Source organism: Candidatus Thorarchaeota archaeon, from assembly GCA_013388835.1.
GTDB lineage: Archaea > Asgardarchaeota > Thorarchaeia > Thorarchaeales > Thorarchaeaceae > JACAEL01.
In genome coordinates, this window is the sequence record JACAEL010000014.1 from 1 (window position 1) to 115343 (window position 115343).

Annotated in this window: 113 protein-coding genes and 2 tRNA genes (1 of these 115 running past the window's edge); 56 read left to right on the forward strand and 59 right to left on the reverse strand. The window is 53.2% G+C overall.

Going from position 1 to position 115343, the window contains the following annotated elements:
• A partial coding sequence (locus tag HXY34_02165) for a hypothetical protein (GenBank protein ID NWF94923.1) occupies nucleotides 1-149 on the reverse strand: 149 nt, incomplete at its 3' end.
• Nucleotides 150-262: 113 nt separating this feature from the next.
• On the opposite strand from HXY34_02165, the gene HXY34_02170 reads away from it, so the two are divergent.
• Nucleotides 263-817: a hypothetical protein gene (locus HXY34_02170; protein ID NWF94924.1), complete on the forward strand. Its 555-nt coding sequence runs from the start codon at nucleotides 263-265 to the stop codon at nucleotides 815-817.
• Nucleotides 818-880: 63 nt separating this feature from the next.
• Here HXY34_02170 and HXY34_02175 read toward each other — a convergent pair whose 3' ends face one another.
• Together HXY34_02175 and HXY34_02180 are read right to left on the reverse strand one after the other, a co-directional pair.
• A complete protein-coding gene (locus tag HXY34_02175; GenBank protein NWF94925.1) occupies nucleotides 881-1399 on the reverse strand; it encodes a hypothetical protein in 519 nt (172 codons plus the stop codon).
• Between the two features lie 31 nt (nucleotides 1400-1430).
• The gene (locus HXY34_02180) at nucleotides 1431-2039 is read right to left on the reverse strand and encodes a methyltransferase domain-containing protein (GenBank protein NWF94926.1); all 609 of its coding nucleotides are present in this window, start codon (nucleotides 2037-2039) and stop codon (nucleotides 1431-1433) included.
• Between the two features lie 125 nt (nucleotides 2040-2164).
• Here HXY34_02180 and HXY34_02185 point away from each other — a divergent pair.
• Nucleotides 2165-2300, forward strand: a tRNA-Ala gene (locus HXY34_02185).
• Between the two features lie 168 nt (nucleotides 2301-2468).
• On the opposite strand, the gene HXY34_02190 is transcribed toward HXY34_02185, so the two are convergent.
• The gene (locus HXY34_02190) at nucleotides 2469-2657 is read right to left on the reverse strand and encodes a 50S ribosomal protein L37e (GenBank protein ID NWF94927.1); all 189 of its coding nucleotides are present in this window, start codon (nucleotides 2655-2657) and stop codon (nucleotides 2469-2471) included.
• A 7-nt stretch (nucleotides 2658-2664) separates the two neighbouring features.
• On the reverse strand, nucleotides 2665-2901 hold the full coding sequence (locus HXY34_02195) for an RNA-binding protein (GenBank protein ID NWF94928.1): 237 nt from the start codon (nucleotides 2899-2901) through the stop codon (nucleotides 2665-2667).
• Between the two features lie 173 nt (nucleotides 2902-3074).
• Between HXY34_02195 and HXY34_02200 the strand changes: the two genes are divergently transcribed.
• Nucleotides 3075-3578 carry a DUF1947 domain-containing protein gene (locus HXY34_02200; GenBank protein NWF94929.1) on the forward strand — a complete coding sequence of 168 codons (504 nt, stop codon included), beginning with the start codon at nucleotides 3075-3077 and terminating at the stop codon, nucleotides 3576-3578.
• A 44-nt stretch (nucleotides 3579-3622) separates the two neighbouring features.
• Here HXY34_02200 and HXY34_02205 read toward each other — a convergent pair whose 3' ends face one another.
• Nucleotides 3623-6304 (reverse strand): DEAD/DEAH box helicase, encoded by a 2682-nt coding sequence (locus HXY34_02205; GenBank protein NWF94930.1) that lies wholly within the window; start codon nucleotides 6302-6304, stop codon nucleotides 3623-3625.
• Nucleotides 6305-6416: 112 nt separating this feature from the next.
• Between HXY34_02205 and HXY34_02210 the strand changes: the two genes are divergently transcribed.
• Complete coding sequence (locus HXY34_02210; GenBank protein ID NWF94931.1) at nucleotides 6417-6812, forward strand: cell division protein SepF; 396 nt, start codon at nucleotides 6417-6419, stop codon at nucleotides 6810-6812.
• Nucleotides 6813-6839: 27 nt separating this feature from the next.
• Here the strand turns inward: HXY34_02210 and HXY34_02215 are convergent, their stop codons facing one another.
• The 10 genes from HXY34_02215 to HXY34_02260 form a co-directional block, all read right to left on the reverse strand.
• A complete protein-coding gene (locus HXY34_02215; GenBank protein NWF94932.1) occupies nucleotides 6840-8756 on the reverse strand; it encodes a beta-CASP ribonuclease aCPSF1 in 1917 nt (638 codons plus the stop codon).
• 120 nt (nucleotides 8757-8876) lie between these two features.
• The gene (gene psmB, locus HXY34_02220; protein NWF94933.1) at nucleotides 8877-9695 is read right to left on the reverse strand and encodes an archaeal proteasome endopeptidase complex subunit beta; all 819 of its coding nucleotides are present in this window, start codon (nucleotides 9693-9695) and stop codon (nucleotides 8877-8879) included.
• Nucleotides 9696-9737: 42 nt separating this feature from the next.
• Nucleotides 9738-10571: an FKBP-type peptidyl-prolyl cis-trans isomerase gene (locus tag HXY34_02225; GenBank protein NWF94934.1), complete on the reverse strand. Its 834-nt coding sequence runs from the start codon at nucleotides 10569-10571 to the stop codon at nucleotides 9738-9740.
• A 143-nt stretch (nucleotides 10572-10714) separates the two neighbouring features.
• A complete protein-coding gene (locus HXY34_02230) occupies nucleotides 10715-11347 on the reverse strand; it encodes a methyltransferase (protein NWF94935.1) in 633 nt (210 codons plus the stop codon).
• A gap of 3 nt (nucleotides 11348-11350) precedes the next feature.
• Complete coding sequence (gene rsmA, locus HXY34_02235; GenBank protein NWF94936.1) at nucleotides 11351-12217, reverse strand: ribosomal RNA small subunit methyltransferase A; 867 nt, start codon at nucleotides 12215-12217, stop codon at nucleotides 11351-11353.
• Nucleotides 12214-12849, reverse strand: coding sequence for a DUF655 domain-containing protein (locus HXY34_02240; protein NWF94937.1), 636 nt, complete (start codon nucleotides 12847-12849; stop codon nucleotides 12214-12216). Before HXY34_02240 ends, rsmA begins: the two co-directional genes overlap by 4 nt.
• A gap of 58 nt (nucleotides 12850-12907) precedes the next feature.
• Entirely contained in the window at nucleotides 12908-13243 is a 336-nt protein-coding gene (locus HXY34_02245; GenBank protein NWF94938.1) for a hypothetical protein, read from the reverse strand.
• Nucleotides 13244-13249: 6 nt separating this feature from the next.
• Nucleotides 13250-13546 (reverse strand): 50S ribosomal protein L21e, encoded by a 297-nt coding sequence (locus HXY34_02250; GenBank protein ID NWF94939.1) that lies wholly within the window; start codon nucleotides 13544-13546, stop codon nucleotides 13250-13252.
• Nucleotides 13547-13774: 228 nt separating this feature from the next.
• Complete coding sequence (locus HXY34_02255; protein NWF94940.1) at nucleotides 13775-15163, reverse strand: tRNA pseudouridine(54/55) synthase Pus10; 1389 nt, start codon at nucleotides 15161-15163, stop codon at nucleotides 13775-13777.
• Between the two features lie 59 nt (nucleotides 15164-15222).
• Nucleotides 15223-16422: an NAD(P)/FAD-dependent oxidoreductase gene (locus HXY34_02260; GenBank protein NWF94941.1), complete on the reverse strand. Its 1200-nt coding sequence runs from the start codon at nucleotides 16420-16422 to the stop codon at nucleotides 15223-15225.
• 86 nt (nucleotides 16423-16508) lie between these two features.
• Here HXY34_02260 and HXY34_02265 point away from each other — a divergent pair, with 86 nt between their 5' ends.
• Both HXY34_02265 and truD read left to right on the forward strand, forming a co-directional pair.
• Nucleotides 16509-16874: a peptidyl-tRNA hydrolase gene (locus HXY34_02265; GenBank protein ID NWF94942.1), complete on the forward strand. Its 366-nt coding sequence runs from the start codon at nucleotides 16509-16511 to the stop codon at nucleotides 16872-16874.
• Nucleotides 16875-16885: 11 nt separating this feature from the next.
• Nucleotides 16886-18238, forward strand: a complete 1353-nt coding sequence (gene truD / locus HXY34_02270) for a tRNA pseudouridine(13) synthase TruD (GenBank protein NWF94943.1) — start codon at nucleotides 16886-16888, stop codon at nucleotides 18236-18238.
• Between the two features lie 2 nt (nucleotides 18239-18240).
• Here the strand turns inward: truD and HXY34_02275 are convergent, their stop codons facing one another.
• Both HXY34_02275 and albA read right to left on the reverse strand, forming a co-directional pair.
• Nucleotides 18241-18825, reverse strand: a complete 585-nt coding sequence (locus HXY34_02275; protein ID NWF94944.1) for a hypothetical protein — start codon at nucleotides 18823-18825, stop codon at nucleotides 18241-18243.
• A gap of 74 nt (nucleotides 18826-18899) precedes the next feature.
• On the reverse strand, nucleotides 18900-19169 hold the full coding sequence (gene albA, locus HXY34_02280) for a DNA-binding protein Alba (GenBank protein NWF94945.1): 270 nt from the start codon (nucleotides 19167-19169) through the stop codon (nucleotides 18900-18902).
• A gap of 192 nt (nucleotides 19170-19361) precedes the next feature.
• On the opposite strand from albA, the gene HXY34_02285 reads away from it, so the two are divergent.
• Nucleotides 19362-20627, forward strand: a complete 1266-nt coding sequence (locus HXY34_02285) for an MBL fold metallo-hydrolase (protein ID NWF94946.1) — start codon at nucleotides 19362-19364, stop codon at nucleotides 20625-20627.
• On the opposite strand, the gene HXY34_02290 is transcribed toward HXY34_02285, so the two are convergent.
• Nucleotides 20624-20842: a 50S ribosomal protein L38e gene (locus HXY34_02290; GenBank protein NWF94947.1), complete on the reverse strand. Its 219-nt coding sequence runs from the start codon at nucleotides 20840-20842 to the stop codon at nucleotides 20624-20626. The genes HXY34_02285 and HXY34_02290 overlap by 4 nt on opposite strands.
• A gap of 844 nt (nucleotides 20843-21686) precedes the next feature.
• Here HXY34_02290 and HXY34_02295 point away from each other — a divergent pair.
• A tRNA-Val gene (locus HXY34_02295) sits at nucleotides 21687-21764 on the forward strand.
• A 203-nt stretch (nucleotides 21765-21967) separates the two neighbouring features.
• Here the strand turns inward: HXY34_02295 and HXY34_02300 are convergent.
• From HXY34_02300 to HXY34_02315, 4 genes are all read right to left on the reverse strand, one after another.
• A complete protein-coding gene (locus tag HXY34_02300; GenBank protein ID NWF94948.1) occupies nucleotides 21968-22126 on the reverse strand; it encodes a 50S ribosomal protein L40e in 159 nt (52 codons plus the stop codon).
• Nucleotides 22127-22266: 140 nt separating this feature from the next.
• Nucleotides 22267-23136 (reverse strand): succinate--CoA ligase subunit alpha, encoded by an 870-nt coding sequence (gene sucD, locus HXY34_02305; protein NWF94949.1) that lies wholly within the window; start codon nucleotides 23134-23136, stop codon nucleotides 22267-22269.
• A complete protein-coding gene (gene sucC / locus HXY34_02310) occupies nucleotides 23136-24281 on the reverse strand; it encodes an ADP-forming succinate--CoA ligase subunit beta (protein NWF94950.1) in 1146 nt (381 codons plus the stop codon). Before sucC ends, sucD begins: the two co-directional genes overlap by 1 nt.
• A gap of 78 nt (nucleotides 24282-24359) precedes the next feature.
• Nucleotides 24360-26564 carry a hypothetical protein gene (locus tag HXY34_02315; GenBank protein NWF94951.1) on the reverse strand — a complete coding sequence of 735 codons (2205 nt, stop codon included), beginning with the start codon at nucleotides 26562-26564 and terminating at the stop codon, nucleotides 24360-24362.
• A gap of 162 nt (nucleotides 26565-26726) precedes the next feature.
• On the opposite strand from HXY34_02315, the gene HXY34_02320 reads away from it, so the two are divergent.
• Nucleotides 26727-27395, forward strand: a complete 669-nt coding sequence (locus HXY34_02320; GenBank protein NWF94952.1) for a hypothetical protein — start codon at nucleotides 26727-26729, stop codon at nucleotides 27393-27395.
• A gap of 149 nt (nucleotides 27396-27544) precedes the next feature.
• Nucleotides 27545-28279, forward strand: coding sequence for a proteasome assembly chaperone family protein (locus HXY34_02325; protein NWF94953.1), 735 nt, complete (start codon nucleotides 27545-27547; stop codon nucleotides 28277-28279).
• Here the strand turns inward: HXY34_02325 and HXY34_02330 are convergent.
• Genes HXY34_02330 through HXY34_02340 form a run of 3 tightly spaced genes read right to left on the reverse strand, consistent with a single transcriptional unit; the run spans nucleotide 28276 to nucleotide 31143 of the window.
• A complete protein-coding gene (locus tag HXY34_02330; GenBank protein ID NWF94954.1) occupies nucleotides 28276-28812 on the reverse strand; it encodes a hypothetical protein in 537 nt (178 codons plus the stop codon). The genes HXY34_02325 and HXY34_02330 overlap by 4 nt on opposite strands.
• Nucleotides 28813-28849: 37 nt before the next feature.
• On the reverse strand, nucleotides 28850-29821 hold the full coding sequence (locus HXY34_02335) for an RsmB/NOP family class I SAM-dependent RNA methyltransferase (GenBank protein NWF94955.1): 972 nt from the start codon (nucleotides 29819-29821) through the stop codon (nucleotides 28850-28852).
• A gap of 56 nt (nucleotides 29822-29877) precedes the next feature.
• Entirely contained in the window at nucleotides 29878-31143 is a 1266-nt protein-coding gene (locus HXY34_02340) for a pyridoxal-phosphate dependent enzyme (GenBank protein ID NWF94956.1), read from the reverse strand.
• An 84-nt stretch (nucleotides 31144-31227) separates the two neighbouring features.
• On the opposite strand from HXY34_02340, the gene cyaB reads away from it, so the two are divergent.
• Entirely contained in the window at nucleotides 31228-31812 is a 585-nt protein-coding gene (gene cyaB, locus HXY34_02345; GenBank protein ID NWF94957.1) for a class IV adenylate cyclase, read from the forward strand.
• Here cyaB and HXY34_02350 read toward each other — a convergent pair.
• Nucleotides 31742-32398 carry an HD domain-containing protein gene (locus HXY34_02350; protein NWF94958.1) on the reverse strand — a complete coding sequence of 219 codons (657 nt, stop codon included), beginning with the start codon at nucleotides 32396-32398 and terminating at the stop codon, nucleotides 31742-31744. The two genes, cyaB and HXY34_02350, sit on opposite strands and share 71 nt — an antisense overlap.
• Nucleotides 32399-32590: 192 nt before the next feature.
• Between HXY34_02350 and HXY34_02355 the strand changes: the two genes are divergently transcribed.
• From HXY34_02355 to HXY34_02380, 6 genes are all read left to right on the forward strand, one after another.
• Nucleotides 32591-38734, forward strand: a complete 6144-nt coding sequence (locus HXY34_02355; GenBank protein ID NWF94959.1) for a DUF4129 domain-containing protein — start codon at nucleotides 32591-32593, stop codon at nucleotides 38732-38734.
• A 55-nt stretch (nucleotides 38735-38789) separates the two neighbouring features.
• Nucleotides 38790-40148 carry a hypothetical protein gene (locus HXY34_02360; GenBank protein ID NWF94960.1) on the forward strand — a complete coding sequence of 453 codons (1359 nt, stop codon included), beginning with the start codon at nucleotides 38790-38792 and terminating at the stop codon, nucleotides 40146-40148.
• Nucleotides 40149-40211: 63 nt separating this feature from the next.
• Nucleotides 40212-41150 carry a MoxR family ATPase gene (locus HXY34_02365; GenBank protein NWF94961.1) on the forward strand — a complete coding sequence of 313 codons (939 nt, stop codon included), beginning with the start codon at nucleotides 40212-40214 and terminating at the stop codon, nucleotides 41148-41150.
• Between the two features lie 30 nt (nucleotides 41151-41180).
• Entirely contained in the window at nucleotides 41181-42503 is a 1323-nt protein-coding gene (locus tag HXY34_02370) for a DUF58 domain-containing protein (GenBank protein NWF94962.1), read from the forward strand.
• Entirely contained in the window at nucleotides 42500-43882 is a 1383-nt protein-coding gene (locus tag HXY34_02375) for a hypothetical protein (GenBank protein NWF94963.1), read from the forward strand. The genes HXY34_02370 and HXY34_02375 overlap by 4 nt, the downstream gene beginning before the upstream one ends.
• 13 nt (nucleotides 43883-43895) lie before the next feature.
• Nucleotides 43896-44882: a hypothetical protein gene (locus HXY34_02380; GenBank protein NWF94964.1), complete on the forward strand. Its 987-nt coding sequence runs from the start codon at nucleotides 43896-43898 to the stop codon at nucleotides 44880-44882.
• Here HXY34_02380 and HXY34_02385 read toward each other — a convergent pair.
• Together HXY34_02385 and HXY34_02390 are read right to left on the reverse strand one after the other, a co-directional pair.
• Nucleotides 44879-47056, reverse strand: coding sequence for an OPT/YSL family transporter (locus tag HXY34_02385; GenBank protein NWF94965.1), 2178 nt, complete (start codon nucleotides 47054-47056; stop codon nucleotides 44879-44881). The genes HXY34_02380 and HXY34_02385 overlap by 4 nt on opposite strands.
• Nucleotides 47057-47138: 82 nt before the next feature.
• The gene (locus HXY34_02390) at nucleotides 47139-47447 is read right to left on the reverse strand and encodes a DUF167 domain-containing protein (GenBank protein ID NWF94966.1); all 309 of its coding nucleotides are present in this window, start codon (nucleotides 47445-47447) and stop codon (nucleotides 47139-47141) included.
• A gap of 120 nt (nucleotides 47448-47567) precedes the next feature.
• On the opposite strand from HXY34_02390, the gene HXY34_02395 reads away from it, so the two are divergent.
• Nucleotides 47568-47948 (forward strand): hypothetical protein, encoded by a 381-nt coding sequence (locus HXY34_02395; protein ID NWF94967.1) that lies wholly within the window; start codon nucleotides 47568-47570, stop codon nucleotides 47946-47948.
• A 79-nt stretch (nucleotides 47949-48027) separates the two neighbouring features.
• On the forward strand, nucleotides 48028-48402 hold the full coding sequence (locus HXY34_02400; GenBank protein NWF94968.1) for a hypothetical protein: 375 nt from the start codon (nucleotides 48028-48030) through the stop codon (nucleotides 48400-48402).
• 181 nt (nucleotides 48403-48583) lie between these two features.
• Here the strand turns inward: HXY34_02400 and HXY34_02405 are convergent, their stop codons facing one another.
• Nucleotides 48584-49309 (reverse strand): hypothetical protein, encoded by a 726-nt coding sequence (locus HXY34_02405; protein NWF94969.1) that lies wholly within the window; start codon nucleotides 49307-49309, stop codon nucleotides 48584-48586.
• Between the two features lie 420 nt (nucleotides 49310-49729).
• On the reverse strand, nucleotides 49730-50539 hold the full coding sequence (locus tag HXY34_02410) for a methyltransferase domain-containing protein (GenBank protein ID NWF94970.1): 810 nt from the start codon (nucleotides 50537-50539) through the stop codon (nucleotides 49730-49732).
• 283 nt (nucleotides 50540-50822) lie between these two features.
• On the opposite strand from HXY34_02410, the gene HXY34_02415 reads away from it, so the two are divergent.
• Nucleotides 50823-52172 (forward strand): MFS transporter, encoded by a 1350-nt coding sequence (locus HXY34_02415; GenBank protein ID NWF94971.1) that lies wholly within the window; start codon nucleotides 50823-50825, stop codon nucleotides 52170-52172.
• Between the two features lie 124 nt (nucleotides 52173-52296).
• A complete protein-coding gene (locus HXY34_02420; GenBank protein NWF94972.1) occupies nucleotides 52297-54105 on the forward strand; it encodes a chloride channel protein in 1809 nt (602 codons plus the stop codon).
• Here HXY34_02420 and HXY34_02425 read toward each other — a convergent pair.
• Nucleotides 54102-55307 (reverse strand): MFS transporter, encoded by a 1206-nt coding sequence (locus HXY34_02425; protein NWF94973.1) that lies wholly within the window; start codon nucleotides 55305-55307, stop codon nucleotides 54102-54104. The genes HXY34_02420 and HXY34_02425 overlap by 4 nt on opposite strands.
• Nucleotides 55308-55377: 70 nt before the next feature.
• Between HXY34_02425 and HXY34_02430 the strand changes: the two genes are divergently transcribed.
• Nucleotides 55378-55764, forward strand: coding sequence for an NfeD family protein (locus HXY34_02430; GenBank protein ID NWF94974.1), 387 nt, complete (start codon nucleotides 55378-55380; stop codon nucleotides 55762-55764).
• Nucleotides 55765-55932: 168 nt separating this feature from the next.
• Entirely contained in the window at nucleotides 55933-56388 is a 456-nt protein-coding gene (locus HXY34_02435; GenBank protein ID NWF94975.1) for an endonuclease, read from the forward strand.
• Nucleotides 56389-56400: 12 nt separating this feature from the next.
• On the opposite strand, the gene HXY34_02440 is transcribed toward HXY34_02435, so the two are convergent.
• Complete coding sequence (locus HXY34_02440) at nucleotides 56401-56742, reverse strand: hypothetical protein (GenBank protein ID NWF94976.1); 342 nt, start codon at nucleotides 56740-56742, stop codon at nucleotides 56401-56403.
• 377 nt (nucleotides 56743-57119) lie between these two features.
• The gene (locus HXY34_02445; protein ID NWF94977.1) at nucleotides 57120-57596 is read right to left on the reverse strand and encodes a flavodoxin-like domain-containing protein; all 477 of its coding nucleotides are present in this window, start codon (nucleotides 57594-57596) and stop codon (nucleotides 57120-57122) included.
• Nucleotides 57597-57752: 156 nt separating this feature from the next.
• Between HXY34_02445 and HXY34_02450 the strand changes: the two genes are divergently transcribed.
• From HXY34_02450 to HXY34_02490, 9 genes are all read left to right on the forward strand, one after another.
• On the forward strand, nucleotides 57753-58646 hold the full coding sequence (locus tag HXY34_02450) for a tetratricopeptide repeat protein (GenBank protein NWF94978.1): 894 nt from the start codon (nucleotides 57753-57755) through the stop codon (nucleotides 58644-58646).
• A 243-nt stretch (nucleotides 58647-58889) separates the two neighbouring features.
• Nucleotides 58890-59174, forward strand: a complete 285-nt coding sequence (locus HXY34_02455; GenBank protein ID NWF94979.1) for a hypothetical protein — start codon at nucleotides 58890-58892, stop codon at nucleotides 59172-59174.
• Between the two features lie 285 nt (nucleotides 59175-59459).
• Nucleotides 59460-59903, forward strand: a complete 444-nt coding sequence (locus tag HXY34_02460; protein NWF94980.1) for a hypothetical protein — start codon at nucleotides 59460-59462, stop codon at nucleotides 59901-59903.
• Between the two features lie 170 nt (nucleotides 59904-60073).
• Nucleotides 60074-61042, forward strand: a complete 969-nt coding sequence (locus HXY34_02465; GenBank protein ID NWF94981.1) for a hypothetical protein — start codon at nucleotides 60074-60076, stop codon at nucleotides 61040-61042.
• Between the two features lies 1 nt (nucleotide 61043).
• Entirely contained in the window at nucleotides 61044-61961 is a 918-nt protein-coding gene (locus HXY34_02470; protein NWF94982.1) for an ABC transporter ATP-binding protein, read from the forward strand.
• The gene (locus HXY34_02475) at nucleotides 61954-62766 is read left to right on the forward strand and encodes an ABC transporter permease subunit (GenBank protein ID NWF94983.1); all 813 of its coding nucleotides are present in this window, start codon (nucleotides 61954-61956) and stop codon (nucleotides 62764-62766) included. Before HXY34_02470 ends, HXY34_02475 begins: the two co-directional genes overlap by 8 nt.
• Nucleotides 62767-62770: 4 nt before the next feature.
• Nucleotides 62771-63301 (forward strand): hypothetical protein, encoded by a 531-nt coding sequence (locus HXY34_02480; protein NWF94984.1) that lies wholly within the window; start codon nucleotides 62771-62773, stop codon nucleotides 63299-63301.
• Between the two features lie 335 nt (nucleotides 63302-63636).
• Entirely contained in the window at nucleotides 63637-64170 is a 534-nt protein-coding gene (locus HXY34_02485; protein ID NWF94985.1) for a hypothetical protein, read from the forward strand.
• A 122-nt stretch (nucleotides 64171-64292) separates the two neighbouring features.
• Complete coding sequence (locus HXY34_02490) at nucleotides 64293-64487, forward strand: hypothetical protein (GenBank protein ID NWF94986.1); 195 nt, start codon at nucleotides 64293-64295, stop codon at nucleotides 64485-64487.
• 60 nt (nucleotides 64488-64547) lie between these two features.
• Here HXY34_02490 and HXY34_02495 read toward each other — a convergent pair whose 3' ends face one another.
• The 5 genes from HXY34_02495 to HXY34_02515 form a co-directional block, all read right to left on the reverse strand.
• Entirely contained in the window at nucleotides 64548-65399 is an 852-nt protein-coding gene (locus HXY34_02495) for a methyltransferase domain-containing protein (protein NWF94987.1), read from the reverse strand.
• A 36-nt stretch (nucleotides 65400-65435) separates the two neighbouring features.
• A complete protein-coding gene (gene msrA, locus HXY34_02500) occupies nucleotides 65436-65966 on the reverse strand; it encodes a peptide-methionine (S)-S-oxide reductase MsrA (protein NWF94988.1) in 531 nt (176 codons plus the stop codon).
• 22 nt (nucleotides 65967-65988) lie between these two features.
• On the reverse strand, nucleotides 65989-66141 hold the full coding sequence (locus HXY34_02505; protein ID NWF94989.1) for a hypothetical protein: 153 nt from the start codon (nucleotides 66139-66141) through the stop codon (nucleotides 65989-65991).
• 157 nt (nucleotides 66142-66298) lie between these two features.
• Nucleotides 66299-66709 carry a 30S ribosomal protein S19 gene (locus tag HXY34_02510; protein NWF94990.1) on the reverse strand — a complete coding sequence of 137 codons (411 nt, stop codon included), beginning with the start codon at nucleotides 66707-66709 and terminating at the stop codon, nucleotides 66299-66301.
• A gap of 156 nt (nucleotides 66710-66865) precedes the next feature.
• Nucleotides 66866-67429 carry a tetratricopeptide repeat protein gene (locus HXY34_02515; protein NWF94991.1) on the reverse strand — a complete coding sequence of 188 codons (564 nt, stop codon included), beginning with the start codon at nucleotides 67427-67429 and terminating at the stop codon, nucleotides 66866-66868.
• 71 nt (nucleotides 67430-67500) lie between these two features.
• Between HXY34_02515 and glmM the strand changes: the two genes are divergently transcribed.
• Nucleotides 67501-68856 (forward strand): phosphoglucosamine mutase, encoded by a 1356-nt coding sequence (gene glmM / locus HXY34_02520; GenBank protein ID NWF94992.1) that lies wholly within the window; start codon nucleotides 67501-67503, stop codon nucleotides 68854-68856.
• 90 nt (nucleotides 68857-68946) lie between these two features.
• Here glmM and HXY34_02525 read toward each other — a convergent pair whose 3' ends face one another.
• Nucleotides 68947-69297, reverse strand: coding sequence for a hypothetical protein (locus HXY34_02525; protein NWF94993.1), 351 nt, complete (start codon nucleotides 69295-69297; stop codon nucleotides 68947-68949).
• Nucleotides 69298-69568: 271 nt separating this feature from the next.
• Here HXY34_02525 and HXY34_02530 point away from each other — a divergent pair, with 271 nt between their 5' ends.
• The 7 genes from HXY34_02530 to HXY34_02560 all read left to right on the forward strand — a co-directional run bounded on the left by HXY34_02530 (nucleotide 69569) and on the right by HXY34_02560 (nucleotide 76400).
• On the forward strand, nucleotides 69569-70363 hold the full coding sequence (locus tag HXY34_02530) for an electron transfer flavoprotein subunit beta/FixA family protein (GenBank protein ID NWF94994.1): 795 nt from the start codon (nucleotides 69569-69571) through the stop codon (nucleotides 70361-70363).
• A gap of 3 nt (nucleotides 70364-70366) precedes the next feature.
• Nucleotides 70367-71566, forward strand: coding sequence for an electron transfer flavoprotein subunit alpha (locus HXY34_02535; protein NWF94995.1), 1200 nt, complete (start codon nucleotides 70367-70369; stop codon nucleotides 71564-71566).
• 370 nt (nucleotides 71567-71936) lie between these two features.
• Nucleotides 71937-72734 carry a hypothetical protein gene (locus tag HXY34_02540; GenBank protein NWF94996.1) on the forward strand — a complete coding sequence of 266 codons (798 nt, stop codon included), beginning with the start codon at nucleotides 71937-71939 and terminating at the stop codon, nucleotides 72732-72734.
• A gap of 15 nt (nucleotides 72735-72749) precedes the next feature.
• Complete coding sequence (locus HXY34_02545; protein ID NWF94997.1) at nucleotides 72750-73559, forward strand: isopentenyl phosphate kinase family protein; 810 nt, start codon at nucleotides 72750-72752, stop codon at nucleotides 73557-73559.
• Between the two features lie 140 nt (nucleotides 73560-73699).
• Nucleotides 73700-74617 carry a DUF1028 domain-containing protein gene (locus HXY34_02550; protein NWF94998.1) on the forward strand — a complete coding sequence of 306 codons (918 nt, stop codon included), beginning with the start codon at nucleotides 73700-73702 and terminating at the stop codon, nucleotides 74615-74617.
• A 263-nt stretch (nucleotides 74618-74880) separates the two neighbouring features.
• The gene (locus tag HXY34_02555) at nucleotides 74881-75645 is read left to right on the forward strand and encodes a winged helix-turn-helix transcriptional regulator (GenBank protein ID NWF94999.1); all 765 of its coding nucleotides are present in this window, start codon (nucleotides 74881-74883) and stop codon (nucleotides 75643-75645) included.
• On the forward strand, nucleotides 75645-76400 hold the full coding sequence (locus HXY34_02560; GenBank protein ID NWF95000.1) for a hypothetical protein: 756 nt from the start codon (nucleotides 75645-75647) through the stop codon (nucleotides 76398-76400). Before HXY34_02555 ends, HXY34_02560 begins: the two co-directional genes overlap by 1 nt.
• A 13-nt stretch (nucleotides 76401-76413) precedes the next feature.
• On the opposite strand, the gene HXY34_02565 is transcribed toward HXY34_02560, so the two are convergent.
• The 3 genes from HXY34_02565 to HXY34_02575 form a co-directional block, all read right to left on the reverse strand.
• Nucleotides 76414-78264 carry an ABC transporter ATP-binding protein gene (locus HXY34_02565; protein ID NWF95001.1) on the reverse strand — a complete coding sequence of 617 codons (1851 nt, stop codon included), beginning with the start codon at nucleotides 78262-78264 and terminating at the stop codon, nucleotides 76414-76416.
• A complete protein-coding gene (locus HXY34_02570) occupies nucleotides 78257-80179 on the reverse strand; it encodes an ATP-binding cassette domain-containing protein (protein ID NWF95002.1) in 1923 nt (640 codons plus the stop codon). The genes HXY34_02565 and HXY34_02570 overlap by 8 nt, the downstream gene beginning before the upstream one ends.
• Before the next feature lie 66 nt (nucleotides 80180-80245).
• On the reverse strand, nucleotides 80246-80662 hold the full coding sequence (locus HXY34_02575; protein ID NWF95003.1) for an FprA family A-type flavoprotein: 417 nt from the start codon (nucleotides 80660-80662) through the stop codon (nucleotides 80246-80248).
• Nucleotides 80663-80773: 111 nt separating this feature from the next.
• Here HXY34_02575 and HXY34_02580 point away from each other — a divergent pair, with 111 nt between their 5' ends.
• Nucleotides 80774-81457 carry an endonuclease III gene (locus tag HXY34_02580; protein ID NWF95004.1) on the forward strand — a complete coding sequence of 228 codons (684 nt, stop codon included), beginning with the start codon at nucleotides 80774-80776 and terminating at the stop codon, nucleotides 81455-81457.
• 121 nt (nucleotides 81458-81578) lie between these two features.
• On the opposite strand, the gene HXY34_02585 is transcribed toward HXY34_02580, so the two are convergent.
• From HXY34_02585 to HXY34_02595, 3 genes are read right to left on the reverse strand one after another with little or no spacing between them, the layout of a single operon-like run.
• The gene (locus HXY34_02585; protein ID NWF95005.1) at nucleotides 81579-82025 is read right to left on the reverse strand and encodes a hypothetical protein; all 447 of its coding nucleotides are present in this window, start codon (nucleotides 82023-82025) and stop codon (nucleotides 81579-81581) included.
• A gap of 13 nt (nucleotides 82026-82038) precedes the next feature.
• Nucleotides 82039-82773 (reverse strand): hypothetical protein, encoded by a 735-nt coding sequence (locus HXY34_02590; protein NWF95006.1) that lies wholly within the window; start codon nucleotides 82771-82773, stop codon nucleotides 82039-82041.
• Between the two features lie 35 nt (nucleotides 82774-82808).
• The gene (locus tag HXY34_02595) at nucleotides 82809-83852 is read right to left on the reverse strand and encodes a hypothetical protein (protein NWF95007.1); all 1044 of its coding nucleotides are present in this window, start codon (nucleotides 83850-83852) and stop codon (nucleotides 82809-82811) included.
• Nucleotides 83853-84201: 349 nt separating this feature from the next.
• Between HXY34_02595 and HXY34_02600 the strand changes: the two genes are divergently transcribed.
• Together HXY34_02600 and HXY34_02605 are read left to right on the forward strand one after the other, a co-directional pair.
• Nucleotides 84202-84699, forward strand: a complete 498-nt coding sequence (locus tag HXY34_02600) for a MarR family transcriptional regulator (protein ID NWF95008.1) — start codon at nucleotides 84202-84204, stop codon at nucleotides 84697-84699.
• Between the two features lie 171 nt (nucleotides 84700-84870).
• Complete coding sequence (locus HXY34_02605; GenBank protein ID NWF95009.1) at nucleotides 84871-86658, forward strand: hypothetical protein; 1788 nt, start codon at nucleotides 84871-84873, stop codon at nucleotides 86656-86658.
• On the opposite strand, the gene HXY34_02610 is transcribed toward HXY34_02605, so the two are convergent.
• Entirely contained in the window at nucleotides 86655-87476 is an 822-nt protein-coding gene (locus HXY34_02610; GenBank protein NWF95010.1) for a sugar phosphate isomerase/epimerase, read from the reverse strand. The genes HXY34_02605 and HXY34_02610 overlap by 4 nt on opposite strands.
• A 160-nt stretch (nucleotides 87477-87636) precedes the next feature.
• Here HXY34_02610 and HXY34_02615 point away from each other — a divergent pair, with 160 nt between their 5' ends.
• The 3 genes from HXY34_02615 to HXY34_02625 all read left to right on the forward strand — a co-directional run bounded on the left by HXY34_02615 (nucleotide 87637) and on the right by HXY34_02625 (nucleotide 90390).
• Entirely contained in the window at nucleotides 87637-88590 is a 954-nt protein-coding gene (locus HXY34_02615) for a hypothetical protein (GenBank protein ID NWF95011.1), read from the forward strand.
• Nucleotides 88591-88775: 185 nt separating this feature from the next.
• The gene (locus HXY34_02620) at nucleotides 88776-89522 is read left to right on the forward strand and encodes a zinc ribbon domain-containing protein (protein ID NWF95012.1); all 747 of its coding nucleotides are present in this window, start codon (nucleotides 88776-88778) and stop codon (nucleotides 89520-89522) included.
• A gap of 70 nt (nucleotides 89523-89592) precedes the next feature.
• Nucleotides 89593-90390, forward strand: coding sequence for a tryptophan-rich sensory protein (locus tag HXY34_02625; GenBank protein ID NWF95013.1), 798 nt, complete (start codon nucleotides 89593-89595; stop codon nucleotides 90388-90390).
• A 125-nt stretch (nucleotides 90391-90515) separates the two neighbouring features.
• Here the strand turns inward: HXY34_02625 and HXY34_02630 are convergent, their stop codons facing one another.
• The 4 genes from HXY34_02630 to HXY34_02645 all read right to left on the reverse strand — a co-directional run bounded on the left by HXY34_02630 (nucleotide 90516) and on the right by HXY34_02645 (nucleotide 95246).
• Complete coding sequence (locus HXY34_02630; protein ID NWF95014.1) at nucleotides 90516-90986, reverse strand: hypothetical protein; 471 nt, start codon at nucleotides 90984-90986, stop codon at nucleotides 90516-90518.
• Nucleotides 90987-91104: 118 nt separating this feature from the next.
• Nucleotides 91105-93273 carry a hypothetical protein gene (locus HXY34_02635; protein ID NWF95015.1) on the reverse strand — a complete coding sequence of 723 codons (2169 nt, stop codon included), beginning with the start codon at nucleotides 93271-93273 and terminating at the stop codon, nucleotides 91105-91107.
• 5 nt (nucleotides 93274-93278) lie between these two features.
• On the reverse strand, nucleotides 93279-94154 hold the full coding sequence (locus tag HXY34_02640; protein NWF95016.1) for a GNAT family N-acetyltransferase: 876 nt from the start codon (nucleotides 94152-94154) through the stop codon (nucleotides 93279-93281).
• Nucleotides 94155-94244: 90 nt separating this feature from the next.
• Complete coding sequence (locus HXY34_02645) at nucleotides 94245-95246, reverse strand: aldo/keto reductase family protein (GenBank protein ID NWF95017.1); 1002 nt, start codon at nucleotides 95244-95246, stop codon at nucleotides 94245-94247.
• A 553-nt stretch (nucleotides 95247-95799) separates the two neighbouring features.
• On the opposite strand from HXY34_02645, the gene HXY34_02650 reads away from it, so the two are divergent.
• Nucleotides 95800-96015: a hypothetical protein gene (locus HXY34_02650; GenBank protein NWF95018.1), complete on the forward strand. Its 216-nt coding sequence runs from the start codon at nucleotides 95800-95802 to the stop codon at nucleotides 96013-96015.
• 47 nt (nucleotides 96016-96062) lie between these two features.
• On the opposite strand, the gene HXY34_02655 is transcribed toward HXY34_02650, so the two are convergent.
• From HXY34_02655 to msrB, 3 genes are all read right to left on the reverse strand, one after another.
• On the reverse strand, nucleotides 96063-98360 hold the full coding sequence (locus HXY34_02655) for a hypothetical protein (protein ID NWF95019.1): 2298 nt from the start codon (nucleotides 98358-98360) through the stop codon (nucleotides 96063-96065).
• A gap of 332 nt (nucleotides 98361-98692) precedes the next feature.
• Nucleotides 98693-99535, reverse strand: coding sequence for a hypothetical protein (locus HXY34_02660; GenBank protein ID NWF95020.1), 843 nt, complete (start codon nucleotides 99533-99535; stop codon nucleotides 98693-98695).
• 316 nt (nucleotides 99536-99851) lie between these two features.
• Nucleotides 99852-100280 (reverse strand): peptide-methionine (R)-S-oxide reductase MsrB, encoded by a 429-nt coding sequence (gene msrB, locus HXY34_02665; GenBank protein NWF95021.1) that lies wholly within the window; start codon nucleotides 100278-100280, stop codon nucleotides 99852-99854.
• Nucleotides 100281-100610: 330 nt separating this feature from the next.
• Here msrB and HXY34_02670 point away from each other — a divergent pair, with 330 nt between their 5' ends.
• Nucleotides 100611-101075 (forward strand): PaaI family thioesterase, encoded by a 465-nt coding sequence (locus HXY34_02670; GenBank protein ID NWF95022.1) that lies wholly within the window; start codon nucleotides 100611-100613, stop codon nucleotides 101073-101075.
• Nucleotides 101076-101263: 188 nt separating this feature from the next.
• On the opposite strand, the gene HXY34_02675 is transcribed toward HXY34_02670, so the two are convergent.
• The gene (locus HXY34_02675) at nucleotides 101264-104164 is read right to left on the reverse strand and encodes a cation-translocating P-type ATPase (protein NWF95023.1); all 2901 of its coding nucleotides are present in this window, start codon (nucleotides 104162-104164) and stop codon (nucleotides 101264-101266) included.
• Between the two features lie 307 nt (nucleotides 104165-104471).
• Here HXY34_02675 and HXY34_02680 point away from each other — a divergent pair, with 307 nt between their 5' ends.
• Both HXY34_02680 and HXY34_02685 read left to right on the forward strand, forming a co-directional pair.
• Nucleotides 104472-105440: a hypothetical protein gene (locus HXY34_02680; protein ID NWF95024.1), complete on the forward strand. Its 969-nt coding sequence runs from the start codon at nucleotides 104472-104474 to the stop codon at nucleotides 105438-105440.
• A 298-nt stretch (nucleotides 105441-105738) separates the two neighbouring features.
• On the forward strand, nucleotides 105739-106635 hold the full coding sequence (locus tag HXY34_02685; GenBank protein ID NWF95025.1) for an MBL fold metallo-hydrolase: 897 nt from the start codon (nucleotides 105739-105741) through the stop codon (nucleotides 106633-106635).
• A gap of 105 nt (nucleotides 106636-106740) precedes the next feature.
• On the opposite strand, the gene HXY34_02690 is transcribed toward HXY34_02685, so the two are convergent.
• The gene (locus tag HXY34_02690; GenBank protein ID NWF95026.1) at nucleotides 106741-106962 is read right to left on the reverse strand and encodes a hypothetical protein; all 222 of its coding nucleotides are present in this window, start codon (nucleotides 106960-106962) and stop codon (nucleotides 106741-106743) included.
• A 241-nt stretch (nucleotides 106963-107203) separates the two neighbouring features.
• Between HXY34_02690 and HXY34_02695 the strand changes: the two genes are divergently transcribed.
• Nucleotides 107204-108418, forward strand: coding sequence for an NAD(P)/FAD-dependent oxidoreductase (locus HXY34_02695; protein NWF95027.1), 1215 nt, complete (start codon nucleotides 107204-107206; stop codon nucleotides 108416-108418).
• 183 nt (nucleotides 108419-108601) lie between these two features.
• Here the strand turns inward: HXY34_02695 and HXY34_02700 are convergent, their stop codons facing one another.
• Nucleotides 108602-109786: a GTP-binding protein gene (locus HXY34_02700; GenBank protein NWF95028.1), complete on the reverse strand. Its 1185-nt coding sequence runs from the start codon at nucleotides 109784-109786 to the stop codon at nucleotides 108602-108604.
• Between the two features lie 147 nt (nucleotides 109787-109933).
• On the opposite strand from HXY34_02700, the gene HXY34_02705 reads away from it, so the two are divergent.
• Nucleotides 109934-110182, forward strand: a complete 249-nt coding sequence (locus HXY34_02705) for a YwbE family protein (protein ID NWF95029.1) — start codon at nucleotides 109934-109936, stop codon at nucleotides 110180-110182.
• 25 nt (nucleotides 110183-110207) lie between these two features.
• The gene (locus tag HXY34_02710) at nucleotides 110208-110963 is read left to right on the forward strand and encodes a hypothetical protein (protein NWF95030.1); all 756 of its coding nucleotides are present in this window, start codon (nucleotides 110208-110210) and stop codon (nucleotides 110961-110963) included.
• 85 nt (nucleotides 110964-111048) lie between these two features.
• Here the strand turns inward: HXY34_02710 and HXY34_02715 are convergent, their stop codons facing one another.
• Nucleotides 111049-111876, reverse strand: a complete 828-nt coding sequence (locus tag HXY34_02715) for a hypothetical protein (protein NWF95031.1) — start codon at nucleotides 111874-111876, stop codon at nucleotides 111049-111051.
• A 51-nt stretch (nucleotides 111877-111927) separates the two neighbouring features.
• Here HXY34_02715 and HXY34_02720 point away from each other — a divergent pair, with 51 nt between their 5' ends.
• The gene (locus tag HXY34_02720) at nucleotides 111928-112734 is read left to right on the forward strand and encodes a phosphatase PAP2 family protein (GenBank protein NWF95032.1); all 807 of its coding nucleotides are present in this window, start codon (nucleotides 111928-111930) and stop codon (nucleotides 112732-112734) included.
• A gap of 587 nt (nucleotides 112735-113321) precedes the next feature.
• On the opposite strand, the gene gdhA is transcribed toward HXY34_02720, so the two are convergent.
• Entirely contained in the window at nucleotides 113322-114671 is a 1350-nt protein-coding gene (gene gdhA / locus HXY34_02725; GenBank protein ID NWF95033.1) for an NADP-specific glutamate dehydrogenase, read from the reverse strand.
• A gap of 117 nt (nucleotides 114672-114788) precedes the next feature.
• Between gdhA and HXY34_02730 the strand changes: the two genes are divergently transcribed.
• Together HXY34_02730 and HXY34_02735 are read left to right on the forward strand one after the other, a co-directional pair.
• The gene (locus HXY34_02730) at nucleotides 114789-114968 is read left to right on the forward strand and encodes a hypothetical protein (protein NWF95034.1); all 180 of its coding nucleotides are present in this window, start codon (nucleotides 114789-114791) and stop codon (nucleotides 114966-114968) included.
• 216 nt (nucleotides 114969-115184) lie between these two features.
• On the forward strand, nucleotides 115185-115343 hold the 5' portion of the coding sequence (locus HXY34_02735; protein ID NWF95035.1) for a hypothetical protein. It continues 138 nt past the right edge of the window; 159 of the gene's 297 nt are visible here — the first part of the coding sequence; it begins with the start codon at nucleotides 115185-115187; its stop codon lies beyond the right edge, outside the window.

The window sequence follows — 115343 nt, forward strand, 5'->3', positions numbered from 1 at the left end:
AGCATCTGGGCATCTCCCGAGTACACGGTGCCATCGTTGGCTTGGACTCCAGTTGGCTCATGGACTGCAGCAGCAGGCCTGAGAAGGCTCAGTGCTACAGCCACAACTAGCACTACTAGTACCAGTCTCTCTCGATTCAATCTATCCATCCTCCGCCCACTTGCTGGGCCCCTATCTCATCGGGCACCAATCTTATATTTTTTTTTGGTTATTTGACCGTAAGGGTAATATGCCGCTGCAAGATGATTAGTCGGGACATCCTATGGGCGAGAAGAAAGACGAGCCTCGGGGACTGAGGCCATCTGTGGCCGGAGCAGTAATGCTGATTGTAGTCTATCTGGCTCCTTGGTGGTTTGTGGCTGATAGATTCACCATAACAATCGGGGCCGTTGGATGGGCGTTGATAAGCAGCTCGGCCGGGTCATCGCTCACGATACCGACCATACTTGAGCTGATTCCCACCCTCCCTGTCCAGGGCTTATACCTGCTGATTCCAATAATGGCAATGCGCTACTACGAAGGCAAGACCACACTAAAGAAGGCGCTACTTGTCGGAGCCCTTGCCTATGCACCGATTCTCTTCATAATACTGATGACCTTCCTGCCCTCCCTCTGGGATCCATACTGGCCCTACAGACAGCTCATAGGTGTCCCTGTGCCCCTGTCCCTGCTTGCGCTCTATCTACTGGCGAGGTTGAAACCATCGCCTGTTGACTCGTCCGGTGACTGGCTACAATCGAGATCAGTCGCCAACACGGAAGCAGAGTCCGGAATACTTGGTGAATCCGCCGTTGCGGCAAGTGATGAATCCAGCTGAGCAACGGGGAACTCTCTACGATTCACCGCCAATCTCGCGGAACGCTACAAGCAAGGTGTCTGCCTACCGGATCTTGTGGTTCATGTAGCTTGCAACCAGCGCGGTGAGTACTGCCGCGATGTTGACAGCCAGAGGATAGATGAACAGGGAGTCCAAGAAGGAGAGCGTCGCGAGCCAAGAGGGTTCATTCGACACTGCAGCAATCCCGAACGGCACGAAGTAGAACATGAGGAAGAGACAGGAAAGGAGTGCAACTCCTACGAAGACGGGCATATCCTCAGTTGACCTTGCGAATGTGGAGAGCCTTGACATGAAGTCAGTGCGGTCCTGCTGCCTTCTTCGGACCTTACGCTTTGATATGATGTTAGCCCAGCGGTACATTGCCTCAGCCATGAGGACATAGGCGCCTCCAAGAACTGCCATGGCACCAAGCGCAACGATAAGCTGGAGCTCTGCACTCAGGACTCTCACGTACGTCTGAGCGTGCCACAGTACGGGAACCTGGACGAAACCAGCTATGCCCAAGAGCATAATCACAAGCCCGGGCTTACTGCCACGTCTCCACCAAACTACTAGGCTCATCTTGTTCTACCTGGTTGCGTAGTGTGGTCGCTCAGGCATTCCGTGTCTTCTTTAAGGTTTTGGGAGCGCCGAGTTTGACTACCTCCAACCTGAACCAGTGTTCATGTTCCTCGCTTAGTACGACTGTAAAGCCAGACCTACTCATCATGTCAGTCACAGTAGTGGGATTCTGGTCCTGGTTTCCGTGCACCCCATAGCCGACCTGTGAGACCGTGCCATCAGGGAGCGTATAGTGTATGTTGATGACAAAGACATCCTCCGTGCAGTCAATCTTGGATGCAAGTACTGAGACTGTCGCGCCCTCCTGCAGCACTCTCCACACCTCCTTCAACACTGCGTGTTTCTTGTACCATGAGCGCATATAGCACAGAGAGAACCAGAGTGTCGATATGGCAAAGGACTCGTCTTTGAATGGCAGATACTCCGCGTCTGCCACTATCCACTGTGGCTCGGAGCCATGTATTCGTGCTTCGAGTATCTCATCCAGACGTATGTCTACTGCACAGACTCTCGTGCCCTCGACCCTTGACACGATGCCTTCCCCGCCACCCCCAATGTCTATGATTAGGCCCTGTTTCGAGACTCTCTCCACGGTGACCTCTTGTAGTGGTGTTTCAAATCTCGACCTCGCTTCGGGCATGTTATAGTCTCAATCTGTGATTGGCACACCGGCTTTAAACGCAATGAGAAGCGCGAGTCATATGACAATAGAGCGTGTGTTTCCACAATTCTTTTAACCAGTCAGTAAGAGAACGGATTTCGAATGTGCCGGTAGATTAGCCCGGCCATGGCCTCAGCAATGAGGCTGTGGGGAAATAGATCGCCTCCTTGGCAACAGCAGAACTAGGTCTGTTAACCAAAGTGGAGGAGGTCCCGTGTTCAAATCACGGCCGGTCCACCATCTCCTCATTCTCGGGCGAGGATCAGTGACTTCATGATGCCACTTGAGCAGTAGTCCTGAGCTCGATTCTGTTACCGAATAAGAGTCCTGAAGATGAGAGTACTTCTAGGCGAGACTCAAACAATCTGGTTTCGTACGTCGCCCACGGTGACTGAAGAGTTACCGGTCCTAGCCTCGAACGCGTGCGCCCCAGACCTTCTTGTGGGCCCAGTTGTAGCTCCGCAGTCTGCTTGACACACCGTAGCCGCACGCAGCGCACCTCTTGTGCCTGACATGATAGGACCTTCTGCCGCAGCGTCGGCATCTGATGTGGTGCGGATTGTTCTTCTTACCCTTTGACGGTGTTCCCTTACCCATTTGTGCACTACTCCTTTGTGGGTTCTTTGGGTGGCGGTGACACGAGAATCACGTTGTCACCACGCACAATCACAGTATTGATCGGCTCAGCCTTCTCAGAGGTCTCATCGACTGAGATCTCCTCAGCTGTTTCCAGTATTAGATTCAGATGCTGATCGTATCCGCGCAGGCGTCCTTTGAGCTTCTTTCTTCCCTTCAGTTCCACAAGTATCTGAGCACCAATGGACTTCTGGAGGAGCTCCATGGGTCTACTTGAGTTCACTGAAACCACCAACAAAGAACACTCACCATGACACCTGAGTTCATGATTCTCGGGCTCAGGCCAGGGGACTACTTAAAAAGATGACGATGAAACGGAGTCTTCAAGCCACATCCAAAAGAGCGGCGGGACACTACTCAATATGGGAGCGTTCCAGTATGCCCAAGATTGAACGCATCAAGAAGCGCCACCTGATGAAGATCAAGGAACAGAAGGACCTTCTGGACCAACTGAGCCGAGACCTAGACACCCCCATAACCGCCTCAAAAGAGTGGCGGATTGAAGAAGGTGAGCTTGAAGACGGTTCGAGAGTGTTTCTGTCAGACGGTGTAATCCTGTTCTTTGAGTCCTCGGGACGAATGCTGCCCACACTGAGGGTTCTGCTTGATGGCGCAGTGCGAATCCCTGAGGTCGCAGTTGACATGGGTGCTGTGCGTTTTGTCACTAACGGTGCAGATGTCATGCGTCCGGGCGTTACCAGAATAAGCGATGGTATTGCCCGAGACTCTGCAGTGGCTATTGTCGATGAAAGGCACGGCAAACCGTTGGCAGTCGGTATCTCAATCATGAGTAGCGAAGAGATGCGCGCGGCCACATCAGGAAAGGTGGTCATCAACAGACACTACGTGGGGGACCCGTATTGGGAATTTGGCAAGGCGTAGTAGCTATCAGAACGCCTTGAGCACTGTTGCACTATTCTTGTTCATCATCGCCTCTTCCCGGCTCTCGTCCTGACCACGTCCAGAGCTGCTCTATACACTGTCTTTGCCATGACGGAGTCGAGTCCACAATTACGTGCGAACCTGTCCCGTGCAAGGTCTGATCTTGAGGGGTCTATGTCTCTGTGTACAATCTCGTCAATGGTCTTGTAACCATGTTCGAATAGCGTCCTCGCCTCGCTTCTCAACAGTCCCCTTGTTATGCCTCGCTCATCTGATATCCTGAGTTCAAAGAGGTCCGACTCACCCATGTCCTCCTTGCATCCATACCTGAGTTGTCTGGATAGCGTCTTGAATCTCCGCGCCAGCCGCTCCCTTCTCGTCCTATCAAGAAACTGGGAGATACTAGTGGCCGTATCACTTGCTAGCTGTACAAGTGTAGAAAGGTCTCCCTCATCTATGTCGCCGATTGTGAGCTTGTCCTCTGCAGAGTCTGCCTTCTGGGTCACTGCTGATGTAATCACTTCAGCGACTCCCTTCTCCGAAACCCATCCGTGTAGCACCAACTCCTTAAGGGCTGTTCGCTTCTCCACACTGTCCATGTACCACTTCTCAATCTCCTCCAATCCCGCCATGTCCATCTCTATCTGAGATGGAATGACGGTTCTGGGTCTTGCAGACTGCACGAGTCGTGTTGCAAGGACCACTTCTAGCATGACCTTTGTGTCTGGGTTCTCGCCAAGAACCTTAAGCCTGTCCCTTATTCCTATCAGGTCGAACAGACCCAGCCCGGAGTCTATTGCTACACGTTCTTCCTCTGCTAACTGGTACTCCGTCTGATCGAGGACTATGTGTCCCTGTTGCTCCAACCACCTGAAGAGCTTGTTGAACTGCTCCCTTGTGCGCTGTGCATGGTCATCAATCACAGCAGCAGCGAGAGTGCCAGCCACAATGGTCAGTACCGATTCCTCGAGGCCATCTCGTGTGAACCTCTGCTGTCTTGCGGCCTCCCTCACAACGACACTGGTAAAGAGTGACGGGTCCATCATCTCCGGTACAATCGGCTCGATAGGCCCGTGCAGGAGCACACTCTGCAGCTTCTCGATGCTGTCAAACTGCCTGATTGGAGGATGGTAGACGACATATACTGTTCCACCATGCTCGCTCAGATGATACTCGCCTATCCTCCCTGCGATCTGAAGATACCTTGACCTTGTGAGGTTGAAGCCCACTCCCGACCATGGCGTCAGCATGAGTATCACCGAATCGAATGGGAAACTAGTGCCTGATGTGATTCCAGTTGTTGATGCGACGGTCTTCACAGCCCCCATTCTGATTGCAGTTTCGAGGCGTCCTCGCAAGTCCGCGTCAAGTCCTGCATGATGGAATGCTACACCTTTCTCAAGCAAGTCCTTCAGACGGCTTGCAGCAGGTAAGAGGTCACCCTTGCCCATAATCATCTCAATGACCTCTGGTGCAATCTTCAGAGGTCGTCTCTTGGCAAGACTCGCCGCGAGCATCTCTGCGCCAGCTCTTGACCCTGCGACAAACAGAAGCGACTTCTCGTCATCAGGTCGAATGTGCTCAAGCACTGCATCGGTCAGATTTGTGAACTTGCTCCTGTATCTCTGAGTCCCATCACTGCTGAGGATTTCTGTGCCATTCTCGACCACCCTGACTGTAAACTCGTCTGGAGTCAATCGCACACTTGGCCTGAATATACTCGCATTCAGCCACTCTGCAACCCTCTCTGTCTCTCCGAATCTGGATGACAATGCTATGAGCTGAGCTCTCTGTTTCAGAAACGAGATGACATAGTCGATCTTAGCACTTCTGTCCGTACCGAGGTTGTAGGCATGGACCTCCTCTGTCTGAGAAGAGAGCTCTGGCAGTTCGTCGATGACCACAAGAGAGAGTCCCTCTGTCCATCTCTGTCCCTCCAGAATTGAGTTCAGCACAGACTCGTATATTCCAACAACAAGATGCGCGTGCTCCAAGTCCTCCTGAGCCACTTCTGATTGGCCGTCATATCTGATGTATGTGTAGCCTATCTTGTTCAGTAACTCGCCATACTCATCAATTATCTGTCTGGTCAGGGACAGGTAGGGGCTTACGTAGAGGCAGCGAAACCCCTTCTCAAGTCGGTTCAGGACGACCATCATCGCTAGAAAGGTCTTTCCTGAGCCGGGCGGCATCTGTATGAGAAGGTTGCCTCTCACCTCCCCCACCTCTTCGAGGAACCTCTCCTGTGCAGGCAGCAGTCTGATGAAGTTCTTATGTTTCAGAAGCAGGGTTGCAGCCGACCGCATTTCTGTGTCAGTTCTCACTTCGCCCTGGAGAGTGCTTATTGCGGCCAGAGCAAGTCGTCCCTCGTAGGTTATTCTGAACCGCCGATTCTTCTTCCCACTCTCTCCAGTCGCTTGTATGTAGCCTGCGGCTACCAGCTTCTTCATGCTGTCGTAGAGTGTACCACCGGAAGTTATCCTCTGCTTTGCCTCCTCGAAGTCCGCCTGCTCTCGTGTCTTGCCGGCAGTCCTTTTCTTTGTCAGTCCCGAGTACCCTGAAAGCCTGAGAACGCCGATGACAACATCTTCCCAGCTCAACTCAGGTATTATGCCACCGGGGCTCGGACTAAGAGTCCGCAGGATTTCGACAGCATATCTGTTTGCGAGGGCCTTGATGTTCTCACGGAGTCTTGTTGGTCCATCGCAAGCCTTCTTCTCTGACATCTCAATACTCGGATGTGGCGAGCTTCACTATATGTCCTTTTTCAGAGTACGATAATACTCGCACTTTTCTTCATCCATGTGACTGGCCAGCTCATCCACAGGTGAGCCTAGAATGAGGTATGTCTTCAGACGTAGCAAGGATGCAGCCCGTACAGAAGAGTCCCCAACAGTCCGTTCGACCAGCATGGGACTGTTCGCCCCTTCGGTGGAGGCCGCCAGGGCAGACCCTATGCGGGAGCAGAAACGGCTGTCCGAACTGGATGCGATATTCATCCGGTCCAAGCGTCTTGAGTCACTGGATGATGTTCCATTCGTGGTCAACGAGGTACGTGATGGGAATATCGTTCTGCTTGACATAACTCGCCTGAACAAGGGCGATGCTCAGAGCCATCTTGAGCTGAAGCGGATAATCGAAAGGATTCGCGGAGCAACACGCGCTTTCAGTGCGGACATTGCATTGGTGAATGACGGCTGTGTGATTGTCACCCCGTCATTTGTGAAGATGTAGTTCCTGAAGGCGAGTCCTGTTTCTGTTCTACCGCAGCTTGATGCTCTCTGTCACCATCAGTGACCTTGTGTCTATGTTGAGTGACTTATGGATGGCAGATGCCAGGTTCAGGCACTTGGAGGCCTCCCCATGGCAGGTGAGTATCTTCTCCGGCTGCGGGGTAATCCTCTTTATGAAGTTCAGAATCTGCTTCCTGTCAGAGTGTCCTGAGAACCCCTCGACGGTCTCCACGGTCATGTTCACAGGAACAACCAAGACCTGGCCGTCGCGAGTACGCATCTGGGCCTCCTTCCAGCCCTTCTGAATCCTTCGACCAAGCGTGGACTCTCCCTGATATGACACGAAGATTATCGCATTCTTCTCGTCTGGTGCGAGCAGTCTGAAGTACTCGACACTTGGTCCTCCCGCAAGCATACCGGATGTCGCCATGATTATGCATGGTTCACCATTCGCTATCGACTCTCTCTGTTCTGCGCTGTCGACTTGAACGAATATCTCATTCAGGAAGGGATTCACACCCTGGTGGAATATCATCTCCCGAATTTTCTTGCTGAGCGCCTCCGGGTGAGTGGTGTGAATTGCTGTAGCATCAGCTATCATCCCCTCTATGTACACGGGTACCTTCGGTATTCGTTTCTTTGACACCAAGTCCTCAATCACGAGCATGATCTCCTGTGCGCGTCCCACAGCAAGAACCGGTATCAGTACCTTCCCTCCGCGCTCAATGACTTTCTTGATTATCATCGCGAACTTACGTTCTACTTCCTGCCTTGGCGGCATCTTATCGGTTGGATGACCATAAGTGCTCTCGACTATGAGTGCTTCGAGTCTTGGAAATGTGAACGTGGCAGGTTCGAGAAGCCGAGTCCGGCCAAACTTGAAGTCGCCCGTGTAGGCCAAGTTGTACTGCCCGTCGCCGACATGCAGGTGAACGATTGACGAGCCAAGTATGTGGCCAGCATTATGGAGTGTGAGTCGGACATCTGGTGCTATGTCCGTGACCTCTCCGTAGGACAGAGGCACCGTGTGGATGACCGCCTGCCTGACGTCCCTGTCGCGATAGGGTCTCAGCTTGCCTTCTCTCTCTGCCACGTCAAGGTAGTCCAGTTGCAGCAACGTGGCCAGATTGAGAGTGGGTGCAGTCATGTAGACAGGTCCTCTGTATCCGTACTTGAATAGGAACGGCACCATCCCACAGTGGTCGAGATGTGCGTGGCTGATGATGACTGCGTCAATCTCCTCGAAACTGATCTCTGGCATGTCAAGACGTGGAAATGCTCTTGCTGGTGCTCCCACGTTGACGCCCATGTCAATTATCACATTGCTCTCAGAGGTCTGAAGCAGCATACACTGGCGACCAACCTCGCGGAAGCCTCCGAGTGCAGTGAGTCGAATCCAGCCGTTATCTATCAGAGTAGCCCTGTGAATCCTGCGGCCGATATCGCGCATTGCCTTGTTTCTTGCTGCGGCCTCTGCCTGCATGATGAGCCTGATCTGCTTTATGAGCTTGCTCTCGATTGGCGGTGTCCTCTGCACAGTCGGACGCCAGAATGTCTGACGTGTTATCTCACGGAGCGTGATACCGCTACGACCAATCACCAGCCCTGGTTTCTGGGCCTCGATTATCACCTCGCCCCTTGAGTCATCAAAGTCAATTGCAGTTATCTCTGCCTCCGCAGGGACCAGTTCCCTGACGTTCTTCTCTGCTTCCTCGTGAGGCAGTCTGACTTCTGGTGCAGACCTGACTACAATCCGTTTCCGCATCTTTCGTGCCAGAGCCTTGATTGCATCTCCGTCGTCAAGTAGTATCTTCGGTGCCTTGGAGTAGATTGCTATCTCTGGTCCTTCGTACTCCACCGAACTGATTGCTGCCGAACGGGGCAGTGCTTTCATCAGCGCATCGCGCACATCTGTGTAGACGCTCTCACTCTCTTCAGAACCCATCTAGAATCACATCTCAGCTCTAGGCTTGTTGTCTGCGCCGTTGTTGTTGTCCTCGTGTCCACGTCTCTGGGACTGGACATTGACCGCAGTCTGAACTGCGGACTGACACGAAGGCTGTTGCTATTCGCCTTTCCAGATCTTGAGGATAGTGTCCCTGTCGACTTCCTGGTACCCTTCCTTGTCAATCACGCTCACCAAGATTGAGTTGCCCGAAGCCGCGTCTCTCTCGATTGCCGCAGCGACCGCTCTTACGGCCAGCTCGATGGCCTTCTTCTTTGGAAGGTCATCCTTGTAACCGGACTCGAGTACGCCGAGTGCATATGGCGACCCAGATCCAGTGGCGGTGAACTTGTCAGGAAGGACAGATCCGATGAAGTCCGTATAGAAGACCTGCGGACCCTCCTCATCAAAGCCTCCTACAAGACACTGCAGCAGGTACATCCCTCTGCCTTGGAAGAGGATGTTGCTCAGAAGCTTCGTCAGAGCCTTGACCCTGATTGGCTTTCCGCGTTCTATCTCGAACAGCTTGGCCTCGGCCTTGAGCAGGTCCATCATGGCCTGTGCATCCGCTACAGAACCTGCGATTGTGGCGCCGATTCTGTCAGTGATCTTGTAGATCTTCTTGGCGGTCTTGTTTGCAATCAGGTATCCCATTGTGGCCCGTTGGTCACTGGCCAACACAACACAGTCCTTTGCAACTAAGCCCACCGTTGTAGTTCCGGTCTTCAACTCTGTTGCCGGTTGTGTTTGCTGCTCCAATTTGACTGACTTCCTGCTGATTAGTCGGTGTGTAGGAGAACTAGTGATATGAAACCGCTCTGCAGAGTCGTAATAAAGGTTTCTCAGTGGACGACAATGCGGGACTCGTGCACAGAACGCACAGAGGGCTACCACTTGAACTGCGCGAGTGTCGACTGGGGCAAGTCCGTGTGTCGGCATCAGTGCTGCCATGAGAGGTCATAGCAACCTCTGCACAGCATCTCAGGAGGTCTCTTCAGTCGGATGTGATGTCTTGTTCTCCTCAGGTCTGTCAAATGTGACTACGACCTTCACCTGCTTGGCCTTCTCGTGGACTTGAAGGCAGTCCTTTGCAATGCCAATCTCAGCATACTGGACACCATCGATGTAGCGACTCTCCTTCGGTAGCTCCACAGTGATTGTGTCCCCGTCAAGCGTGACTGAATACTTGTCGTCTGGCAGTATTGGGATGCGCCTCTTGACAATGGCCTTGAGTTTCTCCTGTACGTCGCTGACTATCCCTCGCACAGTCACATCAAACACGAGTGTCTGACCGGCAAGAGGACTGTTGAAGTCTACCCGACAAGTCCTGCCCACTGACAGAGTGATCACTCCCTCTTCTTGACCAAACTTCACTTTCTCTCCGACGTACCCCTTGACGCCGTGCTTGGCGAGTTTCATCTTGGGTATCATCTTGACCTTCTTCGGGTCCTTGGGTCCAGCTCCTTTCTCTGGAGGAACCTCAATTCTCTTACTCTCGCCAACCTTCATTCCAACAAGCTCATCCTCAATGGCTCCAAGCAGCCAATTCCAGCCCACCGCTACGAGGATGGGTTCGTACCTGCTGTCCTCCTTGTAGATACCCTCCGCCTTGGCTACATCCTCCAGTGTCAGGTCGAATACCTGACCGTCCTCCTTTGTCCTGCCAACATAATCGAGGTAGATTAGACTGCCCTTGGACACGGTGCCCTCGGTCTCTGCCCTTTCCACTGCGCCTTGCGTCTCCTCCTTTCGAGTTGGCTTCTTGGTCGCAGATTTCTTGGCCTTGGTTTCCTTAGGGGTTTCCTGCTCGGTCATCTTGCACTTCTCCAGATGTGCCCTTTTCAGCCGCCCTCATTACGAGCCTCTTAAAACGATTTGCTTGAGTATGTCCTCGGCGTGGTATGTGACATGCTAGGAGTGGCTCGTGGTCGGCGAGATCATGTTGCTTCAACACCACTCTACGCGTTGACAAGACCTCTCTCCGCACCGAGGGCGGCCTGTGAGAGTCTTCGTCCTCTCAGTACCTGAAGATGCTCGAAGAAGAGATTGGCCTCTGCCACGACTTCTGGAGCCAGCGACTGCTTTCTCATGTAGTCCATGATGGCGTCAGGACGAGCAAGTGAAGACACCACCACATAGAGGCATCCACCATCCGTAAGATGTCCGACCGCCTGATTGATGAGCCGAATCGTTACTTCTGTGCCAGTCTCTCCACCTATCAGGGCACAGTCAAGGGATGATGTCAGTCCGTCTGCAGGCAGATATGGTGGATTGAAGGCGATTATGGAAAAACGCTGGCTGGACCGGAGTGCCCCGAGTAGGTCCGACTGAACAACCCCGAAACAACTGTCAATCCTGTTTGCCCGTGCATTCGAGGAGGTGTTGCGCACGGCTTCAAGGGATATGTCCAGAGCAAGAACGTACCTTGCCACCTTGGTCGCGGAGAGAGCTATGAGACCGGTCCCACATCCCACGTCGAGTAACGTGTCGCCGGGGGTTGCTTCAATCGAGTCGCACAGGAGATACGAGTCCTCGGAAGGAGGATACACATTGGGAAAGGTCACAATCTCGAGGTCATCCGATCTCAACATGTCTCACTCCAGTTGAGGCAGCAGTCCCTCGTCAATCATTTGGCTGACCTCATCTGCAAGAGTCACAAGGTCTTCTAGGGTCAACGTTCTGATTCGTTCCTCCCCATGGAAGCGCTTCTTGCACCTGCTGATTACTGTGTCGGCCAGCTCTCGGTCTAGTCCCAAGTTGGTGAACCAGATGCCAAGTGACTTTCTGAGCTGCTTGTTGGGATAGGAGTAGATGGCATGCACAAGCTGATAGAATGTTGCCCGGTTTCGGGCAAGTGGGCCATCCCTCCTCTTGGTCAGTTTCAGCACAGTTGAGTCCACCGCCGGCTTGGGATAGAACTTAGTGGCAGGCACACTCGTGACCGACTCTGCCACCGCCAGATACTGCACATCAATCGATAGACGCGAGTACTCCCGGGAACCGGGCTTGGCCAGTATTCTGTCTGCGAACTCACGTTGATACATCAGTATTGCCAGTTCAAAGTCAATCTCATTCAGTATTCTGAAGGTGACCTCGGATGATATGCTATATGGGAGGTTGGAGATCACCTTATTGACTTGGGGCAAATCGACTCTGAGGGCATCTCCAAGTATGATCTCCACTGAGGGTGTGTTTCGAAACCTGTCCTTCAGAGCTCTCACCAGTCCTTCGTCTATCTCCACAACATAGAGATGTTCCACTGCAGGTGCAATCTGCTGGGTGAGCATCCCCAGCCCGCCGCCAATCTCAAGCACTCTGTCCTTAGCCGCCAGTGCTGCAGCATCGACCATCCTCTGTGCCACGGTCACATCGGTCAAGAAACTCTGACCATACTTCTTCCTTGGTGTGACCCCATACTTGCGTAGTGTAGAGGCAATGCTTGCGCTGTGCAGAAAGCTCACCTAGACCTTTCTCTATCGTCGTCCTGCGGCGGGGGCCTCACGAATAACCAACGCTTCACATCTTCCTGCAGTTCTTGGATTATCCGTGCAGTCACCACCTTCTTGGGGTTTGAAAGCTTGGTTCGCTGAGCGATATCGTCGAAGTTCTTGAAGGGCTCCTTCTTTCTCTCCTCCAATATGGCCCACATGAGTGTCTGCCCAATTCCCGGTAGCAGCTGGAGCGAGTGCATACGGGTTGTGATTGGTTGAGCCTCATTGAAGAACTGGACGTATTTCATCTCATGTTTGGTGACTAACATCTCCACGACGAGAGGTAGTTCTGCCGCAGCCTCAGGTGCCAGATCCTCGTAGCTTATTCTGCGGAGGAATCGTTCAATCTTGTCCATCGATGCCCTGTCTATGCCAACTCGCTCTTGGGCGTGTATTCGCACACCTCTTTTGGGTAACAGCTCCAGCAAGGTGAGATGTGTTTCGCCAATCGCTTGAACTACCGTCATACCTCTGGATCGGGAGTCTCTAAGGTATGATTTCGGAGGTACCACTGCCAGGACATATGCGTGTGACTCGTACCGCCTATTCTGAGCACCTTCCATGGTTCCACGCTCCTGACAATCGGTCCGTCCGTTGTGCATGGACTCTCATGAAGAGATATAAATGAGTCGTCCAGCACGAAATGCCTTCCCAAGTATCCTAAGACCTGCTCTTAGTGACCAAATCCACAATCTCCGACATCTGTTCGTCCGTGAGATTTGCAGAACGGGCATCTATCAGAGTGCGCAGCTCTTCGATTGTTGTCGGTGAGATATTGACAATCTGGACGGCTTGCCCCCGTGTGAGGTTATATGACTTCATCAGCTTCTCTATCACCTTGGTAGCTACAGCTGGTGTCATCTTGGAGAATGCTGAAGCGTGGTCCAGTGTAATCGTCTGCTGGAAGGACACCTCACCCTCCTTGCTTCTCTTGGCGAGGAGCTTCTTGACGATTGGAAGTGGAATCTCCTCCTCTCCGAGTGTCTCCTTGGGCATCTGGTCTCAGCCTCTGCTGGGGCGAAGGTGTTCAGGGCGAATGATCAAGGTCTTCATGGTCTTCCCCACCGCAACGTCAACAAGAACTGCTCGTCCTCTGGTGCCAGTGACCACGCCTGTCCGTCCGTGAAATCTCTTATGGGGCATCCCCTTGTGGAATCCGGGGTCTATCACGATGTCTACGCGTTGACCTGACTGATAGTCCCGTAGAAGTGAACTGAGGGGGCTCAGTCCCTTCCTCCTAATGTTCTTAGACATCAGGCCTCGCGTGCGACAGCGGAATCCGTGGCTGTTCTTGACCATGAGCTTTCCATCCCCTTTGGCAGTAGGGTCTTCCTGACGGCCTCTATGACTCGGCAGTCGGATTTCCAGCATGACCAAGTCGGTTGTCACTTAAGCATTATGGTCGGTTTCAGGTAGCGCAGACTGCTCTGGGAGAGGACAGATTTGCTCAGTATGTCCTCTGACAGACTGTTGTGAGGTGCTGACACTGTCGGTGGTGAGGTGATCTATCGCCTGTCACCGCCCTCACTATGGAATGGCACCCATGCTGGTGTTGCTGGTTTCAGTGTGCACTGCCACAACATTCAATTCCACGCACTCTGCCACTGCCCCCAGCAGGCCTGCAATCGATGGCTGTGTTCTCTGTTCATCGCCAGAGATTAGCTCCTTCACGTAGGTGCCGCCCTGTACTCTGAGACGCACTTCGATTAGGCCATCGGTTCGAGGTTTCAGTGATATGTCATGAACACGCTTCCTCCTCACCAAGTCACTTCGACGATGGGCAACCCTTGTCGGAGTTCTCTGGTCGATGTCCACACCCTGTAATGCCTTCTCGACTGCCCTGAGTTCCTCTTCTGTCACAGCCCTATCTACGCGCATCAAGGCGAAGTACTCCTTGACAGTCACTGATGCATCTCTCTTCAGAGCCTGCCCCATTTCTCGGCGCGTGACTGAGAGTCCGCTCACTTCAATCCTTCCCTCTGACCTTGACACAATCTCTCTCGCGAGGGATTCCAAGTCAATGTTCCGTATCCTAGGACGTTTGAGTTCAAGGACAAATGGTCGTCCGGAGCCCAGCATTAGAACGTCTATGTCCTCCCGTCCTGCCGCATGGAACTTGAAATCCACGGCTCTTGCAGCCTCTCTTGCGGGTATTCCAATGTACTCTGATATCGAGTCCGGATACCTCCGGCCCGTACCTTTGCACTCGTCGCAGCCCGCCCCACCACATACGGTACAGTCCCATCTGGACTGGGGGATGCCTCTGACTAGTTTTCGGTATCTGCCGTAGATGAATAGGGGCTTCACCTGAAAGCGGACCAGATTCTGTGTCATGTCGAACACGACAACGATGTCGGGACTCTCAAACTCAACTGGTTTCCTCAGGGCTTCCTGCAGGTGTTTTCCCAGTTCACGATTGAAGTGTGATTTGAGGTTCTCACCGTGAAGAAGTCCGTGCACCGACCTGAGTTCGTCTTCTCTTTCTGATAGAACCGGTGCTGGAATGCTCCCGACCAGGAAGCTGTCGTATTCAATCCTTGCGAGTCTCTCGACACAGTACTGGACAATCTCCGGGATTCGCTTGAATACGCTCTGACCATCTAGCGTACAGAGGTGACAGTATGCTGACTCCTTGTAGTCCACACCGTTCTTCGCCGCCAGCTTCTTGGCAGACTCGAACATTCCATTCCCGGCCAGGATAGAGATGATGTTCTTCCCCTTCTCCTTCAAGTCCGTCCGAATCAGCCTATCTGCTGTCATCGTCAGGACAAGCTTGAGCGACCTTCCTCGCTCCTCATTAGATGTACCTGTACCAAGCCAAGCGAATTGCCTACCCATGCAGCCGTCACAGAGTGGATGTCCCTCAAGGAGCCTGAGCGATGCGGTCAGCATGGTTTCGATTGGAATGTCTTCCATACATCAGAGGCTCCAGATGCTCACTGAAGTGAGAGGTTGATAAAGCTGTTCAAGCAGGCTCAGCCCAGCGGCAACAGATACCTGGTTACCGAGACCCCCGTCAGAAGCATCTTGGGTTTCTTCATCAGACCCACTATTACTCTTCGTTGCCGGTCCATGTCCCCCTCCCTCTTCACAATCTCCATCAGACCGTGTTCGCTTATGCCTGATACCAAGGCGTCCAGACCCTTATCCGATAGTGAGGAAAGCAGTTTCTGAGCGACGTACATACTTCGAAGGTCGCTCATGATGGCTCCTCTCCAGCGGTCCTCGTATCGCACGAGGTCTCTCGACGAGACGCAGTCCGCAGACATGGCTTCAGATGCGGTTCGACCTGCGAGAAGTGCCGCCGTACCTCCCATCACTATACCGCCGCCGGTGGTTGCCTTGACCATCCCTGCGGCATCACCAACGACTAGAAGTCCGTCCATGTGTGTGCGTTTCACTGGCATTCCAGAGATGACAACGCCACCCAGCCCTCGCTCTATTGTCATTCCCTTCAGTCTCTCTCTCATTACCGGATGGTGTCTAATGGCAGCATCGAGCCTAGCCCTTGTCATGTTTCGTGCTGCGAGCCCAACTCTCGCGCGGCCGTCGCCACGTGGGATTATCCATGCGAAAAAGCCAGGGGCAATTCTGCGCCCGTAGAACAGCTCTACGATGTTCTCCTCAATGTCAACACTCCTGACCTCGTACTGATATGCGGGCAGCTTCGCCTGGTTCTTCACGGTGGGCATTCCTACATCGTGGATTAGTCGCCCTCTGAATCCCTCTGCGTCGATTACCAATCCTGCCTCTCTCTCCAGTCTATCCTTGCCCACGTAGACTCCAGACACCGCCCCCCTCTTCACTATCAGTCCTCTTATGGGACTGGAGACCTCTACCCCTGCTCCAGCCGTAATAGCTCTTGTTGCAAGCCAGCAGTCGAACGCCTGCCGGCAGAGGACCACCGCTTCATTTCGTCCTCTTTCTATCATGAACGAGCTGCCAGAGGGCGAGTGAATTCTGGCTCCGACTATCTTGTTATCTATGACCTCACTCGGCGGTCTGAGGCCCAGCGAAGCCAACCCTGTAAGGCTCACCAGACCCGCACAGTGATCTGGCTTACCGACTACACCATGCTCTTCGAAGACGGTGACATCATGACCACCTCTGGCAGCTGCGTGGGCTGCAATCAACCCTGTTGGTCCTGCTCCAATCACAACGATGCGTCCGTTCAACTCTGCAGCCTCACAGTACAGGTCCCGAACTACAGGCTTTTTATCTCTCCGTGCTGTTCAGGCTTTCGACTCTCGGTGGCACACCTATGACTGAACGGTTCAAGTACAAGCAGGTAATTGCCGTCCGCACGGATCTAGACATGAGCAAGGGCAAGATTGCTGTTCAAGTCGCCCACGGAGCGGTCAGCGCAGCAGAACGTGCCAGGATTACACATCAGGATGTATGGAAGGCTTGGCTCCATGAGGGTCAGAAGAAGGTGGCAGTGAAAGTACACTCTGCAGATGAACTGCTGGAGATTCAGCGTCTGGCGGTCGTCCATCGCCTCCCCAGCGCGCTGATACAAGATGCAGGGATGACCGAGCTCGAGCCGGGAACCATGACTGTCGTGGCTGTTGGCCCGGGCACATCTGAGATCGTAGACAAGGTCACTGGAGACCTCAAGCTTCTCTAAGAGGGAATACCTTGCGACCGGCTCATCCTCTTGAGCAACAGATAGGGATGGAGTTCTATTCCACTGACTTTGAAGGCATTGGCGGCAGGGTCAAGGCGCGGTATGAGGACTTCCTAGTAGAGGAGATAACACCCGACGGGAACATCCTCTCGTTACAGCCTTGGCCGAATGAGTCTCTGAGGGACCTGCCTGTCCCCTCAGAGGTCCACGGCATCAAGTCAAGATACGTCACCCTCGCAGTGCAGAAGATGGGTCTAAGTACAATCGATGTGGCGAGTATTCTTGCGGCTGAGTTGAGACTGCCATCGAACTCAGTGACCTATGCTGGACTGAAAGACAGACGCGCAATAACCGTTCAGGCCATGTCTATCCCTGCAAACGCGACTGAACGGCTTGCATCGGCGAAGCTGAGTCGGATCCTCGTCTATGATGCAGCCTACACACGCAAGCCGGTTCAGGTTGGTGACCTGTGGGGCAATCGATTCACCATTGCCCTGCGCGATGTTGAGGTGCCGCTAGACACTGCTCTCGACTGTGCTCAGTCACTGCTACAGCATCAACTGCTCAACTACTTTGATGTTCAGCGATTCGGTGTTTCGAGACCATATACTCACGTTGTAGGCCGTTTTCTTGTGAGAGGGGACTTTGAGAGTGCTGTACGGCAGATGCTGGTCACTCAGGACGAGCACGGGTCCACAGCTCTTGCGGAAGCCAGACAGCGTCAGTCTGAGGAGCTCGCACCCGACAAGGCACTCTTGGATGAGCTGCCTGAGGAACTCAGGTATGAGCGAGCAGTTGTTCAACATCTGATCAAACGACCCGGTGACTACGCTGGTGCAATTCGTAGGATTCCTCCTCGTGTACTGACGATATTCGTTCACGCATACCAGTCTTTCCTCTTCAACAGACTGATTAGCGGGCGTATGCGCAGAGGGATGTCCATCGAGCAGCCCGAGGCTGGTGACTTCATCATACAGCGCAGCAGCTCACACTCTGGCCGCGACTCTTGGATCTTCGTCAGTGAACGGCGTATCGATGAGTGTCAGGAGCTTGTGAAGAAGGGGGACTATGTCTTGGCATCTCCCGTCCCCGGTTACTCAACGAAGATGCCTCCCAGCCCGCAGACAGACCTACTGCGCGAGCTTCTAGCTCAGGAGGGGACAGATCTGCTTGACTTCAGGAATCCCGAAATGCGCCCCCTCGACTCCCCAGGAGGACTGCATCCAGTCTCATTACGGGCAGTCAACGCGTCTGCAGTCATCAATGGCTCCAACATCACACTGAGTTTCAGTCTTCAGAAGGGTTCGTATGCAACTGTGGTCTTGCGAGAACTCATGAAGAACCATCCTCTGAACAGAGTGTGATTCTACTGAGCACGTTTCTGGCTGAACTCCTTCATCTTTTCGCCGAAGGCATCTATCTCTGTGTCAGTGCCATGTGTCTTTCTCTCTTCTTGGAACTCAAAGAGGACCTGCTCTCCGACAACTGCTGAGACTATCGTCCTCAGTTCACTCTTTGTGAAGGGGATTCTCGGTTCATCTTCGGCCTTGAGCATGACGATACTCTCGCGGTGACCATCTGGAAGGTACAGGCTATTGACACCCACCTCTACTGCGGGGTAGATCATTGTTCTTACTGCAGTCCTGAGCTTCATCGGCCCCTCAAGAATCAGTGGCTCACCGTAGGTGTCTCTGATTTCTGTCAGGAGTTCCTTAGCAGACTCCATTAACTCCTTATTCTTCTTCTTGACCAGTAGAACGATTCGTCGTCCCGCCTTCACTGCCCGTAGAAGTGTGACATCATCCAGCTCAGGGTATCCTTTCATGCGTTCTAGCATCCATCTGCTGAACTCAACGTCGAACTCGGAAATCTCTCCGGAGTCCAGCTTGCTCTGGCAGCTGGGACACAGCATGTCCGATTCGAGGTCAAAGACACACACAGGCAGTTTCATTGTAAGTCCTCGCGTTCCGTGAGACCCGTACCTTCAGGGCTCCGGGCGACGAACATATCAAATTTGTGTTGCATCTATATAGCAAGCACAATATCAATCGTAGACACATTCAGGTCGCTGCCTTTCTCGGTCTGTACGGTCGTTGTGTCTATGATGATTGACTTGACTTTGGCGCTAGTTATGAATCTGTGACGCACTATCTCCGCAACGTCTACCGCTCGACTGATCAGTCGACCTCGGGCCTTTATGACGACTTCTTTCGCACCTTTGTCGAAAAGAGTCTTGCATGCAAGCACATAAGACATGACGTTCTTGGAGCCTACTAGGACTGTGGATCCCTCCACGTTCTTCTCTCTTGACTCTCTCCCGGTGTTCTCCACCGTCACCCGAAGTCTCTCCGGTACGATTCCTCTTGCAATAGATGCTGTGTCATTGCGTGTCTAATATTGCTTTCGATTACCTTTGTTTTCACAGGTCCCGCCATCGAGTAAAGCTTTTCTTGACAATGAATGCCGTGGCTTTGGATGTTTCACTAGATGACACAGTTGACCTTTCTGGGATCCTGCAGGGAGATTGGCCGTTCGGGTTTTCTTGTTGAACAGGGAAATGAAAGCCTTCTCGTTGACTACGGTGTGAAGCTCCTAGACCCCCCCGTGTTTCCTCAGCTGGTCCCTACTGATACGCTTCAGGGAGTGATTGTCACACACGCGCATCTTGATCATTCTGGGGCTGTTCCCCGTCTGTTGTCGGATGAAGAACTCTTCATGTACTGCACTCCTGCGACGAGGGACCTGACTCAGCTACTGGTGCGCGATATGGACAAGCTGGCAAGAGGTCGCCTTCCGTTCACGACTAGGGACATTGCACGTCTGCGGAGTCAGTGTCAACCAGTCAGGTACGAAGAAACCCTCCCACTGGGCCATGAGTTTGAGTTCACTCTTTTCAATGCTGGTCATATACCGGGCAGTTCCATGGTCTCACTCCGAGTCAATGACAAGCGCGTGCTCTTCACTGGGGACTTCAATGCCATAGCGTCACAATTGAACCATGGTGCTCGGAAGAACTTGCCCAGACACGACATCGTGGTCACTGAGAGTACCTATGCTAAGCGCATCAATCCCAACAGGGAGGAGATTGAAGAGGCTCTTGTTCAGACAGTGATGGAGACTCTTGAACGCGGAGGCAGTGCCCTCATCCCCGCCTTTGCCGTGGGCAGAAGCCAAGAGATAATGTGCATTCTGGCAAAGCACAACCTCCCTGCAAAGTATCCCATCTACGTCGATGGTCTGGCACGGAGCGTAAACGAGATTGTTGCCAAACACCCAGAATACATCGCCTCTCCCAAGGCATTTGAGATGGCTGTGAGTCACACACGTGTCATTGAGGACAACCGTGACCGAATTCAGGCAGCTAACGAGGGCAGCGTAATCATCACACCCGCTGGGATGCTCAAGGGTGGAGCATCGCAGCTATACCTTAAGATGCTGCATGATAACCCACGACACAGTCTGATTCTCGTCAGTTTTCAGATTCCCGGCACTCCTGGCGCAGAACTCCTCGCCAAGAAGAAGGTCACAATAGGTGGCAAGGTGTTTGAAGTCGCCGCGGATGTCAGATACCATCATCTGAGCAGTCACTCAGACTCTCGTGGTCTCATGGACGTTCTGATGAACATTCCCGGAGACCCCGTGTTCTATGTTGTCCATGGGGAATCAGACTCTTGTGATGCGCTTGCCGAGAAGCTTGAAAAGAAGGGGCGAAAGGCCATCGTGCCCTCTGTCAACGACAGAGTGGAGTTCTAGACCTGCTCCTCTTTCTCGGGCCTCGCCTCAACGATCTGACACTTCACCTGTTGAATGACCGACTCGGCTTTCTGGGGCTCCAAGACTAGTGTGTAGAGGTACTTGCCAGTCCGGAGCTTCAGTTTCACGCTGTCACGACCTCTCTTCACACGACACTCGGCTGCGTCCTCGGTCATCTTGAGGAACTTTTCCACATCATCAATCTGCTTTGGCATTTGTGAGCCCCTTTCCATACTGTGGTTTTCGCTTGTGGACCATTCATGCGGCTAACTTCAGCATAGCATTGTCTTCTACCGACTTCCAGACCGCGGTAGGAGAAATGACTCTGATGGTCCCGTCGGCTGATTCGTCCTGCCCCACGGCCTTTACGTTATAAGAATGTCGGAGTGTTGACAACTGTCACAAGTCGAATTTCCCTGTCCACCAGACGCCTGACTGCTACTCCGTTGCAGAAGTCACGTCCGAAGCTACAAGGGGGTCGTCGCGCCGCCTGATTTGTACGAGCATGGCACACAGAGTCTCCCATGTGCCATTCTCAGCCGTGAGGCACTAGGTCGAAGCCACTTGTGCAACAGAGTTGCATCTCGTCTATTGCGTTCGCAGGTCTGTACTGACGAAATGGATCAGAGCTACCAGAAGAAGAGCCGATGGAGCTGCAAGCATCCAGATTAGGGCGTTGAAAGCATCCAGATTAGGGCGGCCGCCATGGTGTTCGGCGTGTCCCGCTCCACGGTCTACAGTGTGGTGTTACAGTGTCCTACATCTCCTGTGATTTCACAACAGGGCCCCTGACTGCACAACGTTTTTAATCGCTACCACGCAGTTTCAATCAGACAGAGTTTGACACGATAGTCCTGTCCGCCCACATGCAGTACCGGGATGACTTCCCGTGGCCGCAAGGGTGTCAGACCACCGTAGTCTGTGTGTCTACAACAGGGGACAGAGCCTACCATCTTACAGGTTGTTGCTGGATGATTGCCGTGTTCCGGCAATCCTCTGTGCGACGTGTCCAACTCTGAGGCTGCTCTTGCGTGCCCATCAAGGGCAATCGCTTGACTTGGGTCGGTAGTTTAGCTCGGTTATGACACCGCATTCACACTGCGGAAGTCGGGAGTTCGAGTCTCCCCCGACCCACCATCTTGCTCCTTGATTCCTTCTGTTCATGAGTGACCAGTGTCCTGCCTGTCATGATAGTCAAAGTGTATCGCAAGGCTTCAGTACCTGCCTGACTTGCACCAGACACCAGACTTGCAATGACCATGAGCCACTCTACTCACCTCTGTCTGATAGTGATTGGTGGTTCTCGGTCTGCAAGACCGACTGCAAAAGACTGAGAACGACTACTTCTTGCCCCGTTTCTTGGGTCTTAGGTCGCTTCTCTTGCACTTTCTACACTTCTTCGCGCCTAGTGGATTGGTCGCTCCGCAGTCGCGGCAAACTGACTTGTATAGTAAGTAGTGCTGTGCAAGCTTGCGTTTCTCGATGTCAGCGACTGGCATTCTGATGACCTCAATCCTGTGGAACGGACATCCTACGGAACGAGCCCGCTCAGGGTCCTCATTGGTGTCGTATTAAAAGGCTATCGCTCTAGCTTCGAAGGACTCCTAGGCGAGAGAGACCCTGCAGCCTCTCTACACTCCTAGAGCACTTCTTTGAGAATCCTTGCAACATCACTTGGCCGCTCTGCGACCCTGACTCCGGCCGCAGTCAGTGCCTTGATCTTTGCCTCAGCTGTCCCGCTGCTCCCGCTGATTATTGCTCCTGCATGTCCCATCTTCTTTCCTGGTGGGGCAGTCCTACCAGCGATGAAGCCGACGACAGGAATGTCCAGATGTTCCTTGACATAAGCAGCTGCACGCTCTTCAGCGTCGCCACCTATCTCTCCTACGATGACTATGGCCTTGGTCCTCTTGTCCTTCTGGAAGAGCTGCACACCCTCGACCGTTGTGAGACCCACACACGGGTCGCCGCCCATGCCTATAGCAGTGGTGGTCCCAATCTTGGCGCTGGTCATGCCTGCTGCTATCTCGTATGTGAGGGTCCCACTTCTCGACATGAGTCCCACGGGGCCATCCATGAAGACATGTCCGGGCATTATCCCCAGTTTCTGTTTGGCCCCCGGTGTGATTATTCCCGGTGTATTGGGACCTATGACTGTTATGCCCTTCATTCTCGCAGCATGAATCATCCTGATCTCGTCTCTCACGGGGACATGTTCTGTAATGACCACAACAGGATTCAGATCAAGTGATATGGCCTCCAGAGCAGCATCAGCTGCAAAGGGCGCAGGCACGAAGATTACAGATGCTGTAGCGTCGTGTGCGGCCTTGGCCTCCTTCACACTGTCGTAGACTGGCACACCACTGACATCCGTACCACCTTTGCCGGGTGTCACTCCTGCTACGACTTTTGTCCCATACTTCAGCATAGCACTAGTATGGAATGTCCCCTGTGCTCCTGTTATTCCTTGAACTACTACACGAGTCTTACTGTCGACAAGTACCGCCATTAGGACACCTCCCTGACTATCTCTACAACCTTCGCGGCTGCCTCTTCCATCGTGTTGAGAAACGGTATACCCGCATCACGGAGTATTCTCTGACCCTCTGCCTCATTCGTACCGACCATCCTTATGACCATCGGTACCCTGATTCCCTTTCTCTCCCGTGCAGCAACGATGCCCCTTGCAACATCATCACATCTAGTGATGCCCCCCATGATGTTGACAAGTATTGCTTTCACCTTGGGATACATCAGAGCAATGTCTATGCCCTTTTCTACCCGCTCCGCGTCAGAACCGCCGCCCAAGTCTAGGAACGTTGACGCTCTGCCTCCTTGAAGGGCAACTGCGTCAAGGGTGGCCATCGTAAGACCTGCACCATTGCAGATGCAGGCCACATCGCCATCCAGCTCGACATATGCCATCCCGTGTTCCGATGCGGCTCTCTCACGCTCGTTCTGTTCGACTGGTTGCCGGTTGAGTTCTTCAACAGTCTTCTTGTGTCGGTAGAGCGCGCTGTCATCTATGTTTAGTCTTGCATCTGCAGCAAGTAGCCTGCCGTCTTTGGTGAGTATGAGTGGGTTGATCTCCGTCAACTCTACGTCATAGGCCTCTACAACACTCCACAGTCTGAGAAACATGTCTGCGACCTGGTTGATCAGCTTCCCCCTGAAGCCCATAGCGATAGCCATGTTCCGGGCCTCATAGCCTCCAAACCCAAGAAACGGGTCCACATGTGCCTTGATGATTTTCTCTGGGCTCTCGACTGCAAGCTCCTCTATTGACATCCCGCCAGCGGCGCTTCCAATGACGACGTACTTGCGTTCGTTTCTATCAATAGTGATGCCTGCATAGATCTCTTGGGCAATGTCCAGCTTCTCCTCGACGAGGACGGATTCGACTGGAAGGTCACTGATTCTCATTGCAAGAATCTCCTTAGCTACGCTTCCAGCCTCTTCGGGAGTATTGGCGAACTTCACTCCTCCCGCCTTGCCCCTCTTGCCCGCAAGAACTTGGGCCTTGACGACTACAGGCTTTCCCACTCTCTTGGCCACTTCACTTGCCTCTGCGGGAGTCCTAGCTAAGCCGCCAGGAGGCATTGGTATGTTGAAGGTCCGGAAGACATCCTTGGCCTCATGCTCGAACAGCTTCATAATTGATCACCAAAGCAAGGGTCTCTTGTCACTCGCCCTAGGCTCATCCGGGTCCCGTTCTGTTCACCTAAATAAGCTTCACTCCGGCTCTTCGATGAGTGAAACAAGTGTCTTCTGGAGTTCAAAGCTCTCCCTGTTGAGCCCTAATCTGTCGTCGCCCGTCATCAGTTTCAGGAGGATTGCGTTCGTGTAGTGAAGCTCCTCGATGATGTTCTCCAGAACTCCTGCCATGTCCTCCTCGCAGGCCAGTTTCTGTATGTTTCCCAGCTGTACGCCATCAAGGACGCGTCTTACCAGTGCCTTTGAGTGCCCAGTCCTTGTCGCAACGACTCCTGTGAGGATGTCCTTGAGGTCACCGGAACCTGCCTTCGTGGCTCGCATGACCTTCTGGGCGTCCTTCACAGGTACACCGAGAACCGTGACGTTCGCGCCAAGAGTCGTGCATTTGACACTCTTCCCGCTTCTTGTCACGAGTCCGTCCTGCTCAAGTTCACTTAGCACACTCATGCCTCGCAGCGACTGAAGCACGACAGAGGTAGCGTATGGCTTGGTCTCAGGGTTGCGCATCGCAAAGCCAGCGAATTTGACTATGTGTTTGCATAGCCTGTGTCGGCTTGCTCCTTGGTACTTCCATGACTCACAGGAACAGGACACGCCCTCAGCAGCCTTCAATGCTACGTAGTGCCAGATCTCTCTTGTGCCACTGTGGATCAGTCCCTCTATCTTGACTGGTGTGACCGAGACCAGCTTCACGCTGGAGTCGGGAATCTCCTCGGCCCTCCTTGTGATTGACGCAGTGGCCCTGAGAGCAAGAAGAGACTGTGCGTCCCCCTCTCCGTCCAACAACAGCCCCGCCTGTGTCATCCCCAAGAAACGGTTCTTTGCGGCCCAGTAGGTCCTGCTCAGGACTACGAATGGGTTCTCGTTCTCAACACCAGTCCTGCAGACCTCACTGAGCACAAGGTCCTCTAGGTTCTCCGGTTGGTCCATAGTGCTGTCCACTTCTCCAACCCTTGGGACTATGGTCCCATCCTCCTCGGTGACAAAGTACTTGTCTACAACTCTCCGTTTCTCTGCGTCGCTGTCAACAATGACCATCCCGAATGCCTCGTTGTCCTTTCCTGTTCTGCCAGCCGAATAGAGAAGGTCCGTCACCTCCCACTCGGGCAGCATCATGGGTTCACGTTGGTCTGACGACGTTTCTGTGTCATGCCCAGCATAGACCCCTAGGAGAAAGACGACAGTCGCCTGCAGGCCGCTCGCAATTGCAAAGCCTGCTGGCATCATGATGACTGGTATCTTTCCTGCCTCCCATGCCTCTGAAACAACCCTCCTCTGCGATCTGGGTAGGCCTTCATGAAGTATGGCAACACCCTTTCTCAGTACCCCAACTAGGTCCCTCGTCTGTCTACATTCAGGAAAGAAGCGTCCTATGCTCCTAGCGAGGTCCAGTAGCACATCCTTGGTCTCTGGACGCATTCTCAGGTCTAACCGGTCAGAGTCCGACATATCCTCGCCAGTCACCAGCTGCTTTGCCAAGTTCTCAGCAGCATGAACTCCCGATGTCAGAATCATGACCTGACCGTTCCTGTGGTAGACGAACTCGATGAGGCTGACAAGTGACCTGTGCAGACTTTCAAAGACCTTTACGCTGAAAATCCTCTTCACTTCGGGTCTGGGGTCCTTCACAACCTCTGCAGACAGCCACTGGCGCACGGTCTCAATGTCGGCTATCGGCCTGGTGACTGCAACAATCTGTGGTTGTGTCGCGACTCCCTTCAGCGCCACCAGTATCGACTCGAGAGGTGCACCTGCGGTCTCATGCCCAATGAGGTCCACACGCTCTACGAGGACTATCGCTACTCCCTCTAGTAGCTCAGGGTGTGCTCTGAGAGCAATACTGAATGACTGATATGTACCAACTGTGATTCTCCCATGCCTAATCTCCAGTCCAGTCGCACTCTTCCTCCGGATGATTGACTTGACCTCTATACCCAGTCGTCCACATCTAGCTCCGATGGACCTCAGGCGCTTCTCTGCCTGATGTGGGTTTGGACAGAGGACAACTGCTCTGGCTCTGAAGTCCGATGCCACACGATTGATCACTGCTATCTCAGCAACGTCGTAGGCCTCATCGAAGTCATGTGTGACCAGTATCTGGTTCTCTCCCCTCATGAGTCCCGCATGCAAGGCGCTCTGTTGGAATTCGGTCAGTCTGACAAGTCCTTGACGCCTCAGTATCTCCAACAGACCGGGGTTTATACGCTCGAGCTCGAGTTCCATCAAAGTGCTCGTTGTTCTATCACCCCTGTGGTATTGCTTCTGAGGATTGGTTCATTGTTGTCTTCATCAACTATTATATCTTCTCAGGCTCTAATCATTAGGCTGCAGGACTGTGGAGAAAGGTTTATTCCTCGCCCCTCGGTCATCTCTGCAGGTTTTCATATGGAGATTGCGTCTGCGATTAAGACCTGTGAGATAACGAAGGCGGCGGTTGTTGACACATCTGGACGGAAGATTGGACACATCTCAGACCTCACATTCAAGTTCGACGGCCGGTTGAAGCTCTCTCAGTTCATACTAGCTGGTTCACGTATAGAGGAGTTCCTAGAGAGAGCGCGACTGCGGCCCGACAGAGACCCCGTGTTCGATGCATCGTTCATCAAGCGCATTGACTCAAAGAAGGTGTACCTAGGGACCAGCGTGGACGAGATGAAGACCACCCTTGACTCGGATGCGATCCCTCAAGGTGAGATACGCTTCTCTCGCTTTGAGAAGCTGGATGTCGTGGACAAGGCCGGAGTCAAGGTTGGTAGACCAATTGATGTTCACTTCGATACAGATGGCACCACATCCATAATTGTCGGTGGTCCCTTCCTGGAAGAGAAGCTTGAAGCCATTGGCATCAAGAAGGACATTGACATCATTGTGCCCGACGTTGTGATTCAGTCAGTCTCAGATTGCATTAAGCTGTCAGTTTCGAAAGAGGAGCTGGCAACAACAATGGAGTCTGCTCTGAAGGATTTGGTGTCAGAGGTCAGACGCGCGCGTGATTCAAAGGCCACACAGAGGTCCATTGCGAAGGTGCATCTCTTCACTCAGAGGCCACTCTAGACTCAATCGGAGAGATTCAACTCTGTATAGACTGAGAACTGTCGCAGCTGAGCTGAATACAAGAGTACAAAAGGCAGTTCTCGGGTGTCGCTAGAAACCAGTTATGGCCGAGGGTTGTATCGGTCACTGTGCCCTGAGGACTGAAGAAAATGGCCTTTGTAGCTACGAGAGACTCGAGCTTCCGAATACTACTGAAAGATGGTTTCAAGGTCCGACCTGGATCTGCCTTCTTCTGTGGCTTCCACGGACTCGGCGAAGTGGGCTTCCTAAGTACTGCACATCTGACTCGTGCACTGAATGCTGAGAGGGTGGGTTTCATCAAGAGCGATATGCTCCCGTTGTTTGTTTCGATGGAGAATGGGCGTCTGGCTCTCCCATTTGAGATATACTCACACGAGAAGATGGTCTTTCTCGTTCCGAGATTTCAGCCCCACCAGTCTGAACAGTGGCAGTTCATAGACCAGCTGGCAAAATGGATTGTCGAGCAGGATTTCTCGGAGGTGGTACTCCTTGGAGGACTCGACGCAAGCTTCAAGGAAGACGAGGAGGATATGCGATGCGTGCCGACGACTGCCTATCTCCCCCTTATGCAGAAATGGTCCATTCCACTGCTCGAAGAAGGCCTCTTCGTTGCAGGTCCACTGGCTCTCCTACTTGCCGAGCTCGAGATGCGTGACTATCCTGCGATAGGTCTGCTCACGTATGCTACAAGAGGTCGTCCTGACCCGGGCTCAGCAGCGAAGATGCTGGAGAAGATAAACGAGATCTATGACATCAATGCCAATGTTGACCAGCTTCTAGAGGAAAGCAAAGAGATTGAACGACTCGAGAAGATGAGGAAGTCCATCGAGTCTGACGATAGAACGACTGACATGTTCGTCTAGGCTCTGACGTACCATCCAATGTCGATGAGATTCCTTGCGACCAAGTCCTCTCTGGAGAGTCTGTCCAGTCTTGCGATGTCAACGGAGAGGGCTGCGACTCCAAGGCAGACGCCGTCCTCGTCCTCGACAATCACCCTCTGGTCCCTCACTAGACCCGGTGCCGCTCTCACGACTGATTCTCGCAGAATGCCTCTGCCGTAAGTGAATGCCTCCGCGCCCCTCTTGGAAACCACTATCTTACTCTTGGTGGACGTGGCAATCCGTTCAGCAGCACAAATGCTGAGTTTCAATTGACCGTCAGCGAGGTCTCCCAACCAGACCCCCATTGAGTTGATTGTGAACGCGTTCCCGTCAATTGAAAAGTACCTCTCCCAGTCTGGTGGGATTGCGAATATGGAGTCCTTCCTCTCACTTGACACGACAACTATCATCAGACCTGCACACAGATGTGCCGCGGACCCCCTTCCGAAGTCCCTGTCAATCTGTTCTTCAACTACACTCCAGAGTTCAGGGTCGATTGGTTTTACTGTCATGCTTCATGCATTACCTCTGTGGTCTCACTCTTTCTTCTCAACCATCCTTGGTCAGTTTGCAGATGAAGAAGCCCTCAGTTCCGTGTCTGTGCGGGAGAAACCTGCGGGCCTGAACAAGGCGCCCATCCAATTCCACTCCGTAGGGTGAAGAGTATCCCGGGTCACCAAACTCCATAGTGATGGGTGCGACAGACAAGTCGGAGTGGCGCCTGAGGACTCCATCGACCACATACTCTCCCTCCTCGGGTGCAATGGAGCATGTGGAATACACCAATACGCCGCCGGGTGCTAGAGCAGCGACTGCCAAGTCCAGCATCTCTTCCTCCCGAGTTGCGCAATACCTCAGATCCGCCATTGTCTTACTAGTCTTCCTCGTAGGATCAATTGGTATCAACCCCTCTCCTGAACAGGGCGCATCGAGGAGTATGCGGTCCGGGTCTAGTCCAAGAGCAAGCACCTTCTTCGCATCCCCTCTCAGTACTATCGCATTGGTCACGCCACAGCGTTGCAGGTTCATCTCGAGTGCTCTTATTCGCAGCCTGTCTTGCTCCACAGTGAAGATTGTGCCGGTGTTGTCCATCAACTGAGCCAGATGAGTTGTCTTTCCACCTGGTGCTGAGGCAAGGTCAACCACCACCTCTCCCGCCTGAGGTTCCAGTACTCTTGCCACAGTCATCGAGGGCACTCCCTGCACATAGTAGAACCCGCGCATGTGCTCAAGAAGCGACCCGGGTGAAGTCCCATCGAAATCAGCCCAAAGCCCTTCTGGCAGCCAGTTGACGGGCTCTGTAATCACATCCTTTGTTCGCAGTATCTCCCGGAGAGTGGCCGCATCCGTCTTGAGTGTGTTGACTCTGATGGAACTCCTGACTGGTCGCTCACATGCCTCTATGAACTGGAGGGTTTCGTCCTCTCCCCAGAGCGCAAGATACCGTTCAATCATGTATTCAAGATACCCATGCTTGATGGCGAGTTCTCTTGCCTTCTCTCTGTTTGGCCTCCTAGACATCTGTTGCTCCACTCCATGGCATTTCGGCCTTGTGTGTCATGCTCTGTTCACTCATACTATGGTCTACTGTTGAGCTGCGCGGCAAGCTGATTCACATCTGGCGGAATCACCGGCACCTCTCCAGCTAGTCTTGCGGCCGTTTCCAAGTCCTTGAAGCCAGAACCCGTTATTGGGACCAGAACCGTATCGGTCGCATCAATCACACCGTCTCCCAAGAGCATCTCCAACCCCGGAAGGGCGGCCACCCCGCTGGGTTCTGCAAAGATTCCTTCAGTCTTTGCAAGACGCGTGACGTATTGCTCAATCATCTCATCCTTTACTGCGACTGCAGTCCCCCCTGTGGCTTTCAAGTACTTTATTGCTGCGTCCCAGTCCCAGGGATATGGGTCTGCCAGTCCTCCTGCAACTGTCATCGGTTCACCCCACCGTTCTATGGTTTCAGAGTGTCCTTCTCTTCTTGCCGCCCGGACGATTGGTGCACACCCTTCTGGTTGAACCACCACCGGTCTGGGCACATCATCAATGAGCCCCATGTCTCTGAACTCCAACAGCCCCTTCATTGTGCCAGCCATCAGACCCCCGCTGCCAGTCGGAAAGAGTATCCAGTCCGGCGGGTCCAGTCGCATTTCGCAGGCCACCTCATACCCCAGCGTCTTCGTGCCCTCGAACTGAAAGCAGTTGAACGGCCCGAACGACGGGACAGGTGTCCATCCGAATCTGTTGCAGGCCTGTTCTAGCAGGTCTGTTGTCGGGTCAACACCCTCTCCAGATGAGCGGACTCTAAAGACATCCGCGCCTAGTGTCTTGAGGTGGACCAGCTTGGCCCTTGGGGCAGCTTCGGGCACTAGTACGACCGCCTTGAGTCCTGCGCTGGCCGCATAGGCTGACATTGCAGCAGCCGCATTCCCTGAGGATGCGGCCACGACGCACCTCGCGCCGTCCTCGACCGCCCTACTCACACCCACAGATACAGGCCTGTCCTTGAATGAGCCCGTCGGGTTCAGAGTCTCATTCTTCAGGAAGAGTCTATTCAGACTCATCAACTCGGCGAGTCTCCTGCTCTTTATGAGGGGCGTGTCGCCTTCTCCCAAGTATACATGACTCTTCGCACTCCTCAACGGCATCAAGTCGATGAATCGTCGTACCCCTCCAGACCTCTTCTCAATCACCTTCCACGAGATGACCTCCTTGAGTCCCTCGATATCCAATGTGATGTCTATACGTCCTCCGCACCCATCATTACATGGTACGGTGTCCAAGTCATAGGTCTTCCCGCACTTTGCACACTTAAAGTCCCTGAACCGGGAAATGCGAGAGCTCATGTGATGGTCAGTCTGAATCACACGTTATCTTAGTTGTGTTTCACCAGCAGACCTATCAGTCTGTACTCATGACTCGTGAGGAGTATGGTTTCAACCAGACCCATCGAGGTCGAGGTCAAGCTTCCAGTCCAGGCTGACAGGGTTGCTGGACTGTGTGCAAGACTTGAGGCTCTCGCCGCGCGCCGGCTCAACGAAGAGGATCACGAGGACATCTACTTCGCACACCCTACAAGGTCATTTGCACAGACAGATGAAGCTCTGCGGTTGCGGAAGCGAATCCCAGTTGATGCAACAGTCCCTGTACCCCTCCCACAACTGACATACAAGGGACCCAAGCTAGACAAGACGACGAAGACCCGGCAGGAGTCCACAGTTGAGGTCAGCAACTCTGAGTCGCTCCTCGAGATTCTTGAGAGCTTGGGCTTTAGGAGGATGGGAACTGTACGGAAACATCGGGTGTTCTATGATTTGGATGGGACCGTGGTCAGTCTGGACCGAGTGGACCAGGTCGGTACATTTGTGGAGGTTGAGATGATTGCCCGTGATGAGTCCGAAGTCCCCAGAGCGAGGGAGCGCGTGTTCACTGTCATCAAGAGTCTCAACCTGAATCCCGCAGACTCCGTGAGAGAGTCGTACCTTGAGCTGCTGTTGGCCCGTATGGGCGAGTAGACTGGTCATATTCGGCTTTCAGCTGGTTGACAAAGGATACAAGTAGCCCATGGCGTTCCGCTGCCATCCTCTTCCCTGTGTCGGTGTACATATGCTCCTGAAGCCTGAGCAGTTTCTCCTCTGCATGCGCCAGAAATCCTTCAATGCCTCTTCCTGAAGCCACCGCTTCTGCAATTGCTCTGTAGATGCCAATAGCCCCCATCGCATCTAGTCTGTCCGCATCGCTGAGAATCTCCCCCTCACGCGTGACTGGTCTAAGTCCTTCGCTGAACCGATGGGTCCTAATTGCATCCACGACCTGCTCGACTTCTGTGTCCGAGTATCCTATTCGCGACAATATCCCCCTGCTCATCTCTCCGGAGACTATCGAGTGGGAAACTCCGGTGGTCTTCTCCTGCGGCCTGCCGATGTCATGAAGCAGAGCAGCGGCAGCAAGTACCCGAGAGTTCACGGCCATCTCTTTGCCTATGGTCATGGCGATTGAATACACACGGTGTACGTGATCGATGGTATGTGCGCCATGCTCTGAGTCACAGAGTACACGCTCGACAATGGAACTGAGTTCCTCAAGTTGCAATCTATCCATCTTCGATTCTCCATTCAATCCAGCAATGCGCTCTTGTGTTCTATTGCAGGGACAGAACGAGCAGCGGTCTAGGAGTATGCCTCACAAGAAAGCCTTTAATGGTTCAGGTCGGAATAGCTAGAGGTAGTGTGCCTCTGCCCACCTTTGAGGCCGCAAGAGCCGCTGCTCACGCCCAAACGAGAGTGATACCCGTTGATTTCAACTGTTACCGCAGACAGAAGAAAGGCTGGCATCACAACAGTAATCAGCTCCCTTATCCTTCTCATGACAGTGGTATGGGCCACGACTTCGTTTGTGCTAGTGCAGTTCACTCAGCCGCGCACTGAGACGCCCCACGAACCTCTCTCGGATATGATGCCATGGCCATATGACATACCTTGGGCCGGTGGGCGCTCAAACTGGTTTGAGAATGTGAACTACACAGACCTTCCCTTGGATCAGCAACTGCCTGAGGACCTCCTTCAACAGCTTGAGAACATAGTCTTCTATGTTGCGCCTCAGGACCCTCCCCAACTGTGGCGTACTGGTGCATACGACGCATATGATGGGTCACGATGGACCAAGACCTTGGAGAGCAGAAGAGACCTGAACTCTGCCGAGCTCGTGTCTAGATCCTACGCGGAGTCTCTCGGCAACCAGATTTACACTGTCATAGTCAATGTGACAGCGGGCCCAGTAGTGGGCGACATCGAGCTACCTGTTCTCTTTCCACAGACCCTGATTGTTGAGGACTCTTTCCGTACAGGCTCCATAGTCGGTGGTTCGTTCCAATATGACAGCGAGAGTCGACTGATCAACTATGGTCTGAAATCAGACGAGTATGGAACGGTCCTATTCAGCCCACTTCTACAGGCTCCAACGGGCTCGAGTGTCTTGGTCAGCTATGAGGTCACGTATGTCAACCAGGACCTCTCTAGTGTGGCTGCCTCTGCTCTGCCAGGTTCTAATGCACCATCCGAGATTCGTGACATGTATGGTCTTCCTGCTCTGAGTGGGGTCTCACTCACCCCTGCGGTGATTGGTAACATAACTCAGTTCCAAGGCAGCGGAAGCAATGCTTATGAAACCGCGATGATTGTGAGTAACCATTTCCAGACTGCTTATGATCTCATTCTCAGTGATCCGGAAGTCTTCGAGCGTCCTTCTAGTGGCCAAGAGGTGACAGACTGGTTCCTTGCACGGAATGGTGGGTTACCAATGGACTTTGCCACGGCCTATTGCGTCTTCATGAGGTACTTGGGCATACCTGCGCGACTGGCTATGGGATATGCCATTGGAGACCCTGAGGGAGAGTACAGGACCGTCCGAGTCAGACACATGATGTTTTGGGCGGAGGTCTACATTCCAATGAGTGGATCCGAGGCAGGCACATGGATACAAGTCCTGCCAATGGCTCTTCCCGATGACATGGGCGGATCTGAGATTCCTGAGAACACTGACCCCGGAAGCGTGCAGCTATGGGTCTGGCATAGCGAGGTAGGTACAGGATGGATCCGAGTAGGGGATCAGTTCGAGGTGTACGCATCCATCATCTTCAATGGTATGCCTGTGGCGACGGGCGACACACTCATCTTCCGAGACGTGACCGACAACCGATTGATGGGGTCTGCAGAAATCAACCCGACGACACGTGTTGCAACGCTGTACTACTCCTTCCCCTCCAGTGCCAGTGCTGGGTTGCATAACCTTAGTTGTGTCTACCATGCAGCCAGCTTCGATGTGTACAACTTCACCCTGATTTATGCGGTTGCAAGCCCCGACCCACTTGCTATGCCAGCAGAGACTATCAGCTTTGCACCAAGTGAAGTCGTCGACATGAACCTCAAGCTCGGTTTGGACGACTACATCGCATATTGGGATGACATAATCCACGTTCATGGGCTGATGACTGTCGGTGGCAACCCAGTTGACGGTTCAACCCTCGTCAACAATCAGATGCAGATAATGTGGGACGAGAGCTGGATTGGCAATGCCACGATTCTTAGCGACGGGACCTATGAGTTTGATATCTCTGTCAACCCCGTTAGCTCCAGAATGACACTGGGATACCACTTGGTATGGTCCAGTTATGCTGGGGAGTACCAAGGTTCTATCCCTGTGCTGCTACCTGCCCGGTCCGCAGACAACTCAACGGTCGAGGTCTGGGGCAAGGCTCGGGTCCAGCTGTGGGTCGCCCCCACAGAGGCCTCCCGCGGCTCCACCCTTCACTATCAGGGGCGTTTGCGTCTGCTCAACGGAACCTATCTGGCCTCGCAGCCGATTGGGCTGTTCTTCGATGAGACCAAGTTTGATACCGTGCTGACCAACTCAACAGGCGGCTTTGTAACTGACTATGTTGTACCCACCTCAACGACAATTGGTTTCCATACTGCAATCGCCAATTGGACTCCTTTTTTCATTCAGCGAGTAATAGGTAACTGGAGCAACTCCGTCGATGTAGAGATTGTGATGCAGTCCGCTCAGCTCTCAATCAACTCCACGCCCTCCAGTCCTGAGGTTGTTCACTTCCTGGAGGACATCGTGATTGAAGGTCGGCTCACAGACGAGCTCAACGGGTCTGGAATAAGTGCGAAGACGGTCCACATATGGTGGAATGAGGGCGGCAACTTGACATACCTCGGGAACACTACGACGAATGCATATGGCGACTACCAGTTTGTATACACTGTTCCCATTGGGTACATCGGTTCAGTTTCCTATTGGTCTGAGTGGATCTCTGATGTGCCTAATTATGATGGCGCAACATCACCGGTCCTGTCCATCTTTGTGACAAACTACATGACCAACCTGACCATCTTCTCCGACTCCTCCTACTATCATCTAAACGAGACCGCCCATATCTGGGGCTTCTTGACCTTCGAGAATGGGACACCGATTTCAAGCCGGAATGTCTCCGTCTACTGGCTCAACTCGACCACTCTGCTCTCCTTCAATACAACGACCAATGGCCTTGGCCGGTACGACTTGTTCTATCCACTGTCTCTGAGTGATGGTCCTGACACCGTCCAGGTCGCTGCCCATTTTGTGTCATGGACCCCGCTGTACAACGACTCCAGTGCATTGCTTGCTCCCCCTCTCACACTCCAGTTGTACCAGATGGACCTCACAGCTTCACTGGACAACACTCTCTATCATCTTGACGAGGTCATCCATGTCTCAGGAACACTGTCCTTTGTTCAGAACGGGGCACCGATTGCAGGGGCGACAGTGTGGGTTCATTATCAAGACAGTGCGCTGAATCTTCAGGTGTTTCAGAGGACTACAAACGGACTGGGTCAGTACTCTCTCTACTACAACTGCACGACTGCTGACCCCCTTGGAACGGTCCGCATCTGGGTCACATACTCTGCTACGAACCCGCTCTGGGACAATGGTCAATCTGACAATCAGACTGCCACCCTGATACTGTACGCTCTGACGCTCACGACGTCAACGAACTCGACTTCCTACCATCTTAATGAGACCGTATTGGTCTACGGAGTACTGACATTCACACACAACAGCACACCCATTCAAGGAGCAGTCGTCACGGTCTATTGGAGATGGGACAACGGGACTGTGCACAGCTATCTTACAAACCCGACCAATGCCACCGGACACTTCACATTCTACTACAACCTGTCCGTGTCCAGCGACCGAGCAGGCACTGTCACAATATGGGCAGCATACAACTCCACAGCCCCTCTCTGGGCAGACGCGGACTCCTATCCGGGGGTCACAGTGAGCCTCGTTCTCTATGCGGTCGAGCTGAGTGTTGTGTCACCCGGGTCTGTCTACTTGGACGAGAGCCTAGTGATTGAGGGCACCCTGACGTATCAGGGTGGTCAACCTCCCATCGTGGCTGAGCTTGTCAGGCTGTTCTTGCTTGAAGGTCCTGACTGGGTATTGATTCACCAGATGCCGACAAATGCCACAGGGGGATTCAGGTATGTATACACTTTCACGCCAACTACACAAGGACCGGGCATGTACCAGTTCAAGTGGAACTACTCATCTAGCGATCCCCTGAGAAGCAGTGCAGAGACTCCCTTTTCGGTCAATGCCCTCAGACATGATGTGAACATGGAGTTCTCGGTATATCCTCTTACCACATACCTGAACCAGTCACTCCTACTCTATGTCCGCCTGTACTTTGACAACGGCTCTGCGTTGAGTGATGCCAACTTCTCTGTATTCTGGAGCAATCATACTCATGACTTGGTCATTCTGGTCGGGACTACGAACTCGACTGGTGAGTGGGAGTATCTGTACACGGGGTTCCGGCTCCACACTGACCTATCGCCGAGTCTGTATGTGGAGTTCGATGGCTCCCCAATCCTTGAGAACAACCGGTCAGACGACATTGGAGTGAGCTTGGAGCGTTGGCAGACGCTGATAACAGGACTTGATACAGGTGGCGTCACCAGCATCTATGTCACCCAGACACTATACATCAGCGGTGTTCTGTGGTATGACCTGCCTATCACGGATATCCCCTACGGAGATGCACAGGTGGTCATACTACTTGATGGGTCTCCTATTGGCATCACATCCTCTCTAGGTGACGGTTCATTCGAGTACGCTTGGCTTGTGCCACAGAACCTCTCCACCCTAGGAGTTCACCAGATCTCGGCAGCCTATGTTTCATCATTCAACTGGATTGCCAGTTACACAAGCAGTTCAATCGGCGTGAACATCACGGCATACGTGCTGACCTGGGTTGTCAACAGTCCTTCAATTGTCTATCGTGGCGAAGACTTGGTTGTGACGGGCACATTATCTCTTGACAATGGGACCTCTCTAGTCGGCTATACCGTCTGGCTTGTTCTCGCTGGAGAATACGTGACGGGCAATGTGACTGGCGGCGGAGGCGCATTCTTGCTCTCATACATTGTGCCTTGGAATCGGGTTGTCGGCCCTGCCTCACTCTTTGTCGAGTTCGATGACCCGGGTGGTGTTCCATTCTGGAACATGGCATCTGACGAGCAGTCCGTGACCTTGAGAGACCTGATCAATATCGACTTGGACCCTCAGAGCGTATATGTCGTCAACCATGGCAGCTCCCTGACTGTCAGCGGCCGGGTCACGAATGGAGGCGGCAATGTCGCCGGAGTACCTCTGGTGGTCTTTGTCGATGTTGCCCCCGGCAGTACGACATTCTACAGTCAATCGGATGGCACCTTCTCTATTGACCTCTACGTCGAGTACGGTTTGCCAGTCGGTACATACACATTGAGCGTCACCGTGGACAGTCCCTATTACGATATCCTAGGAGAGAACGAGACATGGTCTGTCCGTCTTCATCTGACCACGGTGATTACGATCTCTATTACTATCCCTCAAGACGTCATGCCCGGTGAGGAGATAGTAGTCCTTGTGAGTCTTGTTGATGAGTATGGCGCTCCTGTCAATGGAGCGGTCGAATTCTCAGTCGGCAGTGTCGTGATTAACACTTCCAGCATCTTTGCGGCAGTACCTACTGCCGTGAGACTGACCATTCCCGTGTCATGGTCTGGGGGTAGCGGCCACTTTGCAGTGGCTGTGACATACAATGGCAGTGACTACATTGATGGAGACAGCGCTCAGACTGTATCGACCTTTCACATATTTGCGGATGCGGTCTTCACGGTGACCAGCCCAGCAGCAGTTCAACTCACAACACAACCTCTGGTCGTCAACGGCATCCTGAAGGATGATCTTGGCAATCCGATAGTTGGTCGTCGCGTATACGTCCGTGTGGGTGAAACGGATGTGTACAGTGCCCTGACGGACCTGTCTGGTCGCTTCTCATGTGTCATCGATGCGAGCCCGGCAGCAGGTACGTACACTTATACGCTCTCGATTGCTGGAGCGAACGAGCATCAAGCTGGCCCGTTCACAGTCATGATTCAGACAAACACAGGTGGTAACATGCAACTCCAAGAACTTCTCATACCGCTGATAGCAGTGGCTGCTGCTGCGGTATCTGTACTTCTTTACTTGTACTATGTCCGTGGTCTGGGCAGAAGAGCCACTCGGACCACAGGTGTTGACATCAGGGACAAGCTCAGAAACATCAGAAAACTCGCAGACTCCGGAAAATACTCTGCAGCAATCACTCTTGCCTACCGGACCTTCGAACAGATGTGCGGGATGAAGATGGGGTCCGAACGCCTCAGTTCTGAGACATCGCGCGAGTATGTCGAGCGCGTCCTCAAAGCCATCCCACTCGACGGGGCTGCTGTGGAGGAGTTCATGCAGAGCTATGAGGAAGCACGCTTCTCACGCCACGAGATACCGCGAGAGCAGTGTGAGCGGGCCATCAAGACCTTCACAGACCTGTACCCTCGCGTCGATACTGGTGTGATGACCAAGTAGTGAGTGGTGGTTCGAGACGGCGGCCAAACAAGCGATGTGGATTATACTGTTTGTCTTGACATGGCTACCAGTTGGTATCCTAGTCCTTGAGAGCGCCGGCGGAGTGCAGGAGTCCTACAGTTATGACTTCAGTATCTACAATGAAGAATGGAATGGGCTCAGCGACTTTCGAGTACAGATTGAGTCGACAGGACGCGAAACGATGTCCATACAGTCTGTCGTCAGCGTCGTGACTCGCCTGAGAGGTCAAGCCATACTTGTAATTATGGGCCCTGTAAAGGACTTCAGCGCTGAAGCCGCCTTTGTCTTCTGGGATCACCTATCTCAAGGCGGAGGCCTATTGATAGCAGATGACTTTGGAACCGCAAACTCCTCTTTGGCCATCTTGAACCTTCTACTTGCAGGTTCTCTTGGTGGCTCTGGTCTACCTATCGAGAGCTTGGTTTCCTTTACGGGTGGCGTGCTTCTAGACTTAGACTCCTACGATACGAGTCCAAAGCTACCTGTGATTACCCGTTTCACACCCGGTCTGGACGGAGGCGCACTCACCCAGGGCGTCACCAGTCTGCATCTGAACTGGGCAACCGCACTCAGTCCCAGGTCTGCTATGGGTTTCGCAGGAGTTGCATGGACGACCCAGAGGGCATGGTGCGATACTAACATCAGTGACCCCTCTCCCTATCCGGATGAGAACGAGTGGAGTGGTTCACTGCCGGTCGCCGGTGCAATCGACCTCGACCTCCTCCTCCAGGGTGAAGAGACACTTGGAAGAATGGTTGCAGTCAGTGACCCGAGTCTCTTCATCAATGATATGCTGGGTCGGGGCAGCAACAGTGTGTTCGCTGCAAATGTCGTGAACTGGCTCAGCAGAGGTAACTCCTCATTGCCAGTGGTGTTCTGTGAGACGCTTCTGCCTGTGCCCTTTACTTCGGCTGAGTTCATGTATGGAGTCTATCTCGGCCGAGTCCTGTTCTTCGCCACACTTCCATTCTTCTATGTCGTTGCTCCACTCTTTACAGTTGTTGGACTACGGCGGTACATTCCTGACCCGAAGAAGCCTGAGGTAAAGTCGATGTCAGAGGTCTTCCTCAGGAAGGGACAGACTTACTTCAGCGAGAGAATGGCATACTATCGTAGCGTCGGCAACTACGCCCGAGTCGTCAAGATGCTGTATCGGAAGCTTGTACGGGACTTGAAGAAGACATATGGCTGGGCCGACTACGACCCAAGAAGGCTGTGGTCAATCCTCTCGTCCAGAGAACGTACACTCAGAGAAGACGACTTCCACAGAACAATCAAGAGAATCGAAGAGATATCAGCCCGTCCCTTCATGAAAATCAAGGAGAATGAGATGATGAATCTCTTCTTCTTCATACGAAACATCCAATCACTCCTAGTCGAATCAAAAACGTGAGGTAGACATGAGAAAATGAGCACTGAGGAAATTGAAAGCACCGGCCTGGCCTCGTCAGGCCCCATGAGCATCCCTGAGGTGCACGAACTGACCTCGGAAATAGTGCGCGAGTGTCAGCGAGTCATCGTCGGCAAGACTGATGCGCTGAGGGACACGCTCATTGCATTCCTGTCAAACGGACATGTGGTACTAGAGGGAGTGCCAGGCCTTGCTAAGACCTACATGGCACGCACCTTTGCTTCTATTCTGGGCTGCGCATTCAAGCGAATTCAGCTCACTGTCGACACCCTGCCAGGTGACATACTTGGAGGAAACGTCTTCAACCAAGCGAGTGGCGAGTTTTACTTCCGCAAGGGTCCCGTATTCGCCAATCTTGTACTTGCTGACGAGATCAACCGTTGTCCGCCGAAGTCACAGAGTGCTCTCCTTGAGGTAATGGAGGAGCGCCAAGTGTCTATTGAAGGTGTGACCCGGAAGCTGCCTAACCCGTTCCTGATCATTGCCACCCAGAATCCAATAGAACAGGAGGGCACATATCCTCTTCCGGAGGCACAGCTCGACCGTTTCATGTTCAGACTGATACTGGACTATCCTACTGACAGTGAGGAGTCCGAGGTCATACGTCGTAAACACCTTGGGGAGGCAACGGACCTCAGAGTGTTGGCCAACCCCGAGACGATAGTGCGAATGCAGGATGCATGTAAGACGGTATACTTGGATGAGGACGTCATAAACTACATTCGGGACATAATAGTCCGCACGAGAAACGATCCTCAGATTCTCTTGGGTGGCTCGCCACGAGCTTCTCTGGTCCTGATGAGCGCTTCAAAGACGCGGGCTGCAATGCATGGTCGCGACTACGTGATTCCAGAGGATGTCCGCAGACTGACTGTCCAGACCCTGAACCACAGGCTCATGCTAAAACCAGAGGCCGAGCTCGAAGGACTGTCAATCGAACGGGTCATCTCAAAGATCCTAGGAGAGGTTGATTGCCCCAAGTAGGCTCATTTGCCATGCCAGAGGGAAGAGGACGTGATCACACAGAGAGGCTTTGCAATGGCCTTCGCAGGGATATTCCTGCTCACCAGTGGGTTTGCCTACACCAACTTCTACCTCACGACACTGGGTGTCTATCTCATCGTTGGCCTTGTAGTCACACTGCCTCTCTTTGCTCTGACCGCGAACATCTCCGGAATTGAGGTTCAGCGTCGGGTTGACAAGACAAAGGTCTTCTCAGGGGACTTTCTGCGGGTACAGGTGAGGGTGAAGAACACCTCTCGTCGTCACTTTGACTTCATAGAGGTCTGGGATCAGTTCCCAGAAACCTGGGTCCTGGCAATCGGCGAGAACTCTATCGCCTCAAGGATTGAGCCGGGCGGCAGCATCACTTTCTCCTACATAGTGCAGGTGCGTATGAGGGGGCGCTACTACCTAGGTCCGACGGAAGTCATCATGCGTGACAGAGTGGGCCTCCATTACTATAAGCGTGAGGTCGAGGCGAAGACCGAGATCTTGGTCTATCCCACATGGAAGGACGTTCGAAGAATGGAGTCACTTGGGAAGCAGCGCCAGCTGGGACTGATGTATGGTGCTCATCGGGCCAAGGTCGTCGGAATGGGTACCGACTTTGCAGGGTTCAGAGACTACATCCCAGGCGATGCCTTTCGACTCATAGACTGGAAGGCCACTGCTAAGCATGGGGACATGATGGTTCGGCAATTCGAGATGGAAAAGAACATCCAGATTGTCTGTATGGTGGACACGTCCGGCAGCATGGGGAACGGTTATCCAGAGAACACTAAGCTGGAGTACGCAATCAGAGCTGCAGTCCTCCTGTCGTACATGGGGCTTGAGAGAAAAGACCTACTGGGCACATGTGTGTTCTCTGACTTTGTGCACTCCTTCGTTCCACCGGGTTCAAACCCAAGTCACATGTATGACATCCTCGAGTCTCTTGCAATGGCATCACCGGGTGGCTGGAGCGATTATGAGACCGCAGTCAGTCATGTCGTCCGCCAGCTGACGAAACGTACTCTGTTCATATTCCTCACTGACCTTGAGGAGAGTCCAGCTCCGTTGATCAACGCAATGAAGACAGTCGTGGCAAATGGTCACCGGGCCCAGATCATAAGTCCCTTCGGACCTTGGTTCGAAGCACCCGTGGGTCAGTTTGGTCCTGTCGAGAAAGTGCTAGCCGAAGCGGTTTCGGAGGAGCTCTGGGAACGACGAGCGAAGATAGCTCGTGCCCTTGCAAGGTTCAACATTCCCGTGGTCAATGTGGGTCCTGAAGACTTCCTGCCAACGATAATCCGCCAGTACAATCTTGCGAAACAGAAAGGAGTGGCGATGCAATGAAGCCGGTCACAGTCGTCCTCCAGTTGCTGTTTACGGTCGTATTCGTCGTCATGTGCTGGCTGGTCTACAATCAGCTCTCCGGTCAGTGGCGATGGGACGTCCCGTACACCTTCATCGCGACGGTCTTCAGACTCCTGTCACTCTTGTTCTTCGTCCTAGTGTTTGTGCTCGTGAGCGGTCTGGCCGCATTCTTCGCAAGCGGCACTGCTCTTGACAACATTGTGGTGGGCTTGTACAACGTCCTAGTGCTGCGCATGTGGTATATGCAGCCGTACGGCCTTGACGGCCCGTTGACGAATGTGTATCAAGTCTTTGGACAGCTCGCCCAGAACTTCTCGGTCTTGGGAGCTAGTCTCTACGATCAGTCCTTCACATTCATGTACTTTCTCTTTGCAGGCATCGGGGTCGCAATGTTCCTGCAATCGGTCTTCCGGATGCAACACAAGTTTGTGGTCGGCTCCTTCGTTTCAATTCAGCTAATCATGGTAGTTGCAGCCTTTCGCGAGATTGCAATATACGACTATGCAGTGTTTCCAGGTAGCTTTGCCGAGTTCATAACCAGCGGCCTGCAGATACTTGTACTGCTCTCTTGGGCCTACCTTGAGATAGGATATCAGATGATCTACAGTCATTCAGTTGCCAAGCCCGTTGAGGAGCGAGAGAACACGCTAAAGAAGCAACTATTGGCTCTGCGAAACGCGACTCGCAAGCAGGATGCCATTGAGCGAGGAGAGGCCGCTGCCAGTTCTGCCATGAGTAGAGCAACGGGTGCCACTGCATTCTCATTCCTGCGGGAGGCCATAGAACGACGGATACTCGGTAGCAAGGACGGACTCGAGAAACTTGATGCAGTGAGTGATGTGCGGCGTCTCCAGATATTTGTCGACGAACTGCTCTCAATGGACCCGAAAGCCAAGGATGAGCTGACTGCCCGGGCTGCCGCCCCCTCCAGCAAGTATGTCTTGGTGTCCACGGTGTTAGGCTCAAGCATTCGTTTCCTTGCGGTAGTTTCTCTCTCGTTTCTCTTGATGAGTCCCGGCCTGCTGGTATCGGTTCTGTCACTTCCGCCCGGAATCGCACAGAGTCTAGAGCTAGTCCAGCCTGAGTTTGTCATGTTACTCCTTGTGCCTGTTGTCCTCATGTTCCCGTTCACTGCTATGCTGATTTCCATGCTCAGCAACAGAAACATGGAGGAGAAACCAAAGCTCACAAAGGAAGAGAAAGAGCTGGAGCGGCGCAGGAAGAAAGAACTTGCGGAGCGGAAGAGAGCGGCCGCAAGGGCTAGGCGAGAGCGCGAACGAGCACGTAGGAAAAAGGCCGCTGGGGCTGAGGAGAAGGATGAGTGGGACCGGGCTCTGGAGGAAACCTTCCGCAGATGAAGGGGGACTGGGCATGACATCTGTTGTGCTGTCGCACGGAGACCTTGATGGTATCACATCAGGTGCGATTGCCCTTCTTGCCTTTCCCGGCTCGACCTTCCAGTTCACCCGCCCCGCCACAATTCATCAGGACCTGCACAGGCTGTCGAAGTCACCGCCGTCAGTCATCTCCATAAGTGACATTGCGGTCAACGTGCAGACATTCGATAGGATTGTTCAAGCAGTTGAGTCGTTTCCAGAGACGACGATAATCCACTGGACTGACCATCATCCGCTTGCCGAACGAAATCGTCGTCTCTTGTCTCAGAAGGTCGAGTTGTTTCACGAGACAGGTCCCTGTGCTGCAGAACTTGTCTTTCGGAAGTTCGGAAGGAATCTGCCAGACCATGCAGTGAGGCTGGCACTATATGGAGCAATTGGGGACTATTGCGATCAGACTGCTTTTGCATCGGCGCGGTTCGAGGACTTCGACAAGCGGACGCTATACTTCGAGGCGGGCATACTGGTCCAAGCACTTCAAGAGATGGAGAGTACAAAGAGTCTCAGGGACTTGGTCTTCCAACTCGCGATGGGGGTAGAACCAAGTTCGATGAACGAACTGGTATCACTGGCTGTGAAGGCTACACGAATTGAGCATGATCTATTTGCATTTGTCCGCAACAACGCTCGCAAGATGGGGAACGTGGGTTTTGTTCTGGACGTGCCAATCAATGGCTATCGAGCCAAGTGCGCGAAGTTCGCAGCATATTGCACCGACTCCATAATAGGTGTCAGTGCTCGAAGCAATGCAGACGAGGTGGATCTGTCCATCAGACGTAGAAACACCGACCTTGACCTCAATATGGCTCTACAGACCATCATGCCAGAGTTCCCCGGCGCCCAAGGCGGGGGACATCCCGCTGCCGCCGGCGGCAGTATTGGAAAGACCGAATTTCCCGCATTCATTCAGAGGCTGGCGGAGTACGCACAGCAATCACATCCACAGTTTGTAGCGGACTAGACCACGAACAACGTGGCCAAGACCCATATGACAACTACAATCGCCTCGCCTGCGACGACTCCGCTGAGTACTCTGCTAGCTCCAGTCGCGACTGTGCTGTCAGTGTCCGTGGAACGCACGTTGGCTTCTTGTGTGGTCATCTCTCCCTTTCTCGCTCTGTAGTCTACTGCTGCTCCGAACAGCATCACCAGCGATGTGGCAGGTGGCACCAGCAGTCCGACTGCAAGGCTCATGGCGCTCAGACCACGTCTGTTGACCTCGCGAGCCACAATGTAGCCCGCAACACCGTACGAAAGCAGGTAAAGAAATGCGAGGACCGGGTGTAGTCCCTCAAAGAAGTCCATACCCGGAAGTCTAAGCTGCCCCAGACTCTGGAGACTCTTAACTAGAAACCCAAAGAGCTGCGCTGCAGGGCTGGGAAAATCAGTGCCACCGAAGCCGTATTGCCTGTAGATGGCGTATATCATCATTGAGCCTCCGAATGTGGCAAGTGTAAGGCCGATGACCACTGCTTTGAATATGTCCCTTCCTCGAACTCCTGTCAGAGACCCAAGCTTGAGATGTACGAGGAGCGCCAGTGCTGCGTCCTGCAGCACACCAAGCATGGTCATGAAGGACGTAATCGCTTGGAACGTGACACGGAAGAACAGTATCGCTGGTATGGCCACAATGTCTGAGACATATCCTGCCAGCATTCCTGTCTCGCTGACCGCTCGGGCAGTAAAGTATGCGGAGATCAGTGCGAGAGGGGACCCAATGACGAACAGAAGCCATGGGAGTTGTAGCCCGGGGAATGGTGCCAGAATGGAGAAGATCACTATGCCAAATGCCATGAAGATTGCCATTGAGACTGCTGCCAGCCATGGGGGAAGGTTTCCCCTTGTGCTTCGCAAGTAATCTCCCGGGTTTGACACCATTCTCCTGAACTCCAACTTGAACTCCTCGAGAGAGAAGAGCTCATGCTGAACCCGAAGCAGTGACGGCAGCTCCGCCGACTTGTGTGGCGTATCAATCACTGCAATGTTGTCTGATCTCTTGCGACGATTGACCTCCTCTTCAAACTGCTCTGGAGTCATCTCGCCCTTCTTCCCTGCGAGTACATCTGCAGAGATAATGAGTGCAAACACACCAAGTACCATGTAGAGTATCTCCGGCCTGCGAAGGTGGTCCGCATACGTGATGGGACTTGCCCCTTCGAGGACCACCCAGACCGTGAGTGAGAGGGCACTGCCGAGGAGAAGTGTCATGACGCGTTTCCATCCAACAAAGTAGCCGATTGCAGCTATCAGAGGCGAGTTCGTCAGCCCTATCCAGTCCGGAATCGCATGCGTAAACGCGTTAGGAAAGGCAGCCAGCCTGATGCCCGCTGCTGCCTCGGTCACCTTCGTGGCACCCACATATCCCGCGGATGCCGCGATACCAACCCCAACCTTCTTCCTTGCCTCAGCATCCGCGCCTATGCATATGATGCACTCTGCCTGGGGGCGCACTTGGGGCCACGGCTCTCGCTCAAATCTTGTCCTGAACGGGAGTAACAGTAGGACTCCGAAGACCGCGCTCAGCCCCGTTACGGTGACAATGAACTCAAAGGTGATCAGCGTCTGCGCGACCGCCGGCTCGAATATCGCAATCGCAGGAAATGCGATGAGGACCCCCACCACAATCATCGACGATGTGTTCGAGATTGCAACCACAATGGTGTTCTCTTCCTTTGTGTACCTTCCATTGAAAGTGAGTATCAGGGCTCCAAGCATCTCCGCACCGACGAAGTATATCACTCCAAGCTTCAGTGCGAGATAGATGCCGAGAAACGTCATTACCACACCCACGCCAACACCAGTGGCCATGGCCCTCTTTGTGAGCGGGAACGTGGGGTTGCTCATTAGAGCCAAGTACAGCCCAAGGCCTCCTGCCACCATAATGACCATGTCATTCAACAGTCCCAGAAGCATGGCAGATGACACGTATGTTCCAGCCACTGCACCTATGACGGCTGACCAAGTCTTAGTTGGGGGCTCCTGTGTAAGTGAGGCATAAACCATCAAGAGTTCTGCGGCCAGTGCAATGTATACAGTCGGGTCATAGTACCGCCCTTCAAAAAGAACTACAGATGCATAGAACAGACCTGCACCGAAGATGCCTGCCGACAACATCCTCGTTGTTCTACGGTCCACGACTGGTTGGCCTCCGCGTCTTGAAATCTATGGTGACATCGGCAGATGCTGGGATACGAAAAGCCCCCTCTTCCTCCGCTATTTATACGTTTACGGCACTCCTCAGTGCGGACAAGGCCTCCGCACTAGCGACGCCCGATATGAACAGGGTCTTGTCTCTCGACTTGTGGCCCGTCAGTATTGTTATTCTGCTGGATTGCACTCCCAGAGTCTTGGCGAGGCGCTTGACTAGCTCTGCGTTGGCCTTGCCGTCTTTGGCCTGCGCCTGCAGGTTGATGTGTATTGCCTCGTCGTTCACCTCAGCAATGAGTGTTCTCGCTTTTGAGCCCGGCCTGACAACAACGTTGATTACGCACCCCTTCTCTCTGTCTTCAACCGCCTTCGGTGTCATTCGTACAGCTCTCCCCGGTTACAAATGATGGATTGTTAGGTCGTCCCGATTAAGTTAAAATGCAGAGTCGTCAGTTCTCTCAGTAGATTATCATACAACTCACAGTGTGGTGAAATCAGATTGTCAGATCCTGTCATGGACGCTTATACCAAGGCCTACAATGACTCGGGCCAGATGATTCAAGCTTTTGGTGTGATTACGACCAGAGGTCAGGTGCTCTGGCAGAGCAACAACTGGGACCTCACTGCAGATGCCCCTGCCTTGGGTGCAGCTGTGGCTAGCAGGGCCCCATCGATTGTACAGAACCAGGTTAAGTACAGCACCATCAGGTCCACACCAGAGAGCCTCGTCGCCAGGAGCGTGTCCGGTAGCGGTATCCTTGTCCTTGCGAAGATTGAGGGGGACAAATTTGTCGTGGCTTGGGCCGATCCGAAGGCCGCCCCTGACGGTATATATGTCGATGTAGACCGTGCTGCAAAGATGCTTAAGGGAAAGGTCTGATCACTCTGTACTAGACCGGGGACTCAGATGCAACATTCCGAGGCCCCATTGTCTGCTCTCTCGGAGGTCCTCCTATACTATGGAGTCAACGATTGGCGCCACCTGGGAAGCCCTGTACTCCAACAACCCCAAGATTCAGGCCTTTGCAGTCTGTAGGGGTTCGGAGGTCCTCTGGCAGACTTCTAACTGGGACGTGGTGGCTGACGCAGCTAGTCTTGCTCGCGCTCAGGAAGAGGATCCCTCTGAGATCTCAGTCAGCGGGATTCGGTACAAGAAGGTCTCCTCGGGGATAGACTTCTCGGTCTTCACTTCGGACAAGGGGCAAGGACACCTCCTCATGTCCATGGTGGAAGGTGACCTCTGGCTTGTTGCTTGGGCCTCTGCAGACTCGATACCAGACCTTGCAGTCATTGATCTGTCTCGCTGTGCAGTCAGTCTGATAGGTAAGCTGTGACAAGTCCAAACAGGTCTGGTCATCACATGGCATCACCATGTACAACACGCGTCAGCCGCTTCCTTGCATGGTTCAGTTCAGACCTACAGGCGGACTGTCTCCCTTGAGGCCTGTAGCACGGTCGAGAGGCAGAACCGATTGGAATGCCGAGGGGAGTGGTTCACCTCAGAGAGATGTGCTTCTATTTGAAGAGCAGCTCGTGAAGTCGTCGTTTCGCCTTGACGTACTCCTCGTTGCCAAATGAGTACAGGTCAACCAGTTCCTCGTACATGTCAAGCATGTCCTGATCGACAACATCCCCCTTTATCATCTTGGCAATGGTGGCTATGCCTTGTTGAGATATGCGTTTCACTTCTCCAATGAGCTTCAGCGCCTCTTCCATCTTCTCTGGAGTGATTCTGAGGTCGATGTTCTTGGTGACTCCATCAAGAAACCTCCTCACTTCATTCTGCAATTCCTTCTGCGTCGACGGAAGTTCGGGCGTGATGATGAATCCCTTTGCGGTCCTGGAATAGTAGTCAGTAGTTCTCTTGCCTGTGGTCACTGTACCATACTTCACGATATAGCCGCTTTTGATGAGCGTCGGCAGATGATGGTAGACCTGGTTCTTTGTTATCTCGCCATTCCCCTCGGTTTCACACGACAGCTTTACTATCTCTACTACTGAGAGCGCATGGCGTTGAACCTCTCTCTGTCTTATGATCCTGTCACCCGTCGTCGCATCCCGTGTCTCGACGGTTATGATGTCGGGTACTCCCTTCCTGAGTAGCTTGACTATACTTAGTCTAACCGGGTCATCAAGTATACGCGCCTGTTCCTCATCAGTGATGAACACAAGGTCTCTCTGGGGCACTCTCCCCTCTTCCGTGAGCTCGATGCCCCTGAGTGTGTCCGGAACCTCTTCCATGTTTGAATGCCGTCCTATGTATTGTACCGTATGCTCATGGTATACTCAAAGCTGCTGTATTTAAGATTTGTCTTGCCATCCATAATGGCCTAGAATGGTGTCGTCCACCAATGGTGTCGTAGACAAACCTTTATATGCGTATAAGTACACTCCATACACGTCGACAAACACTGAGTCGGCAGGTGTACGAAATGGCTAGTGCAAAGAACCAGGACCAGAGGACGAAGCATGTGAAGCGGGTAACTTCGACAAGAGCAATTGCGTACAGTTACCTGTACAGGTAGTCTCCCCTGAGCATAACTCATCTGACCCCACCCAAGGCCACTGTGGGACTGAAGCATATGTCCGCTTTCAGTCCCCCACTGGCTCGTTTGAATCTAATCACCTCCTCGGTGACACTGAGGAAATCACGTTTTCCGGCTACTTCTTGAAGACCATCTGATAACAAGTCCCATTCATTATGTGAGTTAGCCGGAGGTCTCTTGCCTTGTCTGGTACGTATTGGATTGGAGGCCTGCAGCCGAATCTGCTGTTGACCGAGAGGAGTTCCTTCCCTCTTGGTGTCTTGCGTACCTCAGGTGACAGTCCCTCATCTGTGACAATGACAACTCCTTCGGGGATGACTACTCGTAGCATCTCCTCCAACGCCTTGGATATGTCCGAGAACGCGTTTATTCCCCCTGTGTGCAGTACGACATGGAATGAATCGTTCTCATATGGTAGATTAAACACACTACCATGAGTGAGAGTTGCTGGGAGCCCTTTCTCCTTTATCCTGTCCCTTGCGACTGCAAGCATTCGTGTCGAGACATCGAGACCGTAGAGGCTGATTCTGTCCATTCGATCGCCCATCACTCTAGACAACGCAATGAGGTCTGTGCCAGCGCCAACTAGGACGTTCAGAATGCGCCCGTGTGCATCGCCAGGCACGTAGGATGGAAGTCTCTCCCTCTCCTCCATCGTGTCAACACCAATGGCAATGTCGGAGTCACTCGTGTTCTCGCCATGCCTCTCCGCAGTCATCTCATAGGCGAGCACCCACTTCTGGTCATGTTCCCCAAGAGGGGGGTGCAACAGTGAAGGTGTGCCATTGGAGACCGCCCATGAATGGCCCTTCAGGCACGTCAGTCTTCCCTCTATCAGCTCCTCTTCCAACTCTATCACTTCCGTAATGCGCAGTCTCGCTCTGCAATTCGGACACCTCAGGATTCTGAGATCAGCATCAAACATGGACCTGAAGGAGTCCGTCCATCGCTTTTGTCTTTACGCCCTAGGATGTGTTGACCTACGACGTCGCAGCGGTCAGCAGGTGTGTGAACGGTCGGCAGGTCTGTCCTAATCCGCGTGCCGTACAAGGTCGCTCTTCAGGCCCGGCATCAATCAATGCGAGCAGCTGTAGCCTGACTCGGCTGACATCGGCCGGCGCATGAACCCCTGAGACAGTGGCCTGCGGACGGTGATGCTATTATAGGGGTTGTGTACTCGTACACTCAACCAAAAGGGGCTCTTTCAAATGACTGAGGATGCTTCAGTTTCTAGTGGTGGACAGTCAACGACTCCACCGAGAATGCGCTGGCTCTACGTGTTTGCGATAGGCCTTGGTTTCTTCACAACCGGTGTCAGCTGGGGCGTATACAACTCGTATTTGCCGGCTCGATTTCTGCCAGACTTCATCACTGGTGACCTTCAGAACACCATAATCGGACTGATCATGGTCCTAGACAACATAGCGGCACTGATACTGCAACCTTACATCGGTGCCAAGAGCGACAAGGTCCGAACAAGATTCGGGCGCAGAATGCCATTCATAATGATTGGAACACCCATTGCCGCCGTGTTCTTCGTGCTAATTGCCTATGGATGGGCGTTGTTTGGCTTTTGGTTCATGTTCGCCGCTCTCACAGTCTTCAATGTGTCCATGGCCTTCTACAGAGCACCTGTAGTCGCTCTCATGCCTGACCTTGTCCCCTCTGAACTCCGTTCAAAGGCCAACGGTGTCATCAACATGATGGGCGGACTGGGCGCGATCTATGCCTTCTTCATTGCGTCCCGGATATACGGAATACAAGACGCAGGAGTTGGTGCCCTATTAGGTGTCACTGCTGAGCAGTCCGGGAAGATTCTTGCATTTCTCACAACATCAATCATCATGATTGCTGCTGTGGTGCTCCTCTTCGTGGTGATAAAGGAGCCCAAGGTGCCTCCAACAGATGTGCAGAAGGAGATGGGTGTTGTCCAGGCGTTCAAGTCCGTCTCTCTCAGTTCGGACAAGTCTGTCCTCATGCTCATGGGCGCCATCTTCTTCTGGTTCTTCTCCTACAACTCGATTGAGACATGGTTCACTAAGTACGGCGTTGAGATACTGAGTATCCCCGAGAACAACGCATCATTCCTACTTGGTGGCATTGCTGTCTCTTTCGTTGTATTTGCCATCCCCGCAGGAATTGTCGCAGGGAAGCTGGGGCGAAAGAACACGATCATGGTCGGGATTATCATAATGACCTCTGTTCTTGCTATGCTGTACTTTATCCACGACCCTATTGTCATCCTCATTGTCTTTGTTGTCGGAGGGATTGGCTGGGCATTCATTAATGTGAACTCGATTGTGATGATCTGGCAACTGCTGGGTCGCGCACGACTGGGGGCAGGGACAGGTATATACTATTCAGCCAGCATGTCGGCTGCCATCCTTGGCCCGTTCCTCTCAGGGTTCATCTTTGACATGACCAGCATTGGTATGCTCTTCCCGACTTCGGTAGTGTTCATGATAGTGGCCCTGCTGTTCATGTCCATGGTGCGATCAGGCGAGGTCGGTGATGTGGAGGTCGACGCCCCTCACAGTGCCTTGCCAGCAGGGGAGTAGTAGTCTGTAGAACCGACTGCCGTTGACCGTGCTCATTGATGAGTACGGTCAACTCCTCTACACTAGCCTTAAGACCAGTACTGGTACGCTCACCTCGATGCAAGAATAAGGCGGCTCAGGTGAAGTGAATCGCACGAAGGCCATACTGAACTCATTCATCAGACAACAACAGATGGTCATTCTCGCCCTTGCCTCTCTGACAGGCGCGTTGTCCGGATTGGCCGCGGCTGTGCTGAGAATCGCCATAGCTCAGCTCAATATGCTGTCCTCGTCACTGTCCACCCAGATTGGACTGATTGCATGGGTAGTGACGCCAGCTGCGGGAGCTCTGCTTAGTGGCCTGATTGTCTCACGATTCGCACATGAAACTGGCGGCCATGGGGTCCCCGAGGTCATGGAGTCCTATGTCCTTCGCGACGGACGAATTCGCCCGCGTGTGCCACTTGTCAAGACAATCACCGCCGCCCTCACTATCGGTTCTGGTGGCTCCGCTGGGCAAGAGGGGCCAATCTCGCAGATTGGCTCCGGTGTCGGATCCGCTCTTGCGCAGAGGTTCCGACTGGACAAGAAGGCGACGCGGACACTGGTGGTCTGTGGGACCTCCTCAGGGATTGCGGCGATATTTGGTGCACCTCTGGGTGGTACTATCTTTGGGATTGAGATTCTCGTGGGTGAACTGACTGCGATATCTGCTGTGCCGGTAATCCTTGCCTCCGTGGTGAGCGTTGCAGTCATGACGACAATCATCGGTGATTCCTCTAGCCCTTTTGTCACACCTCCATTCGTCTTCACAAACGTGTTGGAGCTACTGTTCTATCTAGTGCTTGGCATTGCGTCCGGGGTGCTGAGCAAGGGCTGGGTGCGCCTGTTCTACCTCTTCGAGGGGCTGTTCTCCAAGGCCAAGTTCCCCACAGTTCTCAAGCCATGCCTTGGTGCAGCACTGACAGGCGTGCTAGGGGTCATCGCCGTCATCCTTGGGGGTGTGCTCAATTATGAGGCTGACCCGCTTGAATCAGTCAGTCTGCCTGCTGTGATGGGCGACGGCTATGCCTTCATCAATTCTGCTCTGTTGGGAAAGGCCACTCTTGTCGCGCTCGTCGTGTTCGCGGTCATGAAGATGTTCGCCACATCCTTCTCTGTTGGGTCTGGCGGCTCCGGGGGCATATTTGCTCCTACTCTCTTCATTGGCGCAGGTCTAGGAGGCGCATTCGGCATGGTTTTTCACTGGGCCGCACCTTGGGCTGTAGAGAATCCCATGGCGTATGCACTCGTAGGAATGGCGGCGGTCTTTGCTGGTGCAGCGCACGTTCCAGTGACATGTATTGTCTTGATCATGGAGGTGACCGGGGGATATCACCTGATTCTACCACTTATGGTGGCGGTCTCCAGCTCATTCGTTGTGTCTTCTGCCATCAGCACTGACAGCATTTACACAGTGAAGCTGCGCAGACGCGGCATTCTTCTCAGACGCGGAGTATACATCGACGCTCTAAGAAGCGTACGGGCTTCTGCTGTGATGACCGTGAAGCCTGTGGTCCTGCGTCCCGAGATGACCACATCCGAAGCACTTCGGGTTGTCAGAGACACGCACCACACCAAGTTCCCGGTTGTTGATGACAGAGGTACCCTTGTCGGCACTGTGATTACTGAGGTACTTGAGAACCGCTGTGATGCATCAGGATGTGAATACAGAGTCTCCGACCTGATGACGAGGGACTATCTCGTTGTGCCTCCATCAGCCTCGATTGATGAAGTACTTCACCTCATGATGCAGAAGCAGGAGGGACATGCAGTCGTCATGGACCCGGCGGAACCGGGGCGGATGGTCGGTTTTCTCACGAAGACCGACGTCTTTCGCGCTTACGAGTCTGCAGTCACACTACTGAAGATGAAGGGTGCCTTCCTTGAGGACTATCTTGGCGACACGACCTAGTACTCGGTGCTGGTCTTGGTTGTGATACTTGGTTGAGTCTGTATGCTTGGTATCGCCGCCTCCCTGTATGTCAGCATGAAGAGTGCGAGGGCGAGGATTGACATGACTGCCCCGAACGACATGATGGCTGTATAGGCCAGACTGCCCTGCCAGATGGTGATGAGCCCGCTTGCAATGAGAGGGCCAAGCACCCCCGATATTGCGAGCATTGACTGGAGGAGCCCAGTGGCAGTGGCACGCTCCTCGTTTCGCTCGGTGACATACTTCAGGGCTCCTACATAGAGACACGACCACGAGAGACCGAGCAGTACTTGAGCCGGCAGTATTTCGACTATGTTAGAGGCAAGAGTGAACCAGTAGAAGGTGAGCGAGGAGAATGCAAGGCCCAAGATGATGAGGTTCCTGCTACGGAACCGGTCTGCAAGCCCTAACATGAACACGACCTGCGATAGTGAGTTGGTTGCCTGCACGATGCCAATCGTCAGCGTGTCACCCCCGATGTAGACAAGGAACAGTGGCCAGAGTGTCCAGATGGCAGATGCGCTGCTGTGACGGACGAGGACTGCGCAATACACCGACATATTGCGTCTGAAGGTCTCTACGGGAAAGAGTGGTACTCTCATGTGGGTTCTTTGGGTTGTGGGCAGAGTCATTGCGCTCAAGAACGCTACAAGAAAGAACAGAGTTGCAACCAAGAACGCAAGTCGGACCTCGAAGCCTGCGGCATAACCTGCAAGTATTGTGCCAAATCCCCATCCCACCGCGCCAAACGAGGCAAATCGCCCCATCCTCATCTTCGAGTCATAGGCGTAGGCGGCCAGCGCCCCGGGATACATGCCAACCGAGAAGCCATTGAACAGCCTTATCACGAGCAGCATTTCAGGTGTGTATGCAAACCATATCAATCCGAAGCTCACTAGCGCCGTCAGAAGGCCCACACGCAGGATCAGTCTTCTCCCGTAGATGTCGCCTGCGCGGCCGAAGAGATAAGACGCGAAGAACGATGCGGCTGCGTATGAGGCAACCAGCATTGTGATGTAGAAGTCATCTGCACCCAGCTCACTACGAGCCATGATTGGAATGTACGTGACGGCTGACAGAGTGGCAGCCCCTGCCGTGGCTTGGATGATCTCAGTCTTCACATAGTCCCCTGTCGCATTGCCGAGCAGACGCTCGATATTAAGCGCGCGGTGCGTATCCAACTACATCGAGCACAAAACCTTTGTTCAGTAGTCACATATTCGGACTTGAGTGGCAGTCCGGTGAGCTGAAATGACGAAACTCTCAAAGAGAGCTAAGTTCCTTGTCATAACCATTGACGAGTTATTGCTAATCCCTATCGTGTTGGCGCTCTTGTTGGTTTTAGTTCCCGAGTATTTCCTGCCTGCCGTGCTGATTGCACTGGTTGGTACACCCCTGTTCCTAGCTGTGAAGTACTATGTCATCTACCCAGTTCTCGGTGACGAATCATATGCGAACTACGACCTGAGTGGTCAGAGTGGCAGGGTCTACGAGACGGTCACTCCCACCGGAGGAAAGGTAAAGGTCGGGGCAGAGATATGGGAAGCTCGATGTGAAACAGGTTCCATCCCCTGTGGAATGGACGTCATGATTGTGGTACGTGAAGGTCTGAGACTAGTTGTCCGGCCTCAGAAATGACGATGCTGTGTTCTTGGCAGCACGTATCATTGGTGTTGATTGTGCACACTTCTCCCTGATGTCCGCTCGCCATGCTGTTCCAACAGATCACTACTTGATACTCTACTGAATCGTGATGTACTCCAGCTATTACTACGGGATATATTCCGGAGTGTTCTCCTTCCTCATATGCCCCTAGAGGATGCCATACTAGGTCTGGGAGTGGGCCTTCTCATCGCTCTGACTGTGTACCTGATCATGACTCTTAGACTCAAACATCGGATTTCCCTTGTGGAAGCGGAGTTCAGACGGCTATGGGCAGAACAGGAGTCAAGAGTAAGGGAGGATGCTGCGACGAGAAGCAGGTACGTGTTGAAAGGCAAGATAACTGAGCAAATTGTACCTCTCCTGCGTCACGTATTCAGATACGAGCCCTCAGATGCGCGCTTCATCGGTTCTCCGGTGGATTATGTGATATTTGATGGGTACTCGTCAGTGAAAGATGAGGGTTCGGACAGACCAATCACGGTTGTACTTGCGGATGTCAAGACTGGCGGCGCAGCTCTTAACAAGACCGAACAGAGGATAAAGGAGGCTGTAGAGGCTGGCCGTGTCAGATGGGAAACCATCCGGGTAGACCTTTGACGACTCAGTCTATCACTCGTTGCGTGAGTCCTGAAAGCAGCTCTTCATCATGGCTTGCATCAGTGAGTCACGAAGATGGTCTTCTTGAGGGACACCATGTATCAGCTCTCTGCAGATTCTGATTGCCGGAATGCCGGCAATGTCAACATCGCATCCACACTCACAGCCATCCTCTATACTCACCTCGGATACGATGGACTCGTCAAGCCCATATTCAGCGAGTGCATTCTTCAGAAGCTCGAATGCGGGTGTGCAGAAGACGCAGTGATTTCCCTTATAGATTATCACGCAACTGCATTGACCACAACTGCTCTTCTCAGCACTCCTTATGGCTAGGTCTGTCTCAAGTTGCACTGCCAACACTCCCGGCCTTGCTGTGACCCGTGTACTATCTCGTCAGTTCTCGTGTAGAACCAGCGACGCAGATAAAATACGCATCAATATGATATAAGATAAGCTGGGATGGGTCCTCTGCCCCGGATGCGATTGCGCTACCATGCGGAGCCTCTGAGGCCTCTCTTCTAGTTCGCTAGTAGTGACAGGTGCAGTATGGAAGAACAGAATCTGGATGCGCTCTCCTTCATTGTTGCATACATACCACTTGTGTCCTCAGTGTGTGTGCTCCTTGACCTCGTCGATAGGATGACATGTTACGCAAATGGCATACACTATGTCCTTGAGGACCATGACCGGACCAGGTGTTTCAGCGCACCTGCCACACTGTCGGCAACTCAGAGTTTCATCAGTGTCTGCACTATGCGTACACCAAATTCGCTCGCTCTATTGATCTCACCACTGACAAGAGGACCCGTCCTACTCTCCACCTTTGCAGAGAAGCCCTCAACCAGAAGTCGGATACCCGGCAGTCTCTGCCTGATCATGTTTTCTAGCTTCTTCACGGCTATCCCCATGTTATGACCTTGATACGTGTCGAAGGCCGCTCCCGTCTTGCCACTCAGACCAACAGTTGCGACACGTTCTATGTGCTTCTGCATAGTGAGGGATGGCCCCTGGTTGTGATTCGGACAACCAAAGATGACCACATCATAGCGGGCAAGGTCGCCTGTGTGAGTTCCTTCTATTGATGTGACGAGTACATCTGAAAGCCCTGCACTCTCCATGCCCTGCTTGATGGCCTCAGCAATGAGTTTCGTATTGCCATACTTGGTATCGTATACGATGACCGCCTTCACCATAATGTGTGGCATGGCCAGTGTGTCTTATGTGCATTTGGCTGTGGGCGACTGGACAGTGCGATATGTCAGCACGAGTACGAGCGCACAAAGGTCTTCTACTGGTTGTTTCATCGGCTTCCATGTCTTTGCTCAGCAAGACTACACGGTGATTCAAAGGGAGACTGTCCGATGGAGCAAGACTCGTCAGATGTGCTGGAAGCCCTGTACACTCGGGGTGAGCGTTTCTATAGTTTCGGTGAGATGTACGCTGCTAAGGAGTCTTTGAACTCCGCCCTCATGATCAATCGTCAGCATGCACCGACTTGGAATCTTCTGGGTCTCGTACACCAAGCGCTGAAAGAGTATGAGGAAGCGTGCAAATGCTTCAGAGAGGCCATGAGTATTGACTCGAGCTGGACTGACCCCGCCAAGCACCTCGGGATGCTGCTGCTGGAGATGAACAAGTCCAAAGAGGCAGTGGAGGCACTCAGTCTCTACCATCGACTGGGTGGCCGAGAACTCGAGCCTCTACTCTCTCTGGTCAGGACGGCATTCGAAACCGGGGTCTGCGAGACCGTGATTGCCGTCACATCGGACATCATAGACCTGTACGAAGAGAGCTATGAGGTCTGGGAGCTGCGAGGACTCTGCCAAGCACGACTAGGCAAGTTCAATGCAGCAAGTGTGAGCCTCAACATGGCTATTGACCTGAACCCCTCCTCAATCAAAGCACTGAACATGGCTGGTCACATCTGCTACGAGTCCGGCAACTACACACGAGCCTCCGAGTTCTATGCCACCAGCCTCTCTCTAGACTCAGCTCAACCGCAAATACTGTTCAGACAGGGGACCTCACTCTGGTTCATCGAGCGATGGCCAGAAGCCATCCCTCTGTTGGAGCGGTACGTTGAGATTGTTCCCGATGACGCGAAGGGGTGGAACAACTTGGGTGTGGTTCTCAGAGAGAAGGGTCTGGTGAAACGTGCCATCGAGTGTTTTAACCGGGCCCTGAGGATTGACCCGCATTTTGAGGCCGCGCGGGCGAACATTGCGACTGCTATGAAAAAACAGGCCGTGCCGTGATGGATATGGCTAAAGTTCTTTATTCACTCCTGACTATCCCTTGGGTAAGACTGCAAAGCGTCTGAAGTCCAGCTCAGCACTTGAAGAGTAGAGCAATCTGCACATTGTGTTCTGTGAATTCACACTGGAGATGTAGATGTCAAGTTAAGGATGACCGAAGGGAAGAAGAGGGTCCACTGTCCCTCAGGAACACATGTTAGACTCAATACTTACTGCCCTGAGGGGCAGTGGTGTGTTCAAACGATGCCAGCCGTTGGGTACCTCATCTCAAGCGTGGAGTGCGAGAGCCCGTCCTCAAAGGTGGTCCTTGAAACACTCCGGGACTCTGCGAAGAGGCACGGACACCCATTGCAGGTGCTGACGGACAACGGGTCGGTGTTCGTGCCCGTCATTCAGAGGCAGAGGGGTCAGTCAGTGTGTTCCAGACAGAAGTGGTGCATCAAGAACAGAGTGCAGTATGCGCGTGCGAGGAGGAAGGAACCATCCTCAGACCATCGGGAAGGTGGAGCGGTTGCATCGCACGATTGACCAGGAGTGCGGTCGCATGGGACTGGAACTGGACGCGTACATGGAGTACTACAACCACACACACGCATGCTTCGCTTGGAAACAGGACAGGACTCCTGCACATCTGTAACTGGCCCCTCGAACACTCAGAGAGGTCTAGGTGACAGGTGGTGTCCCAAATGTGGTGTTATAGTGTCCTACATCTCCTGTGATTTCACAACAGACTCACTCCGGGCGTAACGCTTAACTGTATCATTCTCGGTTTCTTCCCACATTCTTGGAGATCTCAAGAGGGGTGCGTATACTATGAGAGAAGTGAATCCTCTTGTTCTAGCTGTGGTGGCAGTTGCCGTTTTGGGAATCGCAATGATTCCGACAGTCGCAGCTACACACACGCAAGGTGTCATCCACCATACAATGGTGGACGCATTAGTCCCGTCGTGGGTCGTTGGCGAGCTCTACTACCGTCTTGACGTCGATTCTCACTACGGCAGTGGGAGATACATAATCGACCAGGCATGGGACACTGTATCCTATTCCTGCTACTGGCCTGGTGTCGTGTATACCAACGTTGTCCACAGCTATACTACCTACACAGGAATATACAACGAGTACGTTTGGGGAACCTGTTCGTGGGAGAACGGTCTTTCCATCCCGACTCCGTGGGGCTATGTTTGGATTAATCACTACTACCACACTGCCTACCTCTGGGTCTATGCCAGTGGGTATTGGACTGGGGTTTTGTATTAGCTTAGGTACCAAAGGAGAGGGCCGAGACGAAGACCAACATGGGTTGGCAGCAGCTGCAGCGAAGTTGGGCCGTCTTGGAAATACGCAGGGTGGTGCGTACATGCCTCTGTGCAGTCACACAACTCCTGAGGTCGGTCCGACACTTCACGAGACCTCAAGGAGTGACCCCAGTGCCGTTTCCTAGGATTGACAAGACTCCTGTGTCCAACTCTGTCCACCCAAAAAAGAACGGTTTCTCGGCGAGTGCTGTCACAATCTTGATGCTGACAGCATCCCTCTCCATCTTACAGGCACCCATACCTGTCTACGCAATCAATGATGCTCCATCATTTGCTCCGGGACAATACCTGATGTATCGGTTATTCTTCAGACATCTGCTCTTCTTCAATGGCACCCGCATTGACACCCCTGCGGAAGTGCCTGGAGTCCAGAATGGAACCCTTCGTCTATCTTCGCTCTCCCTAGACAATGGCTTCATTCTTATGGAGTCCGCTCTTTCCATCCAAGACATACACCAATCAACCAAGAGAGTCCAGTTCAGTACTTCCACCATGTCGGTCATGTCCGAAGATGGCGCGGTAGAGGTTGGCTTCATGCGTCTTTGGCTAGACATTTCCGAGGTTCAGCCCGTCAACAGCTTCACAATATCCAGGTTGAACGCCATTGGACCAGCTGCCACTGGAGTGTTGGGTGGTATGGTGTTTCTTGATATGGGTCCACTGGGTGTGCATGAAGTCAGGTCTGTTCTCTCATCTGTCACACTTATGGGCGCCCAACAGAATTGGACGAGTTTCTACGATCGAGACTCGGGACTTCTTCTCAGGGAGGACAGGGGACCGGCCGACCCCTTCCTCCTCGGTCTGCATGGGATTGAAAGGATTGATGTGATGTTGACTCTAGCCCAAACCAACTGCAACATTGGACCCCCACTCACCGTGCCTGATCCGACTGGTCAATCTAATACCTTTGGAGGCGTACTCGATATGCCTGCAGTCGTAGGTTCTCTTCTGGTTGCGATTGGCACTGTTTCTGCTGCAAGTCTAGTCAGAATCAGACACAATAGGCGGAGAATGAGGAAGAGGCTGCTCAAGGAAGAGCGGAAGAAGCGTCAAAAAGGCAGTCTAAGAGGAATGCACTGAAATGGCAGACTACATCATCCAAACAAAGAATCTCAGCAAATCCTTTGTGGACGTCTTAGCTCTGGACAATATGACTCTTGTTGTAAAACCCGGAGTGTTTGGCCTTGTTGGACCCAACGGCGCAGGCAAGACAACACTAATCCGGATTCTCTTGGGTCTGGCGAAACCCACGAGCGGCGAGGCCAGCGTATTGGGTCAGGATGTAGTGCACAACTCCTACGAGATTAGAGAGAGGATTGGCGTGCTTCACGAGCGAGCAACATTCCCGAAGGCGATGAAGGTGCGTGCATACCTCGACAGGGTGTGCAGGATGTACGAAGATAGGCGGACTTCGGAAGAGCTCCTTGAAATGGTGGGGTTGGCGTACGCAGGAGAGCGACCTATCGGTAAGCTTTCAGCCGGCATGCACCAACGACTCGGACTTGCTCAAGCGTTTGCAGGTAACCCTGAGCTTGTGATTCTTGATGAACCAACCGTCAACCTCGATGTGAAAGGAAGACGCGAGACGATTGACCTAGTCGTCGAGATGTATCGCAGTACCGGTGTTTCGTTTTTCATCTCGTCCCATATTCTATCGGAACTAGAACGTGCCTGTGACTCGATTGCATTCATGAAGAATGGGAGAGTACTCGACTCTGGCTCCATAGCGGACATCCTGTCCAGATACGCTCAGGGTGTCTGGAGGGTCCGGACATCCATGCCCGAGGCATTCGCATCAAGAGCAGGGGCAATCAAGGGCGTCAGATCCGCCAGAGTAACCGGTAGCACACTGGTCACAGTCACTGCGGAGAGGGAATGGACAGAAGACCTGCAGGACCACCTGCGGAACTTGAGTATGACTGAGAATCTCGGAGTTCACGCAATTGAACCATCTATGTCGCTCGAAGATGCATATGAAGTGGTGATGGATAATGAGTAGAGTGTTTAGACGATTCATGAACCTCGTACAGATGGAGAGCGAGTATACGTACCGCTTTCCCATCATGGAGTTGCTGCTTGCGCTAATCCTACTTATGACCTTCCTTACATCATTTGTTCCTGCTACTTCATCCATCAATATCGGACGTTCACCAAGCTGGAACGGAACGCTGCCGGCACAGCAGTACTCCGACATCTTCAACAACACCCTTCGTTGGTCGACAATCTCCTGCTTCGCTGGACTCATGCATCCCCTGGCATTCATCGTGCCGATACTCACTTCGATATCTGTAGCTGGCTGCATTGAGGATGGCACTCTGAAGACACTCTTGTCATATCCAACGAAAAGAGAATGGCTTTTGGAGTCCAAAGTCCTGCTGATTACCGTGGTGACTGCACTCACCTCGATTCTAGGCATCACATTCGCCGTAGTCTTTCTGCTACCTTCAGGCCTAGCACTGGGCGACTTGTCCCTTCTGATGAGCGCGACTGTGGTACACATCATCTTGTTGGTTGCATTTGGAACTCTGGTTTCAGTGGTTTTCAAGCGTGTGTCGGTGGCGGCTCTGGGAGGAGTTGCTTTCTGGTACGTCCTCCAGTACCTATTCTCGATGGGACTCAAAGATATCAGAGCGCTATCAGTCTTCCTCCCGCTTCCTGCCGCTATCCTCGCAATTGGGGGACAAGACGGCACAAGCTCGGCACTTCTCGCAACGGAGATTCCCATCTATCTTGTGCTTTCAGTTGGAGTCGCAGCCGCATTGTTCGCTATATGCTTCATGTTGTTCAGGAGACTAGAGGTGTGATAGGTTGCGAACTGTCAGACTGTTTCTTGTGGTTTCCCTCGTCATGCTGCTGGGGTCTACTATTAGCTACGTACCTGTCAGCCAGCAGCTCCAGATTTCGAATCAATCGTACGGTGCTCTGTCTTTCAAGGCGATATCATATACTGAGATTCACGCACGAGTCATAGACCCTGAAGTTGTGACACTCAGCGTATTCGTCCTGACCGAAGAGGATTATCTGACGAGCATCAGGGAAGGCAGTCTTGTCAATACGACACCCTTGGCAAATGCAGCTGGAGCTTCCGAGATTTCACTGCTTCTTCACTTCCCAGTACCCGACATCTACGGCGTACTTGTGGAAACAAACGAGAGTCGTACGGTCAGCGTATACGTCACTGTGTCTTCAATACCGCCACAGTTGGCCCCACTAGTGACTGGACTAATACTCCTGACCTTCACGGTTCTCTTTGTGTTCATCCAGAAGCATACCAGGCAGACCGTGCCCTTGAAACCTGCGCCTCCCATGCCTCTCAATCCCCAAAAACACAACGATTAGGCTCTTGTTTCTGCGCGATCCTACTGCAAGACTGAGTTTCCTTGACTTGAGTCCCCGAATTGATGTCAGTGTGGTATGGCCAATGCGTCAGATTGGAAAACGGAGTGAGAAGGATGAGGCTGTACCGGACCCGCTACTACAACGGTCCGTCGGTCTTCTCGACGAGGAAGACGATTCTGAAGCTTGAGGTGGACATCTCAGACAGGGACTGACTGACTGAAACCGGCCTCAAGAGGCTGCTCGATGCGCTTCAAGATGTTCCGAGTCTAGAGGAGTATGCCAGTGCGCGTTTCATGGGCTCTCACGAGTCCTAGAGATACCTGCCACTCCTCCCATTGGCTCTTGAGCGGAGGTCGGGCTCTGAAACCCTCACGGTCGTGAAAGACATCGGCATAGTCGACGGCTGCTACGAGTTCACAGTCGAGTTCGAGTATGAGCAGGTCGGAGACAAAGCCGCGGCATTGGCAATCGATGTCATCTACGATGCAGTGGTTGGACTAGAAAGTTCGCCGTACCTCTACTACCATACGCACAGGGACAACCCCGAGTGGGTATCTGGGAAGATGATGCTGAAGCATACTGTGATTGCAGGCACATTCGTCCAGCTGCCTAGCTCCTTTGACAATGAGAGCATCCCGTGGCTAGTGGGCACCATAATCCCCAAGTGGTTTACGCGGCTGGACGAGATCCGCCACGACGTATCGACTGCGACTGTCACATCCCGGGAGGTGAAGATTGGAAACAAGTATAGTGAGATAATCCGCAGCCGGGAGTGGGCGGTCGTGCGTATGCAGCTACTGAGTCAGGCCTATAGTGATGCACTGTTCGGTCTTCGTCGCGTGGTCCCAGCCTCTTTGAAGAAGTCCTGATGCGGAGACGGAGATCTTGAGGTCGGCTCGACACTTCATGAGACCTCGAGGAGTGACCCCAGTGCCGTTTCTGGGAGTGACAAGACTCCTGTGTCTGACTTTGTCCGGCCAAAGATGAACGGTTGGTGTTTGCATTCGGGCTCGGCTTCTACTTCATGAGTCTGAATGCAAAGGCCAACCTCAGGTTCATCTTGATAGCGATATTCGAGAAGACGTGGGTGTTCATCATCGGCCTCTCTTACTTCATCGGTCAGGCCTCTGCTCTGCTCCTAGTAGTTGTGACAGGCGACCTCATCTTCGGGCTGCTGTTCCTTTGAGATCTGCTGTTAGTCCGCAAGATGCCCTATTCCTGTTAAGTGACAGCGTAGACCTTGATGCTAGAGCCTCGTGGCGAGCACTCCTTTGACAGAGCTGACCCTCTGAGTGTTAGTGAAGCCCACCTCTCTCAGTCTTACCATGACTCCCTTCTGCATGTCCCTGCCTCTGTACCGAGAGCCCGGTGAACCCACGTAATGGAAGAGGGTACCGCCCGGTCTCAAGACCCTGCGCAGCTGGGAGTAGAACTCTATCGAGTACAACTCGGAGTCTGCTGTGAACCTCGGTGGATCGTGAAGTACTGTATCGAACGTTTCCTTAGGCAGCTCTTTGACTACCTCTACAGCGTCGCCCTTCACGATGCTGACGCGAGGATTGCTGAAGAGCCTCTCAGACCACGGATTGATTCTCGCAAGGTTCAGGACCTCTTGCTGCCTCTCAATCGTCACGATGCTCTTCACACCCCTGTCCAGACATGCTATCGTCGAGTAGCCCAGTCCGGTGCATATCTCAAGGACGACAAGTCCAGCTCGCACACAGGCCTCGGCTTTGAGTGCCGCGTCGGTCAACGGGTCCGTGTCCTTCATGGGATGCATGAGCACACCATCAATTAGCAGTGCAGGTGCCTTGCCCTTGCCAGTCGGTATCAGCTTGTAGAAGTGGTCCCCCCTTATGGCCGCCTTGAACGTACCTGACCCGTCCCAGAAGAAGATGTTCCCGGGGTCGTCGGCCATCTTCCTGAGGGACTCGACATCCCATGGAAGGTTGTCCAGGCTGACTCTGCTCTCGGTGACGCCGAGGTCTAGAGATAGGACTGTGTCCTTCTCTCCTCTGAGGGCAGCATCCAGCGCCTCTCTTGCGGTCTCAGAGTCGATGACGAGCATACCTGTCTGCAGCTCGTTGTCCGTACTCACTTGTGAGTCTTCCTCTTGGGCTCTGCAGGACACGGGCTAGGGGGCGAGCTTGAGCTTGAAGACCTTCTCGAACTTGTCCACCTTGGGCTTCACCACCAGTCGGCAGTACGACTGGTTTGGGTTTCTTCGGAAGTAGTTCTGGTGGTACTCCTCTGCCTTGAAGAACTCCACGAATGGCACTATCTCCGTCACAATGGGGCTCTTCCACTTGCCGCTCCTGGCAAGTTGTTCCTTCATCTCTTCCGCCTGCTGTCTCTGTTCATCACTGTGGTAGAAGATGACCGACCTGTACTGGGTCCCAACGTCATTCCCTTGACGGTTCAGTGTCGTGGGGTCATGCGCCTCAAAGAACACCTCGAGGACTTCCCGGTAGGATATCTGTGCCGGGTCGAATTCTATCTGGCAGACTTCAGCATGGCCAGTCCTGCCAGTGCAGACCTGTTCGTAAGTAGGGTCTCTGACATGCCCTCCTGAGTATCCGGAGACAACTGAGGTCACGCCTCTGAGTCGCTGAAAGATGGCCTCGATGCACCAGAAGCATCCGCCTCCAAGTGTAGCCTTCTCCATATGATGCCATAACGATACAATGCTAATCAAGAAGCTCATAGAGGAACGGGAGGTCTTGCATCAGTTCGGTGAAAGGCAAGGCCTTGTCGATGAGCTGACATGGGACATACCGCAAAGCGTTCTGTGGGATGCCATCTATGAATCTGCAGAGCCCGTTGATTTCGTCTGTGGACACTTCAGCGCCTTGCGTCGGAGCGAGAAACACGGCGTATGCGAATGGTCATGGATGGCGAGAGAGAGGATGGCATTGATGATGAGGTCAATCCAGCGGACGACCTCTAGTGGACTGAATCGCCATCATCTCAATCCATAGAGCATGGATAGCCCTCTGTCTACTTAAGCGGGACGTATGCTGAGCTCTTTGTCGCACCAATCCCCGGTGACCCATGAGAAACCTTGTGAGTTGTGATGCTGAACGATCCCAGGCACTCGCCAATCATCTGAGGCTGGATCTTGACTTTGACGAACTCCTTGCCGTTGTGTACAGCGATGGTGAGGTCGACCATTTCCGGGAGGATGACCATGTCGCGGCAGTGGGTCTTGACGATGACCTCTTTGCCCTTCCTCTGGGCCTTTCTGGCTTCGCGGAGTGCCATGAGGAGTTTCTTCTGACGTTGGGGGAGACCTCTCTTTAGTGTCCTTCTTCTGTGAGAGGGCAAAATCTGAATGAGCTCATCCATGTTCATCTTGGCTAGCTCTTCGAGCTCGTATCCGCGGTACTTGATGACACCCTTCTGCGACATTGAATCACCGGAGAACGGCACAAGGCATGGTCTGTGACCTGCCAGAATTGGCTGAGTTCTCTCTGGTATCAATTTAAGTCTATCTTTATGCTCAGTCCGTCACGACATACTTCTTGTCTCAACGAGAGCCGCAGAGGTGCTCGCTGGTGCGTGGTGTCATGCGTCCGGGGGTGGACCCGATCCCGGCTGTCTAAGTTGAGTCCCCTTCTCCTCCAGTCTGCCGGCCTTCCTCATCGCGTCCGGTACCCAGACGAGAGCAGATTCAAGACCGGGGTCCCGTGCCAATGCCTTCCTTGCCAAGTCAAGGGCCTTCTCCCACCTTCCGAGTTCGTAATTCACCTCTGCCATGTGGAGCAGTACTAGCGGGGACTTCTCCTCCAGTTTCAAAGCACTCTCAAATGATGCAAGGGCCTCCTCGAGCTTGCCGGTCTTTCTGAGGCAGACTCCTCGGTTGAAGTGTGGTATTGCGCTTTTGGGAGCAATCCTTGATGCCTGTTCCAGCAATGCCAGGGCCTCCTGTGTCTGAGAGGAATCAAAGGCTGGCTCTGCCTGCACTTCCATCAGGGCCACTGCCAGTGTGACCATTGCGTCGCCATTCTGGGGGTTCTTTGTAAGTATACTCCTAAGAATGGGAATTGAATCGGCTGCCTTTCCGGCCGTCAGTAGTCTGGCAGCCTGTTCATATTCGTTCTCCTTGGTCTTGGGTTTGAAGAGTGGCATACTGAGGCTCATGGCGCAGCACAGTGACTATGCTCTTAAGCACATAGCTTTGACATGCGATTGGTGATATCTTGACCCATCTCTTCGGTACAAATGGAGTACGTGGGGTCATCAACTCCGAGCTCACTGTCGACATGGTCCTAGACATAGCCCGTGCAGTCGGAACGGTCTTGGGACCTGCGCCGATTGCAGTGTCTAGAGACTCGCGGATGGGCGGGGACATGTATCTGTCGGCGGTCGTGTCCGGTCTGCTGTCCACCGGTTGCAGTGTTGTCGACATTGGGCCTGCCCCAACTCCGACTCTTCAGTATGCCATACCGCGCATTCGATGTGCCGGCGGAGTGATGGTCACCGCATCTCACAATCCGCCGAGGTTCAGTGGGGTGAAGGTGATCGGTGCTGATGGCATTGAGGTCAGTCGTGAAGTGGAGGCCCGCATCGAGAGCGTTTATTTCGCGAAGTCCTTCAGGAACGTGAGCTGGACAGAGATACGAGGAGTCACCCGTGACGATTCACCCATTCGCAGTTACATCGATGCAATCAAGTCGAAGGTGAACTCTGAGGCCATACGAAAGCGGTCGCTGAAGGTAGTCGTGGATGGGGCCAACAGCGTCGGCTCACTTGTGACTCCACTTCTTCTTCGGGAGCTTGGCTGTCATGTGGTGAGCATAAACGCTCAGATGGATGGGCACTTTCCGGGTCGAGAACCAGAACCACTGCCCGAGAACATCACTTTCCTCAGTCAGGCTGTCAAGTCCCTCGGCGCAGACCTTGGAATCGCACATGACGGGGACGCTGACCGTGCCACATTCGTGGACGAGAGAGGACAGGTCCTATGGGGCGACCAGTCCTTTGCCATAGTCGCCTCTCGTGTGTTGAGGCGGATGAAGGACTCGGTGCTTGTCACGCCGGTGAGTAGCGGGCGGCTGATTGAGGACGTTGCCAGAGACGCGGGGGCACGAGTGGAATGGACACGCGTGGGGAGCGTAGTGGTGTCTCACAGGCTGGTCGAGATTGGTGCACAACTGGGTGGCGAGGAGAATGGGGGTGTGTTCTATCCGCTCCATCAACCAGTCCGAGACGGAGCGATGACTGCAGCTCTGATAGTCGAGATCATGTCGACCGAGGAGAAGTCACTCTCGCGACTGGTCGCTGAGTTGCCGGTCTACTACAACAAGAAGTCAAAGGTCCCGGTTCCACCTGAGAAGGAGGAGTCGGTTCTGCCATCACTCTTGCAAATGACAGATGGTATGCAGAGAGTCACACTTGATGGAGTAAAAGTGATCTACGACGAAGGGTGGGTCCTCATGCGTCCCTCAGGAACTGAGCCGCTGTGGAGGTGTTTCGCGGAAGGAAGGAGTCTCGAGTCCGCAACACACCTCTGCAAGCTGGGCGAAGACATGATTCGGAGCGCAGCTGGCTTGTGAAACCAGCGAGCGTCACCATCGTAGATAGAACTCACGAGATGAGGAAGACCGGGTGGCCTTCCTCACTCAGATTGTGATCCCGAGAATGACCTACTGGGTCTTCTCTTCCTTCTTCTCTTCCTTCTTCTCTCCCGACACGGACTCCTCATCGAAGTCGAAGTCCTCGAGAGGCTCAGGGGCGGGTGTGGTGAGCATGGTCCAGCCAATCCACATTGCAATCACACATATCAGGACTGCAGCCAGCCAGACCGGAAGGATGATCAGAAACATCGGGTCTGGAGCGAGAATCTGGTCAAGGATCGTTCCTGCACCGAAGGTAGTATGGACCCAGTCTCCGAGGCTTGGAATCAACTTCAGAAGGACAAGTCCCCATGTATAGTACACCATGACTAGTAGCGCCAGGATAAGCATCAATGCGCCTGCAATCTTCTCTTTGCCCATTTATCCGTCTCCTGAGTGGGAGTTATGGAACTGATTCCATGACGGCTTCGTCTATCATAAAAGGATTACGCAGCTGCGTATATTCCGTCGGCGCAGGTGACAACGTACGTCTGGTGCAAGCCCAGATGAGCCGTCCGGACTTCGGTTCGAGTCGTAGTCGTCGTTCGTGTGCTCCGTGTTCCTTGCTTGTCCTCGTGCGCATTGCTTATAATGGGCGCAGTTCAGTCTGCGGGCCACAGCAAAGATGGGAACTCACTCTGAGGTGCGTGCGATGAAGATTATCGTTCCAGTCAAACAGGTGCCAGAGGTGTCAGAGGTGAAAGTCAACCCTGACACAGGCACTCTCATACGAGATGGTGTACCGAGCATTCTCAATCCGTTCGACGAGATAGCTGTTGAAGAGGCTGTCAGAATCAAGGAACGACTTGCTGATGACACCGAAATCACAGTGATAACGATGGGGCCACCGCAAGCGAAGGACGCCCTTTACAAGGCACTCGCCATGGGTGCTGACAAGGCAGTCCTTCTCACTGACCGTTCATTTGCGGGTGCTGATACCTGGGCGACTGCTTTCACACTTTCTGAACAGATCAAGAAGATGGAGTACGACCTTGTCATCTGTGGCAAGCAGGCCATCGATGGCGATACTGCCCAAGTCGGTCCTGAGCTCGCGGAGCTGCTAGGCATACCCCAGATATGCTATGTCCGCCATCTTGAGTTTGATGAGGACCGCAAACATGTGATTTGTCACAGGGCGACTGATGAAGGTTATGAGGTTGTGAAGGCCAAGTTGCCAGCCCTAATCACTGCTAACAAGGGCCTCAATGAACCCCGGCTACCGAACATCATGGGCATAATGAAGGCAAAGAAGAAGCCACTTGAAGAGGTTGGTGCTGCCAAACTTGGTGTGCCAGAGGACCGAATCGGGCTAAAGGGGTCTCCAACCACTGTCAGGAGAGTGTTTCCACCGCAGAAGCGGAAGGGTGGTATCAAACTCGAAGGTGTCACAGCAAAAGAAGCTGTTCAGAAGCTGGTCGAGTTTCTAGCAGAGAAGGGGGCGATATGAGAGATGGGTCTGATATACAAGAGAGAGACCTGCACTGGTTGCATGTTGTGCATAAAGGTCTGCAATTTCGGTGCAATTGAGAAGGATGGTGACAAGGTCAAGTTTGACTTTGACAAGTGCGTACTCTGCGGCTCCTGCGAGGAGGTCTGCCCCGTCGATGCGATTGAGATTGAACGGCAGGTCATATGTGCAGAAGCACTGGCAGAGTACAAGGACGTCTGGGTCATCTGTGAGGCAGTTGGGACTCGCCTGAGGAACGTATCGTATGAGCTGGTGACCAAGGCAAGGGAGCTTGCGGACAAGCTGGGAGAGAAAGTGGTCGCAGTCCTTATGGGAAATGGTATTGCGCACTTTGCTGACTCATTGATACATCAGGGCGCAGACCGGGTGATTGTGGTCGATAACCCCACACTTGCTGACTACACTACTGATGCGTACACCATCACTGTGGGTTCGCTCATCGCCTCGAGAAAGCCCGCAGTAGTCCTCTTCGGAGCAACAAACAACGGCCGTGATCTCGCACCCAGAGTGGCAGCCCGGTTCAAGCTCGGCCTCACTGCTGATTGCACAGGTCTTGACATCGATGAGAAACGCCAGCTGGTGCAGACACGTCCCGCGTTCGGAGGCAACATTATGGCGGAGATTCTGTGCCCCTACACTCGTCCACAGATGGCGACAGTGCGGCCTAATGTGTTCAAGCCGAGTGCTCCGGATGAATCCCGGAAGGGCGAGGTAGAAACTGTGCAGGTCAAGATAAGTCCAGTCCAAGTTCGCACCAAAGTACTGGAGAAGGTCTCTGAGGTGTCTGAGGGAGTCAAGTCTGTAGAAGAGGCAGAGGTCGTCGTCTGCAGTGGCCGCGGTATCAAGGACCCCTCAAACCTCGACTTGCCGCGACAGCTCGCAGCACTCCTCGACGCTGCAATCGGAGGCTCTCGACCCGTTGTGGATGCAGGCTGGCTTCCACCCAGTCAACAGGTCGGTCAGTCCGGTCGTACTATCTGCCCGAAACTCTACTTCGCGCTTGGAATATCCGGGCAGATTCAGCATCTCGCTGGAATGAGTAGCAGTGAGGTCGTGGTTGCCATCAACAAGGACCCTGAGGCTCCTATTTTCGGCATAGCTGACTTCGGGATTGTTGGAGACATATTTGAGGTAGTGCCTGCGCTAATTGAGGAGCTGAAGCGGTTCAAATCTGAGCGTTGATACAGACATGTATGTTGCGCTGCCCTGAATCGTGCTACGCCTTGAAGTGAGCACTTGAAATAGTGCTCACTGACACGGGCTGGGTTTGCAGCAGCTGCCCAGAAGCTGGACCATCTTGGACAACACTGCTTGGTGCCCATATACCTCAGTGCGTGAACAGAGAGACAGAGGTCGACTGGACACATCGTGAGACCTCAAGCAGTGACCCTACCCAGCGCCGTCTCCTGGGGGCGATAACACTCCTGTGTCCAGCTCTGTCCGACTAGGAACGAACGGTCGGCGCTTGTCGATGCGAGTATTCTGCCTCTCAATCATGCTTGTAGATTCCTTTACTACTCGTGTGTGATTCAAACTCAAGGAGGAATTGTGATTGGTATTCAGTCCACTCGGTCCGGGAATGGAACTCGTCTGGGACATAGTCGCAATGGTCATCTCGATACTGGCCGTAATGCTGGTTGTCCTGATTAACGGAGCGATCCAGAAGGGCGGCAAGCTGTCTTCAGACGTGACGCGGAAGATTGTCCATATCTTCGCAGGACCAGTCTTCTTGGTCACTTGGCCACTCTATACAGGGGGACTCCTGAGCAGAGTCATCGCGGCTGTGGTGCCCATCCTCTTTGTCCTGCTCTTCGTGGGCATTGGGACTGGAAAGGTGAAGAACGAGGCCTTTGTCGCGTCCATGTCTAGGTCGGGGAAACCGGAAGAGCTGCTTAAGGGAACGCTCTACTATGCCATATGGATTGTTATCATCACGCTGCTATGGTTCTACGTCCCGCCCGCAGGTCTGGCCAGTGCCAGTCCTCTTGCACTGATTATCATCGGGTGCGTTGCTGGTGGCGATGGCATGGCCGACATAGTCGGGCGGAAGTACGGAGGCGAACGGAAATTCGGTATTGGTGGAGCACAGAAGACAGTCGCTGGCTCCTTTGGGATGTTGATTGGCTCCCTTGTGTTCTGTAGTGCACTCGTCCTGATATTCTCGCTTGAAGCCGGCTTCAGCTTGATTGCCATGTTTCCAGTCATCCTCATCATAAGCATAGTGGCTACTCTGGTCGAAGCGCTCAGTCCTAGCAGTCTGGACAACTGGACAGTACCAATCTCGGTGGTCATCGTAGCGGCTGTGCTCAGCTCTGTAACGATGTGGTCATTCCCGCTTCTCACGCTGTGATAGGTGGTGCAGGTCTTGACTGGAGATGTGACAGTTCTGAAACTGGGTGGCTCGCTCCTCACTGACAAGTCGAAGCCCTACACGGCCAGAGAGGATGTGATTAGGCGGGTCGCCCATGACATCAGGGACTGTCTGGACTCCGGGCTGCTCCAGTCCCTTGTGCTGCTTCATGGAGTCGGGTCGTTTGGGCACCCGCCGGTGCTCGAGCATGGACTGCACAAGGGCTTCAGAGACAAGTCGCAGCTGATGCCTCTCACCCGGACACAACAGAAGGTGAACGAGTACAGGCTCATGCTGGTGAAACACATGCATGAGGCAGGGCTCCCTGTGAACCTGATGCATCCATCCTCGATGATTGTTTCCGAGGGGATGCGGATATCCAGTTGGTGTCTTGACCCACTCAAGGGGTATCTTGACCTTGGAACGATACCGTTCTTGGGCGGGGACGTTATATTCGACCGCAAGATGGGGTTCAGTGTCGGCAGCGCTGACCAGATGGCTGTACTATTGACACGTGAGCTATCAGCCAAGCGGCTGCTCTTTGCCACCGATGTTGCTGGCGTCTTTGACAGGAGCCCGAAGGCGGCGGGGGCGAGGTTTATGCCCGAGATTCACCTGAAAGACCTTGACCGGCTCTTCGCGGAGATGGGCGCAACAGGGGCAGTGGATGCAACTGGCGCAATGAAGGGGAAGCTCTCATCGCTCCTGCCAATCGCAGACATGATTGAGAAGGGACTTGAGGTTTCGATTCTCTCATTGATGCGAGAGGGGAGTCTGCGGAGTCACCTGACTGGGAGTCTGGACTGCACACGGATTCGTGCTTGAGGTGTCAGTGGCACAACTGTAGCTCACACGGCATCCCAGGGAGCTGAGCACTTGCGAAACTGGAAGGTGGTCCTGCTGGTCCGTCTGCCGGTGTACTTATCACCGGGGGCCACTCTAAGTGTATGGAGCAAGTGGCTTAGATGACATCTGCAATCTTGAAGCGGCCTTCCAGATCAAGGCCGTCGACCTTCTCTGTAGTGGCAAGAGACCCCACGACTCACGATTTGGGCGTGATTGTGCAGAGCAAGTTCCCTGCCGTGGGCTCACTTGTGCCATTTGCGGCTGCAGAGGTCGGCGCCATAGCCACTCAGGCATGGGCCAACGTCTCGTTTGGTCCTAGAGGGCTGGAGTTGCTCTCGCGTGGCATGACTGCCACCGAAGTCCTCAAGTCCCTATTGAAGGACGACACAAAGGCTGAACACAGACAGGTTGGAATTGTAGACTCGTACGGAAGGGCGGCGGTGCACACTGGAAGCGAGTGTATGCAGTGGGCAGGACACGTAATTGGCGATGGTTTCTCCTGTCAGGGAAATATCCTTGCAGGAGAGTCTGTCGTCTCTTCAATGGCACATGCCTACGAGAGCACTGAGGGCGACCTGATTGACCGGCTGTTCGCAGCACTGAAGGCAGGCCAAGCCGAGGGCGGAGACCGAAGGGGGATGCAGTCCGCAGCACTCCTAGTCGTCAGGAAGAACGGTGGTTATGAAGGTGGAACAGACCGCTACGTTGATGTGCGCGTGGACGATCACCGTTCCCCAATCGAAGAGCTTGAGCGTGTCTTCAGAATCTATGACATGACGCTGCTGAGCCGTGAGCCAACCAGTGCGTTGCTGGAGATTCGGGATGATGTCGCTCTGAGGATACAGGAGGCATTGGTGCGCTTGGGATACCTAGACCGTGTAGAGAGGTTTGGGTTCTCCTCACATGCGCAGAGTGCTCTTCAAGCCTATCTGAACTACAGCAACTTCGAGAACAAGGCGCGTGATGACGGAAGGATTTGGAAGAGCGTCTACAATTACCTGCTGGAGGACGCTGCGAAGGCTTCTGCTGAGAAGTAGGATGCGCTCTCGTAGTTGAGACTCCAGTCTGAGCTTCAGTGTGAGGCTTCGCCATGCAACTAGCTTCTCTACTGTATTGTAACCGAAAGTTTATTAACAACTGTAATAATGTACAGTATTGAAGTACACTGACCGTGACAACCAAGAACACGAACTGGACTCCGCGTGACTCACACGCCTAGAGACTCGTGCTTCGATTCCCATGGGCTGCCAACTCGCGGTCCATGAGTACCGTCTTGGTTGTTCGGAAGGGGTGACAAAGAATGGGTGAATTCCGGGATGAGATTCGAAGGGAACTCGATGAGATTCGCGAGTTGAAGCAGCGACTGAAGGAAGAGCTAGACTCTCTAAGGAGAGAGAGGGATGAATTCCGTCGGCACAGGCCGCGAGAACGACCCCCTCATCGTGAACCGCCTCCACCTAGAGCTGCAGTAATCGACCTGAGTGGGATAACTGAAGGTCTGGATGAGATGATGGCTGGAATCGGCGAGCAAATACGAATGAGCGTGGAAGGCCTAGACAGATGCGGAAGACGCATTCATGGCCCATTCATTCGATTCTCCAGAGACTCAAGGGAGAGGCGTAGGGCTATTGAGCAGATCTCTCCTGAGAGAGTTGCCAGAGTGATATCTCCTCTGGGAAGTGAGGAGCGACTCAGGATCCTCGAGTCTCTGAAGGACGGAGGCAAGACTTTCAATGAACTTGAGGAACAGACTGGTCGGACCGGAAGCTCTCTCACGCACCATCTCAATCCGTTGCTTGAGGCAGGTTATGTCATCAAGGGCGAAGTCCGTGGTACATACTACCTCTCTGTCGAGGGAAGACTTGCATACAGGCTTGCACAGTGGCTGACCAGCAAGGTGGAGAGAGAGCGGAGGTCAAATGGTAACCACGACGAGACTGAGCACGCTGAAGCACCCTCTGATCCAGAGGAGTTTGACTCGGGGACTGAAACAGAATCGAGAGATACTGAGGTCGTTGAAGAACCGGAGCATACTGAGCACGAAGACGAATGGGGTGGCAACTGATGAGAGACCTCACTGTGAGCAATGAACTACGTGTGTTGACCGAGGACTGTCAGCTCATCTCGGCCAAGACCGCGATAGTGGAGTCAAGGGCCGGTTGCATCTGGGCCCCGTTGATGCGTAGTGACACCAGAGTAGGTGTCGTCTTCATGGGGCCGTCCCGAATTGCAGTGGACGCTATCACTGAGACTGAGATGGGTGCTATAGGCCGGTCGATCACCGACTCCTTGACGGGCGTCTCTGTATTGATAGGTGCGGTTTCTGTGGAACAGAAGTCGCGGGACGCACAAGAGGACGATTTCCCGGCTGCCGGCTGCAAAGGTGTCGGTGAGTTCCTTCAGATGGCACAGGAAAGACTCAGAGAACTGCGTCTGGAGAAGTCAGACATGGACTCGGGCTCGATGGCTCTGTTTGCCAAGGGAAGCGACGAAGAGGACATCCTTCTTCGAGTCAAGGACGATAGTATCGTGTTCATGCATGGTAGACGAATACACGTCCTAAGCAAGCAATCGTCTGTCTCTGTCGGAGAGGAAGGTGTGGCAGTGAGAGGCAGACGCGGCAAGACTATCGTGATTGGCCGCCACGACCTCTGGGGACTTGATGGTCTCAGCGACCTGCCAGACATGATTGAAAGACAGGTCCGAAGAGCGATTCGCGTACTTGACACAGGATCGAGTCCTCCTCATCGTCTGCATGGACGTTTCTGCCATGATGTGGATGATGGCGCGTTAGATGAGGCAGATGACTGGGACTCCTAGTCCAGCATTTCTCCTACGTGCGTGATGAGGGCGCTTCCTGCGCCTCCTTTCCCGCTGACATTGCCTCTGTAGAGTGTGACTGGATCTGTAGTTCATATAGTGCGTAGTACTTGCCTCTCCGTTTCATCAGCTCCGAGTGGGTTCCACTTTCAACAATCCGTCCTTGGTCCATCACGATGATTCGGTCGGCCTGCACAATTGTTGACAGGCGGTGTGCAATCACGACCGAGGTCCTGTCCTTCAGCAGTTCTCTCAGTCCTCTCTGAATTGCGTACTCTGTGTAGATGTCCACCGAGCTGGTCGCCTCATCAAGCACCAGAATGCGTGGATTTGCAATCACCGTGCGAGCGAAGCTGACCAGCTGCCGCTCGCCCTCTGAGAGGTTGCCTCCGCGCTCGCCGACTTCTGTTTCAATCCCATTCTGCAATCCATCGAAGACTCGTCGTGCACCAATGGCATCTATGGCGGCCAGCACCTCTGCATCAGAGGCATCAGGCCTGCCATACTTGATGTTGTCGCGCACCGTCCCCATGAAGAGAAATGAGTCTTGCAGGACAAGACCGATAGCCGCGTGTAACGAGTCCTGACTTACCTTTCTGATGTCCACTCCGTCAATCTCTATCGACCCCGAGTTGACTTCGTACAGGCGCGTCAGCAGGTTCACAACAGTCGACTTGCCTGCACCGGTCTCTCCTACTATCGCCACGGTCTCACCCGGCTGAATCTCTAGGTTGAAGTCACGCAGTACTGGTATTCCTTCCACATAGCTGAAGTTGACCTGACTGAACCTGATGTGACCTCTGACTTCGCGAAGTGCTTGCGCATCTGGTGCATCCTTCACACTCGGCTCAGTGTCTATGATTCCGAAGACTCTCTCAGCGCCTGCAAACGCGCTCTGGACCATGGCGTAGAAGTTGGCGATAGTGAGAATCGGTCTGAAGAACTGCTCATTGAATGAGATGAAGAGGACAACTGTCCCCAGAGTCATGGTGCCCTCCATCAACCGAAGACCTCCAAACCAGAGTATCAGGAATACACCCACTGCGCTGATGAATCTTATGGACGGGAAGAATGTCGCCTGTGAGCGTCCAGCGTCCACGTTTGCATCATAGTCCGCCCGAATCAGAGAATCGAAGTGCTCAACATTGACCCTCTCGCGCGCAAAGCTCTTCGTGACCTTAGCTCCTGCAATGCTCTCTGCCAGGTCCGAGGTGACGCTTGAGATTGTCTTCCTAGTACTTCGGAACGCCTCCTTCAGTACCCTCCTGAAATAGAGTGTCACCAATAGTAGAACCGGCACTATGGAAACGGAGACGAATGCCAGTTGCGTGTCAACGGTGAACACCACGGCGCCTATTGCAAAGACGACAAACACCTGTGCGAAGGTACCGATAAGACCCCCAGCCAGCAGTTCGCTCATTCTGTCAATGTCATTCGTGAGTCTTGACACCACTCGTCCTGAAGCAGACTTGTCGTAGAAGTCCTGTGATAGTTTCTGAAGGTGAGAGTAGAGCTGCTGTCGCACATCGTATACAGCACTCTGGCCAATCTGAGACGACAGGTACTCGGTCCCATAAGTGCAAAGCCATGCGAACAGTTGCAGGACTACATAGAGCGTTGCAGTGAGTAGGAGTCCACTGAGGTCTCCGCTGCCAAAGTCCACATCTATGGCCCTCCGTAGTACGAATGGAATCATGACGTTCAGGGCTATGCTTACTGCGACCAGAACAGCCACCACGGCGAACTGCCCTCGATATCGAAGAAGATACTTGGTCATTCGTACCATCAGTTGGCTGTCTGTGTACAAGTATGCCCGTGCATCTGGGTCGTCCTGGAGATTGAGCGCGCCTGACACTCTATCCACCTCTCACCTCTGCGGTGCTGCTCTGTTGTCTCTCCGTGGCGGTTGCCGCCTCCATCTGTGTAAGGGTCTCGTGGATGGAGAAGTAGAGCCCCCTGCGCGACATCAGTTCGTCATGAGACCCCTGTTCTATGATCCTCCCCCTCTCCATCATGATGATGAGGTCAGCGTTGCGTATGGTACTGAGTCTGTGGCTGATGACGAATGTGGTCCTTCCCCTCATCAGGTTTTCAAGAGCCTTCTGAATCACCAACTCGGTCTTAGCATCAACCGAGCTTGTCGAGTCATCGAGTACTAGGATTGGCGTGTTCGCAATCAGGGCACGTGCAATGGCCACTCTCTGCTTCTGACCTCCGCTGAGGGTCAGGCCTCTCTCTCCGACGACTGTGTCGTATCCTTCCGGGAGTCCTTCAATGAAGTCATGTATCATTGCTGCTCTGGCTGCGTCTTGAATCTCCTTCATTGATGCATCAGGCCTAGCGAAGGCGATGTTCTCTTTGATGCTCGTTGAGAACAAGAATGGCGACTGATGAACCATCCCCACACTCCTCCTGAGGTCATCAAGGCGATAGTTCCGCACGTCCACTCCATCAACTAGGACTTGTCCTGGCATCAGTACTTCACAGATTGTCCCCTCGATCTCCACGGTCCCATCGCGTGCCGGATAGTACTTCCCTTCAATGCATACACGAGCCTCTTCATCTACCCGATATATCCGCCCCTTGTATTCTACGGTGGGTCGTGAGTCCACATCATAGAATCGGGGTATCAAGTTCACGAGGCTCGTCTTTCCTGACCCAGTGCCACCGATGAGCGCCACGACCTGTCCTGCTCGGACCTTGAGCGATATGTCCCTCAGGACCAACCTGTCTGCCCCCTTGTGTGAGAAGGACACATTCCTGAATTCCACGTCCCCCCTGACACCTGAGAATGGGACTGGATGGTCGGGGTCTCGTAGCTCATCCTCTTGGTCCAGGATGTAGAACGTCCTCTCTGCGGCCGCAGAAGCTCGTTGATACATACCCATCCCCCAACTGAGGAACCTTGCGGGCAGAAGGAGGGTCGCTACCAATGTCACAAATGCGACGAAGCTGCCATACGACAGGTCTCCCGTTGAGAACCAGTAGCCACCTGCGTACAGTAGGAATCCCGTGGCCAGACCGAACATGGTTGGCAGGAGTGGCTCGTATAGCGCCAGCAGCCTGAAGGCACGGACAGAGACATCACGAAAGGTACGGTTTGCAACCTCGACCCTAGCTCTCTCTCTGTCGGTTGCAGCAAACGACTTCACAATCTTCATGCCCACAATGTTCTCTGCAAGGATTGAGCTCAGCTTGCCGTATTCCTCCCTCGACTCGTGGAACACTGGTCTCACCCTCCTGGCGAATGTGACGACAAAACCGCCGACTGCTGGAATCATGACTAGCATGTAGAGCGTGAGGGTTGGGGTGATTGACCACATCACAAGGTACGTACCAATCAGTGTGGCCACTCCAATGAAGAGAACACGATAACCCCAGAACAGGAACTCGCGCATTGTCGTCACATCGGTGGTCACACGAGCCAAGAGCTGACCCGTTTCATTCTGGTCGTAGAATGCAAGGTCCTTCTCCATGAGTGACCTGTAGAGCTCACTCCGAAGGTCATAGACTGCCTTCTGTGCAGATATCGCGGCTCCATATCTCCCCATGATGTCGAACAGAGCGTACAGACCAGCTAGCAGAATGTAGACCAGCGCATAGGGCAGGAGGTCTTGGTACCTAGCTGAGGGGATCACTACGTCTATTATCTCGCGAATCACAAGTGGTGTCAGGACACTGAAGGCGGTCCCTATTCCTGCTAGAGCGAGGTATCCGAAGAACAGCCTCCTGTGTCGGAGAGGATACCGTGTGAGCCGAGTGATGTACCCCATCTTCATTTGCCCAACGAGTCTGGAGGCTGCCCCATCAAAAGAGTTGCGATGTGTGAGTATGCCTGTGGTGGTCTACCTGTCACATGCTTGTGCGAGTCTTCGACCGAGCTCCCTGCAGCTGGCGAGCGCTTCTTCGTTAGGATAGTCCTTGCATCGGAGGGGCGCCGCAATCATTACTGCTCCCCGTTCCACAAGAATCTTGGCAATCTCCTCGGGTGCCTCGCCACTCCATCCGTATGACCCGAAACTTGCAGAAGGCATACCATTCATACCCGAGATCTCCGAGAGGATCTGTCGGACTCTTGGTAGTGGCCGCTTCATTCTTGTTGAGCTTCCAATGGCAAGAGCACAGAATCCCTCTAGACCCGTGTAGTCCCTTGCCTCAATTGCACTGCATTCGACGCCGGACGCCACAACACCTTCACAGATGGCATGGGCCATCGCCTTGGTGCGGCCCAGGGTGCTCTCGTATACCACAAGTACCTTCATGGTAAGTCAACTCCACCAGAAAGAATTAGGAGAAAAGGCTTCTGAAGTGGTTTGCTGATTCCCATAACAACACACTCGAATATGACTTTGCAACAGCCGAGATGAACCGACTTGTCCGACCAGTACGTTCTGCAGAAGGCTCAGCAGGTATGCAGATTGCTGATCAGCATCTACGGCTCGGCTGTGTCAGAGCGCAAGCTGCCTCCTGTTGATGAACTTGTGTTGACCATTCTTAGCCAGAACACTGCTGATGTCAACGCGGAACGGGCCTTTGCGGCACTGAAGGCCAAGTATGATGACTGGGAGTCCGTCCTGCACGCCCCGGCTGACGAACTCGGACGGGTCATAAGGCCCTCCGGTTTCTTCAGACTGAAAGCACAACGTATACAGGCCACGCTGGCGGAGATTCAGACCCGTACGGGGCAGATCAGTCTGTCCTTGCTTGCAGACATGCCAACAGATGAAGCGAAGCACTGGCTGATGTCACTTCCTGGTGTCGGTCCCAAGACCGCATCGATTGTCCTGCTGTTCTCTTTTGGCAGACCCACATTGCCCGTTGATACGCATGTCTGGAGAGTGACGCGACGCTTGGGACTAGTGCCCTCCAAGGCCAGTAGAGAGAGTGCTCAAACGGTGCTAGAGCGTCTCCTGCCTGCCATATGCATTCCCTCAGCCAATCGCAACTTGATTCGTCTTGGCCGGGAGATATGCAAGGCGCGACGGCCTCGCTGTGACAGGTGCTTTCTGAGAGACCTGTGCGATTACTACGCCCTGAGTCCCCTGATGAACTCATGAACTGGCCATATTCAGCCTATCTTGTCGTTTCCCGGTATTTCTTAAGGTCTACGAGTGAGTGGAGCCGATTGCTACGATGCGGGTTCGTATTCTGTCATGGCATCTTTAGTGGTCACGCTGCTCACGTTCCCATAAGTCGAGTCAACTTCAGCACGAACATGGCCGCTCCGAACAGGAATGTGACAGTCCATGTCGTGAGCACTATGATCATTATCGGACGTGCTCTCCTCAACAGACGCAGGGGCAGGTCGGGTCTTATCAAGAAGGCAACGACAAGTATCAGCGCCATGCCAATTGTCAGTATGCCCAGAGTGTCGTGGACTATGACATACCAGTAGGTCTGGGGATTGGCCATCACGAGAGGCAGTGCGCTCAGAGCCTGTGGTATCATCCATAGCGACACGCCGAGAAGATGAATCAGTATTATGGAGTAGACTGCTCTGTGATGAAGTCTGAAGTCCAGTCTTCTGGCTCCATACCACCATCCGATGGCAACGACAATCATCATCACGCACTCGAGTACAAGGACTGGCGCTGCTATCTGTAACCAGTTTTGTAGTTGCTGCATGGTGTGACTCCTCCTATTTCGTGCGAATCTTGCTGACACTCCCGCTGGTTGTGAAGAGGCTGGACTCAAGAACGGCTTCTTTTCCCTCATGTGCTGCCACTATTGCCGAGGCTATCATTGCCCACGGGCAGAACCGGACGTCCAGATTGCGATAAGCCTCGGAGTCATGAATTCGTGCAAAAGCACACTTGTTGGCTGCCACTGCAATTGCACCATCTTCTAGACTGACTCGGGCGAACTTGACAAACCCCTGTTCTCTTATGTATCTCGCATACGTATCTAGTTTGGTAATGATGTCAGTACGCGGGTCCAGCAGACTAGATGGCAGATAGGCTGAAAGAATGTCCGCTATCCGGATCAGCACATAGTTCTTTATTGCAGCCTCGCCGAGAATCTTAATGAAGACGCTCTCGAAACCAAATATCGCTGCTCGGAGCTTCCAGATGTCCTCAAGCGTGAGTCCCTTTGCAGACCCTGCCGCCCTAGCCTCCGCCACAACCTGCCTGAACTTCGTCAAGAATGCCTTTAGCTCTGCTGCCAATCCGTCTAAGTCAGTGCGTTCACTGAATGCCTCTGGCAGGAACTCTCTGACGTAGTGAACCATGCGTGGGAGTACATGGTCATCAAGGACGTTTGGTCCTATGAGTTCAACTCCTACTGCCTCATACGCATCCAGAATTCCTGCATACAGAAACACTGCGTCAAGTGCCGCGGTGTCTTCGGGTCTGATTCTCTTGACCCTTTTCAAATCTCTAGCCTCGTTGTGGTAATTGGTGTTGTCCGTTAAGTTGTTTGCCCACCGATGCCGCCAACTTCAACAGTCACTCCGCTGTCCCCAGTTCTCTCCATGACCAGTCTCCCGCGCGCATCTTTACCGAAGATGAGTTCGAATCTCTGGAATCTTCTGCGTGTGATGAGTCGGACCAACGAGTCAAGGTTATTGACGAGAGTTGAGAGGAACACACCAGCAACAGGAGGCATGCGTGCTCCGGACTCGTGAAGCAACACACCATCTTGACTCAGGAGCGACCTGTTGGCGAACTGCCCAGTCCATATGTGCTGCTCTTGTGCTGAGGCTGGATCCATGTGACACATTGAGCCTGCAATCTGCATCACAGTACTCTCCGGCGTCTGAATGGTTCCACTAGCCACACTCAGCAAGTTGCCGCTCCAGCATACCGCTATCGCGTATCCCGAGGCAGTAAGCAGGAACTGCCTGTATTCTTGCGCGGATAACACCCGTGACAGTGTCGTCACAAGCGTGTCATGCAGCAGAAGAATCTCCCTGACCTGTTCTTCCCTGTAGAGCGGCTTCGGACGAGCGAATGCCGCCACGGCTTTCCTCTGAGCCAGGTCCACGACAAATGCCAGCGGTATGTCGTTTCTGTCCTCAAGAAGGTGTTGCATATATGCCTCGATTTCCTGTTCACCGAAAAGCTGAACCACTATCGCATCGATTGCCCGGCTTATCTTGTGTTTCTCTTCTTGTGGGAGTTGGACTCCATCTATCTCAGGCATCTCTACTCTCCTCATGAGGTCCCGCACTCTCATCATTGTCTCCTGAGCAACTTGGCGTGGTGCTCTGCTGTCAAAGACACCGACCAGTACTCTCTGAGTGTTGTCTATGCCTGCGAAGAGGAAGACCTCCGCCTCGGTGGTGAATGACTCAAGAACCTTGGACCGCGCGTGTTGGCTGAAGTCCCTGATAGCTGAAAGCAGCCCTGAAGAGAGAATGACCTGATCGCTATCGCCCTCGGCTTCAGAATCCATCTTCGAGTAGTGGTACAGTAATAATCCCTCTTCTATCAGGAAGACTTCTTTGAGCACTCAGATTACCACACTGACCGTTCTGATTTGTGTTATGTGATTAGTCATGAACTCAGCGCACCAATGAATCATTGTGTTGGTGCATCGTGTTCCTCATCACACCACAAGATAAAAGGCTGCCCTGCAGAGGGATGAAGTTCATAGAAACAGGAATGCCCACGATGAAACCGCGCATACTCGTCGACATGCCAAGAGCCACCAGAAACCGATGTCTAGGCAAGACCATTACCACTGCAGATATCGGCTGCTCCAACCTGTTTCTTGGACCTGACAATGGAATGGTTTCTCTCGAAACGGTCAGTGCACATCTGGCAACTGTATCAAGGCCAATTGAGGGATGACTTGGCAAATGACTGACCGCGTGAACCGATGGATTAGTTCTATAGATGTAGTGCTTGTTGTCATAGCGGTCGCTGTATTCGCAGCCTCTCTCTTGGTATGGTTGATTGCACTTCCTGTGCCTCGTGAAACGGTATTCCTCGCCACTACAATCGCGCTCGTCATATCACTGATGCTTGTTGTGAATGTGTCCGTGCTTGTGATATTCCGGCTCCAACGGCGGGTCTCGGACTTGGAGGACTCCTTACGTGCTGGGGGTACTGACAAGAAGCCCGTCGCTGAGAACCCTGTGATAGTCGTGACGTTGAGCAACACAGAGCGTCGTGTGATCAACAGCTTGGAAGAGTGCGGAGGACGGATGACACAAGACGAGCTACGCATGGCCACAGGACTCAGCAAGTCAACGCTGAGTGTGGCAATTAGCTCGTTGGAGCGCAAGTCACTGGTTGATCGTGAGACTCATGGACGCACCAAGCTAGTGATACTGGTTCACTCTGTCACCAAGTAGATGGGCCTCAGTAGTACTCTTCGAACGATTCTGGGCTCCCTTATCACTCGGAGTGACGGACAAGGAGAAATGAACCTGAATTGCGGTGTGTATCTGAACTGTTCATGGAGAATCTCTATCTATCCTCTGGTCTATTGCTATGACTGTCATCAACAGCAATCTATGAGGTGGTTGAAGACGAGACCGCGATTAACAAATCACATCGTTGGAGTCGCCTTGGCGGCAAGTCTTGTGATGCTGGGCTTAATCCCGTCTGCCGTCACTGCGCAGACGACGGTCCACACCCCGCTCCAGGTGGCAGAGCCGCTTGAAGAGATATACCCTGGCGTCTACCTCTACTGGGAGTGGTGGAACGAGACAAGCGAAGACTATGACTACTATATGCCATCTAACACAACCGGTGAGTACTCCATACTGGTTCAGGACATATACAACAACACCTACTATATCCACGAGCACTTCTACAGCTACTATGAGAGTGAGTGGTCCTTCAAGAACCTCCTCGTGATCATTCTGGTCGACCCAGATGCCTCCTATGTGAACTGGCTGAGTGGTCAACCAGAAGGCTGGGACATCTGGATGATCTACTGGATGCCCAACGCGGATGCTCTCACGGGGGACGAGGTCTTTGTATACTCGGGCTTCTACTACAGCTACTACTACAGCTATGCGGACTTCAGGAGCAACTACACATGGTGTGACGAGGTTGGCAATCCTGTAGACCCGGACACCGTGATTCCTCTTTTGAGCGAGGAGTACTGGTGGGCCCAGTACTACGTGAATGACTACAATTATACTGGCGAATGGACCTACTACTCATATGGCTATGACGTCAATGAGATGGCAGTCCAGAACAACACCGTACACTGGATGAACCACTACTTCTCCGGACTGAGCTGTTTCAACGACACCAACGGAAACGGCATCATGGACACCTACTACGACCTAGTGGAGTATGACTGGAATCAGGATGGCATCATTGACTGGACCTACTATGAAGTCAATCGAACTCTCTCTGAGAAGGTCTATGACTTCTACTCTGACACTGCTCAGCTTGGCGAAGTGAGGGAGCCCTTCGTCAACGAGAATGGCCAGATAGAATGGAGCGCCGAGGTCGTGGACATCGAGGGTTACTTCACCGATGGGTATCCTGTTATATACTACTACGACGGAACGGATGCCTCCTTTGGAGTCTTGGAAGCGATTCCCGACCCAGTAGTCATCCCGGTCAACCTGGAGAGGATGGAGATGGTCTACCGGTTCGAGGTCACTGACGTTGCAGCGGTGCTCAAGATTGACCAGCACATTGGCGAGTTCACTGACCCCACAACAGGTGAGGTCCACCCCGCAGTTCTTGGACTTGGCATGACACTCAACTACTGGAGTTCTTTCTCAAGCCATGAGATCTCACCATTCACTCCAGAGCCAACGTACACCACCTACCCGGAGGATGGTGTGACTGCTCCCGGCGATTCGACCTATACCACCCCATCGGGTGATGTATTAGTGCCCATTGGCAGAACGGACGACTTCGTCAGTCTGCCGCAGGGCAGTCTATTGTTCAACGAGGATGACGATAGCCTCGTCAGGATCGATTTCGGGGGTGAGTACCTCTGGGGAAAGGACTCTGCGGTATACGATGTTGGTACAATCACCCTCCCCGAATACGGTGTATACGGAATGGGAACTGATGGTGTGCCATCCGCATCAGATGTGTCCGGGGCTTCTGAAGACATCTGGCAGTATGGCTACTTCTACTACAGCTCCTGCTATGCCCACTGGGATGGCTACTCGGTGACTCATGACCCCGTCTTCTCAGTCTATCCTGCGAAGGCGCCTGGTTCCATGAGCAGTCTCATCACCGGTATACTCACTGCCTCTATCGTCATTGGCGTAGTCGGTGCGATTGCATTCGTGGCAGTGTGCATTCGTACGAACAGCACTCGACGTGAGTTCTAAGAGGACCTTGCTGGGTCCTCTTCCTTTTCTTCTGCCTCATCCGAGATGCACCATTCCGCATACTCTTTGGCCAACACTATGTTCTCTCTGTTACGATGGGACACCTCCACAGTGATGGCACCCGAGTATCCTACGCTGCGGAGGTCTCGCACGACTGCTCTCAAGTCAACTCTTCCGGTGCCCGGAAGAAGGTATTTCCTCTTGCCATCACTATCCAAGAGACTGCCATCACTATCTCTGAAGTGGATGTTGTGAATGCTCTCTCCAAACATATCCCAGAGCCTCAGTATGTCCAGGCCGAGGATATGCATGAACTCTATGTCCACAGTAACTCCAAGGTCCCGTCCTTCATAGTATCGAATCTGGTCGGAGATGAAGTCCTGTGGACTGTGAAGGTATGGGACAATCTCAAAGGTCAGTCTGCAACCGGCCTCTTCACTCCCTCGGAGTAGTCCCTCCATCATCCCTCGCCATTCATCTCCAGCAATCTGCTCCTCGTTCGGTGGATGAAGCACCGCCACCTCTATTCCCACGTCCGCGACAAACCGGAAGACCGCCTCCATGGTCCTGTTAAAGCGTTCCTCTTCGTAGGTGAATAGGAACTTTGGCAGATGAATCGAATAGGGCCTCAGATGGTAGTCCTCAACTGCAACCTTCATGGTGTCTGAGACCCATCGCGGATGGTCTCCGTGGTAGAGTTCCACAACGGAATACCCGGCATCATGAACTCTTGTCAGCGTGCGAATCTGGTCCGTGAGAAACAGCTCTGCACTTGCTGTGCTCCTGAGCCCACCAAGTGTTGAACATGACAGAAACATATTCCCGACAGGCTGTTTGACAGTTACACCGTTATTAATCCACAGAAAGATACATGAGGGAGTTGTTCAAGCCGCTTGGTCAGGTGAAGATGCCGTGCCACACGCTAGATTACTCGCTATGATCGCCTGTCTTGCCTTGTTCTTGTCAGTCGAATCAAGCATGACGCCGGCTGTAAACGCCAATCCTCGCCATAGCCTCTCTCAGTGGGAGGGTGGTCTCATCATAGACCACAACTGCATCAGCCTCTCATCGATACCGTCAACATGGATTGACGCCGCGCAGGCTGACGTCCGATTCCATTATGCGCACACTTCTCACGGCAGCCAGATTGTCATAGGCCTTGAGATGATTGAGGACGCGAACTCTGCCTATAGCGTCAACATCGGATACTGTTCATTGCCGACCGAATCCGGTGCACTCTGCATCTATGATGGGAATGGCGTTGAGGACTATATCACACCTGACCTCTACTGGGAGAGTGCAGAAGGCCTTCAGCTGACTCAAGACACACTTGACAACAATCCAACTCTGACGGTCTCTATGTGGTCATGGTGCACTCAGCTCAACTACTACGACCAAGGGCAGGTACAGGACTATCTGGACGCAATTGCCGGACTTGAAGCGGCCAACCCAGATGTGACCTTCGTCTATATGACCTGTAACGCGCAGGCAGACAGTAGCGAGGGGTATAACCGTCATGTGAACAATGAGATAATCCGACAGTACTGCCGCAATAATGACAAGGTGCTCTTCGACTTTGCGGACCTTGACTGCTGGCACAATGGTGTGCACAGCACCTACTCCTACTTCAATGGTACCGCGACCATCACAGTCCCTGTAGAGCATCCTGACTTCCATGGTGACGAGGCGGGTCACACAACCTACACCAGCTGCGAACAGAAGGGGAAGGCCTTCTGGTGGATGGTCGCCATGCTCGCGGGTTGGAATGCTCCACCTCCACCGACTAGTACCACATCCGGAACTACCACTTCGGGAACGACTACCAGCTCGGGATTCCAGCAGTCCGACAACATGGTCCTGACCTTCAGCCTTGCCGTGATTGGCGTGTTGGTCGTCGCCTGTGTGGTCTCAAACCGACGCTATGGTCGTTAGAGCGGCTGGTCGGAGAGAGAGCCGCCTGTCAGAGAAGAATGACTGGTATGCTGTTGAATCAGTCCCCATTGTTCTTCTGGGTGTGCTGCAGTATCTGCTATCGAATCGCCACCAGTAGGTCCGGGACTTGCACAGAGGCCATAAGCGGACTACGAGTTAGTTCGGTCCAAGGGAGATGTAGTACCGTGTCCTTTGAAGATGACCGTTGGCGTGATAGTCATGAAGATGACGAAGATGCTGATGATGACGACTATGACGACGATGATGACAAATATGTGCCTTGGTCCCTCCTCATCCCCATTGGGGTACTAATGAGTGTGATGCTCGGAACGGGCGTTCCGTGGCTTCTCATACCTGTATTCGTCCTTACCTCGGTACTGATCTTTAGCCTCAGCGCAGAGCGGAAGATGTCGAGCATCGCCGGCAGGGGCCATGCTGGTCCTGTCGGTAATGACGCATACAAGCCCATCTATGACCAGAAGCGGCAGAAGGAAGAAGGCGTTTCGTGCGGGATACTTATTCCAATCGGGATTATGAGTTGGCTCTTCCTTGTCAGTGGTTTTTCTTGGCCATTCCTCATATCCCTGTTTGTACTGGTCTTGGTCTTCCTTCAAGGCCTCGTAGTTTCAATAAGAGGTCGCGGCGAGGTCGTAGAGAGACTGAAGACAGTCCGCGGGGCACGTGTCGATGAGATTGCAGACTCGATTGGAATCACACCAGACCGCGCCCGACAGCACATAGTACACGAGAAGCGGCGCGGTGCTGCCGATGTCTGGTTCGATCCGGTCACTGGTGAAAGCGTCCCGGGCAAGTCCCCCATTGCTGAGCGTGCATCATCCGACAGCAGGACGGGCTGCATCTACTGCGGCTTCGCCCTTAGGTCTGAGGACCGCTTCTGCCCATACTGCGGCGCGCCCATTAAGATATCCTGACCACAGAAGGAAAGTCTTATTATCTATTGTTAACACCATGCGGCTCATGACAAATCTGAGTCCAAAGACATTGCAGTTCCTTAATGTGATTGCAGTGCTCTCCACAATCATTGGTAACGCACTGGCAAACATACTGCCCTTCAATGGAGTATACACAGGTACGGTGGCTGACGCCTACCCCAGCCTGTTTACTCCTCCGGGCTACGTGTTCGCCATCTGGGGCGTAATCTACACTCTACTCTTCATTTTCATGGTCTACCAAGTCAGGAGTAGCCAGCAGGGCGCTGATTACATACGCCAGATTGGAGTACTCTTCCTTATTGGAGCGGTGTTCAACAACGTGTGGCTTGTGATGTTCCACTACTCATATCCGGCACCAAGTCCCTTGTTTCCATTGACAACAGTGCCCATAGCACTCCTGCTTGTGACGCTGCTGCTGACCTACCTCCGGCTCGGCATAGGCAAGAAGGCAGTACCACTGAGCGAGCGGCTCGCTGTCCATTTGCCAGTAGGCGTGTACCTCGGCTGGATCTCGCTGGCGACGATTGCCAATATCGCGTCAACGCTAAATGCACTTGTGGTTGGTATACCCACTGAGACTCAGGAGCTGGCAACTGTGTCTGTGATTCTTGTTGCTTTACTGCTGACACTATTGATAACGCACAGGCGACATGAGTTCGCCTTTGGTCTAGTGGTAATCTGGGCCTCGGTAGGCATTGCAGTAAAGCAGGCTGCCCATTTCATCATCCTGTTCACTGCACTTGGGACTGCTGTGTCTATTGCGGTGGCCTTGATAGTGGTCCCAGTACTGCCCGCTCTTAGAAAGCACTTTGTAGGCTTCTATCTGCTGCGCAACACTGAAGCATAGAATGAATGGACGGAGGGAGGCATCCCTCCTTCCATTTCACTGTCTTTTCTTGTTCTTCGAGGCCAACACACGATGTATGGCCGACACGTCAGTCAAGTCGTGTCAGGTGGTCTGATGCCAGTCAGTCAGTCCGACTCGTCGGGGCGGACTACAGTCAGGGACCATGTTCTTGATTGTCCTCCACCTCTGACCTCGGCTACTCTTGCGGCCATTCCGCCGACTATTGCGCTCAGAAGCCAGACTTGGTGGACCAGCGCGGAAGTAGCTAAGTCGAGTAATGAGTTGCAGTTGATCGAAGACAAGTATATCGCGACTACTATGTCCATCATCACCGATAACGTCAGGAAGACAATTCCGACCAGCATTCCCTTGACCACCGCGCATACTCCGAAGCGAAGACTACAACCGCCGCCTACCAGCTTTCCATATGTTAGAGGCACCACTAGGAGCGGGATGCCCACGAAGTGGACAAGACCACAACATGATGGCACGACTGTAATCTCCAAGACTCTTCCAGAAACGCGCAGCGCAAAGTAGATTGTCGCCCAGTATGGAGGGATCCACGCCCAAGTCCTCAAGGCTTCACCAAGACTCAATGTTCACTCTCTCGACATCAACTGGCACCACGAGCCTTGATTACCTTTCAGATATGGCTCCAGAACACTCGATGTGTCTAGACACCATTGCAGACTGGACGATGCACTGCGCGGTCTCTCAAGTGTCAAGTCCCAGTGAACTGGGCTGGTCTCGTCCACCTTCAGCTCGACCCAGTCTGCGAATCAAGAAGATGATGGTGAGCATCACGCCCATTCCCGCGAAGTATGACAGGCTCTCGACGACCGGGTCAATCTCAATGCCAAACGCCCGGATGGCATTGAATACAAAGCCGACGACTTCACCTATTGCAAGGACAGAGATGAAGATCTCCACGAACTCCATGGCATGAGTCCGTCTGCTGTCAAGCATGGCGTCCCATCTCTCCTTCTCCTTTGTACGGCGCTCGACCACGCTTGCAGCGATATCTGAGAAGAGGGTCTCATGGTGTGATAGGATTCCCAGTCTCCTCTCAAGGTAGTTTACAAGCCTGTCTACGTTCAGGTCGTCCATGATTGCGCGCAGTAGCTCAGCATGGTCTCTGTAGTTGGATGTCAGTGTACCACGAATAAGCTCAATGTTCATGTGTGCCAGTGTTTCAAAGTGGATGACCGGCAAAAGGCTTCTTCGCGTCTCGGTGATTCTCCTCTCAGCAATATCAAGGTCCAGTGTGTCGAGTTCTTTGGCAAGGTCTGATGTGTCGTCGATGAACGATGTGAGTATGTCGCCTGCAACTTGGATGAGCGTGGAAATGAGACACCTGAGGCGGACGCCGGTCTCGAGAGACTCTTGGTACTGGATGACAATCCACCTCGGATCATCCGGAAAGGCCATCACTCCATGATTCTCTGTTGTCACAAGAAGGTCCGTGACATGCGAGCGGATTGGAGCGAGGTTTCGGGGCACAGCAGGTTCGCGCAGGACCCAGTCATCAAGTGCTGCTCTGGCCTCCATCTGTCCCACATAGAGACCCACATAGTCAGGAAACAACTGCGCCTCGCTCAGACTGAGCTGACGCTCTTCCTTACCTCCTCTTGACCAGAGTCCTCGCCGCACCAGCACGTAGGCATTCCAGTTGAGGTGCGACATGAAGCGGATGGTCCCCTCGGGCTCCATGTTATGAAACGTCTCGCCTAGAGTCGTCACCAGATTCTCTGCCAATGTGTGTAGATAGCAATATGACCTGCTCTCCCACTCGATTTGATACTCGGCGGAGTGTGGACCACTGAACGACAGGTACACTCTCAGGTCCGAGACCGTGAGTTCCTCCTCGTCAGTTGTGAGGCACACGGTTCCTATGCCATACCTGTAGAGGCGCACGGTAAGCCCCAACTCAATCTCATTCCCCCGAAAGACGAGCTTGACCGGCCGCAGTGAGATTACCAAGTTCTTCATCCCGTCTGCTCCAAGGACTGTTTCAAAGAGGTCTGAGACCGTGTCCTCGTCAATCGTCTCCACCGTAATGCCTTTTGCTGCCAGCGCAGACGTGAATTCACTGCTGTCTTCAAGAAGCGCATCGCATATCCTGTTGAGGCTCTCTCTGTCAATCCAAAAGCTGTACAGCCATCTGAGCTCGTTCCCCTTGAGTATGAGGTACTCAGGATGATCCTTCGCAAGCCGGATATGGTACTTCATGAACTCGTAGTATGATGCGAGTTCAGTATAGGCGTCCTCGTCGTCTTCGTTCTCCAGAAACGCCATTGCCTCCAGTATGGTCTTCTCTGACTCCTTGCAGATGCTGAGGAACTCCTCGGTTCGGAAGGCGCTCATCGCTCGAGCGTACGCGGCAACGCCTGCTCCATATTGCCCCCAGCTCTTGAGATGTCCTGCAATCCAGCCAACAAAGGACTCCTCGTCACCTCCCAATCCCTCGATATGTCCTAGTCCCTCATAGGCATGTGCCTGAAGTCTCGTCGCAATCTCCGTCATGGACTTGGAGTCGTTGGATATCAGTGCATTCTCAAGGTCTATTGCTGCAACCAGCACTCCGTTCAATGCTCTCATCGAGTTCAGAGCCCTGAGCTCCAGTTCTGGACAGATGCTCATGTTCTGTTCAATGAGTATGTCCGCCTGTCTCAGCATGCTCCGTGCCGCGGCATAATCGTATGACGACTCCCATCTCGAGTATCCCTCAAGGTGCATACGAAGCGCCTCGAGAATTACTCTCAGGGTCTCATCCAGACACCTGCCCATCTCTCTCTTGGCCAAGATTGAGGCGTCCTCGTACTTGCAGTCGTCATAGAGGTTGAGTATGGGCCGAATCACGCTCAAGAAGTTACTGAAGGGCATCTCTGCTACTTCACGCTCCCGCACCCCTGCGATGTTCGCGCTCGCTTCATCATCAGGTACTCGGAGTCCACACGCCTGAAGCCTCTGTGATAGAGATAGTCGAGTACTCCTTGGTGATTGTCCTGGACCCAGAACTCCATGTTCTCTGTCTTGATTTGGTCAGCAAACGCATCTAGGACCAGTTCTTCCCGCCCGCTGAGGATGTGAAACTGAATCTCGGTCGTTGTCTCATCACTGCTGAGAATGAAGGATGCGAAGCCAATCACTTCCTGATTCTCGCCCACCACCATGATGCTCTCATCACGAATGGCCTTCGACCACATCTCAATGCTGCGATGGTTCCAGTAAGCATCTGGTTGGAGGCGCGCAAGACCATCTATCTGGGCACGATTTGCAGGCCGTATGTCGACCACACGTCTCTCGTGCGGTTTCCAACTCCTCCCCCTGAGGTTAATGACAAGCGAGCGGACTCCATAGCCCAGTTCCTCGTAGAGCTTTGCGGCCCTAGTATTGTGTGTCTTTACACCTAGTGCGAGGTGCGTGATTCTTGGCGTGTCTTTCAGAAGCAGTCGCTCTGACTCCGCGACAAGTCTTCTTCCTATGCCTCTAGACCTGAGCTCGGGCACGACAGCCAGCTCCCAGATCAGTCCCCAGTTGAGCGATTGATTGACGACATTGATTACCACCGCAACTATCTCTTGTTTTATGACCATGACACGCCAGAGCCTCTCCATGTTGCCACTTGCAATTGCCTCTTCCCACCATTTCGAGAATCTATCGTGAGAGACCTCGTCGACGCCGGGCAGACCCGTACAGTATACTTGGAAGAACTCGTCTCGCTCACTGGCCTCTGGAGGCCTGACTACCAGCTGATCGACCATCTAAAACGTCCTCAGGGCCTCACTCCGGAGGACCACATAATAACGATTGCCTCCGGAGTCCTACATGTCGAGGCGGCCGGTCGTATGACACTATGCTCCCATTCTGTCCTCGTAAAACACGTTGGGCTCGTACGTCGCAGGCCACTGAGGCGCGTTTCCAAGGATTGACTCTATCTGGTCAAGCACGTCCGGGCTCAGTCTGACATCCGATGCGGCGGCATTCTCGGCGACATGTTCAGGCCTAGTCGCTCCTACTATGGCTGCCGATATCTCGGGCCTTCTCAGTATCCACGCGAGTGCGAGTTGTCCAGTAGTGATGTCAAGTGTCGAGGCCAGTTCGCCCAGTCTCTTCAGCTTCTCTATCATCTCGGGTGTGAGCTGCCTCTTGATAGACTCTGACCGGCTGCCCCTGCTCTCTTCCGGTATTCCCTGATTGTACTTCCCTGTGAGAAGTCCCTGAGCAAGCGGACTCCATACAGTGAAGCCCATTCCGAGTCGAGAGGCGACGGGAATGATCTCCAGTTCAATGTACCGGCCAAGCATGTTGTACATTGGTTGCTCGACTATCGGTCTGTGTGCTCCCACTTCGCGTGCAACCGCACTCACTCTCTCCAGCTGAGCTGCAGTCCAAGTTGACGTTCCCCAGTGCAGGACTCGTCCCTCGTGTATCAAGTCGTCGATTGCCAGCACTGTCTCCTCAAGTGGGGTGGTATGGTCAAACCTGTGCATGAAGTAGATGTCGAGGTAGTCCAGCCCGAGCCTTTCGAGGCTTCCATCAATCGCGCGCATGATGTTCTTTCTGCTGAGTCCCCAATGATTGATGTCATCAGTCATCGGCCAGAACAGCTTGCTTGAAACCACAATTCTGCTCCGGTCAATGCTCTCCTCGCGTAAGAACTGCCCTATTACTTCCTCTGCTCTTCCCTTGGCATAGATCTCCGCAGTGTCAATGAAGTTTATGCCATGCTCGATGGCTGCGGACATACATTCCTTTGCTCTTCCGTCCTCTACTGTCCCACCGTATGTCAGCCATGAGCCAAGAGCTATCTCGCTTATCTTCAGTCCACTTCTTCCTACTCTTCTGTATTTCATTTGTCCACCGTTCAATACTCATGTCTTAACTATATATAAGTGCTGGTCGAGTACACTGCTGATTCAACACTACGGTGACTGCTTCACAAGGCATTCCTTCTCTCAATTCGAGCAGTACCGATAGTACGGCCATGGACTTGAAATCGGACCATCCTGAGCGAGGTAACCTTCAGGCTGTGCCATCTGCAAAGTGGACTTCAATGCTGTAAGTAGTTGATTCCACTCATCTTACACTGACCTCATCCCTGCATGATGACCGACCGCTAGGTTGTTCTCTCTTTTGTTCTCTCTTCGTATCGTGTTGCAAACTGACCAAAGGAGATAGCACAGTATGCCTGACACAGTGTCCAAGATAACTGCAAGACTGTTTCGGCTTGGCTTCAATGTGGAGCACATGACCACAGGGACTGGTCACGACTAGGACCGCCCTCCCTGTGTTCTGTTTGAGAGAGGGGCCTACCCGGGTGAGGAGGCGCATCTCTTCACAATTGCCGACATGACCGGCTGGCTACCGACATATGGCCGCCACAGATTCGATATCACTCTGATAGCCTTGGATAAGGACAGACTGCTGGATTCATGGGCCAGTCTTGTCAATGGCGCTCAGTGGCTGGCAACAGCGCTGCGCGACTACTATACACTTGTTAGGGATAAGGCAGCAGACCATCCCTACTGGCAACAGAGGGCCGCGTTCTCTTCATTGGCAAACTCCGCCGCCAGCTGTGGCGACCGTGAAGGGATGGACTCAGCTGAGTACCAGCCATCCTGAGACAGGTACTTGGTTCAGGTGTTGTTGTTCTCAACACGTTCTACCGTCTAGGGCTCCTCTTGTTTCTCCACTGTTCCATCCTCGACTTCAGTGCTACCACTGCTGCTCTGTGACACCACTGGCAATGACAGTGTCAATTCGATTGTGTTGTCCTTCTCCCCTCTCAGAAGACCGACTGTCGTGGTCCCATGGAAGAGATGAGTCAGCTGTCTTGCAACAAAGAACTCTGGGCTCTGAGTGTGCCCCCCCTCTAGATAACGTCTAAGTAGATCTCTCTGGCGAACCGCATTCCCGCTGACAACGCGAATCTGAATTCTCAAATCCACCATCTGTTTCTCGTCAATCTTGGAGCGGTCAGTTCGTACAGACGCCCGAGTGTCCTTTCCGAACACTCTCACTATCCCCTTCAGCATATTGAGGACTAGATACGAGAGCAGTTCATTTGCTAGAACAAGACAGCTCTCTCTCTCGGTCTTGATATCAATCTCCAGCTGTGCATCCGGAGCGACCTGTTTCAGCATGGCTCTTGCCTCTGTGAGACTGTCTGCAAGGTCCACACTGTCGAGCTGGTCCAGTCCGAATGCATCTACTCCCTGCATCCCAACAAGCAGCCGTGCAACGTCATGTGCTCGCGAGATGCTTGTCAGAGCTGAAGCTATGCCGTTCAGTCTGGACTCATCAGTGTTGGTGTCTATGCTCAGAGTGTGCAAGACTTCCACCGCTGTCCTGTGGTGTCGCATGATCTCTCCCCGTGTCAGTTCGGAATAGAGTTCCGCACGGCTCTTCAGCTCCTGTGTCTCTCTTGAACTGCCCAGGTACAACCACGTCAATACGATTGGAGTTGCCGTTGCGACAGTGGCGAGAAGTCCTTCTGCTGCCCACCATCCCGAAGTCCAGTCTGAGAAGTTGGCCCTCAGTAGCAGCGACACCAACCATAGTGACTGGGAGCTTACTGCCAGCCCCTCAACTGTGATCTTGCCACCTGACTCCGCAGCCATCAGCATTAGGAAGCCTGCAAGAGAAAAGCCCCCAATGCTGCTCATGATTGTCAGCAGTACTCCTCCCAGGGGACTTGTGTGGAATCCCGGCATGGCTGCGAACAGTTGGCGCTGAATCAGTTCGCCCGCTATTAGCATCAGTACTACCGCCACGAAGCCTGGCCTGAAGTATCTATAGACCGTTGCCAGCCTTTCGTCTGTCAGGGGTCTCAGAATCCTGCGTATGGCGAACACAAGCGATGCGTTTGCCACAATGCCTCCAATCAGATATGGTACAACTGACTCGGTCACTCCATCAGGAAGAGGCAGAAACCTCAGGACCACAATGCTGAACTCAATCACCCCCCATGACAGGATCATGAACAGCACTGGAGCGCGATACCAAGCCACTACGCTCTTAGACCTTGAATACAAGACGGTCCCAACAGCGATACAACTCAGACCTGCGCCTAAGTGGATGAGTATGGTTGCAGCAGGGCTGTAGTAGCTCTCCAGAGCAAAGAACTCCTCAACCAGATGAGCGCTGATGAATGCAACGGGCGTGAACAAGACAAACATCATGACGGAGATGTAGGCTATGCGTTCATTCACGCCAACGTATCTGAGGAACCGGTTTCCAGAGGCGATTCCCATGTACGCAAGCGCCGCACCCTCAGACCCCACTACCAGAACCCACAGTTCAGAGTGTGAGTTGTCTACTAGCAAGGAGGATATCAGAGAGACTACCATGAACGCAGATGCAAGCGCCATCCGGACATTGTAGTCTTCTCTCGGACCACCCCCTGACAGGAACACTCCCACAGTTGCCAGTGATAACACGATTCCTGCTAGACCAGCAATCAACACGGCCGAAGTGATGAGCGCTTCAACTGGCATGAGAACTGCAGTCAGCATACTTCCACACCAGATGAGTAGCATTGCGAGAACGATACTGTTTTGCATAGGCTGCCGCGTCCTGAGTGATACCTCCGTGGAGACGTTCGCCCCAGTCTTGGCAGCAGCGAACAGAGTCAGGCTCATGAGTGTCAGCTGTGTCAGCACGGGTAGCTTGCCCTTTTCATTGGCGTACAGTACTGGTCCAGTTCCAGTGATGCTGAGGACTGCAAGGGATAGATGGACGAGTGCTGCAAAGACCGTGCAAGCGAACAGGAACCGGTACGACGCTGAGGCGCTTGTTCTGGCTTCGCCCACGGTGCAGGCTGCAGCAACAATCGCCATGACACAGAGTGCGGAGCTTATCGCCTGCGAAGACCCGTATGTTCCAGTGGGTGGACTGCTTGCGTATAGCAGATAGACTGCGAGTGAAACCAATGCCGTACCGATAGCGGTTCTTACCAGCGCCTGCATACTGCAACACATCCTCGTCCTTCGCAATTACCACACAGACTTCTGAGAAAAAGGTTGTTCGTACGACATTCCACTTGACCAATCTATCACGCTGGTCAGTCCTTGGTGATGCGTGGTCTCGACAGTACTGGTCTCCCGCCCGATGTGTGTGCAGAGTTCTGTCTTCGACGCGAGGACACTCCCGCCAGAACACCATTCGGATGAGTCCTGATGCCCGTTTGCTTATGTACGTTGTTCCCGCATGTGAGCTGCCCATCTGACTTCAGAGGAACCACAAATGATAGAGGAAGAAAGAGAAGGGAAAGGGGTTGCACCCCTTTCCGGTAGAAGACTTACTGCTTCTCTACAATCTTATTCATGCCATAGATGTAGAGGACGAGCAACAGGAACGCAACCAGACTCCCAGCAGTCAGAGCGCCCACATCGGCGAAGAATCCTATCGAGGTCGCATACGTTGCGGATTGCCATGGTGGTATCCCTGTGGTCGAGCCTGGGTGGACCATAACGTTGAAGGTGATTCCTAGCAGGAATACTATCACCATCAAGATGTAGAATACCTTAGATAGCTTGCCGAAGAGTTCGCCCGCCTTGCCGCTCATCATCGTCTTGAGGATGTTCAATGCACCGTAGACTAGGAGTATGAAGCCGAATACAACCATCAGGCCTCCTCCAATATAGATGAACTGCGGCATCACATGGTTGTAACTGATGGTTCCGATGAAGTCGTCCAAGACCCAGTTGGCATAGAATGCTGTTGCAAGAATAATGAACAGTCCCTTGAGGATGTGCATCAGGCTCTTGATCATGTCCTTCTGCGCTTCCTTCTTCTTCATCAGGAATGGAGTGATGAAGAACAGGACACCAACTATGAGTGTCATGAGGGCGGACATCATTGCATTAGACAAGGGCGATGTTGTCAGCATCCATACCACTGAGTTGAGGATAATTGCAAGTCCCAAGCAGTACCATGCCGTGTCCTCTTCGCCAATGCCGTAGAATAGCGGGAACAGAACACCTAGGACCAGTGTGAAGTAGTATATCCATAGGTGAAGTGCACCCCAATCGTCCACCAAGGGAGACATATATGTGTAGGGCATGTAGATGAGGAAGAACAGCACCAACGCCATCGCTGAGAGGTACAGGATGAGCGTCTTGAAGTTCATTTCACTACTCATATCTTACTCCTCTATGGGCCTTGCGGCCTTAGTTTGAGTGCTACTACGGTTGCTGAACCAAGATAAATGACTTCTGGATTCTTGCAAATGTTATTCGACGAAACACGAAGACCGTCTACTGGTTCTAAGAATGTGTGTACAATCCAAATCTAGACACAACAATTGTGAAGGCGAGTATGATCACTCCACTCACACAATAGCCTCGCGGTGCTGCTCATGACGGTGGATTGATCTGGCAGTGCAGGAATATGCGTTGCGAGATGACTGCAACGGAATGCCTGCGGAATGAATTCTGCGACCATCGGCACCGTGAACTTCACACGTCCTGTCCCTCAGGTTGCCCTCTGTCTCTTGTCTGGTCCCTGAACTGCAGGGCCACCGAGTTGATGCAATATCTGAGTCCTGTAGGCCCCGGTCCATCGTCAAAGAGATGTCCCAGGTGTCCTCCACATCTCCTACAGAGCACCTCGATGCGTTTCATTCCATGACTATTGTCGACTCTTGTGATAATACTGTCCTCGGAGATCTTATCCCAGAAACTCGGCCAACCGGACCCAGAATAGAACTTGGTTTCAGACCGGAAGAGCTCATTTCCGCATCCTGCGCACACATAGACGCCATTGCCTTTGTGATGGACGTACTCGCCTGTAAAAGGTCGTTCGGTTGCCTTCTGTCGGAGTACTCGATACTGATCAGCTGTCAGAACAAGCTTCCATTCTTCCTCCGACCTTTCTATTGTATCCATTACTAAAACAGCACCTCGTGCAGAACTTGACTGATTCACCATAGTAAACACCCCTCAAGACCTTAGTGGTATGGCTGTGTGTCCAGAGGAGGCTGCTTACGAGTGATTTCCAACAGCTCATTTCCAATTGAACAGCGTCTGACGCAGAAGTGTTGTCACACTTCGTTAGCAGCATTGGGGCCCGTTGTGGATGTCCGTTGAAGTGTCGGAGTACTTCGGTTGCATTGTTTCCGCGTCCACACATACAGATCCTCTACTGACTGCGTCTGTGGACTTGCTGATGCCGAGAGTAGCGTTACTCTTTTGAATGACTCTCCAGTCCCCCAAGACATGGCAGGCATACCGATACAGGAGTTTTGGCCAGAATCCGCAACCTTCTGCTGGGGCTGCGGAAAGAACAACCGTCATGGTCTGCAGCTCAAGAGCTACTGGGACGCGGACGAGACAGTTGCCACATGGCATCCTCAGGACTATCACCTCGCTTTCCCTGGTGTCCTGAATGGCGGCATAATAGCCACACTCATAGACTGTCACGGGACTGGCACAGCCAACGCGGCAGCACATAGGGAGGCTGGTGGCCATCCGAGTCAATTGATCCACGTCACGTCGTCCCTCTCTGTGAAGTATCTCCGCCCCACACCGATGGACGCTCCAGTCACTCTGAGAGCACGAATCCGAGAGAAGGACGGAAGGCGCACTGTGGTTGACTGTGAGCTCTATTCCGGTAGTCTTCTATGCGCTGTAGGCGAGGTCAGGACTGTCTGCGTCGATGCAGAGAAGTTCTTGGGCTCCTGACGCGGTGGCCCTATGCTCTCATTGCCGAATACACGTGACACCCGTTTCATCTCGTTCCGAAGGCAGCGCCTTTCCTGTAGTGAACTACCATCTGCAGACCATGTTGGTGTGCGAAGGCGACTCCTTTCGTCTGGCTTGTACCAGCGACGTCAAGCGTCCACTCTATTGTCTTGGTGCTTTCGTCGTGTTCAATCGGTGTCGCTCTGTTCTACGCCAGTCCCTCCTCTGTGATGACCAAAGACCTTGTATGCGGGGACTAGCAGACCAAGTGATGTCAGAGCCGCAATTGCAAGCCACTCCATGGCACTCAGCGCAACCGTTCCAAGTGCGAACTGCAGGGGTGGAAAGACGACGACTGAAACTGACAGAGACAGCGAGAACAGGACTGCTGCAATCAGGTGCTTGGAGCCTCGAATGTGCGTCTTCCAGACCGGATTGTATTCGTCCCGGCAATTCCAGATGAATGCCAGCTGGTATATCACTAGGGCTATGAAGGCGTTTGTTCTTGCTCTCTCCACCACAGGCTGTGATGCCGCAAGGCTCCAGTCCATGGCAGGTCCAGTGATTCCGGGCACATAGCCTACCTGTGACCAGATGCTTCCGAGGAAGATGGCGGCCGTAATGAGTGCACCAAGGAATCCTCCAAGTGCAATCAGTTTCACCATTCCCGCGTCGAGTATGCGCTGCCCGGGTCTTCTCGGCGGCCTGTCCATAATCCCTCTCTCCGGTGGGTCAACACCGAGGGCGAGGGCCGGCAGGCCGTCGGTGACGAGATTGATCCAGAGTATCTGTACGGGCAGAAGCGGTATTGGAAGTCCTAGGATTATCATTGCGAACACGAAGACTACCTCGCCAGTGTTGGTCGAGAGTAGGAAACGCACGAACTTCCGAATATTGGCATACACTTCACGACCGGTTTCTATCGCTGCGACAATGGTGGCGAAGTTGTCATCAAGGAGTACCAGGTCCGACGACTCCTTCGTGACATCAGCCCCTCTGATTCCCATCGCGACGCCCACATCTGCGCTCTTGATGGCTGGAGCGTCGTTGACACCATCGCCCGTCATGGCCACCACATGGCCTCGGGCCTTCAGAGCCCCTACAATCCTCAGCTTGTGCTCCGGAGCCACTCTTGCAAACACGCTAGTGCTATGGACCGCCTCCTTCAGAGCCTCATCAGTCATTGACTGGATTCGTGAGCCTCCTATGACTGAGGCATTGTCATCGGCAAGACCAACCCGTCCGGCTATGGCTTGGGCTGTGAGTTCATGGTCCCCCGTTATCATGATCGGTCTGATGCCTGCTCGGCGACACTTCCTTACCGCTTCGTAGACCTCGTCGCGTGGGGGATCCATCATTCCGACCAGTCCAACGAAGACCAGTTCTCGTTCGACTTCCTCTGGCGACATGGAAGAGGAGTAATCATCCAGTCTCCTGTATGCAAATCCTAACACGCGCATGGCACAGGCTGCCATGCCGTTACTGACAGCCATGAGCCTCTCCTTGTCGGCCGCATTCATGGGCCGTTCGATGCCTGCTTCGAGAATCCGGTCTGAGTATGGAATCAGAGCTTCAGGGGCTCCCTTTGTCAGTGCGAGCATGACCCCTGTATTCGTTCTGACTATGCTGGTCATTCTCTTCCGTTCAGAAGTGAATTCAATCTCGGTGACCTGTTCGTGCTTTCCAATCGCTGATGCGCGAGCAAGTCCACCCTTTTCTGCAAGCACAAGGAGTGCTCCTTCTGTCGGGTCTCCAACCAACTTCCAAGCACCCTGCACCGAGCTGTCAGGCTCTAGGACTGCATTGTTGCAGAGCTGACATATCTCGAAAAGTCTGGCGAGATGCGGGTCCTCACTGGGTGAGCTGACCCTCTCTCCACTCGTGATTGCTTCACACTCGTGCTGTTCCTGTGTGAGGTAGAACGCGCCTGCGTTGTTGTAGCCACTTCCAGTCACGGCATACATGGTCCTGTTCACATAGACCTGCCGCACGGTCATCTCGTTCTTTGTGATTGTCCCTGTCTTGTCCGAGCAGATGATGGTGACTGAGCCCAGTGTTTCGACAGATGGGAGTCTTCTGACAACTGCATTCTTCTTCACCATCCGCTGCACTCCTATGGCCAGAGTGACAGTCACCACAGCCGGCAGACCTTCTGGGACCGCAGCAACTGCTAGTGCGACAGCCACAAACAGTGACTCGGTCCAGTCCTGATATACAATGATGAACACTTCCGTGAAGAAGATGAGGACGCTCAAGCAGACTACGAGGATTCCCAGCCTCCTGCCCAAGTCCGCCAAGTCGTGCTGCAGAGGTGTCATCTCTTTCTTGGTCTCTTGCACGAGGGTGGCTATCCTGCCGAACTCGGTACTCATACCTGTGGTTGTCACAAGTGCGGTCCCTTTTCCAGAGGTGACAATGGTGCTCTGAAAGACCATGTTCACCATGTCTCCCAGTGGTGGTCGCTCGGTCGGGATGGGTTCGGTCGACTTACCGACCGGGACGGACTCGCCAGTGAATGCAGACTCGTCCACTGATAGGCCCACTGCCGATATGAGTCGTGCATCCGCGGGAATCCTGTCACCAGACTCGAACGCCACCAAGTCTCCCGGGACTATATCGGCAGAGTCCACCTCCTGCCACCGGCCGTTTCTCCTCACGCGTGCTCTGGGTGCTGCAAGCTCTTTGAGGCTCTCTAGGGCCTTCTCTGACTTGTACTCTTGGACGAATCCGAATACGGCGTTGAGCATCAGGATTGCAAGGATCACAATTGCGTCTATTGGCGCCTCTTCTTCGTGCGAGCCGTGTATAGAGAAGATGACTAGGGAGACCGCCACAGCGATGAGCAGGATCACCACCATCGGGTTTGTGAATTGCTCGAGGAACATTCGCAGCGGTCCTCTTCGTTTTGCCTCCTCAATTCGATTTGGTCCAAATTGAGAGAGCCGCTCTCGAGCCTCATCGTCCGTCAGGCCGTCCTCTGTAGTTCCAAGCCTCCTGAACAGCTCGTCCTGTGTATATGAGTGCCAACTCTCTGACGACAACGCGACCAAGCTCGCGCTTCCAGTCAATGCCCTATTGAACCTATTCAAATGGCCCTGTCTTGCCGTTCTCTGGATGTCTGTGACGTCAGCCCGAAGAGGTCCTAACTGACTGATGTCTATGACGACTCGAGTCTGAGGGAGTGTTTCTCGGGAAACCCCTATCAGGTGGTCTTGGTATTAAGAAGGTCGAGGTCACCATATTGGTCCGTCTGACCAAGGTACAGTCAAGACCATCGATGGATTGGTATAGATGGAGCCCCTCAGAAACAGGTCGAAGGCCGCCATAGTACCTCGCATGTATACTCACTGCCAGCATGTTTAAAGCGGACGAGCAGAGCTAGGGCTGGATTACGCATTGACTGGCCTTCTCCTGTCTATTGTGGTCTTCATCGCGTCCTACGTAGCGATATGCATTCTAGCCGATGCAGTAATCAACTCGCTGATAGAGTCAAGCAGGACATTCAGTGTGTCACCAGTGGTACTTGGTCTTCTAGTGCTAGGAGTTGACATCGAAGAGTCCATGGTGTCGCTTGTTGCAGTGGTGGCTGGGCTCCCATATCTATCACTTGGCAACCTGATTGGCAACACCGTAATTGCACTGGGGATTGCCATCGGGCTGCCTGCTTTGTTCATGACTGTCCGCACAGAGCCGATGCCTTCATTCTATCCCATGGTGTTCTCCGTATGCGGCGCGTTAGTGGTCATCTCCATGGTGTTTCCCAGTGTACTCTGGCTTCTCGGAATGACGTGCTTGGCAGTGTTTCTCGTCTACCTGATACAGACGAGGCGTCTTCAGAGTATGTACAAAGAGGCCATCGTCACGACGGCTTCGAATGATGTGCCATCTCTTACAGCCAGACCAAGACTCCGCGCCCGTAGTATTATACGTCTGCTAGTGGGACTTGTTCTACTGCTTGTCAGTGCAGATATACTCGTCACTAGTGCCGGATGGATCATAGTGGAGACCGGTCTCAGTGAGAGTTATCTGGGGCTTGTCGTCACAGCCTTTGCTACCAACGCGGAAGAGATGTGGCTCACAGTCAGTTCAGTACGCAGGGGGCATACTGAGCTGGGAATGAGCGCTCAGGTGGGCAAGATACTTTGGAACCTAGCGCTGGTATATGGTGTCTGCAGTGTTATTGCCGGTAGTGTCGCCTTCAATGCCATGATGACCACTGCAGCCCTTGTCCTGGCGATAGCGATGGCAGTGACCACGATGGTCCTCTCGAGAGGTGTCGTGAGTAAGAAGACTGGTTTCGTCCTTGTGCTACTCATGCTCGTCTTTGTGTCTGTCAGTTCTCTACTGGCAGTGGCTTCTCCTTAATGGTCTGCATATTGCTTGTGCAGAGCACAGGCGGTCTCACAGCTTCATCAGTCTACTGTCGCAAGTGTACTCGCCCACTACGAATCATGTGCCGCAACACCAGTGGGATATGCTCAGCTGAAGATGCGCTGGATTCGACTGTCAGTTCGGTAGTTGCAACCAGCTGGAGAATCTCGGGACTCTCACAGTTCACCAAAGGAGTGAGGAGTCGGGAATCTCAGACTGAGCCTCACGAACCGCTTGCAGATGTGCTTAAGTTCTCGCAGTGTTTCGTTCGCCCGACGCTGAGCGATGCACCATGACGCTATCCATTCAAGAGCTTAGAGTCATCATTCTCGTGGACAACAGTGTTCAATTCCGCGGTCTACTCGGAGAGGCTGGTTTCTCAGCCCTTGTCACTGTCACTTATGCCGACCGCTCCAGATTCCGACTCTTGTTCGATACTGGAGGTCCTACACTAGCTCTTCAGCACAACCTTGCGGAACTCGATGAGGACCTAAGAACTGTGGATGCAATTGTGTTGAGTCACGGGCACTGGGATCATGTTGGTGGACTGATTCACGTCTTGGGCATGTCAGGAATGAAGCCGCCTGTTGTCTGCCACCCAGATGCCTTACTGCCAAAAGTGCATGTCGACGATGACGGTGAGCGAACTGATGTTGGTTCTCAGGGCTACTTTACGAGGCGTGAGCTCGAGTCCATGGCCCACGTAGTGACTACTACTCGGCAGTATCAAGTAAGTGACGGGATTATGACAACAGGCGAAGTGCCTCGAGAGAACGAGTTTGAGACCATTGAAGGGCGGCTCACAAGGATTGTGAAGGTGTCCGCTGATGGTGAGAGACCCGACACACTTGCCGACGACCTCTCTGTCTATTTTGCCATGGGCGATGGTCGTATGGTAGTGTTGACCGGTTGCTGTCACGCAGGCATTGTCAACACATTGAACCATCTCGAGAGAGTGTCGAGGTCATCCGAGTTCAGTGCAGTCGTTGGCGGACTTCACCTGCATGATGCTTCCAAGCTGCGTCTGGAGAGGACTGTGGATTACTTGCGGACATGCCATCTGTCAGTCCTTGCACCATGTCACTGCACTGGGTTTAGAGGCAGAGCGGTACTGATGGGCTCGCTTGGGGACTGTTTCAGAGATGTGGGCACAGGCTCTGTCATAGAATTCGTATCAGAGGCGGTCTGAGAATGCAAAGGCCGCACTGCAATCAAAAGCTGACTGATTCTCAGTCGCGTTGTTCATGAATGGGGACTCGGCCACAACAGTCTGCCGGCCGAGCTCGGCAGCCGACTACTTGATTATGCCTACCAACAGGAGTATTATGCCCAGGCCTGTCAAGGCCAGCATTACCTCCGTGAATCTGTAGTTCCCAAGCATAACCGCGTAGATGTTCTGGTCGAAATACGCAACCACAGATGATAGGTCGACATATGCAGTTATGTATGCTGACCAGATTGGCAGGAGTGCGAGTATGATTAGGATGAGACCGAGTAGGGCGATTGCTTTTCCCATTGAGTTTTCACCATCAGTAAGGAATGCAACGGGCTATTTCACCTATTCGGAAGTGTCAGAGTGTCTTCAGAGGTGCGACCACCTATCCTTGGACGATAGACGCTGAACGGAACAAGCAGTCTCGCTGAAGACGTCGAAGTGCAAAGCCTGCAGCCTCTTCATCAGGTCAGAACACATGCCGGTCCAGCGTCGGCAGATAGCTTAACAGGAGTGGCATTCATCGCATACAGAGGCTGAAAGCATGACCGATTATGATGTTCTGATTGTTGGTGGCGGACCAGCTGGTTCGACAGCGGCCAGGAGGACTGCAACAGCCGGTCTGAGAGTGCTTCTTCTTGATAAGGCGGTCTTCCCAAGGTCCAAGCCCTGTGCAGGTGCCATACGTGGTCGTGTCCGGGATCTGCTCGACTTCGAGATTGGTGACACGGTGCACAGGAAGATAAGTGGCCTCTCGGTGACTTCCCCTCAGGGGCTCCGGATTGACTGTGTCCCTGAGGACCGTTCCAAACCGGGATACACGGTAATGCGCGAGGAGTTCGATACGCTACTCCTCAAGAAGGCCGAGGAGAGTGGGGCCGAGGTGAGGCAAGGGACTGCCGCCCTCGACATTGCGGAGACGGCTCAGGAGGTAACAGTGGTCACCGAGGCTGGGGAGACCATCACTGCTTCCTTCGTTGTCGGTGCAGATGGTATCAACAGTACTGTCGCAAGGCAGCTGGGCTTCTACTCAGGATGGCCCGGTGAGAGTGCCTGTGTAGCCATCGAGATGGAAGTGGAGGTCGGTGCTGAGAAGGTCCGTAGTATATGTGGTGAGCCGGGTGGTTATGACGCGGACCTCATCTTCCTGTCTTTTGGTGCTGTGCCTTATGGTTACACATGGTGTTTTCCCAAACGTACTGCGCTAAGCATGGGAATCTGCTGTCGACAGGACAAGGCGAGGAGTGTTCGCTCAGTCTACGACAGGTGGTTCTCCAAGTTCTGTGAAGCGCACGAGATAGAGCCGGTCATACTCAGCGAGTCCTCAGCCAGATTCCCCCTGCGCCCGAGCAGTACCATCGTCAAGGGAAGAGCTCTGCTTGTCGGAGACGCTGCAGGCTTCGTTGACGCATTCACAGGGGAGGGAATCCCGTATGCCATTGAGTCGGGCATCGCGGCAGCGGCTGCACTGAACAGGGCAAGTGGAAGCCGCAACCCCCACATTCTTCACGAATACGAAGCGCTCTGCAAACAGACTATCCTGAAGGACTTGGCAGTATCAAGATCACTTGCAGACATGTTCTACAAGAGTGCCCGCAATATGGACGTACTCTGCAGGTTCTTCCATGAGGACCAGTATGCAAGGTATCTTCTTGCGGCCTCCATAGGAGGTCTGCTACCGATGAGCACCGTCAAACGCAAAATGACTCTAAGGTTGCTGAGGACGAGACCTAGGGATGTTCTCTCACTCACGCGATAGTGCGCTCTGGTGGTTCTCTCGGCAGGTGGGCTGGGAATGGGGTACGGAAGCAGTTACCCGGACAGTTTCCCGCGAGGAACAGGACTTCTGTGTACAACTCTGCCAGCCTGCCTGACAGTGGACGGCAGCAGAGGTACCAAGTCATCAGTGTAGCTCGACCTGACTCTCCGATAGAATGATGCTCTACGTGTCGGTGGTTACCGGGCCGTTTGACGAACCGCCTCGTTCCAGTTCGCTGATACGCCTTATTATTGTCTTACTCACCTTGTCAATCCCTTTGCGTATCTCTTGAATCTGGTCGCTTCTCCTTGTCAGCTCCTCGCTTCTACGCTTGTCAATCCGAAGATACTCGTCATAGGCCTCTGCCCACTCCTGCCGAGTGGTAGTCAGCTGTGCCTTGAGGTGGTCATACATGATTTGCTTGACATACACGGTGTTTCTGAGAGTGAGGAGTCTGGTGTCCAGTTCAGAGAGTGCCTTTGCCATCTCCTCTTCCTTGTTCTGGAGCTCGGCACGAAGAGCGGACAGTTCCTTCATCGCCGCTGCGACACGTTCCTCTTGCAGAAGTGGCGAGTCGGATGGCAGGGCTGTGATTGGGTCTATGACAGGGGTTGCCGATGGCACTGTGTCTCCGACTTCGCTTGTGCTCACGGTTCTTCCCTTGCTGGACGTAGTCGAGACCGGTGCGAAAGGTGATCTGACCTCTTCGACTGCAGGGGTCGCTTCCTTCTGTTCCGTCAGATTCTCCGACGAGCTGGCAGTGGCCAATGTGGGTTGCTCTGCCGCACGCGCGGCGACGGAAGCTGCGGACTTCTTATCCATGATTTCGGTCATCATTCGAGTCAGCGCCATGAATGCATCATCAATATTCTGTCCTGTCACTGCAGACGTCTCGATGAAGAACACGGGCGTGTTCATTCTCTCGCTGAACAGTTCTGCAAAGGACCGGCCTTCTTCTGTCGAAACGGTGTCCTGAGCGCGATGCGACTCCCGAAGGTCGACCTTGTTGCCAGCGATTATCAGCGGAGGCAGCTTGCCCATGTATCCGTGGGCCTCCACAAGCCACTTGGACGCATTCTCAAACGATGTCCGGTCGACCACTGAGTAGATGAGGATGATTCCGCTACAGCCCAAGTAATACCTCCTGCGAAGACCTTCGAAGGCAGGCTGACCTGCAATGTCCCAGATTACCAGATTCGTAGTTTCCCCATCGAGCGTCACCGTCTTTTGAGCGAAGTCCACGCCTAGTGTGGGGATGTAGCTGGTCTTGAAGCCCTCTCTCAGGTACTGGCGGCGGACGCTTGTCTTGCCCACATAGCCGTCTCCTATGAGACATATCTTGAACTGCCTGCGTGGATACCGCATCATTGTGCCGAGTCTCTCCATCCCGGGTATCTACTAACCCCGTGTCCTCCTTTGCTTATTTTGCTTACTAATGCTATCTGAAAGGAGTTGATTGAATGACACGTCTTCTCGCGCACCTATATATCCGTTCAGCTGCATCTGAGATGTAAGATGAGCACAGGAAGCAGTGGCAGCGCAGGAACGCATCGGAAGAACATCCGTCCCGGCGTGGTAGTAGATGTCGTGCTGAAGATGGACCAGCGTACAGGCAAACTCACACGTGGTGTGGTGAAAGAGATTCTCACGAATTCCGAGATCCACCCACGTGGTATCAAGGTGCGGCTGCGAGACGGACGAGTGGGCCGCGTGCAGGCAATCATCGGAAGGCCAGTCGAAGAGGACAGACAGTCGTCCAATTGAATGCAGTACATTTGGTGGGAGTGCGTTGCCCGGAAAAGCGAGTGTACGCCGCTCACGGCGAGGCTATCCAGTAGCAGTTCTGCTAGGACTGGACGATACTCATGCTGTGGTATGGATTGTCCAGAGCGAGTCAATCAGACTGCAGGGCTCCATCAGTCTGCCAACTGGCCAAGACCGCAGCGGGAGTGGCCTCATCTATGACTACTACAACACGATTATGTCCTCGATGAGGCCCATACTTGAGAGCGGTGTGGGCAGCCTAGTGATTGCAGGTACGGGCTCTGGCGTGTCCTCAGCTGAGGCGTTCGTGGGCCATGTGCGCAAGCATCACTCCTATCTTCTGCGAACAGTTCGCATGGCCAGCATCAAGGGAGATGTGATGACTCCCAATGCGGCTAGGGCATTTGTGAAGTCCCCTGCATTCCAGAAGATGACCGCAGAGGTCGTGGACCAGGAGTCAATCCACCTGCTTCAATTGCTGGATGAGTATCTCTACGACACTTCCGGTAGTGTGTCTGTTCTCTTCTCGCTCGAGGAGATTGACAGTCTTCTCAAGGGCATCTCGAGACATGGTGCGACTGCAGTCCCATCGCCTGAATGGCTTCTATTGACCGACTCATTCTGGAACCGACGAAAGAACGATCCTCTCTTCCAGCGAGTGATGTCCGTCGCCAAGAATGCAGGCGTGAAGACCAGAGTTCTACGGAATGACGATGCCGCCGGGGAGCGTGTCTCTCAAATCGGCGGTGTTGTCTGCTTGGCAAGGAAGCGGTCTCGCTAGTATCAACTGCTACTGACTATGCGTAGATGAGCAAGGCATCGTCTGCACTCGAGCGTCTCCAGTATCCGGGCCTTCTGTACTCATTCTAGACCTTGTTCTCGCTCAGAGGAAATCTCAGATGGAAAGCTGTGCCAGCTGTGTGGTCTTCTGGAGAGTCTGGTCTGTTCTCAATCCATATCTCGCAGCCAAGCTGGTTCTGAATCGCCTTGACTAGATACAGACCGAATCTCTTGTGACGAGGTCTCTTCTTGAGGCTGTCGAAGACACTGATCTTGTCCTCGTCCGAGATTCCCGGGCCATCATCAATCAGCACCACCTTCACAGAGTCTCCTTCAGTCTGTACAATGATGTCTACATGTACCGACTGGCATCCTTGTCTGCGATGCTTTGCCATGTTCGAAAGGATGTTGTAGAAGACCATTTCCAACAGTGGATGGCATCTCACAGTGATCCCTTTCAGGGCCTCTTCGCCGCTGACTATCAGTGTAACATCCCCGTGAGACTGTGTGGTTCGTTCCATAGCTGTGTTGAACATTTCAAACAGGTTGACAGGCTCTCGCTCCAGTTCAGCCCCCTGTATCCTTCCAAGCGTCAGGATATTGTCTACGAGGTCAATCGACTGTTGTTCGATTCGACGCATGTCCGCCAAGTCCTCAAGAAGTGAGCTCTCAAGATTGGGGTGTTTGAGTCTGATTAGTTCCAGTATCTTCAAGTTCGCATCACTATAGTTCCGGATGTCATGGCCCAAAAGGTCCAGCATGAGCTTCACCATTGACTGATTATGCGCCGCCTCACGCCACGCACGGATGACCTCAGTCTTGGGAAGCGACAACATGTCGATCAGTCTAAGGCTGAGTTCGTCTTGGTCATAGCGGTTCTGTGTTCCAAGTATGTTGGTCGCCACAAACAGCATGAACGCGTACACAGCTCCCAGGAGAAGTTTGCTAGTCAGTGAAGCGAGTCCTTGGACAATGGAGATGGACTGTCAGACCCGCCCGACAAAAACACATTTGAGCCCGACAAGACAATAGACTCAGTCATGACTATGACCAAGATTCGAGAGTACAAATGGGTCTTGTATGGGACTGTCAGCATACTGGTCATACTGGGAGTATCTTTGATATACAGCATTGTCGCAGACATATCCACTCAGCTCCACACACCAGTCACATTGGCAACACCAGTCGATCTTGCCATTCCTCTGATTCCACCAGCCATTATCATCTACTGGTACGTGTTCTACTCCTTCATATTCTTCAGTTACTTCTACTTCGCATTTGTGCACCGCGAATACCGGAATGCGCTTGTCTTGGCCTATGTGCTAGTCAATCTCGTTGCTTACGCCATCTATCTGGTCTTTCCGGTCCTCGGACCAGAACGCGCGGTCTCCGGTTCAGACTTCTTCTCATATCAGATTCAACTACTCTACGCAGGTGACGTTCCGGTCAACTGCTTCCCGAGCCTTCACGGTTCAACATCATTGCTTAGTGCCTATGCTCTGTGGAGAGCAAAGAAGGAGTACGGTTACATCTCCTGGCCCATTGCGGTGGCCGTCATGGTATCCACGCTCCTTGTTCGTCAGCACTGGATAGTAGACCAGATTGCAGCAACACTAGTGACTCTTCCAATCGCCTACTTCGTCTTCACACGGTTCAAGTATACCAAAGTCCTTGAATCGAAGACTGTTGTCAAGCGATGGCAGTTGTTGGTGTCCACAATTGCTGCTGTCTTCTTCATGGTGCTCTACATACTGGTGTTCTATGTCATGTGACACCACACTCCGAACAGATGGCGGCCCGATGTGCCGCCACTCTGCTCGGCAAGAGGGCGCATGCAACCCCCGTCATCATTATGGAGACCACGGGAGCGACCTGCGGTGTCAGAGCTGTCCGCTCACACTGGAATACCGTGCTCATGGCGTCTGATGCGTCTGTGTTCCGGACTGTGTTTTCTAGAGTCTATGTGAGTCGTATTAGTCCGGAAGCCGGTGTATGCAATTGGGATGTGTTCGGCGGCACTGGGAAAGTGGTCGACGTTGACAACCTGTATGTGTAGGCGTCCAGAGTAGACTTGCAGTAGTCTTTCTTGTCATTGGAACTGCTTCGGCATCGCGTTCTTAGTTCTTCTATTACAGCCATTTCTCAGTCGTGCTGGTGATGACTGACACAACTCATACCGGCGCTCGCTCTCAGCCTGAGAAGGCCTGACACAGATGTCATGTCGCGCCTTAGAGTCACCTCATCACTGGAGAGTATAGCAGCTTCTCTCTGGTGACTGATCATGCAACTGCTGCATGAGTGTGACGAATAAAAACAGGGACAGGACTCCACTCGTCACGGAGTCCTGTACTCGTATCTTCTACATCAGATACCCTTGTTCGACCATTGCATTGGCTACCTTGAGAAAACCAGCAATGTTGGCGCCGAGAACATAATTGCCCTTTGCACCAAACATCTCGGCTGTCTCGTATGCGTTCCTGTGGATTCGGGTCATGATGTCCTGCAGTTTGCTGTCGACTTCCTCCCTTGTCCAAGAATAGCGTTCGCTGTTCTGAACCATCTCAAGTCCAGAAACCGACACGCCTCCTGCGTTCGCAGCCTTCCCAGGTCCGTAGAGTATCTTGTTCTTCAGGAATATGTCGACGCCCTCTGGTACTGTTGGCATGTTTGCCCCCTCGCCCACCGCAATGACTCCGTTGCTCACCAGCATCTCGGCGTCTTTCGCGTCAACCTCATTCTGAGTAGCGCATGGCAGGGCAATGTCGCACTTGATGCCCCATATTGACCCACTCGTGTCGTACGTGACGCCCCCGAACTGCTCAGCATACTCCTTGATTCTGCCGCGGCGGTTGTTCTTGAGTTCCATGATCCATGCCAGCTTCTTCGCGTCTATGCCCGTCGGGTCATGGATGAACCCGTCCGAGTCACTCATGGCCACCACCTTGGCACCGACTTGGATGCACTTTTGGACGGCATACTGGGCAACATTACCGGAACCGGAAACGACAACCGTCTTGCCCTTCATTTCCAACTGCTTCGTCTTCAGCATCTCCTGGACAAAGTAGACGCATCCATATCCAGTGGCCTCAGGTCTGATTAGTGAGCCACCCCATGTCGGACCCTTACCAGTCAATACGCAGGTTCCATGCTTGTTGGTTATCTTCCTGTACATTCCGTATAGATAGCCAATCTCGCGTCCGCCAACACCAATGTCGCCCGCCGGGACGTCAGTGAACTGGTCGATGTGTCGGTATAGTTCAAGCATGAAGTTCTCACAGAAGCTCCGGACTTCCGCATCAGTCTTGTCGTGGGGGTCGAAGTCACTGCCACCCTTAGCCCCGCCCATCGGAAGGCCTGTCAGGCTGTTCTTGAATATCTGTTCGAAACCCAAGAACTTGAGTATACCAAGGTTGACCGATGGATGGAAGCGTAGGCCACCCTTGTATGGGCCTATCGCAGAATTGAACTGAACGCGGTATCCTCTGTTGACCCTGATTCTCCCGTCCCTGTCCAGCCATGGAACACGGAACATGATTACCCGCTCAGGTTCGACTATGCGCTCAAGAACCGCATTCTCTTGAAATTTCGGATACTTCTTCAGAGCCGGCTCAAGGGATTCCAGAACCTCCCGCACAGCCTGATGAAACTCCGGCTGCCCCGGATTCTTCTCAATGACTCCTTCGAGTACGGTTTCTACATATCTGTCCAAGTCTAAAACCTCGCATGTCTACTGTTTTGGACGAGCCCTGCCCGCTGCTTCGGGCACATAAAGATTCCTCTAAACATGGACGAATCCTTCATGCGCTCATTGTAGGTTGGGATCAACGTGACGCAGATTGGGTCCCTTACGTTTATCGAGCGGTTTGAGAACAAGTACCTCAGTATGCTCAGAAAGAGGGTCTTATGCCCGGGTCTCTCTGTAAGGGACCGGACACAGGCCATGGACGACTACATCAATGCGCTCATCCTCTTGGAGCGGATTGAAGACGGTGGGCTCAAGAAGTGACCATTTTATACTGTTGGTCCCGCAAGCACAGCCACAAGAGCACGCTTTGAGCGCGTGACCGTAATCGTGCGCAGGTGGGACGAAGAAGACTAAGACCACACTGTGTCCTATCAAATACATTGTCAAACAAGTCCCAGTCAGGTTCGTCTTTGGCCAAGAAGCAACTGGGCAATCAGCGCCGCCACGTATGTGAACTATGTGTTCACACTTATAAGAGTGAAATCACTAGATACCAACATGGCAAACATAACGCTGTCGATTCCCGATGATGTGCGAGAGCGTATGAGAAAGCATCCTGAGATCAAGTGGAGTGAGATTGTACGTAGTGCAATCCTAGACTACTTGGACAGACTGATGGGCAGCGAAACCCGCGAC

What these genes read in the sequence shown, in the direction of transcription:
- HXY34_02170 (NWF94924.1), top strand. Translation starts at nt 263, where the DNA reads ATGGGCGAGAAGAAAGACGAGCCTCGGGGACTGAGGCCATCTGTGGCC.
- HXY34_02175 (NWF94925.1), bottom strand. Translation starts at nt 1,399, where the DNA reads ATGAGCCTAGTAGTTTGGTGGAGACGTGGCAGTAAGCCCGGGCTTGTG.
- HXY34_02180 (NWF94926.1), bottom strand. Translation starts at nt 2,039, where the DNA reads ATGCCCGAAGCGAGGTCGAGATTTGAAACACCACTACAAGAGGTCACC.
- HXY34_02190 (NWF94927.1), bottom strand. Translation starts at nt 2,657, where the DNA reads ATGGGTAAGGGAACACCGTCAAAGGGTAAGAAGAACAATCCGCACCAC.
- HXY34_02195 (NWF94928.1), bottom strand. Translation starts at nt 2,901, where the DNA reads ATGGAGCTCCTCCAGAAGTCCATTGGTGCTCAGATACTTGTGGAACTG.
- HXY34_02200 (NWF94929.1), top strand. Translation starts at nt 3,075, where the DNA reads ATGCCCAAGATTGAACGCATCAAGAAGCGCCACCTGATGAAGATCAAG.
- HXY34_02205 (NWF94930.1), bottom strand. Translation starts at nt 6,304, where the DNA reads ATGTCAGAGAAGAAGGCTTGCGATGGACCAACAAGACTCCGTGAGAAC.
- HXY34_02210 (NWF94931.1), top strand. Translation starts at nt 6,417, where the DNA reads ATGAGGTATGTCTTCAGACGTAGCAAGGATGCAGCCCGTACAGAAGAG.
- HXY34_02215 (NWF94932.1), bottom strand. Translation starts at nt 8,756, where the DNA reads ATGGGTTCTGAAGAGAGTGAGAGCGTCTACACAGATGTGCGCGATGCG.
- psmB (NWF94933.1), bottom strand. Translation starts at nt 9,695, where the DNA reads ATGCCGACACACGGACTTGCCCCAGTCGACACTCGCGCAGTTCAAGTG.
- HXY34_02225 (NWF94934.1), bottom strand. Translation starts at nt 10,571, where the DNA reads ATGACCGAGCAGGAAACCCCTAAGGAAACCAAGGCCAAGAAATCTGCG.
- HXY34_02230 (NWF94935.1), bottom strand. Translation starts at nt 11,347, where the DNA reads ATGTTGAGATCGGATGACCTCGAGATTGTGACCTTTCCCAATGTGTAT.
- HXY34_02240 (NWF94937.1), bottom strand. Translation starts at nt 12,849, where the DNA reads ATGCACAACGGACGGACCGATTGTCAGGAGCGTGGAACCATGGAAGGT.
- HXY34_02245 (NWF94938.1), bottom strand. Translation starts at nt 13,243, where the DNA reads ATGCCCAAGGAGACACTCGGAGAGGAGGAGATTCCACTTCCAATCGTC.
- HXY34_02250 (NWF94939.1), bottom strand. Translation starts at nt 13,546, where the DNA reads ATGGTCAAGAACAGCCACGGATTCCGCTGTCGCACGCGAGGCCTGATG.
- HXY34_02255 (NWF94940.1), bottom strand. Translation starts at nt 15,163, where the DNA reads ATGGAAGACATTCCAATCGAAACCATGCTGACCGCATCGCTCAGGCTC.
- HXY34_02265 (NWF94942.1), top strand. Translation starts at nt 16,509, where the DNA reads ATGACTGAACGGTTCAAGTACAAGCAGGTAATTGCCGTCCGCACGGAT.
- HXY34_02275 (NWF94944.1), bottom strand. Translation starts at nt 18,825, where the DNA reads ATGAAACTGCCTGTGTGTGTCTTTGACCTCGAATCGGACATGCTGTGT.
- HXY34_02285 (NWF94946.1), top strand. Translation starts at nt 19,362, where the DNA reads ATGACACAGTTGACCTTTCTGGGATCCTGCAGGGAGATTGGCCGTTCG.
- HXY34_02290 (NWF94947.1), bottom strand. Translation starts at nt 20,842, where the DNA reads ATGCCAAAGCAGATTGATGATGTGGAAAAGTTCCTCAAGATGACCGAG.
- HXY34_02300 (NWF94948.1), bottom strand. Translation starts at nt 22,126, where the DNA reads ATGCCAGTCGCTGACATCGAGAAACGCAAGCTTGCACAGCACTACTTA.
- sucD (NWF94949.1), bottom strand. Translation starts at nt 23,136, where the DNA reads ATGGCGGTACTTGTCGACAGTAAGACTCGTGTAGTAGTTCAAGGAATA.
- sucC (NWF94950.1), bottom strand. Translation starts at nt 24,281, where the DNA reads ATGAAGCTGTTCGAGCATGAGGCCAAGGATGTCTTCCGGACCTTCAAC.
- HXY34_02315 (NWF94951.1), bottom strand. Translation starts at nt 26,564, where the DNA reads ATGGAACTCGAGCTCGAGCGTATAAACCCCGGTCTGTTGGAGATACTG.
- HXY34_02320 (NWF94952.1), top strand. Translation starts at nt 26,727, where the DNA reads ATGGAGATTGCGTCTGCGATTAAGACCTGTGAGATAACGAAGGCGGCG.
- HXY34_02325 (NWF94953.1), top strand. Translation starts at nt 27,545, where the DNA reads ATGGCCTTTGTAGCTACGAGAGACTCGAGCTTCCGAATACTACTGAAA.
- HXY34_02330 (NWF94954.1), bottom strand. Translation starts at nt 28,812, where the DNA reads ATGACAGTAAAACCAATCGACCCTGAACTCTGGAGTGTAGTTGAAGAA.
- HXY34_02335 (NWF94955.1), bottom strand. Translation starts at nt 29,821, where the DNA reads ATGTCTAGGAGGCCAAACAGAGAGAAGGCAAGAGAACTCGCCATCAAG.
- HXY34_02340 (NWF94956.1), bottom strand. Translation starts at nt 31,143, where the DNA reads ATGAGCTCTCGCATTTCCCGGTTCAGGGACTTTAAGTGTGCAAAGTGC.
- cyaB (NWF94957.1), top strand. Translation starts at nt 31,228, where the DNA reads ATGGTTTCAACCAGACCCATCGAGGTCGAGGTCAAGCTTCCAGTCCAG.
- HXY34_02350 (NWF94958.1), bottom strand. Translation starts at nt 32,398, where the DNA reads ATGGATAGATTGCAACTTGAGGAACTCAGTTCCATTGTCGAGCGTGTA.
- HXY34_02365 (NWF94961.1), top strand. Translation starts at nt 40,212, where the DNA reads ATGAGCATCCCTGAGGTGCACGAACTGACCTCGGAAATAGTGCGCGAG.
- HXY34_02375 (NWF94963.1), top strand. Translation starts at nt 42,500, where the DNA reads ATGAAGCCGGTCACAGTCGTCCTCCAGTTGCTGTTTACGGTCGTATTC.
- HXY34_02380 (NWF94964.1), top strand. Translation starts at nt 43,896, where the DNA reads ATGACATCTGTTGTGCTGTCGCACGGAGACCTTGATGGTATCACATCA.
- HXY34_02390 (NWF94966.1), bottom strand. Translation starts at nt 47,447, where the DNA reads ATGACACCGAAGGCGGTTGAAGACAGAGAGAAGGGGTGCGTAATCAAC.
- HXY34_02400 (NWF94968.1), top strand. Translation starts at nt 48,028, where the DNA reads ATGGAGTCAACGATTGGCGCCACCTGGGAAGCCCTGTACTCCAACAAC.
- HXY34_02405 (NWF94969.1), bottom strand. Translation starts at nt 49,309, where the DNA reads ATGGAAGAGGTTCCGGACACACTCAGGGGCATCGAGCTCACGGAAGAG.
- HXY34_02410 (NWF94970.1), bottom strand. Translation starts at nt 50,539, where the DNA reads ATGTTTGATGCTGATCTCAGAATCCTGAGGTGTCCGAATTGCAGAGCG.
- HXY34_02415 (NWF94971.1), top strand. Translation starts at nt 50,823, where the DNA reads ATGACTGAGGATGCTTCAGTTTCTAGTGGTGGACAGTCAACGACTCCA.
- HXY34_02430 (NWF94974.1), top strand. Translation starts at nt 55,378, where the DNA reads ATGACGAAACTCTCAAAGAGAGCTAAGTTCCTTGTCATAACCATTGAC.
- HXY34_02435 (NWF94975.1), top strand. Translation starts at nt 55,933, where the DNA reads ATGCCCCTAGAGGATGCCATACTAGGTCTGGGAGTGGGCCTTCTCATC.
- HXY34_02445 (NWF94977.1), bottom strand. Translation starts at nt 57,596, where the DNA reads ATGCCACACATTATGGTGAAGGCGGTCATCGTATACGATACCAAGTAT.
- HXY34_02450 (NWF94978.1), top strand. Translation starts at nt 57,753, where the DNA reads ATGGAGCAAGACTCGTCAGATGTGCTGGAAGCCCTGTACACTCGGGGT.
- HXY34_02455 (NWF94979.1), top strand. Translation starts at nt 58,890, where the DNA reads ATGCCAGCCGTTGGGTACCTCATCTCAAGCGTGGAGTGCGAGAGCCCG.
- HXY34_02460 (NWF94980.1), top strand. Translation starts at nt 59,460, where the DNA reads ATGAGAGAAGTGAATCCTCTTGTTCTAGCTGTGGTGGCAGTTGCCGTT.
- HXY34_02470 (NWF94982.1), top strand. Translation starts at nt 61,044, where the DNA reads ATGGCAGACTACATCATCCAAACAAAGAATCTCAGCAAATCCTTTGTG.
- HXY34_02475 (NWF94983.1), top strand. Translation starts at nt 61,954, where the DNA reads ATGAGTAGAGTGTTTAGACGATTCATGAACCTCGTACAGATGGAGAGC.
- msrA (NWF94988.1), bottom strand. Translation starts at nt 65,966, where the DNA reads ATGGAGAAGGCTACACTTGGAGGCGGATGCTTCTGGTGCATCGAGGCC.
- HXY34_02510 (NWF94990.1), bottom strand. Translation starts at nt 66,709, where the DNA reads ATGTCGCAGAAGGGTGTCATCAAGTACCGCGGATACGAGCTCGAAGAG.
- HXY34_02515 (NWF94991.1), bottom strand. Translation starts at nt 67,429, where the DNA reads ATGCCACTCTTCAAACCCAAGACCAAGGAGAACGAATATGAACAGGCT.
- HXY34_02525 (NWF94993.1), bottom strand. Translation starts at nt 69,297, where the DNA reads ATGGGCAAAGAGAAGATTGCAGGCGCATTGATGCTTATCCTGGCGCTA.
- HXY34_02530 (NWF94994.1), top strand. Translation starts at nt 69,569, where the DNA reads ATGAAGATTATCGTTCCAGTCAAACAGGTGCCAGAGGTGTCAGAGGTG.
- HXY34_02535 (NWF94995.1), top strand. Translation starts at nt 70,367, where the DNA reads ATGGGTCTGATATACAAGAGAGAGACCTGCACTGGTTGCATGTTGTGC.
- HXY34_02550 (NWF94998.1), top strand. Translation starts at nt 73,700, where the DNA reads ATGACATCTGCAATCTTGAAGCGGCCTTCCAGATCAAGGCCGTCGACC.
- HXY34_02555 (NWF94999.1), top strand. Translation starts at nt 74,881, where the DNA reads ATGGGTGAATTCCGGGATGAGATTCGAAGGGAACTCGATGAGATTCGC.
- HXY34_02560 (NWF95000.1), top strand. Translation starts at nt 75,645, where the DNA reads ATGAGAGACCTCACTGTGAGCAATGAACTACGTGTGTTGACCGAGGAC.
- HXY34_02570 (NWF95002.1), bottom strand. Translation starts at nt 80,179, where the DNA reads ATGAAGATGGGGTACATCACTCGGCTCACACGGTATCCTCTCCGACAC.
- HXY34_02575 (NWF95003.1), bottom strand. Translation starts at nt 80,662, where the DNA reads ATGAAGGTACTTGTGGTATACGAGAGCACCCTGGGCCGCACCAAGGCG.
- HXY34_02585 (NWF95005.1), bottom strand. Translation starts at nt 82,025, where the DNA reads ATGCAGCAACTACAAAACTGGTTACAGATAGCAGCGCCAGTCCTTGTA.
- HXY34_02600 (NWF95008.1), top strand. Translation starts at nt 84,202, where the DNA reads ATGACTGACCGCGTGAACCGATGGATTAGTTCTATAGATGTAGTGCTT.
- HXY34_02610 (NWF95010.1), bottom strand. Translation starts at nt 87,476, where the DNA reads ATGTTTCTGTCATGTTCAACACTTGGTGGGCTCAGGAGCACAGCAAGT.
- HXY34_02615 (NWF95011.1), top strand. Translation starts at nt 87,637, where the DNA reads ATGACGCCGGCTGTAAACGCCAATCCTCGCCATAGCCTCTCTCAGTGG.
- HXY34_02635 (NWF95015.1), bottom strand. Translation starts at nt 93,273, where the DNA reads ATGCCCTTCAGTAACTTCTTGAGCGTGATTCGGCCCATACTCAACCTC.
- HXY34_02640 (NWF95016.1), bottom strand. Translation starts at nt 94,154, where the DNA reads ATGGTCGATCAGCTGGTAGTCAGGCCTCCAGAGGCCAGTGAGCGAGAC.
- HXY34_02645 (NWF95017.1), bottom strand. Translation starts at nt 95,246, where the DNA reads ATGAAATACAGAAGAGTAGGAAGAAGTGGACTGAAGATAAGCGAGATA.
- HXY34_02655 (NWF95019.1), bottom strand. Translation starts at nt 98,360, where the DNA reads ATGCAGGCGCTGGTAAGAACCGCTATCGGTACGGCATTGGTTTCACTC.
- HXY34_02660 (NWF95020.1), bottom strand. Translation starts at nt 99,535, where the DNA reads ATGAGTAGTGAAATGAACTTCAAGACGCTCATCCTGTACCTCTCAGCG.
- msrB (NWF95021.1), bottom strand. Translation starts at nt 100,280, where the DNA reads ATGGATACAATAGAAAGGTCGGAGGAAGAATGGAAGCTTGTTCTGACA.
- HXY34_02670 (NWF95022.1), top strand. Translation starts at nt 100,611, where the DNA reads ATGGCAGGCATACCGATACAGGAGTTTTGGCCAGAATCCGCAACCTTC.
- HXY34_02685 (NWF95025.1), top strand. Translation starts at nt 105,739, where the DNA reads ATGACGCTATCCATTCAAGAGCTTAGAGTCATCATTCTCGTGGACAAC.
- HXY34_02690 (NWF95026.1), bottom strand. Translation starts at nt 106,962, where the DNA reads ATGGGAAAAGCAATCGCCCTACTCGGTCTCATCCTAATCATACTCGCA.
- HXY34_02695 (NWF95027.1), top strand. Translation starts at nt 107,204, where the DNA reads ATGACCGATTATGATGTTCTGATTGTTGGTGGCGGACCAGCTGGTTCG.
- HXY34_02700 (NWF95028.1), bottom strand. Translation starts at nt 109,786, where the DNA reads ATGATGCGGTATCCACGCAGGCAGTTCAAGATATGTCTCATAGGAGAC.
- HXY34_02705 (NWF95029.1), top strand. Translation starts at nt 109,934, where the DNA reads ATGAGCACAGGAAGCAGTGGCAGCGCAGGAACGCATCGGAAGAACATC.
- HXY34_02715 (NWF95031.1), bottom strand. Translation starts at nt 111,876, where the DNA reads ATGCTGTTTGTGGCGACCAACATACTTGGAACACAGAACCGCTATGAC.